The organism is Nitrospirillum bahiense (assembly GCF_007828025.1).
In the GTDB taxonomy this organism is placed as follows: domain Bacteria; phylum Pseudomonadota; class Alphaproteobacteria; order Azospirillales; family Azospirillaceae; genus Nitrospirillum; species Nitrospirillum amazonense.
Genome location: NZ_VITO01000004.1, coordinates 110,838 through 222,661 on the forward strand (window position 1 = coordinate 110,838; position 111,824 = coordinate 222,661).

At 67.4% G+C, this 111,824-nt stretch carries 105 protein-coding genes (2 of these 105 cut by a window edge); 57 read left to right on the forward strand and 48 right to left on the reverse strand.

Annotated features, from left to right (window positions below):
* A protein-coding gene (locus FBZ88_RS07330) for a GNAT family N-acetyltransferase (protein WP_145616100.1) crosses the window boundary here: on the reverse strand, positions 1–220 show its 5' portion. It extends 266 nt beyond the left edge of the window; only the first 220 of its 486 coding nucleotides appear in the window; its start codon is at positions 218–220; its stop codon lies beyond the left edge, outside the window.
* A gap of 274 nt (positions 221–494) precedes the next feature.
* On the opposite strand from FBZ88_RS07330, the gene FBZ88_RS07335 reads away from it, so the two are divergent.
* The 11 genes from FBZ88_RS07335 to FBZ88_RS07385 all read left to right on the forward strand — a co-directional run bounded on the left by FBZ88_RS07335 (position 495) and on the right by FBZ88_RS07385 (position 11,889).
* A complete protein-coding gene (locus tag FBZ88_RS07335; RefSeq protein WP_145616101.1) occupies positions 495–770 on the forward strand; it encodes a hypothetical protein in 276 nt (91 codons plus the stop codon).
* Between the two features lie 14 nt (positions 771–784).
* Positions 785–1,957, forward strand: a complete 1,173-nt coding sequence (locus FBZ88_RS07340) for a glutathionylspermidine synthase family protein (RefSeq protein ID WP_145616102.1) — start codon at positions 785–787, stop codon at positions 1,955–1,957.
* Positions 1,958–2,077: 120 nt separating this feature from the next.
* Entirely contained in the window at positions 2,078–3,901 is a 1,824-nt protein-coding gene (locus FBZ88_RS07345) for a monovalent cation:proton antiporter-2 (CPA2) family protein (RefSeq protein ID WP_145616103.1), read from the forward strand.
* A 204-nt stretch (positions 3,902–4,105) separates the two neighbouring features.
* Complete coding sequence (locus FBZ88_RS07350) at positions 4,106–5,188, forward strand: polyamine ABC transporter substrate-binding protein (RefSeq protein ID WP_004272791.1); 1,083 nt, start codon at positions 4,106–4,108, stop codon at positions 5,186–5,188.
* Positions 5,189–5,553: 365 nt separating this feature from the next.
* On the forward strand, positions 5,554–6,681 hold the full coding sequence (locus tag FBZ88_RS07355; protein WP_004272792.1) for an ABC transporter ATP-binding protein: 1,128 nt from the start codon (positions 5,554–5,556) through the stop codon (positions 6,679–6,681).
* A gap of 97 nt (positions 6,682–6,778) precedes the next feature.
* A complete protein-coding gene (locus FBZ88_RS07360) occupies positions 6,779–7,690 on the forward strand; it encodes an ABC transporter permease subunit (RefSeq protein WP_145616406.1) in 912 nt (303 codons plus the stop codon).
* On the forward strand, positions 7,687–8,517 hold the full coding sequence (locus FBZ88_RS07365; RefSeq protein ID WP_145616104.1) for an ABC transporter permease subunit: 831 nt from the start codon (positions 7,687–7,689) through the stop codon (positions 8,515–8,517). Before FBZ88_RS07360 ends, FBZ88_RS07365 begins: the two co-directional genes overlap by 4 nt.
* A gap of 96 nt (positions 8,518–8,613) precedes the next feature.
* The gene (locus tag FBZ88_RS07370) at positions 8,614–9,642 is read left to right on the forward strand and encodes an agmatine deiminase family protein (RefSeq protein ID WP_186464259.1); all 1,029 of its coding nucleotides are present in this window, start codon (positions 8,614–8,616) and stop codon (positions 9,640–9,642) included.
* 115 nt (positions 9,643–9,757) lie between these two features.
* Positions 9,758–10,618, forward strand: coding sequence for a flagellar motor stator protein MotA (motA, locus tag FBZ88_RS07375; protein ID WP_088871686.1), 861 nt, complete (start codon positions 9,758–9,760; stop codon positions 10,616–10,618).
* Positions 10,619–10,648: 30 nt separating this feature from the next.
* Positions 10,649–10,960, forward strand: a complete 312-nt coding sequence (locus FBZ88_RS07380) for a PadR family transcriptional regulator (RefSeq protein ID WP_145616105.1) — start codon at positions 10,649–10,651, stop codon at positions 10,958–10,960.
* Complete coding sequence (locus FBZ88_RS07385; RefSeq protein WP_145616106.1) at positions 10,957–11,889, forward strand: MotA/TolQ/ExbB proton channel family protein; 933 nt, start codon at positions 10,957–10,959, stop codon at positions 11,887–11,889. The genes FBZ88_RS07380 and FBZ88_RS07385 overlap by 4 nt, the downstream gene beginning before the upstream one ends.
* Positions 11,890–11,929: 40 nt before the next feature.
* Here the strand turns inward: FBZ88_RS07385 and FBZ88_RS07390 are convergent, their stop codons facing one another.
* Complete coding sequence (locus tag FBZ88_RS07390; RefSeq protein WP_145616107.1) at positions 11,930–12,259, reverse strand: hypothetical protein; 330 nt, start codon at positions 12,257–12,259, stop codon at positions 11,930–11,932.
* 317 nt (positions 12,260–12,576) lie between these two features.
* On the opposite strand from FBZ88_RS07390, the gene FBZ88_RS07395 reads away from it, so the two are divergent.
* The gene (locus tag FBZ88_RS07395) at positions 12,577–13,497 is read left to right on the forward strand and encodes a bestrophin family protein (protein WP_145616108.1); all 921 of its coding nucleotides are present in this window, start codon (positions 12,577–12,579) and stop codon (positions 13,495–13,497) included.
* A gap of 47 nt (positions 13,498–13,544) precedes the next feature.
* Here the strand turns inward: FBZ88_RS07395 and FBZ88_RS31280 are convergent, their stop codons facing one another.
* From FBZ88_RS31280 to FBZ88_RS07445, 10 genes are all read right to left on the reverse strand, one after another.
* Positions 13,545–13,889 (reverse strand): hypothetical protein, encoded by a 345-nt coding sequence (locus FBZ88_RS31280; protein WP_145616109.1) that lies wholly within the window; start codon positions 13,887–13,889, stop codon positions 13,545–13,547.
* Between the two features lie 139 nt (positions 13,890–14,028).
* On the reverse strand, positions 14,029–14,370 hold the full coding sequence (locus FBZ88_RS07405) for an ArsR/SmtB family transcription factor (protein WP_145616110.1): 342 nt from the start codon (positions 14,368–14,370) through the stop codon (positions 14,029–14,031).
* On the reverse strand, positions 14,363–14,821 hold the full coding sequence (locus FBZ88_RS07410) for an SRPBCC family protein (RefSeq protein ID WP_145616111.1): 459 nt from the start codon (positions 14,819–14,821) through the stop codon (positions 14,363–14,365). Before FBZ88_RS07410 ends, FBZ88_RS07405 begins: the two co-directional genes overlap by 8 nt.
* Before the next feature lie 136 nt (positions 14,822–14,957).
* Positions 14,958–15,770, reverse strand: a complete 813-nt coding sequence (locus FBZ88_RS07415; RefSeq protein WP_145616112.1) for an anti-sigma factor family protein — start codon at positions 15,768–15,770, stop codon at positions 14,958–14,960.
* Positions 15,767–16,333 carry a sigma-70 family RNA polymerase sigma factor gene (locus FBZ88_RS07420; protein WP_145616113.1) on the reverse strand — a complete coding sequence of 189 codons (567 nt, stop codon included), beginning with the start codon at positions 16,331–16,333 and terminating at the stop codon, positions 15,767–15,769. Before FBZ88_RS07420 ends, FBZ88_RS07415 begins: the two co-directional genes overlap by 4 nt.
* A gap of 30 nt (positions 16,334–16,363) precedes the next feature.
* Positions 16,364–16,903, reverse strand: a complete 540-nt coding sequence (locus tag FBZ88_RS07425; RefSeq protein ID WP_145616114.1) for a cytochrome b — start codon at positions 16,901–16,903, stop codon at positions 16,364–16,366.
* The gene (locus FBZ88_RS07430; RefSeq protein WP_145616115.1) at positions 16,900–18,042 is read right to left on the reverse strand and encodes a catalase family peroxidase; all 1,143 of its coding nucleotides are present in this window, start codon (positions 18,040–18,042) and stop codon (positions 16,900–16,902) included. Before FBZ88_RS07430 ends, FBZ88_RS07425 begins: the two co-directional genes overlap by 4 nt.
* Positions 18,043–18,156: 114 nt before the next feature.
* Positions 18,157–19,356 carry an MFS transporter gene (locus FBZ88_RS07435; RefSeq protein ID WP_145616116.1) on the reverse strand — a complete coding sequence of 400 codons (1,200 nt, stop codon included), beginning with the start codon at positions 19,354–19,356 and terminating at the stop codon, positions 18,157–18,159.
* Positions 19,357–19,492: 136 nt separating this feature from the next.
* The gene (locus FBZ88_RS07440) at positions 19,493–20,227 is read right to left on the reverse strand and encodes a hypothetical protein (RefSeq protein WP_145616117.1); all 735 of its coding nucleotides are present in this window, start codon (positions 20,225–20,227) and stop codon (positions 19,493–19,495) included.
* A 116-nt stretch (positions 20,228–20,343) separates the two neighbouring features.
* Positions 20,344–20,979 (reverse strand): ATP-dependent Clp protease proteolytic subunit, encoded by a 636-nt coding sequence (locus FBZ88_RS07445; RefSeq protein ID WP_411861188.1) that lies wholly within the window; start codon positions 20,977–20,979, stop codon positions 20,344–20,346.
* 210 nt (positions 20,980–21,189) lie between these two features.
* Here FBZ88_RS07445 and FBZ88_RS07450 point away from each other — a divergent pair, with 210 nt between their 5' ends.
* Both FBZ88_RS07450 and FBZ88_RS07455 read left to right on the forward strand, forming a co-directional pair.
* Complete coding sequence (locus tag FBZ88_RS07450; RefSeq protein WP_145616118.1) at positions 21,190–21,975, forward strand: ABC transporter ATP-binding protein; 786 nt, start codon at positions 21,190–21,192, stop codon at positions 21,973–21,975.
* Positions 21,972–22,751, forward strand: a complete 780-nt coding sequence (locus FBZ88_RS07455; protein WP_145616119.1) for an ABC transporter permease — start codon at positions 21,972–21,974, stop codon at positions 22,749–22,751. The genes FBZ88_RS07450 and FBZ88_RS07455 overlap by 4 nt, the downstream gene beginning before the upstream one ends.
* A 59-nt stretch (positions 22,752–22,810) precedes the next feature.
* Here the strand turns inward: FBZ88_RS07455 and FBZ88_RS07460 are convergent, their stop codons facing one another.
* The gene (locus FBZ88_RS07460; protein WP_145616120.1) at positions 22,811–23,326 is read right to left on the reverse strand and encodes an adenine phosphoribosyltransferase; all 516 of its coding nucleotides are present in this window, start codon (positions 23,324–23,326) and stop codon (positions 22,811–22,813) included.
* Positions 23,327–23,558: 232 nt separating this feature from the next.
* Between FBZ88_RS07460 and FBZ88_RS07465 the strand changes: the two genes are divergently transcribed.
* The 7 genes from FBZ88_RS07465 to bla all read left to right on the forward strand — a co-directional run bounded on the left by FBZ88_RS07465 (position 23,559) and on the right by bla (position 30,374).
* Entirely contained in the window at positions 23,559–24,698 is a 1,140-nt protein-coding gene (locus tag FBZ88_RS07465; protein WP_040846321.1) for an MlaE family lipid ABC transporter permease subunit, read from the forward strand.
* 8 nt (positions 24,699–24,706) lie between these two features.
* On the forward strand, positions 24,707–25,504 hold the full coding sequence (locus FBZ88_RS07470; protein WP_145616121.1) for an ABC transporter ATP-binding protein: 798 nt from the start codon (positions 24,707–24,709) through the stop codon (positions 25,502–25,504).
* A gap of 21 nt (positions 25,505–25,525) precedes the next feature.
* Entirely contained in the window at positions 25,526–26,494 is a 969-nt protein-coding gene (locus FBZ88_RS07475; RefSeq protein ID WP_145616122.1) for an MlaD family protein, read from the forward strand.
* On the forward strand, positions 26,491–27,153 hold the full coding sequence (locus FBZ88_RS07480; protein WP_145616123.1) for an ABC-type transport auxiliary lipoprotein family protein: 663 nt from the start codon (positions 26,491–26,493) through the stop codon (positions 27,151–27,153). Before FBZ88_RS07475 ends, FBZ88_RS07480 begins: the two co-directional genes overlap by 4 nt.
* A gap of 15 nt (positions 27,154–27,168) precedes the next feature.
* Positions 27,169–27,948 (forward strand): DUF6969 family protein, encoded by a 780-nt coding sequence (locus tag FBZ88_RS07485; RefSeq protein WP_145616124.1) that lies wholly within the window; start codon positions 27,169–27,171, stop codon positions 27,946–27,948.
* Positions 27,949–28,163: 215 nt separating this feature from the next.
* Positions 28,164–29,270 (forward strand): SpbR family protein, encoded by a 1,107-nt coding sequence (spbR, locus tag FBZ88_RS07490; RefSeq protein WP_145609204.1) that lies wholly within the window; start codon positions 28,164–28,166, stop codon positions 29,268–29,270.
* A 99-nt stretch (positions 29,271–29,369) separates the two neighbouring features.
* On the forward strand, positions 29,370–30,374 hold the full coding sequence (bla, locus tag FBZ88_RS07495) for a class A beta-lactamase (RefSeq protein ID WP_186464261.1): 1,005 nt from the start codon (positions 29,370–29,372) through the stop codon (positions 30,372–30,374).
* A gap of 42 nt (positions 30,375–30,416) precedes the next feature.
* Here the strand turns inward: bla and hrpB are convergent, their stop codons facing one another.
* On the reverse strand, positions 30,417–32,924 hold the full coding sequence (gene hrpB / locus FBZ88_RS07500) for an ATP-dependent helicase HrpB (RefSeq protein WP_145616409.1): 2,508 nt from the start codon (positions 32,922–32,924) through the stop codon (positions 30,417–30,419).
* Positions 32,925–33,084: 160 nt separating this feature from the next.
* Between hrpB and FBZ88_RS07505 the strand changes: the two genes are divergently transcribed.
* Positions 33,085–33,441, forward strand: a complete 357-nt coding sequence (locus FBZ88_RS07505; RefSeq protein ID WP_145616126.1) for a DUF1428 domain-containing protein — start codon at positions 33,085–33,087, stop codon at positions 33,439–33,441.
* A gap of 1 nt (position 33,442) precedes the next feature.
* On the opposite strand, the gene FBZ88_RS07510 is transcribed toward FBZ88_RS07505, so the two are convergent.
* Positions 33,443–33,865 carry a response regulator gene (locus FBZ88_RS07510; protein WP_145616127.1) on the reverse strand — a complete coding sequence of 141 codons (423 nt, stop codon included), beginning with the start codon at positions 33,863–33,865 and terminating at the stop codon, positions 33,443–33,445.
* Between the two features lie 357 nt (positions 33,866–34,222).
* On the opposite strand from FBZ88_RS07510, the gene FBZ88_RS07515 reads away from it, so the two are divergent.
* Complete coding sequence (locus FBZ88_RS07515; protein WP_040848510.1) at positions 34,223–34,915, forward strand: phosphatidylserine decarboxylase; 693 nt, start codon at positions 34,223–34,225, stop codon at positions 34,913–34,915.
* On the forward strand, positions 34,915–35,880 hold the full coding sequence (gene pssA, locus FBZ88_RS07520) for a CDP-diacylglycerol--serine O-phosphatidyltransferase (RefSeq protein ID WP_145616129.1): 966 nt from the start codon (positions 34,915–34,917) through the stop codon (positions 35,878–35,880). The genes FBZ88_RS07515 and pssA overlap by 1 nt, the downstream gene beginning before the upstream one ends.
* 7 nt (positions 35,881–35,887) lie before the next feature.
* Here the strand turns inward: pssA and FBZ88_RS07525 are convergent, their stop codons facing one another.
* The 3 genes from FBZ88_RS07525 to FBZ88_RS07535 form a co-directional block, all read right to left on the reverse strand.
* Positions 35,888–36,739, reverse strand: a complete 852-nt coding sequence (locus FBZ88_RS07525) for a class I SAM-dependent methyltransferase (protein ID WP_246138549.1) — start codon at positions 36,737–36,739, stop codon at positions 35,888–35,890.
* On the reverse strand, positions 36,736–37,053 hold the full coding sequence (locus FBZ88_RS07530) for a hypothetical protein (RefSeq protein ID WP_145616131.1): 318 nt from the start codon (positions 37,051–37,053) through the stop codon (positions 36,736–36,738). Before FBZ88_RS07530 ends, FBZ88_RS07525 begins: the two co-directional genes overlap by 4 nt.
* A gap of 115 nt (positions 37,054–37,168) precedes the next feature.
* Complete coding sequence (locus tag FBZ88_RS07535; protein ID WP_004273698.1) at positions 37,169–37,507, reverse strand: hypothetical protein; 339 nt, start codon at positions 37,505–37,507, stop codon at positions 37,169–37,171.
* A 265-nt stretch (positions 37,508–37,772) separates the two neighbouring features.
* Between FBZ88_RS07535 and FBZ88_RS07540 the strand changes: the two genes are divergently transcribed.
* Together FBZ88_RS07540 and FBZ88_RS07545 are read left to right on the forward strand one after the other, a co-directional pair.
* Entirely contained in the window at positions 37,773–38,450 is a 678-nt protein-coding gene (locus FBZ88_RS07540) for a response regulator (RefSeq protein ID WP_186464263.1), read from the forward strand.
* Positions 38,451–38,532: 82 nt separating this feature from the next.
* Positions 38,533–39,063, forward strand: a complete 531-nt coding sequence (locus tag FBZ88_RS07545) for a hypothetical protein (RefSeq protein ID WP_004273263.1) — start codon at positions 38,533–38,535, stop codon at positions 39,061–39,063.
* A gap of 89 nt (positions 39,064–39,152) precedes the next feature.
* Here the strand turns inward: FBZ88_RS07545 and FBZ88_RS07550 are convergent, their stop codons facing one another.
* Positions 39,153–41,609 carry a Tex family protein gene (locus tag FBZ88_RS07550; protein ID WP_145616135.1) on the reverse strand — a complete coding sequence of 819 codons (2,457 nt, stop codon included), beginning with the start codon at positions 41,607–41,609 and terminating at the stop codon, positions 39,153–39,155.
* 537 nt (positions 41,610–42,146) lie between these two features.
* On the opposite strand from FBZ88_RS07550, the gene FBZ88_RS07555 reads away from it, so the two are divergent.
* The 4 genes from FBZ88_RS07555 (at position 42,147) to FBZ88_RS07570 (ending at position 47,050) form a co-directional block, all read left to right on the forward strand.
* Entirely contained in the window at positions 42,147–42,803 is a 657-nt protein-coding gene (locus FBZ88_RS07555; RefSeq protein WP_186464264.1) for a tetratricopeptide repeat protein, read from the forward strand.
* Complete coding sequence (locus tag FBZ88_RS07560; RefSeq protein ID WP_246138550.1) at positions 42,800–44,230, forward strand: outer membrane protein assembly factor BamB family protein; 1,431 nt, start codon at positions 42,800–42,802, stop codon at positions 44,228–44,230. The genes FBZ88_RS07555 and FBZ88_RS07560 overlap by 4 nt, the downstream gene beginning before the upstream one ends.
* Before the next feature lie 12 nt (positions 44,231–44,242).
* Complete coding sequence (gene der / locus FBZ88_RS07565; RefSeq protein ID WP_145616137.1) at positions 44,243–45,631, forward strand: ribosome biogenesis GTPase Der; 1,389 nt, start codon at positions 44,243–44,245, stop codon at positions 45,629–45,631.
* A gap of 210 nt (positions 45,632–45,841) precedes the next feature.
* The gene (locus FBZ88_RS07570) at positions 45,842–47,050 is read left to right on the forward strand and encodes a hypothetical protein (protein WP_145616139.1); all 1,209 of its coding nucleotides are present in this window, start codon (positions 45,842–45,844) and stop codon (positions 47,048–47,050) included.
* Between the two features lie 48 nt (positions 47,051–47,098).
* Here the strand turns inward: FBZ88_RS07570 and sciP are convergent, their stop codons facing one another.
* The 6 genes from sciP to FBZ88_RS07600 form a co-directional block, all read right to left on the reverse strand.
* A complete protein-coding gene (gene sciP / locus FBZ88_RS07575; protein WP_145616141.1) occupies positions 47,099–47,455 on the reverse strand; it encodes a CtrA inhibitor SciP in 357 nt (118 codons plus the stop codon).
* A gap of 119 nt (positions 47,456–47,574) precedes the next feature.
* Complete coding sequence (locus FBZ88_RS07580) at positions 47,575–48,267, reverse strand: flagellar hook capping FlgD N-terminal domain-containing protein (RefSeq protein ID WP_145616143.1); 693 nt, start codon at positions 48,265–48,267, stop codon at positions 47,575–47,577.
* A gap of 25 nt (positions 48,268–48,292) precedes the next feature.
* The gene (locus tag FBZ88_RS07585; protein WP_145616144.1) at positions 48,293–50,482 is read right to left on the reverse strand and encodes a flagellar hook-length control protein FliK; all 2,190 of its coding nucleotides are present in this window, start codon (positions 50,480–50,482) and stop codon (positions 48,293–48,295) included.
* A gap of 304 nt (positions 50,483–50,786) precedes the next feature.
* On the reverse strand, positions 50,787–51,281 hold the full coding sequence (locus tag FBZ88_RS07590; protein WP_145616146.1) for a flagellar protein FlgN: 495 nt from the start codon (positions 51,279–51,281) through the stop codon (positions 50,787–50,789).
* Positions 51,278–51,793, reverse strand: coding sequence for a rod-binding protein (locus FBZ88_RS07595; RefSeq protein ID WP_145616148.1), 516 nt, complete (start codon positions 51,791–51,793; stop codon positions 51,278–51,280). The genes FBZ88_RS07590 and FBZ88_RS07595 overlap by 4 nt, the downstream gene beginning before the upstream one ends.
* Complete coding sequence (locus tag FBZ88_RS07600; protein ID WP_246138551.1) at positions 51,793–52,947, reverse strand: flagellar basal body P-ring protein FlgI; 1,155 nt, start codon at positions 52,945–52,947, stop codon at positions 51,793–51,795. The genes FBZ88_RS07595 and FBZ88_RS07600 overlap by 1 nt, the downstream gene beginning before the upstream one ends.
* A 320-nt stretch (positions 52,948–53,267) precedes the next feature.
* On the opposite strand from FBZ88_RS07600, the gene FBZ88_RS07605 reads away from it, so the two are divergent.
* Positions 53,268–53,690, forward strand: a complete 423-nt coding sequence (locus tag FBZ88_RS07605) for a flagellar assembly protein FliX (protein ID WP_004272668.1) — start codon at positions 53,268–53,270, stop codon at positions 53,688–53,690.
* 245 nt (positions 53,691–53,935) lie between these two features.
* Positions 53,936–54,355 carry an RNA polymerase-binding protein DksA gene (gene dksA, locus FBZ88_RS07610; protein WP_004272667.1) on the forward strand — a complete coding sequence of 140 codons (420 nt, stop codon included), beginning with the start codon at positions 53,936–53,938 and terminating at the stop codon, positions 54,353–54,355.
* Positions 54,356–54,400: 45 nt separating this feature from the next.
* Here dksA and FBZ88_RS07615 read toward each other — a convergent pair whose 3' ends face one another.
* Positions 54,401–55,387 carry a helix-turn-helix domain-containing protein gene (locus FBZ88_RS07615; protein WP_145616151.1) on the reverse strand — a complete coding sequence of 329 codons (987 nt, stop codon included), beginning with the start codon at positions 55,385–55,387 and terminating at the stop codon, positions 54,401–54,403.
* A 427-nt stretch (positions 55,388–55,814) separates the two neighbouring features.
* Between FBZ88_RS07615 and FBZ88_RS07620 the strand changes: the two genes are divergently transcribed.
* The gene (locus FBZ88_RS07620) at positions 55,815–57,290 is read left to right on the forward strand and encodes a methyl-accepting chemotaxis protein (protein ID WP_145616153.1); all 1,476 of its coding nucleotides are present in this window, start codon (positions 55,815–55,817) and stop codon (positions 57,288–57,290) included.
* 241 nt (positions 57,291–57,531) lie between these two features.
* On the opposite strand, the gene flgH is transcribed toward FBZ88_RS07620, so the two are convergent.
* From flgH to FBZ88_RS07645, 5 genes are all read right to left on the reverse strand, one after another.
* Positions 57,532–58,287, reverse strand: coding sequence for a flagellar basal body L-ring protein FlgH (flgH, locus tag FBZ88_RS07625; protein WP_145616155.1), 756 nt, complete (start codon positions 58,285–58,287; stop codon positions 57,532–57,534).
* A gap of 11 nt (positions 58,288–58,298) precedes the next feature.
* The gene (gene flgA / locus FBZ88_RS07630) at positions 58,299–59,273 is read right to left on the reverse strand and encodes a flagellar basal body P-ring formation chaperone FlgA (protein ID WP_145616157.1); all 975 of its coding nucleotides are present in this window, start codon (positions 59,271–59,273) and stop codon (positions 58,299–58,301) included.
* Between the two features lie 25 nt (positions 59,274–59,298).
* Positions 59,299–60,084 (reverse strand): flagellar basal-body rod protein FlgG, encoded by a 786-nt coding sequence (gene flgG / locus FBZ88_RS07635; RefSeq protein ID WP_145616158.1) that lies wholly within the window; start codon positions 60,082–60,084, stop codon positions 59,299–59,301.
* Positions 60,085–60,121: 37 nt separating this feature from the next.
* Positions 60,122–60,841: a flagellar basal-body rod protein FlgF gene (flgF, locus tag FBZ88_RS07640; RefSeq protein ID WP_145616159.1), complete on the reverse strand. Its 720-nt coding sequence runs from the start codon at positions 60,839–60,841 to the stop codon at positions 60,122–60,124.
* A 292-nt stretch (positions 60,842–61,133) separates the two neighbouring features.
* On the reverse strand, positions 61,134–61,610 hold the full coding sequence (locus tag FBZ88_RS07645) for a peptidylprolyl isomerase (protein ID WP_004272662.1): 477 nt from the start codon (positions 61,608–61,610) through the stop codon (positions 61,134–61,136).
* Positions 61,611–61,949: 339 nt separating this feature from the next.
* Here FBZ88_RS07645 and FBZ88_RS07650 point away from each other — a divergent pair, with 339 nt between their 5' ends.
* Positions 61,950–64,523: an intermembrane phospholipid transport protein YdbH family protein gene (locus FBZ88_RS07650; RefSeq protein WP_145616161.1), complete on the forward strand. Its 2,574-nt coding sequence runs from the start codon at positions 61,950–61,952 to the stop codon at positions 64,521–64,523.
* Positions 64,524–64,586: 63 nt separating this feature from the next.
* On the opposite strand, the gene FBZ88_RS07655 is transcribed toward FBZ88_RS07650, so the two are convergent.
* From FBZ88_RS07655 to FBZ88_RS07675, 5 genes are all read right to left on the reverse strand, one after another.
* On the reverse strand, positions 64,587–65,351 hold the full coding sequence (locus tag FBZ88_RS07655) for a hypothetical protein (RefSeq protein ID WP_145609230.1): 765 nt from the start codon (positions 65,349–65,351) through the stop codon (positions 64,587–64,589).
* 142 nt (positions 65,352–65,493) lie between these two features.
* Positions 65,494–66,096 (reverse strand): glutathione peroxidase, encoded by a 603-nt coding sequence (locus FBZ88_RS07660; protein WP_145616163.1) that lies wholly within the window; start codon positions 66,094–66,096, stop codon positions 65,494–65,496.
* A gap of 99 nt (positions 66,097–66,195) precedes the next feature.
* Entirely contained in the window at positions 66,196–68,493 is a 2,298-nt protein-coding gene (locus FBZ88_RS07665; protein ID WP_246138552.1) for an LPS-assembly protein LptD, read from the reverse strand.
* Between the two features lie 251 nt (positions 68,494–68,744).
* Positions 68,745–68,987, reverse strand: coding sequence for an Lrp/AsnC ligand binding domain-containing protein (locus FBZ88_RS07670; protein WP_004273252.1), 243 nt, complete (start codon positions 68,985–68,987; stop codon positions 68,745–68,747).
* A 30-nt stretch (positions 68,988–69,017) separates the two neighbouring features.
* Positions 69,018–70,655, reverse strand: a complete 1,638-nt coding sequence (locus FBZ88_RS07675) for a DEAD/DEAH box helicase (RefSeq protein WP_145616165.1) — start codon at positions 70,653–70,655, stop codon at positions 69,018–69,020.
* A 742-nt stretch (positions 70,656–71,397) separates the two neighbouring features.
* Here FBZ88_RS07675 and FBZ88_RS30140 point away from each other — a divergent pair.
* Positions 71,398–71,547 (forward strand): hypothetical protein, encoded by a 150-nt coding sequence (locus tag FBZ88_RS30140; protein WP_186464265.1) that lies wholly within the window; start codon positions 71,398–71,400, stop codon positions 71,545–71,547.
* Positions 71,548–71,751: 204 nt separating this feature from the next.
* Positions 71,752–74,061 (forward strand): beta strand repeat-containing protein, encoded by a 2,310-nt coding sequence (locus FBZ88_RS07680; protein WP_145616166.1) that lies wholly within the window; start codon positions 71,752–71,754, stop codon positions 74,059–74,061.
* A 61-nt stretch (positions 74,062–74,122) separates the two neighbouring features.
* Here FBZ88_RS07680 and parE read toward each other — a convergent pair whose 3' ends face one another.
* Entirely contained in the window at positions 74,123–76,111 is a 1,989-nt protein-coding gene (parE, locus tag FBZ88_RS07685) for a DNA topoisomerase IV subunit B (RefSeq protein WP_145616168.1), read from the reverse strand.
* A 147-nt stretch (positions 76,112–76,258) separates the two neighbouring features.
* On the opposite strand from parE, the gene FBZ88_RS07690 reads away from it, so the two are divergent.
* The gene (locus FBZ88_RS07690) at positions 76,259–76,654 is read left to right on the forward strand and encodes an acyl-CoA thioesterase (protein ID WP_088871636.1); all 396 of its coding nucleotides are present in this window, start codon (positions 76,259–76,261) and stop codon (positions 76,652–76,654) included.
* A gap of 223 nt (positions 76,655–76,877) precedes the next feature.
* Here the strand turns inward: FBZ88_RS07690 and FBZ88_RS07695 are convergent, their stop codons facing one another.
* From FBZ88_RS07695 to FBZ88_RS07705, 3 genes are all read right to left on the reverse strand, one after another.
* Positions 76,878–77,123: a hypothetical protein gene (locus FBZ88_RS07695; protein WP_088871635.1), complete on the reverse strand. Its 246-nt coding sequence runs from the start codon at positions 77,121–77,123 to the stop codon at positions 76,878–76,880.
* A gap of 273 nt (positions 77,124–77,396) precedes the next feature.
* On the reverse strand, positions 77,397–77,825 hold the full coding sequence (locus FBZ88_RS07700) for a response regulator (protein WP_145616170.1): 429 nt from the start codon (positions 77,823–77,825) through the stop codon (positions 77,397–77,399).
* Positions 77,826–78,032: 207 nt separating this feature from the next.
* The gene (locus tag FBZ88_RS07705) at positions 78,033–80,735 is read right to left on the reverse strand and encodes a M1 family metallopeptidase (RefSeq protein ID WP_186464266.1); all 2,703 of its coding nucleotides are present in this window, start codon (positions 80,733–80,735) and stop codon (positions 78,033–78,035) included.
* A gap of 231 nt (positions 80,736–80,966) precedes the next feature.
* On the opposite strand from FBZ88_RS07705, the gene FBZ88_RS07710 reads away from it, so the two are divergent.
* The 6 genes from FBZ88_RS07710 (at position 80,967) to FBZ88_RS07735 (ending at position 86,261) form a co-directional block, all read left to right on the forward strand.
* Positions 80,967–82,190 carry a YdcF family protein gene (locus FBZ88_RS07710; protein ID WP_145616173.1) on the forward strand — a complete coding sequence of 408 codons (1,224 nt, stop codon included), beginning with the start codon at positions 80,967–80,969 and terminating at the stop codon, positions 82,188–82,190.
* Positions 82,191–82,302: 112 nt separating this feature from the next.
* Positions 82,303–82,695 carry a RidA family protein gene (locus FBZ88_RS07715; protein WP_145616174.1) on the forward strand — a complete coding sequence of 131 codons (393 nt, stop codon included), beginning with the start codon at positions 82,303–82,305 and terminating at the stop codon, positions 82,693–82,695.
* A gap of 14 nt (positions 82,696–82,709) precedes the next feature.
* Positions 82,710–83,243, forward strand: coding sequence for a GNAT family N-acetyltransferase (locus FBZ88_RS07720; protein WP_145616176.1), 534 nt, complete (start codon positions 82,710–82,712; stop codon positions 83,241–83,243).
* 89 nt (positions 83,244–83,332) lie between these two features.
* Entirely contained in the window at positions 83,333–85,576 is a 2,244-nt protein-coding gene (locus FBZ88_RS07725) for a molybdopterin-dependent oxidoreductase (RefSeq protein WP_186464267.1), read from the forward strand.
* Between the two features lie 71 nt (positions 85,577–85,647).
* A complete protein-coding gene (locus FBZ88_RS07730) occupies positions 85,648–85,872 on the forward strand; it encodes an AbrB/MazE/SpoVT family DNA-binding domain-containing protein (RefSeq protein ID WP_088871631.1) in 225 nt (74 codons plus the stop codon).
* Positions 85,869–86,261, forward strand: coding sequence for a type II toxin-antitoxin system death-on-curing family toxin (locus FBZ88_RS07735; protein WP_145616178.1), 393 nt, complete (start codon positions 85,869–85,871; stop codon positions 86,259–86,261). The genes FBZ88_RS07730 and FBZ88_RS07735 overlap by 4 nt, the downstream gene beginning before the upstream one ends.
* Before the next feature lie 10 nt (positions 86,262–86,271).
* On the opposite strand, the gene FBZ88_RS07740 is transcribed toward FBZ88_RS07735, so the two are convergent.
* Positions 86,272–86,655 carry a thiol-disulfide oxidoreductase DCC family protein gene (locus FBZ88_RS07740; RefSeq protein WP_145616180.1) on the reverse strand — a complete coding sequence of 128 codons (384 nt, stop codon included), beginning with the start codon at positions 86,653–86,655 and terminating at the stop codon, positions 86,272–86,274.
* Positions 86,656–86,786: 131 nt separating this feature from the next.
* Between FBZ88_RS07740 and FBZ88_RS07745 the strand changes: the two genes are divergently transcribed.
* The 5 genes from FBZ88_RS07745 (at position 86,787) to FBZ88_RS07765 (ending at position 92,925) form a co-directional block, all read left to right on the forward strand.
* On the forward strand, positions 86,787–87,413 hold the full coding sequence (locus tag FBZ88_RS07745; RefSeq protein WP_145616181.1) for a LysE family translocator: 627 nt from the start codon (positions 86,787–86,789) through the stop codon (positions 87,411–87,413).
* A gap of 32 nt (positions 87,414–87,445) precedes the next feature.
* Positions 87,446–88,039, forward strand: a complete 594-nt coding sequence (locus FBZ88_RS07750; RefSeq protein ID WP_145616183.1) for a hypothetical protein — start codon at positions 87,446–87,448, stop codon at positions 88,037–88,039.
* Positions 88,040–88,182: 143 nt separating this feature from the next.
* Entirely contained in the window at positions 88,183–90,492 is a 2,310-nt protein-coding gene (locus FBZ88_RS07755) for a TonB-dependent receptor (RefSeq protein WP_145616184.1), read from the forward strand.
* Positions 90,493–90,517: 25 nt separating this feature from the next.
* Complete coding sequence (locus FBZ88_RS07760) at positions 90,518–91,849, forward strand: amidohydrolase (protein WP_145616186.1); 1,332 nt, start codon at positions 90,518–90,520, stop codon at positions 91,847–91,849.
* Between the two features lie 143 nt (positions 91,850–91,992).
* A complete protein-coding gene (locus FBZ88_RS07765) occupies positions 91,993–92,925 on the forward strand; it encodes a LysR family transcriptional regulator (RefSeq protein ID WP_186464268.1) in 933 nt (310 codons plus the stop codon).
* Positions 92,926–92,956: 31 nt separating this feature from the next.
* On the opposite strand, the gene FBZ88_RS07770 is transcribed toward FBZ88_RS07765, so the two are convergent.
* Positions 92,957–93,838, reverse strand: coding sequence for an AraC family transcriptional regulator (locus tag FBZ88_RS07770; RefSeq protein ID WP_246138553.1), 882 nt, complete (start codon positions 93,836–93,838; stop codon positions 92,957–92,959).
* Between the two features lie 37 nt (positions 93,839–93,875).
* Between FBZ88_RS07770 and FBZ88_RS07775 the strand changes: the two genes are divergently transcribed.
* Together FBZ88_RS07775 and dcp are read left to right on the forward strand one after the other, a co-directional pair.
* Positions 93,876–94,283: a DUF2000 family protein gene (locus FBZ88_RS07775; RefSeq protein ID WP_145616192.1), complete on the forward strand. Its 408-nt coding sequence runs from the start codon at positions 93,876–93,878 to the stop codon at positions 94,281–94,283.
* A gap of 219 nt (positions 94,284–94,502) precedes the next feature.
* Positions 94,503–96,644, forward strand: a complete 2,142-nt coding sequence (gene dcp, locus FBZ88_RS07780; RefSeq protein WP_246138554.1) for a peptidyl-dipeptidase Dcp — start codon at positions 94,503–94,505, stop codon at positions 96,642–96,644.
* A gap of 97 nt (positions 96,645–96,741) precedes the next feature.
* Here dcp and FBZ88_RS07785 read toward each other — a convergent pair whose 3' ends face one another.
* Both FBZ88_RS07785 and FBZ88_RS07790 read right to left on the reverse strand, forming a co-directional pair.
* Entirely contained in the window at positions 96,742–97,845 is a 1,104-nt protein-coding gene (locus FBZ88_RS07785; protein WP_145616193.1) for a hypothetical protein, read from the reverse strand.
* Between the two features lie 17 nt (positions 97,846–97,862).
* The gene (locus tag FBZ88_RS07790) at positions 97,863–98,957 is read right to left on the reverse strand and encodes a hypothetical protein (RefSeq protein WP_145616195.1); all 1,095 of its coding nucleotides are present in this window, start codon (positions 98,955–98,957) and stop codon (positions 97,863–97,865) included.
* Between the two features lie 146 nt (positions 98,958–99,103).
* Between FBZ88_RS07790 and FBZ88_RS07795 the strand changes: the two genes are divergently transcribed.
* Positions 99,104–99,451 carry an ArsR/SmtB family transcription factor gene (locus tag FBZ88_RS07795; RefSeq protein WP_145616196.1) on the forward strand — a complete coding sequence of 116 codons (348 nt, stop codon included), beginning with the start codon at positions 99,104–99,106 and terminating at the stop codon, positions 99,449–99,451.
* Complete coding sequence (locus tag FBZ88_RS07800) at positions 99,448–100,410, forward strand: SRPBCC family protein (RefSeq protein WP_145616198.1); 963 nt, start codon at positions 99,448–99,450, stop codon at positions 100,408–100,410. The genes FBZ88_RS07795 and FBZ88_RS07800 overlap by 4 nt, the downstream gene beginning before the upstream one ends.
* 14 nt (positions 100,411–100,424) lie before the next feature.
* Here FBZ88_RS07800 and FBZ88_RS31285 read toward each other — a convergent pair whose 3' ends face one another.
* Both FBZ88_RS31285 and FBZ88_RS07810 read right to left on the reverse strand, forming a co-directional pair.
* A complete protein-coding gene (locus tag FBZ88_RS31285) occupies positions 100,425–102,143 on the reverse strand; it encodes a J domain-containing protein (protein WP_145616200.1) in 1,719 nt (572 codons plus the stop codon).
* A complete protein-coding gene (locus FBZ88_RS07810) occupies positions 102,140–103,843 on the reverse strand; it encodes an Hsp70 family protein (protein ID WP_145616202.1) in 1,704 nt (567 codons plus the stop codon). The genes FBZ88_RS31285 and FBZ88_RS07810 overlap by 4 nt, the downstream gene beginning before the upstream one ends.
* A gap of 145 nt (positions 103,844–103,988) precedes the next feature.
* Here FBZ88_RS07810 and glsA point away from each other — a divergent pair, with 145 nt between their 5' ends.
* The 3 genes from glsA (at position 103,989) to FBZ88_RS30145 (ending at position 105,775) form a co-directional block, all read left to right on the forward strand.
* Complete coding sequence (gene glsA, locus FBZ88_RS07815; RefSeq protein ID WP_211102567.1) at positions 103,989–105,140, forward strand: glutaminase A; 1,152 nt, start codon at positions 103,989–103,991, stop codon at positions 105,138–105,140.
* A gap of 134 nt (positions 105,141–105,274) precedes the next feature.
* Entirely contained in the window at positions 105,275–105,538 is a 264-nt protein-coding gene (locus FBZ88_RS07820; protein ID WP_145616204.1) for a hypothetical protein, read from the forward strand.
* A gap of 75 nt (positions 105,539–105,613) precedes the next feature.
* A complete protein-coding gene (locus tag FBZ88_RS30145; RefSeq protein WP_186464269.1) occupies positions 105,614–105,775 on the forward strand; it encodes a hypothetical protein in 162 nt (53 codons plus the stop codon).
* Between the two features lie 340 nt (positions 105,776–106,115).
* On the opposite strand, the gene FBZ88_RS07825 is transcribed toward FBZ88_RS30145, so the two are convergent.
* On the reverse strand, positions 106,116–107,306 hold the full coding sequence (locus tag FBZ88_RS07825; RefSeq protein ID WP_186464270.1) for a cupin domain-containing protein: 1,191 nt from the start codon (positions 107,304–107,306) through the stop codon (positions 106,116–106,118).
* 136 nt (positions 107,307–107,442) lie between these two features.
* Between FBZ88_RS07825 and FBZ88_RS07830 the strand changes: the two genes are divergently transcribed.
* Positions 107,443–108,312, forward strand: coding sequence for a LysR family transcriptional regulator (locus FBZ88_RS07830; RefSeq protein WP_145616205.1), 870 nt, complete (start codon positions 107,443–107,445; stop codon positions 108,310–108,312).
* A 90-nt stretch (positions 108,313–108,402) separates the two neighbouring features.
* On the forward strand, positions 108,403–109,563 hold the full coding sequence (locus FBZ88_RS07835; protein ID WP_145616206.1) for a hypothetical protein: 1,161 nt from the start codon (positions 108,403–108,405) through the stop codon (positions 109,561–109,563).
* Between the two features lie 565 nt (positions 109,564–110,128).
* Here FBZ88_RS07835 and FBZ88_RS07840 read toward each other — a convergent pair.
* Positions 110,129–111,824, reverse strand: partial view of a DUF885 domain-containing protein gene (locus FBZ88_RS07840; protein ID WP_145616208.1) — the 3' portion only. The gene runs 155 nt beyond the window's last position; the window shows 1,696 of its 1,851 coding nt (coding positions 156–1,851); its start codon lies beyond the right edge, outside the window — the gene reads right to left on this strand; its stop codon occupies positions 110,129–110,131.

A 111,824-nucleotide genomic window follows, 5' to 3' on the forward strand; every position in this document is an offset into this window, starting at 1 on the left:
GCAGGTGGTTCAGCTTGGGCACGCGGCCCCGCGCATAGGGGTGGCTGACCGCGTAGCCGGAAATGGCGCTGTCGGCCGTCTCCAACGTCAGGCAGCCGGCGGGGTAGGTCGCCAGCTTGTCGGCCATGACGTCCAGTGCCTCGAAGAAGTCGACGTGGATGGCGCAGGCCAGGGTGAAGGCGTGGGGCAGGTCGGCCGCCGTCATGGGACGCCAAGGCATGGGAGAGGCACCGGGTTGGACGGAATGGCGAAGCCATGTGCGCCATGGGCGTCACGGCGTCAAGGGGTGGTGGTGGGTGCGCCACCCGGCATGCGCGTTCAAACCGCTGTCTCGCACAATTATGCAGGACCTGACATGTCGCGGCGCCATTGGTGCCGGGACCGGCGCCGGCGCACCCTTCGTTGCGCGGGGATGCCCCGTTGAGCAGGGGCTTTTCAGAGTGGGCCGACTGATCGGGTGCACCCCCGGTGCCAACCCTTTGGGAACCAAATCCATGAAACGCAGTCACCACATCACGTTGGCGGCCCTGGCCGCCGCGACGACGCTGTCGTTGAGCGGATGTGATTCAAAGCATGATCAGGATTGCAAGGCGAACCAGCAGACGGACTGCCGTTCCGGCGGCGGCGGCCATGGCGGGGGCACGAGCTATGTCGCCGGGTCCAAGTCTGGCGGCGTTGAAACCGGTGGTTTCGGCGAAAGCGCCGCCGCCCACGGCGGGGGTGGCGGTGAGGGCGGTGGCGGCCACGGCGGCGGTGGAGGTGGCGAGTAGGGAGGGCCGCGATTATGGAACGCGTTCGCTTCACCCCCCGGGCCGACTGGATCGCCCGCATCGAATCCCAGGGCCTGACCTATCACTCTCTGGGTCTGCCGCCCGGCAGTGAGGCCGACGGCCTGTGGTGGGACGAATCCGCCGCCTACGCCTTCACCGCCGGGGAAGTCGACAGACTGGAGGCCGCGACCAACACGCTCCACCAATTATGCCTGCAGGCGGTGGCGGCCGTGGTGGCGACACCGCGCCTGATGGACCGCTTCGGGCTCAGCCCGGCTTACCGCGCCTATGTCATCGACAGCTGGCGGCGCGGCGATCCCGCCCTGTACGGCCGCTTCGACCTGGCCTTCAACCCGGACCGGGAGGAATTGGCCGAGCCCAAGATGCTGGAATACAACGCCGACACGCCCACCACCCTGATTGAATCGGCGGTGGTGCAATGGTTCTGGTTGCGCGACGTCCTGCCCGATGCCGACCAGTTCAATTCCATCCACGAGCGGCTGATCGCGCGCTGGCGGGAAATTGGCCGGCGCCAGCCACCCGGTGCCCTTATCCACCTGTCGTCCTACGCCGACTATGAGGAGGAGTTGCGGACGGTCGAGTATCTGGTGGACACCGCGCGCCAGGCGGGGCTGAACGCCACCCACCTGCCCATCACCCAGGTGGGCTGGGACAAGGACAAGACGCGCTTCGTCGACGAGGCGGGCCGGCCGCTGGCGCTGTGGTTCAAGCTCTATCCCTGGGAATGGCTGGCGGCGGAGCGCTTTGGCGCCCACCTCCCGACCGCCAACCTGATGGTGGTGGAGCCGCCGTGGAAGATGCTGCTGTCGCACAAGGCCATCCTGACCGTGCTGTGGGACCTGTTCCCCGGCCATCCCAACCTGCTGCCCACTGGCTTCACCGCCGAGGCCGTGGGGCCGGACTGGATCGCCAAGCCCATGCAGGCGCGCGAAGGCGCCAACATCCGGCTTGTCCGCGACGGGCGGGAGATGGCGCATACATCCGGTGGCTACGGGCAGGGGCCGGTGGTCTATCAGCGCGCGGTGGATTTGGCCCGTGACGACGGCCGGCATGTGGTGCTGGGCGCCTGGGTGGTGGGGGATGAGGCCGCCGGCCTCTGCGTGCGCGAGGATCCGGGGCCCATCATCACCGGCGCCTCACGCTTCCTGCCGCACTACTTCCGCTAATCGGAGGCGATGACCGGGGCCGCCTTGCTCCGGTCATCGCATCCTTGTTAGGGTCCACCCCATCGGGCCCCGAACCATTCGGGCGGGGGCCTTTTGGGGCAAGCCTGGGGGGTATCCCGCGTGACCGACACGTCGTCCGGCGTCGACCTGATGCAGATCGTGGCCGTGCTGGGCGCCGGCGTCGTGGCCGCCCCGCTGTTCAAACGGCTGGGTTTCGGTTCCATCCTGGGGTATCTGGCCGCCGGCCTGGCCATCGGCCCCTTCGGATTCCGCATCCTGGCCGATCCGGCGGCGGTACTGCACTTCGCCGAGCTGGGCGTCGTCATGTTCCTGTTCCTCATCGGGCTGGAGATGCGGCCGGCCAAGCTGTGGACCCTGCGGCGCCAGATCTTCGGCCTGGGCGTGGCGCAGGCGGCCGTCTGCGGCGCGCTCATGACCATCGCCGGCGTGCTGGCCGGCTTTTCCCCGGCCGTTGCCTTCGTCGCCGCCATGGGCTTCGCCCAGTCCTCCACCGCCGCCATCATCCAGACGCTGGAGGAGAAGGGGGAGATGTCGACGCCCTTCGGCCAGCGCGCCATGTCCATCCTGCTGCTTGAGGATCTGTCGGTGGTGCCCCTGCTGGCCGTCGTGGCGCTGTTGGCGCCGGAGGCCAGCCACGATCTGCGCGGCAGTTGGGTGGGCGTGGCGGTGGCCGCCGCCGCAGTGGCCGTGGTCATCGTGGCCGGGCGCTGGGTGCTGAACCCGCTGTTCGGTCTGCTGGCCGGGTCCCGGGTGCGTGAGGCGATGACGGCGGCGGCGCTGGCCGTGGTGCTGGGCGCCGCCCTGCTGATGGAAAGCTCCGGCCTGTCCATGGCCATGGGCGCCTTCCTGGCCGGCGTGCTGCTGTCGGGTTCCGGCTTCCGCCATCAGCTGGAGGCGGATATCGAGCCCTTCCGCGGCCTGCTGCTGGGCCTGTTCTTCATGGCCGTGGGCATGTCGCTGGATCTGTCGGTGGTGGCGGCGGAATGGCGCATGGTGCTGCTGGTGCTGGCGGGCTGCGTGGTCACCAAGGCGGCCGGCATCTATGCCGTGGCCCGCGTCTCGGGCGCCGACTGCCGGGAATCCGTCCAGCGTACCACCCTGTTCGCGCAGGGGGGCGAGTTCGCGTTCGTGCTCTACGGCGCCGGCATGGGCGTCGGCGTGCTGGATGGGCAGGTCAACGCCGTCATGACGGCCACCGTCATCCTGTCCATGGTGCTGACGCCCATGACCGTGCGCCTGGTGTGGAGCCTGCTGCCCGAACCGGCGCCGGATACCGCCGGCCTGGCGCGGCCGGATGGCCTCAACGGCGCGGTGCTGATCATCGGTTTCGGCCGTTTCGGCCAAGTGGTCAGCCAGACGCTGCTGGCGCGCGGACTGGACGTCACCATCATCGACACCGATGTGGAGATGATCCAGGCGGCCGCCGGCTTCGGCTTCCAGATTTATTATGGCGACGGCACCAACCTGGACGTGCTGCACGCGTCCGGCGCCGGGCGGGCGCGGGCGGTGGCGGTGTGCGTGGACGGCAAGGACACCGCCAACAAGATCGTGGACCTGGTGAAGTCCAGCTTCCCCCACGCCGGCCTGCTGGTGCGCGCCTACGACCGCCGCCACACCCTGCAGCTGATCGCGGCGGGCGTGGACCTGCAGGTGCGCGAGACCCTGGAATCGGCGCTGGCCTTCGGCCAGGGCGCGCTGGAGTTCCTGGGCCTGCCGGAGGACGAGGCGCGCGAGACGGCGGAGGAGGTGCGGCGCCGCGACCAGGAGCGCCTGGCGCTGGAGCAGGCCAGCGGCCAGCTGGAGGGCTTCAACCAGTTCCGGCCCAGGGAGCCCAAGCCCATGCCCCTGTTCCAGGCCGGCAAGGAGGCGCGGCCGCTCACCCCGGAGACGCGGGAGATCGCGGCGCGGGGCACACCGACCTGATGCCGGGCGGGTGGGCAAAGGTGTTTGTGTTTTCCGGGGTTTGTCCCATAGGGCGCGGACCTGCGCGCAGGGTGTAGTACAAATAGGCGACAGGCCGTCCCCGCTGCTTGACAGGGCCTGTCGCATGGGGTGCAAATGCCGCCGACCAGGGCCTGCAACGGGATACCGGTGGGGCCCGGCCGATTTCCAAGAACGGGGAAGTGGATGAAAAAGAAGCTGGTGCCGCTGCTGGCGGGATTGGTGGTGGCGGTGGCGGGTGCCGCCTGGGCGCAGAGCAAGACGGTCCACGTCTATAACTGGACCGACTACATCGGCGAGACCACGCTGGCCGATTTCACCAAGGCCACCGGCATCCAGACCAAGTACGACGTCTACACCGACCTGGAAACCCTGGAAGCCAAGCTGCTGACGGGCAATTCCGGCTACGACGTCATCGTCCCCACGGCCCAGCCCACCCTGCGCAAGTTCATCCAGGCGCAGGCGGTGCAGAAGCTGGACAAGTCCAAGATCCCCAACCTGAAGAATCTGGACCCGGTGCTGATGGCCCGCCTGGCGGAGGTGGACCCGGGCAACGAATACGCCGCCATCTACCAGTGGGGCACTGTCGGCATCGGCTACAACCCGGACAAGGTGAAGGCCGCCTTGGGCACCGCCACCATCGACAGCTGGAAGCAGGTGTTCGATCCGGAGAACGCCAAGAAGCTGGCCAGCTGCGGCATCGTCGTGCTGGACAGCCCGGCCGACATCCTGCCCTCGGTCCTCAACTATCTGGGCTTGCCGCCCAGCAGCGAGAAGTCGGACGACGTGAAGAAGGCGGGGGAGCTGATGTCCAGCATCCGCCCCTACATCAAGACCTTCGTCCCGTCCGTCATCGATCCGCTGGCCAGCGGCGACGCCTGTGTCGCCATCGGCTATTCCGGCGACGTGCTGCAGGCGCAGGCCCGCTCCGGCGGCAAGGTCAAGATCGACTACGCCATCCCGAAGGAAGGCGCCCAGCTGTGGTTCGACACCCTGGCCATCCCGGCCGGGGCGCCGAACGTGGCCGAGGCCTACGCCTACATCAATTATATGCTGGACCCCAAGGTGATGGCCGGCATCAGCAACGCCGTCTCCTACGCCAACGCCGTGCCGGCCTCGCTGCCCCTGCTGAAGCCGGAGATCAAGGACAACCCCCGCATCTATCCGCCCAAGGACGTGATGGACAAGCTGTTCACCATCAAGCAGTTGGCCCAGCGGGCGGAGCAAGAGCGCAACCGTACCTGGACCCGTATCAAGACCGGCCGTTAGGCCGCCCGGCCAGGGTCAGGGGAACGGGGCGCCGCCCGCCGGGGGCGCCCCTTTTCTTGAGCTTTGGCTTGTTTCACGTTTTTGGCATTTTCGCGCAAAATCGCGCCTGCGAAAAAACGCGCGGCCCAGGGCCGCAGACCCCATAGTTCCTGTGGACAGCGGGGGCGCACCCTGGCATTCAGCAGGTTCGGAACGCTATTCCGGGCAGGCGGTTCCCCCAATCAGGAAGCGCCCATCGGACGTCCGCCATCGGGCCCACTTCCAGCATCGTGATCCGCCGCCTCATGTCCGACGCCCCCGACCCTCGTCCCCGGCCGGCCGCCACCGGTCCCATCGGCAAATCACCGGCCGCCAAATCACCGGCCGTGAAGTTCGAGCCCTGGCATGATCCCGCCGCCAAGCCGTACATCCGGATCGAGAAGGTGACGAAGCGCTTCGGCGACTTCACGGCCGTGGACAATGTCAGCCTGTCGATCTACCGGGGCGAATTCTTCTCGCTGCTGGGCGGGTCGGGATCGGGCAAGACGACGCTGCTGCGCATGCTGGCGGGGTTCGAGCAGCCGACCGAGGGCCGCATCTTCATCGATGGCGTCGACATGGCGGGCATCCCGCCCTATGACCGCCCGGTCAACATGATGTTCCAGTCCTACGCCCTGTTCCCCCACATGACGGTGGAGAACAACGTGGCCTTCGGCCTGCGCCAGGACGGTGTGCCAAAGGATGAAATCCGCACCCGCGTGGCGGAGATGCTGGAACTGGTGAAGCTCACCCCCTTCGCCAAGCGCAAGCCGCACCAGCTGTCCGGCGGCCAGCGGCAGCGCGTGGCGCTGGCCCGCTCCCTGGTCAAGAAGCCCAAGCTGCTGCTGCTGGACGAGCCGCTGGGCGCCCTGGACAAGCGCCTGCGTGAGCAGACCCAGTTCGAGCTGGTGAACATCCAGGAAAAGTTGGGCGTCACCTTCGTGGTCGTGACCCACGACCAGGAGGAGGCCATGACCATGTCCACCCGCATTGCGGTCATGGACCATGGCGCCATCGCCCAGGTGGGCACGCCCACCGAGATCTACGAATACCCCAACAGCCGCTTCACGGCGGAGTTCATCGGGTCGGTGAACATGTTCGAGGGCAACATCGTGGAATCGGAGCCCGATCACTCCCTCATCCGCTCGGCGGAAGCCGGCTGCGACCTCTATGTCACCCACACCGCCCATCTGGCGGCGGGCAGCCACTGCTGGGTCGCCATCCGGCCAGAGAAGGTCAGCATCACCAAGGAAAAGCCGGCGGAGGCCGACGGCGGCCGCAACGTCACGCGCGGCGTGGTGCGCGAGATCGCCTATCTGGGCGACATCTCCATCTACCAGATCGATTTGGCCTCCGGTAAGCGCGTGCGGGCGACCGCGCCCAACGTGACCCGCCGCACCGAGCTGCCCATCACCTGGGACGATGAGGTCTGGCTGAGCTGGCGCCCGTTCGCCGGCGTCGTCCTGACGGACTGAGGGGAGGGCACCCGCCTTGGCCGTACCTCCGCCTTCTGCCGCACCGCAGCCGTCCGCCGCCCTGCCGCCCCTGGCGCCGCGCACTGTGAAGGACCATGTGCTGCGCGTCACCCGCCGCCTGGGCCTCACCGGCCGGGGGGGCGTCATCCTGGGCCCCTACGCCTGGCTGGTCCTGTTCTTCTTCATCCCCTTCCTGATCGTGCTCAAGATCAGCGTGGCGGAGCCGGCGGTGGGCATCCCGCCCTTCACCAAGCTGATCGGGTGGGTGGACGGCGGGCTGGACGTGCACATCCGCTTCAGCGGCTTCCAGGCGCTGTTCGACGACGACCTGTACCTGCTGGCTTATCTGAACTCGCTGAAGATCGCCTTCGTCTCGACGCTGTGCTGCCTCTTCATCGGCTACCCCATGGCCTACGCCATCGCCACGGCGCCGGAGAAGCGGCGCGGGCCGTTGCTGATGCTGATCATCCTGCCGTTCTGGACCAGCTTCCTCATCCGCGTTTACGCGTGGATGAGCATCCTGAAGGACGAGGGGCTGTTGAACAACCTGCTGCTCAGCCTCGGCATCATCCATGAACCGTTGAAGATCCTGTACACGGACCTCGCGGTCTATATCGGCATCACCTATTCCTACCTGCCCTTCATGATCCTGCCGCTGTACGCGACGCTGGAGAAGATGGACCATACTCTGCTGGAGGCGGCGGCCGACCTGGGCGCCAAGCCTTGGAAGGCGTTCCTGACCATCACCTTGCCGCTGTCGCTGCCGGGCATCGTGGCGGGCTCGCTGCTGGTGTTCATCCCGGCGGTGGGTGAGTTCGTCATCCCCTCGCTGCTGGGCGGGTCCGACACGCTCATGATCGGGCGTGAGCTGTGGAACCTGTTCTTCAACAGCCGTGACTGGCCCTCGGCCTCGGCGGTCGCCATCGCCCTGCTGGCCTTCCTGGTGGGCCCCATCATGATCTTCCAGCACTTCCAGGGCCGCGACCAGGACAAGGGGGCCGCCCGATGAAAAAGTCCCGCCTGCCGATGGTGCTGCTGGGCGTCGGCCTGGCCTTCCTGTACCTGCCCATTCTTTTGCTGGTGGTCTATTCCTTCAACGACAACCGCTCGCTGACCGTCTGGACCGGCGCCTCCCTGCGCTGGTACCACGAGCTGATCCAGGATGGGCAGATGCTGGAGGCGGCGTGGCTGTCGCTGCGCATCGCCTTCGCCACCGCCTGCGGCGCCGTGGTGCTGGGCACGGTGGCCGGCCTGATGCTGGCCCGCTTCGGCGCCTTCCGCGGCCGGGCGCTGTTCGCCGGCATGATCTCCGCCCCCCTGGTCATGCCTGAGGTCATCATGGGCTTGGCGCTGCTGCTGCTGTTCGTCAGCGCGGAGCAGCTGATCGGCTGGCCGGCGGGACGTGGGGTGCTGACCATCGTCCTGGCGCACATCACCTTCACCATGTCCTTCGTGGCCGTGGTCATCCAGTCGCGCCTGGTCAGCATGGACGCCTCGCTGGAGGAGGCGGCGATGGATCTCGGCGCGCGGCCGGCCAAGGTGTTCTTCGTCATCACCCTGCCCATCATCGCGCCCGCCATCGTCTCGGGCTGGCTGCTGGCCTTCACCCTGTCGCTGGACGACCTGGTCATCACCAGCTTCGTCTCCGGCCCCGGTTCCACCACCCTGCCGATGATCGTCTTCTCCTCCATCCGTCTGGGCCTGAAGCCGGAGATCAACGCGCTGGCCACCATCGTGGTGGCGGTGGTCGCCACCGGCATCGGCCTGGCGGGTTTCCTGGAGGCCCGCCGCGCCCGCATCCGCGAGCGTGAGGAAAGCCAGGCGGGGCGGGTCTGACCCTCTCATCCAAAGCGCTGATTGCCAGCCTGTAGCACAGGCGGAATACTATTCTTTGCAACCGCCCCGATCCGGGGCGGTGGAGGATCGGACGCCATGACCTACACCCCCGGTTCCCCCGCTGCGGCGGGCTTTGTCATGCCCGGCGAGTGGCACCCGCACGACCGCTGCTGGATGGCCTGGCCCAACCGGGCGGAAACATTTCCCAACGGGCTGGACGCCGCCCGCCGGGCCTATGCCGCCGTGGCCAAGGCCATCGCGCAGTTCGAGCCGGTGACCATCGTGGCCCCGCCGGGGGAGGTGGCCGACGCCTCCATCCTGTGCTCGGGCGCGCCCGTCAGCGTCATCCCGGTGCCACTGTCCGACAGCTGGATCCGCGACAATGGCCCCAGCTTCGTCATCGATGGCAAGGGCGGCATCGGTGGGGTGGACTGGGATTTCAACGCCTGGGGCCGCAACTACGATGATTTCGCGGCCGACACCCAGGTGGCGGCGGAAATCCTGAAGGGCTTGGGACTTCCCCGCTTCAAGGCGCCGCTGATCATGGAGGGCGGCTCCTTCCATGTGGATGGCGAGGGCACGCTGATCACCACCGAGGAATGCCTGCTGAACCCCAACCGCAACCCCGGCCTGACGCGGGGGGAGATCGAGGGGCACTTGCGCGACTTTTTGGGGATTCGCCAGATCATCTGGCTGGGCAGGGGGTATGAGCAGGACGAAACCGACGGCCACATTGATGAGATCGCCTGCTTCATCCGCCCGGGCCTGGTGCTGGCCATGACCACGGACGATCCCGACGATCCCAACTTCGACACCTTCCAGGACAATATCGAGCGGCTGTCCATGGCGACCGACGCCCAGGGGCGGGAGTTGGACATCGTCACCCTGCGCACGCCGGCGCGCCAGGAACAGGCGGGCGTGCGCCTGACCCTATCCTACACCAACTTCTACCTGGCCAACGGCGGCGTGGTCCTGCCCGCCTTCGAAGACCCCATGGACGCGGAGGCCGCCAAGCTGTTCAGCCGCCTCTACCCCGACCGCCAGATCGTGCAGGTCCCGGCGCTGGACATCGTGCGCGGCGGCGGCGGCATCCATTGCATCACCCAGCAGCAGCCCAAGCCCTGACGCGACAACGCCCTTGGTAGCCAAGGAAAAACCTTGGCTGCCCGTGTTGACTCATAAACTCTACATATGTTGATAATGTGCCATTCCCGGTTACGGGGCGGGATGGGGAGAGGGCATGTTCGCCATGATCGGCCTGGGGGCCGTGTTCCTGTGCGTGTTCGGGTCATACGCAGTCGGCGGCGGCAAGATTGCGGTTATCCTGGATGCTCTGCCGGGGGAGGTGGTGACCATCGGTGGCGCCGCCGTCTGCGCCTTCCTCACCGCCAACAGCACCGATGTCATCCGCCATTCCACCGCGGCGGTGAAGCGCATCTTTCGGGGCGCCCGCTACGGCAAGCGCGAGTACATGGATCTGCTGGCCCTGCTGTACCGCATGCTGAGATCCATCAAGACCAAGGGTGTGTTGTCCATCGAACAGCATATCGAAAAGCCGTTCGAGAGCAGTCTTTTCAACGCTCATCCCCTGGTGTTGCGCGACGTGGCGACGGTGGAGTTCATTACCGACTATATGCGCATGTTCTCCACCGGTGTGGACAGCCCGCTGGAACTGGATGCCCTGATGGAACGGGAGATTGAAAAGGCGCGGCATGAGGATTTGCACCCCGCGCACGCCTTTTCTGTCATGGCGGACGGCATGCCGGCGCTGGGCATCGTCGCGGCGGTCCTGGGCGTCATCAAGACCATGGGATCGATCACCGAGCCGCCGGAGGTCCTCGGCGGGCTGATCGGCCATGCGCTGGTGGGCACCTTTATGGGCATCTTCCTGGCTTATTGCATCGTGGCGCCGGTGGCCGCCCGCCTGCGCGGCATCGCGGAGGAGGAGAACCGCTTCCGCCATGTGGTGCGGGCTGCCATCACCGCCCACCTGGCGGGCTACGCCCCCCAGGTGTCCATCGAGGCGGCGCGCAAGGAAATCCCCACTGAACACATGCCCAAATTCTATGAGTTGGAGGAGGCGCTGGCGGCCGTCGCTTGACGGTGGCCGGCCGTACCAAGGAACCGCCCCATGCCCCGACGTCCCAATATCTCTCGTCAAACCCGGCTGCTGTTCGTGGCCTTGCTGGAACGCCCGCTGGACTGGCGCCACGGCTATGACTTGTCCAAGGAGACGGGATTGAAGTCCGGCACCCTATACCCCCTGCTCATGCGCCTGCATGACCAGGGGCTGATGGCCGCGCGGTGGGAGGAGGCTACCCGGCCCGGCCTGCCGCCCCGCCATGCCTATCGCCTGACGGCGGAAGGGGCGGCGCTGGCGCGAGAGCTGGCGCTGCCAGAGGAGAAGGCTGCCGACGGTGCGGATGGGACGGTGCCGGCATGACCGCCCTTGTTGCCCCGCTGCGTCGGCGGTTGGCCCGCGCGCTCACCCGTCACGCAGCCGATAGCCTGCCGACGCACCGCGCCGCCTGGGGGGAGGCCATGCGGGCGGAGGTGGACGGCATGGCCGATGGGGACGGCCTTTTGCGCTGGGCCCTGGGCTGTGTGATGGCGGGGTATCGTGAGCGCCTAGGTACCGCCGCGTCCGTGTCCGGTGGCATGGTCGTACGGATGGTGCTGCTGCCGTTGCTGCTGATCGGTCTCGACGCCGTGTTTGGTGGGCGGACGACGGTGATCCTGCATGCTTTGCCCGGCTGCGGTTTCACTGTTCTGGCCGGTGCCTGGGCGGTGATGGCCATCGGCCGGCGCAGGGGGGATGACGGCGTGATTGCGGCCCTACGCGTCGTCCTGGCTGGCTCAAGGCAAGCGCGGCTGGGGCCGGATGAGCTGGAGAACTTCTTAGCCCAACTGATGGCGGCGCTGTGTCAGGGCGACAGTCCGGATCTGGTGCGACGCGAATTGAGCCTGCCGCTCGGCCGGTCGATGTTCGGCGCCTATCCCACCCTGCTGCACGATCCGCATGTGCGGATGGTGATGGCGGCCGGCCTGGCCAAGCAACCGCTTGGGCCCGTGCTGGAAGGCATCCAGGTGGCGCGGTCGCGGCCTGAGGCGGTGTTGCGACGCTATGGTGATGCGTTGGTTTGGATGGGGCTGGTGACGACGCTGATGGGTGTCATGAAGGCGCTGGACGTGCTGGGCCGACCGGAGGTTTTTGGCCCTTTGGTGGCCGGGGCTCTGGTGGGTATCGGTTTTGGCCTAGTCTGCGCCAAGGGGGTGGTGCGCCCCCTAGCGGATCGGTTTGCCCACGATGTCGAGGATGACATGGCGGTCTATCGCCGCATTGGCGCCGCCCTGGCCGCCGAGGTGCGCTGAAGGTGCGCCTCGTCTGGCGGCCAGGGTGTGCGGTCGCTCATCAATTGACCGTCGTCTGGGCCTGCTGCAGCGCGCCGCTCAGGTTGGTGACGCAGCGGTCGTAGGCTTCCGTGCCGGCGGTCAGGCCGGCTTCGGTGCAGGCGGTCTGGCTGCGTTGCTCGTGCATCTTCTTGGTCATGGACAGCGTCTCCTTGAGGCTGGCGACGCAGGCGGCGTACTGGGTGTCGGCGGGGCTGACGTGCAGGGCGTCCTGGCAGGCGCGGTCGATCGACGGATGCACGGTGACGGTCGGCGTGGCGTCGGCGGCCAGGACCGGCTGGGCGGCCAAGGCGACCAGGGCGGCGATCGCGACAACGGAAGATTTCAACATAGCATGATATCCTTCAGGGTTGGGCGTGCCACGCATCCGGCACGCTATGGGTGTGTGAGTCTTTTGTAAGGGTAGGGTCGTTTACTGGATTGGATAATTCAGTTGTTTATGGAACAATCACTGATGTTATTTTTGTGAATATTTGTACAATCCGGCTTTCTTTTTATATTCCCGCTGGACTGCCACCATTAAGGCACCTGACTCAAGGATACGGATGGCAGCTGCCTGATTTTGCGTTTGGATTCGGCGCGGCGGCGGGCGCATCGTCCTAGGTGCCGCTGGCTGTCGCCGGCGTCAGTCAATGGAAAGCATCCACCATGATCGTCCGGGACCGGCCCGGCCTGCTGCGGCTGTTCTTCATCCTGCGGGGCTCCATCGTTCTGCGCATCCTGCCCCAGGTGCTGGTCATCTTCGTGCTGTCGGCGGGTGTGGTATGGGTGCGCACCACCCATCCGGGCTGGGCGCCCGCCTTCAATGGCGCGCCCTTTGCCTTGCTGGGCATTGCCTTGTCGGTGTTCCTGGGCTTCCGCAACAACGCTTGCTACGACCGCTGGTGGGAGGCGCGCAAGGATTGGGGGCAACTGCTCTATGCCGTGCGCGACCTGGGCCGGCAGACGCTGATGCTGGACCGGGACGGCGCGCCGAGAGCCGCGCGGCGCCAGCTGTTGCGCCTGGCCATGGCCTTCGGCCACGCCCTGGTCTGCCATCTGCGGCCCGGCGGCGACGCCACCAAGCCCCGTCGCTTCCTGTCGGCCGGCCAGTTGGCGGGCTTCGAATCCTCCCGCAACCGGCCGGATTTCCTGCTGCGCCAGATGGGCCAGGTGCTGGCGGAGCTGCTGGCCGGCGGCCATGTCAGCGACATCCAATACACGGTGCTGGAGGGCACGCTGGGTCGCATGTCGGCCGTCCTGGCGGCGTGCGAGCGCATTCGCAACACGCCGGTTCCCTTCGGCTACACCTTGTTGCTGCATCGCACGGCCTATCTGTTCTGCTTCCTGCTGCCCTTCGGCTTCGCCGACGTCCTGCACTGGGGCACGCCCTTCATCACCGGGCTGGTGGCCTACACCTTCTTCGGCCTGGATGCCTTGGGGGACGAACTGGAGGAGCCGTTCGGCACCCGGCTCAACGCCCTGCCCATCGAGGCCCTGGCCGACACCATGGAGATCAATTTGCGCGAGGCCTTGGGGGAGACGGACCTGCCATCCCTGCCGCAGCCCAAGGGCCACGTGCTGATGTGACCGCCGGCGGCCCGCGCCCTGGAATAGGGCGCGGGGCCGGAAGGTGGTCAGTTCGGGGCCAGCAGCACTTGGTTCAACGCGCCGTCCAGGTTGGCGACGCAACGGCCGTAGTCGGCGCTGCCGGGAGCCAGGCCCACGTCGGCGCAGGCGGTGTTGGCGGGCGTCTGCGGCTGGGTGCTGGTGGCGCGCGCCTGGGTCAGCGTGGCGACGCAGGCGGCGTAGCCGCTGTCGTTGACGGTCAGGCCCAGGGTCTGTTCACAGGTGTGCTGGATGGTGGTGGCCTCGGGGGTGGCGGCCGGGGCGGCGAAGGCCGGGGCGACCAGGGTGGCGGGGCCCATCAGGGCGGCGGCGACGGTGATCCTGATCGACGCAGACAGAGTCCGGGTGTTCATGGCCTAAGCTCCTTTAATTTGACATCGCGTTGAGGGGGTTTGGTTTTTCCCGCACTGGGGATGCCAATAAGACGCCGGCCGGGTCGCTTTATTCCCGGGCACGCAAATTTTTTTGAATTTTTTTGAGGAGCGGAAAAACTCAGCCTTCCACGAAGGCGCGCAGGCGGGACAGCGCGTCGTCCCACTGTGCCGATACGGCGTCGAGATAGCCGCGCGCCGCCGCCACCGGCTCCGGCTGGAAGGCGAAGCGGCTTTCCCGGCCCACCCGCACGCAGGCCACCAGGCCGGCATCCTGCAGCACGTGCAGATGCTTGGTTACCGCCTGGCGGGTCAGGGTGGTGTCGGCCGACAGGGCGGCGATGGACCGCGCGTGGCCATCGCTGAGGCGGGACAGCAGGGACAGGCGGGTGGGATCGCCCAGGGCGGCGAAGACCGTGGCGGGGTTGGCGGCGGGGTTGGCCGCCGCGACGGCCTCAGTCATCCAGCGGCCCCTCGATATGGGCGCGGATGTTGTGCGCCTGGGCCGTCCACCCGCCCTCGTTCATGCGCAGCGCCTCCACCCGGCGATGGTCGGGCAGGGTGTCGAAGCCGCTTTCAGTGATGGTCAGCAGGGTGCCACCGTCCCGCTCCTCCAGCTTGAATTCCACCAGGGTCGGTGTTTCGCTGGAATAATCCTTCTCCGGATCCACGGCATAGGGATGCCAGGTGAAGGAGAACAGGTGCGGTTCCTCCATCCGCACCACGGTGGCCCGCCACTTCACATGCTCATAGCCGGGGTGGGTGATACGGCCGGTGGCGTCCTGCCCTGGAACGAAGGGCCCGTCCAGCTTGACCCTGAACCAGGTGCCGAATTCATCGTGGTCGGTCAGGGCGCGCCATACCCGGGCGATGGGGGCCTTCAATTCGATATATTTGCGAATATGATCGGACATTTTGCGCAACCTCCTGGTTGCTGTTTTATAGCCTGCCCAAACAAAAACGGCAACCTGGTGGTTGCCGTTCTGGTCCAGTAACCGATCTGTATAAGCGCGGGGGCGACGTTTGGTTCGCCGCCATGCCCGAGAAAGCTCAAATCTTCGTGCGCAGCTGCCGTCGCGCCTCGTCCGCCAGGGGGTGCAGCGCCTGGGCCGAGGCGTCGGCCACCAGGCTGTAGCCCATGCCGCGATTGCACCAGGTGACGCCGCCGACATCGTCCTTCTGGTGTTCCGTCATGGGGGCGTCGCCGTCCTGCTTCATGGGCCGCACCAGCATGGCGATGCGGTTGCCGCTGCTGTCGTCGTAGAAGAACATGGCGCCCGGGCCGTGGGCGGTGGCGACCAGGCGCCCGCCCATGAACCGGTAGCCCGAGGCCGACAGGTCGGGCACCGCCACCTTGCGGTCCAGCCGCTGCGACACCCAGCGCAGCAGCTGCTCCTGCTCGCCCGCGTGCATCTCCACCGGTCGCGCGGCGTCGGCGGCGTAGACGCGGTAATTGTCCATGGCCTCCTGCGTCAGCATGGTCTCAGGGTTCATCGACGCCTTGCCGGCGGTGATGCCGTGCATGGACCAGCCGCCGGCCCCGCCGATCAGCACCAGGGCCACGGCGGCGGCGATGTTGCGCCAGGGGCCGGCCCCCGGAGCGGACAGCCACGAGCGCGCCTGCCGGTGTTGCCGCGCCTCGACCAGGCGGGCCAGGTTCAGGTGGTCGGGCACCGGCTCTTCCGCGATGGGGGCCAGGGCGGCGCGCAGGGCCTCACGCTGGGCGGCGTAGGCGGCCACCCGCCGGGCGGCGTCGGGGTGGGTGGACAGGTACTCCTCAACCTCCTCCCGGCGCCGCTCGTCCAGGGCATGGTCGACGTAGGCCTGGAAATCTTCCTCGGTGATGGGGCGGCCGGCGTTCATTTCACTCTCCTGAAAATTCCAGCGCCGAAAACGGGGCGATGGATGGTGGCGCCGCCCTTCGCAGTCTCCTGCGCGGGGGCGCCCTCCATCTTCTGCAACAGCTTTTCCCGCGCCCGGGCCAGGCGGGACATGACGGTGCCGATGGGGATGTCCAGAACCCGCGCCGCTTCGGCATAGGTCAGGTCTTCCACCGACACCAGCAACAGCACGCTGCGCTGATCCTCCGGCAGGGTTTGCAGGGCCTGCATCACATCGGCGTGGTGCAGCGCGTCCTCCTGCGTCGCGGGCCGGGCGATCATGGCCTCATCCACCCCGTCGTCCAGGGTGACGTGGCTGCCGCGCCGCCGGTTCTGGCGCATGTGGCTGACGGCCAGGTTGTGCAGGATGGTGAACAGCCAGGTGCGGGCGTCACCGTCCTGCCGCCGCTGGTGCCAGCGGGTGATGGCCCGCTCCAGACAATCCTGCACCAGATCGTCCGCCGTGGCGTGATCCTTCACCAGCGCCCGGGCGTAGCGCCTGAGCGGAGGAATCAGCGGCTCGACCAGCAGCATCATGTCGTTCATGGCACGCATCCCTCGGTCCGGAGTCCACCGTCAGCGACGGGTGCGCCAGGCCGCCATGCTCTGGAACACGCCATCCCTGAAAATGAGGCCATGCATCAGGGCGGCGGACAAGTGGGCGATCACCGTGAGGAACAAAGCGTACGCCAGATAGGTGTGCAGGTGGCGCAGGGACGCGTACAGCCCCCTGTCCGGCGACAGCAGCGGCGGCAGGTGCACGGCACCCCAGACGGTGATGGGGTAGCCGCCGGCCGACAGCATGGACCAGCCCACCAGCGGCAGGGCGATCATCAGGGCGTACAGCACCAGGTGCGACAGGTGGGCGACGGCCTTCTGCGGCGCCGGCATGTCCGCCGGCAGCGGCGGCGTGCCCCTGGTGGCCCGCACGGCCAGGCGGATCAGCACCAGCAGCAACAGGGTGACGCCCACCGACTTGTGCAGCGGCACCAGCCAGTTGTGGCTGGCCCCGACGGTGGAGACCATGCCCACGCCGATGAACAGCATGGCGATGATCAGGACGGCCATCAGCCAATGCAGCAGCCGGGCGGCGCCGCTGAACGTGGTCGACTTCATTGCGCGGACTCCTTGGCGGCGGGCTGGCTGGCAGCGGGTTGATGGGTAGCGGGGGCGGGGAAGGCCTTGTCGGTGGCCAGCGCGCTGGCGGCCGCGGGTTCACCCGTGCGGCGGGTGTAGCCCACGGCGTAGACGGAGGAACGTGCGGCCAGCAGCGGATCGTCGGAGGGCGACACGCCGGCGGGCAGGATGGTGGGGTCGAAGTTCACGTCGCGGCAGGGGCCGTCATCCTCGGTCACCGCGCGGTCGATGGTCAGGGTGCCGACCTCCACCCGTTGGCGATCGTCCGGCCAGGGCTTGGTGGCGTCGTCCGTGGGGTCGCCGGCGTTGGGCAGGATGACGGACAGGTGCCAGACCAGCGGGCCCTGGGCCAGGCGCCCGGCGACCTCATCGAACAGGAAGTCGCGCGGGCGGTCGGCCAGCGTCGCCTTGTCCAGCTCTTCGAACGGCGCCTCGGGCGTGAAAATCCAGCGCACCACCCGGGTTTGGCCCTGGTCGTTGGTGAAGCGGAAGGCGTCGACGCTGTTGTAGTTGGCGTTGGCGAAGCTGCTGGGCAGGGGGGTCTTGGCCATGTAGTCGGCGAAGGCCTTGGTCTCCGGATGCTGGGCCATATAGGCCTGCACCTTGGCCGGGTCGGGCTTGCCGGTGGCGGGATCGGGCGTGGTCGCCAGCTGGAAGTCCAGGAACGCCTGCGGCGTGGCCACGGGGAACACGGGCACATGGTTCAGCGCCATGCGCCATTGTTCGCCCCGCGGCAGGTCGAACTTCAGCGCCAGGCTGTGGAAGGTGATGCGGCCATCACCGGCGTTGGGTACGCCGCCGGCCAGCGAGAAGCGGCCGATGACCGGGGTGGTGGCCTGGCGGAACAGGCTGGCCTTGCTGAGGGCAAGGCCTTGGCCGTTGCCGTCGAAATGGCCGACCACGCATAGCCCTTTGGCGTGGGCGCGACGGAAGCCCTCATGTTTGCCGTCATGGCCCTCCAGCGCGTTCACGATCTGGGCCGGCTGCAGCCGGCCGGGCGTCAACCAGCCGCCGGCATAGGCGAAGGCGGCGGTGGCCCCGCCCGCGACGGCGGCGATGGCCAGCAGCGAAACCAGGCTGCGGCGGCTGAGGATGTCCTGAACTCTATAGCCAGGCATGGGCGGGGTCCCTTTCGGCCGTGGAAACGGGCCCCCAAGGGGGCCGCACCCCCCATTGACGCCGCCGCCGGTGGATTATTCCAGGCGGGGCGAAAATTTTTTACCGAAGCGACGTCAATGCGCGAATCCGGGGCAGGCGTCGTCGTCCTGCACACCATCTGCATGTGTGCCGCCCTTGTCCGTGGCGGCTGCGATGGCGGTCAGGCTGAGGGCACAGACGGCCAGGCCGGCGCCCAACCAGGGCAAATTCCCGTAGGCCACGCCATGGTCGATGGCGATGCCGCCGAACCAGGCGCCCAGCGCGTTGCCCATGTTGAAGGCGCCCTGGTTCAGGGTGGACGCCAGGTTGGGCGCGCCGCGCGCCTGGTCCACCACCCGCATCTGCAAGGGGGATCCGACGGAGAAGGCGGCGATGCCCCACAGCACCAGCGTGGGCACGACGCCCAGGGGCGTGGCGCTGGTCCACACCAAGGCCACCAGGATCAGGGTGATGATGCCGAAGGTGGTCATGACCACGGGCATCATCTTCCAGTCGGCCAGGCGCCCACCCACCAGGTTGCCCACCGTCAGCCCCACGCCGAACAACAGCAGGACGTAGGTGACCTGGTCGGGGGTGAAGCCGGTGACACGCTCCAGCAGCGGGGTGATGTAGGTCAGCACGCTGAACAGGCTGGCGGAGGAGATGACGCTGATCATCATGGCCATGGCGACCTGGGGGCGGCCCAGCACGCGGAACTCGCCCAGCAGGCTGCCGCCGCTGCTGCCGGGCAGGCCGCGCGGCAGCCACAGGGCCAGGGCGGCGGCGGCGATGACGCCGATGGCGACCACGGCCCAGAAGGTGGCGCGCCAGCCCAGCTCATGCCCCAGCGCCGTACCCAGGGGCACACCCAGCACGTTGGCCAGCGTCAGGCCGGAAAACATGAGGGAGATGGCCTGGCCGCGCTTGTGCCGCGGCACCAGACCGGCCGCCACCACGGCGCCAATGCCGAAGAAGGTGCCGTGCGACAGGGCGGTGATGATGCGCGCCGTCATCAGCAGTCCGTACGTGGGCGCCACGGCGCAGCAGAAGTTGCCGAAGATGAAGATGCCCATCAGGCCGATCAGCGCGCTCTTGCGCGGCAGCCGCGCGGTCGATACCGCCAGGATGGGGGCGCCCACCACCACGCTCAAGGCATAGGCGGTGACCAGCATGCCGGCCTGCGGGATGGTGACGCGCAGATCCTGCGCCAGATCCGGCAGCATGCCCATGATCACGAACTCGGTCGTGCCGATGCCGAAGGAGGCGATGGCGAGGGCGAGCAGGGGCAAGGGCACTGGAACCACTCCGGAATCGGCGATGCTATCGTGGATGCCCTTAGCATCGCCGAAAATAGGTAAGCGCTGTCATGCTGCGTTGCAGCAGGAGGCATGACGCCATGGGATGACGGTCCGGGCCCCTTGGGAAGGCCGCTTATTCCGGCGCGCGCAGCCAGCGCTCGGCCGCCGCCGCCGCCCGCTCGGCATAGTTCGGCTGGTCCGGGCCGAGCAGGGGCAGGCCCCATTCCGCCACCACGCGCGCGATGCCGGCGGCGTCCACGGGCAGGCCCAGTTCCTTCAGGCGCCAGGCCATGTTCATCTCCTGGCCCCAGAAATAGATCCGGGTGGCGCCGGTGTTGGCGGCCATGGTCCGCATCTGGCCCTCACGGTCCAGGCCGTGCAGCGGCAGCCAGATGTCGGCCAGCAGGGTGTCGAAGGGCTGGCCGTCCACCGGTGTCCAGGTGTAGGCGTCGCCCTGGTGGATGGTGATCTTGGCGGCGGCCTCGGGCGGCAACTGCCGGAAGATGCCGGACTGTTCCACCGCCGCCAGCACTTCAGGATCGAACTCCACCACCGTGACGGCGGTGACGGCGGGGTTCAGGGCGGCGTTGGCGACGGCCCAGCCCATGCCCATTCCCATCACCACCGTACGCCCACTGGCCAGCTGGCAGCCGATTTCCTGGCTTTCCGTTTCCATGGGCGTCATCGACATCCAGGCGCGGGTATTGCCGCTGTCGTGGCGGATCAGCGCCGCCATGTTTTCTACCATGCGCGGTCCCGACCAATAGCCGGGGCAGATGACCAGGGCCGCCAGCCGCATCTCCCATCGTTCCCCCATGAAGGGCTGGTAGGTGGGGTAGAACAGGGGGAACGCGGCGGTGTCGGACATGCGGAACTCCGGACCTGAAGGGGGCGATCGGGGCCAAGAAAAAAGCCGCCGGCGCCGGGGGGCGCGGGCGGCTTTTATCGACGTCTCAAGGCATCGGGCCTCTGAAGCTCAAGGGTTTACTTCAGATCGTCGGCCTTGCTGATGATGTAGGTGACGATGCCATAGTCCTTGGCCTCTTCCGCCGACATCCAGAAGTTACGGTCCGTGTCCTGCTCGATCTTCTCGAGCGGCTGGCCGGTCTCACGTGCGATGATGCTGTTCAGACGCTTGCGCATCTTCACGATCTCGCGCGCCTCGATGGCGATGTCGGTGGCCTGGCCGCCGGTGCCGCCCATCGGCTGATGGATCAGAAAGCGGGTGTTGGGCAGGCAGTAGCGGTTTTCCTTGGCCGCACCCAGGAAGATGTGCGCGCCGGCGCTGGCCACCCAGCCGGTGCCCAGGACCAGGACGCGCGGGCGGATAAACTGCAGCACGTCGTGGATGCTGTCGCCGCTTTCGACATGGCCGCCTTGGGAGTTGATCACCAGGCGGATGGGGTCGTCGCTCTCGGCCGCCATGGCGAGCAGCTGGGCGACCGTGCTCTCGGCGATCTTCTGGTTGATCTCACCGAAAAGCAGGATGGTGCGGCTCTTGAACAGGCTTTGGGCCACGGGGGAGAAGGGCGCGCCTTTGGACTTCTCCTCCTTGCCGCCTTCCGGAGCGGACTCGGGGGCGTCGGGTTCTTCGTCGTCGAAGCGGATCGGCAGGGTCACCAGGATCTCCTTGGGAACGAACAAGGCGGGGGCCAGACCGGCGGCCCATCCACCCACCCTTATCAGGTAGCGGGATTCGCCGCCCCATTCAACCCGCCCGTGACAGAAGGCTTTTACCATGATCGGCTACCCCGGCCGGTCTAGCAAGGGTGGCGCGCCGCTCTCGGCATGGGTAAAGGTTAAAGCCGCATCGGCTGGAGACGGGATCACATGATGGGGCAGGGGCCGGCACCCTTCCTGGAATTGCAGGGCGTGACCAAGCGCTATCCCAACGGGACGTTGGCGCTGACCGACATCTCGCTGGCGGTGGGTGACGGGGAATTCCTGGCCATCGTCGGGGCCAGCGGCTGCGGCAAGAGCACCATCCTGCGCCATGTGGCCGGCCTGGTGGTGCCCACGGCCGGCCGCATCACCTGGTCCCAGCCACCCGCCGCCGGTGGAATTGGCCCAGGTGGGATAGGCATGGTGTTCCAAGAACCGACGCTCATGCCCTGGGCCCGCATCCAGGACAATGTCCGCCTGCCGCTGGACCTGGCCAAGGTGCCGCGCATTGAGGCCGACGCCCGCGTCGCGGCCTTGTTGGCCCAGGTGGGGTTGGCCGATTTCGCCCAGGCCTATCCGCGTGAGCTGTCGGGCGGCATGAAGATGCGCGCCTCCATCGCCCGCGCCCTGGTCACCCGTCCGCGCCTGCTGCTGATGGATGAGCCGTTCGCGGCCCTGGATGAGATCACGCGGCAGAAGTTGAACGACGATCTGCTGGCCCTGTGGCGGGAGCAGCGTTTCACCGCGATGTTCGTGACCCACAGCGTCTATGAGGGCGTGTACCTGGCCAACCGCGCCATCGTCATGGCGCCACGGCCGGGGCGCATCCACGCCGATATTCCGCTGGACCTGCCCTATCCCCGGGATGAGTCCCTGCGCACCGACGCCCGATACGCCGCCGCGTGCCGCACGGTATCCCTGGCTCTGGCCGACGCCATGCGGGGGGCAGCATGAACGCGCTGCGCCGCCTGGCGCCGGTCATCCTGGGCGTGATCTTCCTGGCGGGGTGGGAGGGGTTGGTGCGCGTGCTGGCCGTGCCTGCCTTCGTCCTGCCGCCGCCCAGCGCGGTGGTGGCGGCCCTGCTGGCCGATCCTAACACGTTGGGCCTGTCGCTGTGGTTCACGCTGACCGTGACCCTGCAGGCCTTCGCCCTGGCGGTGGTGGGCGGGGTGGCGCTGGCTATCCTGTTCACCCGCTCGCCCCTGCTGGCCTCCGCCCTCTATCCCTACGCCGTCATCCTGCAAGTGACGCCGGTGATGGCCATAGCGCCCCTGCTGCTGGTCTGGGTGGGGTATGAGCGGGTGGATCTGGCGCAGCTGATCCTGGCCTGGATCGTCGCCTTCTTCCCCATCCTGGGCAACACCACCCTGGGCTTGCGCTCGGCCGACGCGGGCCTGCGCGACCTGTTCCGCCTCTATGGCGCCAGCAAGTGGCAGGTGCTGTGGCGGCTGGAGCTGCCCTCGGCCTTGCCCTACCTGCTGGCGGGCATGAAGATCTCGGGCGGCCTGGCGCTCATCGGCGCGGTGGTGGCGGAATTCGTGGCCGGCTCCGGCACGGGCAGCGGCCTCGCCTGGCGCATCGTGGATGCCAGCAACCGCCTGAACACCCCGCGCATGTTCGCGGCCCTGGCGCTGCTGTCCCTGCTGGGCATCGTGATTTTCGCCCTGCTGTCGCTGGTCCAGCGCCTGGCGCTCCGGCGGTGGCACGACAGCGAGGCAAGCCACCCTTAGACGCGCCAAGGGCATGAGAAGTCTCATGCCCTTGTAGGCCCCGGATGAAGCTTGCTGAACTATTTGTCGTAGTTCAGCAGCGACAGCACCGGCACGTCCAGCTTCTTGCGGCCTTCCAGGAAGTCCAGCTCGATCAGGAAGGCGGCGGCGCGCACGTCGGCGCCGACGTCGCGCAACAGCTTGATGGCGGCGTTCATGGTGCCGCCGGTGGCCAGCAGATCGTCGACCACCACCACGCGCTGGCCGGGCTTTACCAGGTCGGCCTGGATTTCCACCGTGTCGCTGCCGTACTCCAGGTCATAGGAGTGCCGCACGACGTCGCCCGGCAGCTTGCCCTTCTTGCGCACCATGGCGAAGCCCAGCCCCAGCTTCAGGGCTAAGGGGGCGGCCATCAGGAAGCCGCGGGACTCGATGCCCACGATGAAATCGACGCCCGTCTCCTGGATCAGCCGGGCCATGCGGCCCATGGCGACGGCCCAGGCATCGGCGTGCGCCAGCAGCGGCGAGATGTCGTAGAACAGGATACCGGGCTTGGGATAGTCCGGGACGCCGCGGATGTGGCTCTTCAGGTCCATGGGGAAAGGCCTCGGGGGAAACGGAAACGCCCCGGTCCCGGGGCGCGAAATCATAGGGGAGGCTGGTCTGGCATGCCAGCGCCAAGCCGCGCCAGCCACGTCCGGATGGTCCGGATGGGCGCCTCGCGGCCGCTGCTGTTGACCCGCAGCGGGCCTTTCTGTCAAGTGAAGGACGAGCAAGGCCGCCCGGCGCCCCCGTCAGGATGGGGGTGGGGGCCGGCGAAGGGGCGAGATGGCGGCGGCAGGCAGCGGCGTGATCAAGACGGCATGGGACGGCGACCACTGGTTGCTGGCCGCCCTGGGCCGTTGGGATCTGGCGGGGGCGGAGCATCTGGACACGGCGCTGACCCGCCTGAAGCCGGAGCGCAAGCCGGGCCAGGTGCTGCTGGACCTGTCCGGCCTGTCGGGCATGGACACCGCCGGCGCCTTGGTGCTGGACCGCCTGATCGAGCGCCTGCGGGCGGAGGGGGAGACGGTGGCCGTGGTCGGCGCGACGCCGGCCCAGTGCACCCTGCTGCGCGACGTGCGCCGCGCCGTGGTGCGCCATCCCGAGGTCACCACCCCGCATCGGCCATTCCATGACCTGCTGGAGCGGGTGGGCAAGGGCGCCTTCAGCCTGGCCGAGGACGCGTTCCAGTTGCTGAGCTTCTTCGGGCTGGTGTTCATCACCATCGCCCGTGTGGCCCGCGATCCGCGCCGTTTTCGCTGGACGGCCTTCTTCTTCCACCTGGAACAGGTGGGCCTGAACGCCCTGCCCATCATCGGCCTGCTGACCTTCCTGATCGGCGTGGTGCTAGCCTATCAGAGTGCTGACCAACTGCGGCGATTCGGCGCCGAAATCTTCGTCGTCAACCTCTTGGGCATCGGCATCCTGCGCGAGCTGGGGGTGCTGATCACCTCCATCATCGTTGCCGGCCGCTCCGGTTCCGCCTTCACGGCGCAGATCGGCACCATGAAGGTGAACCAGGAGGTGGACGCCATGCAGGTGCTGGGGCTGGACCCCATCGAGATGCTGGTGCTGCCCCGCCTGGCCGCCCTGTTCGTGGCCCTGCCGCTGGTCAGCTTCTACGCCGACGTGGTGGGCCTGTTTGGTGGGGCGGTCATGTCCTACGGCACCCTGGACATTACGCTGGGCCAGTTCCTGCGGCAGTTGCAGGTGGCGGTCAGCCCGACCACCATGCTGGTGGGCCTGATCAAGGCGCCGGTCTTCGCCATGGTCATTTCGCTGGTCGGCTGTTTCGAGGGCCTGAACGTGACCGGCAGCGCCGAGAGCGTGGGCAAGCTGACCACCCGGTCGGTGGTCGAATCCATCTTCCTGGTGATCGTGCTCGACGCGCTGTTCTCCATCCTCTTCTCCTATCTCAAGATCTGAGGGCGCCGATGATCCAGGACGGCCCGACGGACATGGCGGTGGGGAATAATGCTGAGCCCGTCATCCAGGTGCGCGGCCTGGTCACGCGCTTCGGCCGCCAGACGGTGCATGACGGCGTGGATCTGGACGTGCGGCGGGGCGAGGTCATGGGCGTCGTCGGCGGCTCGGGCACCGGCAAGTCGGTGCTGCTGAAGGAGATCATCGGCCTGTTGCGGCCCACCGCCGGCCGGGTGGAGGTGCTGGGCACCAACATGTGGACGGCCGACAGCGCCGCCCGTCGCACTATCCAGAGCCGCTGGGGCGTGCTGTTCCAGGACGGCGCGCTGTTCAGCTCCATGACCGTGGCGGAGAACGTCATGGTGGCGCTGAAGGAGCACACGGATCTTGAGGACTGCCTGATCCAGGAACTGGCCCGTATCAAGATTTCCATGGTGGGCCTGCCGCCGGACAGCTGCTCCAAGTACCCCTCGCAACTGTCGGGCGGCATGCGCAAGCGCGCCGGCCTGGCCCGTGCCCTGGCGCTGGACCCGGAAATCCTGTTCCTGGATGAGCCGACGGCTGGCCTGGACCCCATCGGCGCCGCCGCTTTCGATGAGTTGATCGGGACATTACAGCGCAGCTTGGGCCTGACCGTCGTCATGGTTACCCATGATTTGGACAGCCTTTATGCCATTTGCGATCGCATCGCGGTGCTGGTCGACCGTAAGATGAGAGTGGGAACCATTGACATGTTGCTGGCGGACACGCATCCCTGGATCCATGACTACTTCCATGGACCGCGCGGCCGCGCGGCCGTGAAGAGCTGAGCAGTTAGGGGCTGAATTCACATGGAAACGCGCGCCAGCTACGCGCTCGTCGGCGGGTTCATCCTGGCACTGACGGCGGCCCTGTTCATCGCCATCGTCTGGCTGGCCAAGGTCCAGTTCGACAAGGCGTCGACCCCGTACCGCATCTATTTCTCCGGCTCCGTCACCGGCCTGGTGGCGGGCAGCCCCGTGCGCTATCGCGGCGTGGCCGTGGGCCGCGTCACCGACATCCGCATCGATCCCGGCAACGTGGAACGCATCGAGGTGAAGGTGGAGGTGCCCAAGGACACCCCCATCAAGTCCGATGCCGTGGCCTCGCTGGAGCCGGTGGGCGTTACCGGCGGCGTCTATGTCGAGATCGCCGGCGGCAGCCAGGAGGCGCCGCTGCTGCGCGAGACCCAGAACGACGTCGACGTGCCCGTCATCCCCTCGCGCCCAAGCAACATCGCCTCATTGCTGCAGGAGGCGCCGCACCTGCTGGAAAACCTGATCAAGCTGTCGGACAGCCTGGCGGGCTTCATGACGCCGGACAATCAGAAGGCCTTCGCCTCCATGCTGGCCAACCTGGCGTCCACCGCCGGGGCCGCCAACGGCACGGTGCAGGACGCTGGCCACCTTGTGAACGAGCTGCGCGGCAGCGTGCGCGAGATCAGCAAGCAGACCGAGGCGCTGCTGGTGGACACCCGCACCACCGTGAACACAGTGGGCAGCGACGCCAGGCGCATCAGCGGCAACCTGAACCAGTCGGCGGAGGACGTGAAGGTCCTGACCCGCAACCTGAACCAGACCGTGGAGCAGCTGCGCGGCATGGTGGAGGAGAATCGCGGGCCCATCCGCGACTTCACCTCCAGCGGCCTCTACGACCTGACCCAGCTGATCGGTGACCTGCGCACGCTCAGCAACAACCTGTCGCGGGTGACCAACCGTATCGAGAACGATCCGTCCGGCTTCCTGTTCGGTGGCCGGCAGCGTGGGGTGGAGGTGAAATGAGGGGGGCCCACAAGGGTGCGATGAGCCGGCGCCGCCTGCTGGCGCGCGGCATGGGGGTGATGGGCGGTGGCCTGGCGCTGGGGGCGCTGCCCGCCTGTTCCGTGTTCGACAGCCCGCCGCACGTGGTGCGGCTGACGGCCGCGCGCGAGTTCTCGCCGGCCCCGCCCGTGGGCTGGCAGCTGCTGGTGGGCGTGCCCACCACCACCTCGGTGCTGAACACCACGCGAATCGCCTTGAGCCGCCTGGAGGGGGACTTCGGTTATTTCGATGCCGAGTGGCAGGACCCGATGCCGGAGATGGTGCAGGGCCTGCTGATCGAGTCTTTCGAGTATTCCGGCCGTATCTCGGGTGTGGGACGCGAGGGGTCGGGCCTGCGCGCCGACTATGTCCTGCTGACCGACATTCGCGATTTCCAGGCGGAATATCCCCACGCGACGGTGGAGGACGTGCCCACCGTGCATGTCCGTGTCCAGTGCAAGATGGTGACGCTGCCCCGCCGCACCATCCAGGAAAGCCAGGGCTTCGAAATCCGGGTGCCGGCCAAGTCCACGGGCTTCCCCGCCGTGCTGGCGGCCTATGACGAGGCCTTCCACACGCTGGCCCGGCAGGTGGCCGAATGGGCCCTGCAGCCCGGGCGGCGCGCCGGCGGCGGCGTCTAAGGGAAGGGAACGGCCATGCCCTTCCTTCGGGGCCCCGCGCGCGGCAGTTCCGTTGTCGATGGCCTGCCATACGAGACCCTGACCCGGCTGGTGGAGGCCGCGCGCGAAGTCAGCCTGTGCACGCGGGTGCTGGCCAAGACCGGCGACACGGTGCTGAGCGAGGTCTTGCGCGACGCGGTGCCGCCGCTGGACCCCTGGCACCATCATCCGCCAGGGGATGTCTACGACAGCGAATACCACGCCCAATACTACTTCCACGCCCACCCGGAGTCGGAACTGGTTGGTGAGGAGATGGGGCACTTTCACACCTTCATGCGGCCCTTGGGCATGCCGGAGGGGGTGGCGCCGGCGCCCTTGCCCGATCTCCAGCCCGACGCCGACGGCAACGCCGCGCTCAGCCACCTGGTGGGGATTTCGGTCGACGGCATGGGCCGGGTGACGCGGTTGTTCACCACCAACCGTTGGGTGACGGGGGAAACCTGGTACGCGGCGGCCGACGTGGTGCGGATGCTGGAGGGCTTCCAGATCGATCACGCCCGGCCGTCCTGGCCGCTGAACCGCTGGATCACCGCGGTTGTCAATCTATACCGTTATGAAATTATTGAGCTTTTGCAAGAAAGAGATGCGGCTGTCGGTCGCTGGCAGGCGGACCATCCCGGCAGTTACGTCTATGACGACCGCAATCTCGAGGTGACGTCGGAACGGCTGGTGGATGTGGATGGCCGCATCCAGGAGTTGGAGCGGGCGCTGCGTCGGCGCAACCGTCAACAATCCCCTATGGGAGAACCTGCGTAGCAGACCCTGGGGATAGGCGGGGAATATCACCCAAATGGCGTTGGCCAAGACGGGGAAGGCTGTATTATTACTGGGCAATGGTCACCCGGCGTGCATCGGGGGCCTTAATGGTGGTGAAGCCTGGTACCCCCGGTCCGGCCGCGCATGACGGCCGAGGGGTGGGGATGGAAAGCCAGGTGGCCGGTCGGTAGCGAAGGGAGCGGGTTGCCCTGCCAATGTCCGAGACCTTGACGCATCAGGATGTGCAACGGCTTCTGGCCGATCCGTCCGCCACGACCCGGGCCGAGATGGCCACCAAGGTTGCCGCCCAGTTCGGCGCCGATCAGCTTTCCCCTTCCGAACGGGCCTTGGCTGAGGACATCGTCCGCCTGATGGCGCGCGACGCCGCCGTGCGCGTCCGTTCCGCCCTGTCGGAGAGCCTGAAGACCTACCCCGCGATTCCCCGCGACGTCGCCCTGCAACTGGCGCGTGACGTGGAAGAGGTGTCGCTGCCCTTCATCGAACTGTCGTCGGTATTGACCGACGCCGACCTGATCGAGCTGATCAAGACCGGTTCGGAAGCCAAACAATCGGCCGTGGCCAAGCGTCCCGATGTGTCAGAGGGCGTGGCCGACGCGCTGGTGGATAATGGCGCCGAGACCGCCGTCGCCACCCTGATGGCCAACGAGGCCGCCAAGGTGAATGAGGCGGCGCTGACCCGCGTGCTGAACCGCTTCCCCAAGAGCGACGCCGTCCACGCCCCGATGATCGAGCGGGGCAGCCTGCCCGTCACCATTGCCGAGCGCCTGGTGACCATGGTGTCGGAACAGTTGCGCGAGCGGCTGGTGGAACGGCATGAACTGCCGGCCGACGTCGCCAGCGATATCGTCCTGCAGGGCCGCGAAAAGGCGACCTATGAGCTGGTGGGGGTGGCCACCGACGCCCAGCTGGAAACGCTGGTGGAACAGCTGTACCGCAACGGCCGCCTGTCGCCGTCGCTGCTGCTGCGGTCGCTGTGCATGGGCGACGTGGCCTTCTTCGAGGTGGCGCTGGCCCAGCTGGCCCGCATCCCCACGCCGAACGCCCGCATGCTGATCCACGATGCCGGCAAGCTGGGCATGAAGGCGCTGTTCGATCGCACCGGCATGCCGCAGTCGATCTACCCGGCCATCAAGGTGGCGCTGGACGTCGCCAACGAGACGGAGTTCGACGGCGGCGAGCATGACCTGGAGCGCCATCGCCGCAAGATGCTGGAACGCATCCTCACCCAGTTCGAGGAAATGGCCAGTGACGACCTGGACTATCTGCTGAGCAAGCTGACCGACCTGACCACCAAGGTCTGATGCTGGTCGGCTTGGCCGCCACGCTTCCACCATAGTTTGCGGGCACTCCTCCATGGCCGCCGATCTTCGGCGGGCCCGAGAGGGATGGGGACCTTTCCAATGCCGATATCGACGCTGCGCGCGGCCTGCGCCGCCGCCTTGTGCCTTGCCGTCACCGCGCCCGCCGGCGCCGGCACCCTGGACATGCCGGCGCTGCAGGCGCGCCTGGATCGCCTGGCCCAGGACTTCCCTGGCCGCGGCGGCATCGCTGTGCGTGACCCCGCCACCGGCACCGTGGCCGAGGTCAAGGCGCGGGAGCGCTTTCCCGAGCAGAGCGTGTTCAAGCTGACGGTGGCCATCGCGCTGTTGGATCTGGTGGATCACGGCCGCATGGACCTGGCGCAAAAGGTCACGCTCTACCCCCGGGACCGTTCCGTCTATTGGCAGCCGCTGGCCAAGAACATTACCCCCGCCGGTTGGACCACCACGCTGGACGACCTGATGGCGCGCATGGTGGCGGACAGCGACAACGTCGCCGCCGACACCGTGCTGCGCCTGATCGGCGGGCCGGCGGTGGTGCAGGCCGCGCTGACGGCCCGGGGGCTGGACGGCATCCGCGTGGACCGCGATGAGCGCCACCTGCAAAGCGACATCCTGGGCCTGACCTGGAAGGACGCCTATGTCGAGCCGGCGGCGTTCCGGGCCGCAGCCGACGCCGTGCCAGTCGCCACCCGCCTGGCCAAGCGCCAGGCCTATCTCAGCGACCCGCGCGACACGGCCCAGCCGGCCACCATGGCGCTGCTGCTTGAGCGGCTGGACAAGGGCGAGCTGCTGAGCCCGGCCAGCACCCGGCGCCTGCTGGACATCCTGGACCACACCACCACCCAGCCCAACCGTCTGAAGGCCGGCCTGGTGGCGGGCTGGACCGTTGCGCACAAGCCGGGAGCAGGGCCTTCTGTCGAAGGCGTGACCCTGGCCAACAACGACGTGGGCCTGATGACGGCGCCGGATGGCCACCGTTACGCCGTGGCGGTTTACGTCGCCAGTGTGCAAGGCCCACGGGAGCGGGCGGATGCCTTCATCGCCAGCGTGGCGCGGGCGGTGGTCGAAAGCTGGAAGCCGTAAGCGGCGAAGGCGCGGTCGGGCCGGCGTTTGAGGGTGCTGAAACTAAGTCCCGCGTCGCTTGGCCCTGGCCGTCGGCTCCGCCTCCAGCGGGTTGTCGGGCCAATAGTGGCGGGGGTAGCGGCCCGCCAGATCCTTCTTCACGTCGCGGTAGGTGTTGGCCCAGAAGGAGGCCAGGTCGCGGGTGACCTGGATGGGGCGGTGGGCGGGCGACAGCAGGTGCAGCAGCACGGGCACGCCCGCCACCGTCGGCGTCTGCGGCAGGCCGAACAGTTCCTGCAGGCGCACGGCCAGGGTGGGGATTTCACCGGAATAGTTGATCGGCAGGCGCGACCCGCTGGGCACGTCGATATGAGTGGGCGCCTGACGCTCCAGCTCCTGGCCCCGGGCCCAGCCCAGCATGCCGGTCAGCGCGCTGTGCAGATCCAGGCGCGGCAAATGGCTGGCGCGGCTGATGCCCGGCAGGTAGGGGGCCAGCCAGGTTTCCAGGGTGGCCAGCAGGCCCTCGTCCGACAGGTCCGGCCAGACATCCCGTCTGCCGGAGCGGTGCAGGAAGCGCACGCGCTCCCGCCACGCCTCCAGCGCCTTGGTCCAAGGTAGGGCCGCCAGCCCCATCTCGCGAATGCCGGCCATCATGGCGGCGGCCATGGCCTCGGCTGAGGGTTGGCTCAGCGCCTCGTCTTTCAGCACCAGGCCAAACAGGCGCCGGCGCCGGCGGGCCAGCACCGCCTGTTCCCGCCCGTCCCAGCTCACCAGCTCCTCCGTCACGATGCGGTCGGCGTAGACCTCCTCGATCTCCTCTCGCGTGATGGGAGCCGCCAGGTAGATGCGGGCCTCGCGCGCGTCGCCGTCCAGGTCGCCCACCGCCAGCCAATCCTGGCGGGACAGGGCGTCGGCGCTGTCCAGCACCGCACCCTTGCCATTGGCCAGGCGGTATTGGCCCTGGCTGCCGGGGCGCTTCTGCGCCAGGCGGTCGGGATAGGCCAACGCCAGCAGGCGGCCGGCATCCTCCCCCGTGAACGACCGGTCGGTGATGCGCAACTGGCGCATGGTCTGGCGGGCGCTTTCCCGGATCTGGCGCAAGGCGTTGCGGTCGGCAGCACCACCGTCCTGGCCGGACAGCAGATCCAGCCGGCGGCGCAAATCGGCATCCCGGGAAATGCCGCGCAGGGGGTCGCGCTCCTCCAGCAGGGCCGCCAGGTGGGCCGCCGCCGCACCCAGGCCCAGATCCATGCCCACCAGCACCATGTGGGCCAAGCGGGGATGCATGCCCAGCGTGGCCATGCGTCGGCCGTGGGGGGTGATCCTGGCCGCGTCGTCCAGGGCGCCCAACTGGCTCAGCAGCGTGCGGGCCTGGGCCAGGGGGGCCGCCGGCGGCAGGTCCAGCCAGGGCAGGGCGGTCACGTCATCGACCCCCCAGGCGGCCAGCTCCAGCGCCAGGGGGGCCAGGTCGGCGCGGAGGATTTCCGGCGGGGCGTAGGGCGTCAGCGCCCGGTCCGCCTGCTCGCTCCACAGCCGATAGCAGACGCCGGGTTGCAAGCGGCCGGCGCGTCCCCGGCGCTGATCGGCGGAGGCGCGGGAGACGCGGGCTGTCTCCAGCCGGTTCATGCCGCTGCCGGGATCGAAGCGGCCCAGGCGGGCCTGGCCGGCATCGACCACGATGCGGATGCCGTCGATGGTCAGGCTGGTTTCGGCGATGGCGGTGGCCAGCACCACCTTGCGCTGGCCGGCCGGGGCCGGGCGGATGGCCGCCTCCTGCTGGTCCAGCGCCAAGTCGCCATAGAGCGGGGCGACCATCACGTCGCGGGGCAGGCCCAAATCGGCCAGGGCCTTTTCCGTGCGCCGGATTTCGCCGGTTCCGGGCAGGAAGACCAGGGCGCTGCCCGGTTCCTCCATCAGGGCGCGCTTGGCCACGCGGGCCACGGCCGTCTCCAGCCGGTCGGTGGGTGCGGGCTCGACCCAGCGCGTCTCCACCGGGAAGGCGCGGCCCTCGCTGGTCACCACGGGCGCGTCGGCATGTCCCCCGTTGGCCAGCAGCTTGGCCACGGCGGCGCCATCCAGGGTGGCGGACATGACCAGCAGGCGCAGATCCTCGCGTAACAGGCCCTGGGCCTGCAGGCAAAAGGCAAGGGCGAGGTCGGCGTCCAGGCTGCGTTCATGGAATTCGTCGAACAGCACGGCACCCACGCCGTCCAGCGACGGGTCGCCCTGCAACTGGCGCAGGAACAGACCCTCCGTCACGACTTCGATGCGGGTCGCCGGCCCGACGCGCGTGTCCAGGCGGACCCGGTATCCCACCGTCCCGCCCACGGCCTCGCCCAGGGTGTCGGCCATGCGCTTGGCGGCGGCGCGGGCGGCCAGGCGCCGGGGTTCCAGCATGATGATCTTCCGGCCGGCCAGCCAGGGCTGGTCCAGCAGGGCCAGGGGCACGCGCGTGGTCTTGCCGGCGCCGGGGGCGGCCTGCAGCACGGCGTTGGGCGTGCCGGCCAGGACCCGCAGCAGGTCCGGCAGCACGGCATCGATGGGAAGGGCGGTGTGGTCGATGGGCAGCATGGTGCCGTCATAGCGCGCGGCCGTGCCGGCTGCCACCCCTATGGCCGAGCTTGCCCGCGCGCAGCGTCACGCTAAAGGTGATTCCCCCTTTGGGCGATCCGTGCCGGCGACGTTTTGGTATCATGCGAACCCACGCGTCATCCAAAGGGGAGGCTGGGTCATGTATGTCGTCGGGGTCGTCATTCCCGTGCCGGGGGACAAGAAGGACGCCTATCGCGCCTGGTCGGAAAACAGCGCCATGCTGTTCAAGGAATTTGGCTGCCTGGAAATCGTCGAGTCCTGGGAGGACCACGTCCCGGACGGCAAGCAGACCGACATGCGCCGGGCGGTGGCGGCCCAGCCGGGGGAGAAGATCGTGTTTTCCTGGCAGGTGTGGCCGGACAAGGAGACGCTGGACGCGGCCGAGGAGAAGATGCGCGACGATACGCGCTTCGATATTCCTGGTGACATCCCGTTCGATGCCAAGCGGCTGATTTACGGCTGTTTCAGCCCGCTGCACGTCATGGGGCGCGAATAACTCAGGCCAGGCTCAGGGCTTCCAGGCTGCGCTGGAAGTCCTCCGCCCGATAGGGCTTGGTGATGAACCCCAGGGAGATGGAATGGGTGCGGTTGCGCAGGATGTTGGCGTCGACGGCGCTGGTGAACAGACTGCGGATGCCGAAGCGCTTCCAGATGCGCTCCGCCGCTTCAATGCCGTCGTCACGCCCCCGCAACATCACGTCCATCAGCACCAGGTCGGGACGATGATGGTCCACCGCCTCGACCGCCTCTTCCACCGACGCGGCGACGGCGCAGACCTCATGGCCCTGCTGCAACAGGATTTGCTGGAGGCCGAGGGCGATCAGCGCCTCATCCTCGACGACCACGATGCGATAACGGGGATGACGGGCCGTGGAGGACCGCTGGGTCAGTTCCCGATCGATTGTCTGTTCGGCACGCACGGCTCAGCAACCTGTCAACGTCGCAAGAAACACCAGGACGCGCCGTTGCCAGGGGCCGACCCAGATTGACTACATTTTTCCGCAAAACGACGTGAAAGGGTATCCGCCCTTGCGGAAGAGACCGGTAGGCAACCTGTCATAGTTCACAGGGTCGAGCTCAGTGTGCAGCTGCCGACCTTGGCGTATGGCCAAAAAAGGCCTTGAACAGCTGGAACGGCTCCTCCGTTAACCCGAACGATATGCATTGACACTTAAAATCCGGACCGGCCCTGTCTACACTGCGCCGGTCTACCCATCTCCCTGGGGCCCGCCTATATCCCTCGGACCCATCCCCGGGGCCGCCTTTGGAAAGTGCAAATGTCCGCTCTCAGCACCGTCATCGTGCCGATCAACCGCGCCGGTTGGCCCTTCATCCTGGCCTTCGCCGTGGTGACCCTCATCCTGTTCTGGCTCTCCACCTTCCTGGGCTGGATCGGGGTGATCCTGACGGCATGGTGCGCCTACTTCTTCCGCGATCCCGACCGCGTGGTGCCCACCCGCCCCGGCCTGATGGTCAGCCCGGCCGACGGCCTGGTGCAGATGATCACCAAGGCGGTGCCGCCGCCGGAGCTGGGCATGGGGCCGGAGCCGCTGACCCGCATCAGCATTTTCCTGAACGTGTTCAACGTCCACATCAACCGCACCCCCATCGAGGGCACGGTTACGCGCGCCGAATACCACCCGGGCAAGTTCCTGAACGCCGCCCTGGACAAGGCCAGCGACCTGAACGAGCGCATGAGCATCCGCCTGGCCATGCCCGACGGGCGCGAGATCGCCTTCGTGCAGATCGCCGGCCTGGTGGCCCGTCGCATCATCTGCACCCTGAAGCCGGGGCAGAGCGTATCGACCGGTGAGCGCTATGGCCTGATCCGCTTCGGCAGCCGCACCGACATCTACCTGCCGGACGGCGTGCAGCCGCTGGTGGTCGTGGGGCAGAAGGCCCTGGGCGGCGAGACCATCCTGGCCGACCTGGCCAGCGCCGAACCGCAGCGTCAGGGCGTGGTGCGCTGATGGTGCAACGTCCCCCGAGGACAGGCGGGGGCGCGCTGGGACGGCGGCGCCGGGCCATCCGGCCGCCGCGCCTGGGTGGCCTCACCATCAACAAGCTGTTGCCCAACATGCTGACGGTGCTGGCCCTGTCGGCCGGCATGACGGGCATCCGCTTCGCCACCGAGCAGCGCTGGGAACATGCGGTTGTCGCCATCGTGGTCGCGGCCGTGCTGGACGCGTTGGACGGCCGCATCGCCCGCCTGCTGAACGCGCAGAGCAAGTTCGGGGCTGAGCTGGACAGCCTGTCCGACGTGGTCAGCTTCGGCGTGGCCCCGGCCATGATCCTGTACATGTGGGGCTTGAACGAGGCGCGCAGCTTTGGCTGGATCGCCTGCCTGCTGTTCGGGGCCTGCGCCGCCCTGCGCCTGGCGCGGTTCAACACCGCCCTGGGGTCGGCCGCGCAGAAGCCGGTGTGGGCCTACAACTACTTCACCGGCGTGCCGGCCCCGGCCGGCGCCGGTCTGGCCCTGTTGCCCATCGTCGCCAGTTTCGAGATGGGGCGGACGGTCGTGGGCCATCCGGCCTTCGTCGTGGTGTGGACCGTGGGCATGGCGGCGCTGATGATCAGCGCCATTCCCACCTTTTCCTTGAAGGGGCTGCGCATCCACCCGCGCTATGTCGTCTTCATTTTCCTGGGCCTGGTGCTGCTGGCGGCCGGTGTCGTCAGCGCGCCCTGGACCACCCTGCTGATCCTGGGCGTGGGCTATCTCGCCACGCTGCCTTTCAGCGTGCGCCAGTACCAGCGCCTAATGACCCAGGCGGAATCGCTGGTGGGTGCCGAGCCGGAAGGGCCAGAGGGCGTGATGACGGAGGGCGTAATGACGGAGGGCGCTGTGACGCCGGAAAGCGGGGCGATCCCGGTGGAGGATCCGACCATCGGTCAACCGCCGGTACCACCAGCGGATGGAACGGCGCCACAGCCCTGACCGACCCTTATTTGTGAGCCACCAGCAGCCGGGCATGGAGATGGACGGGTATTTTCCCGTCCATTTTCGTTTTCAGCGCCACCGCGGCGGTGATGCGGTCTTCCACCGCCGCGCGCGCCTCGACCGACATCCGTGCCAGGGCGGGGGTGAAGGCCATGTCCAGGGTGGGGCGCCAGAAGGGCTTGGCGGCGTCGGCCAGGGCCGACTGCTCCAGCGAGGTTTCCGACACGGTGTCGAAGCCCGCGCCCCGGAACAGGCGACCCAACGCGCCCTCTTCGGCGAAGCGGAACAGCACGGCCAACTCCGGCACGCCGCCCAGCGCCTCATCCAGAAGGCGGAACAGCGTGTTGCCGGCCTTCGGACCCCAGCACAGCAAGGCCGCGATGCCGCCCGGCCGCAGGACGCGATGCATCTCGGCCACGGCGCCGGCCGCGTCCGGGACGAACATCAGGCCGAAGCGGCAGCTGATCCGGTCCACGCTGGCGGGGGCCAGGGGCAGGGCCGTCATGTCGGCTGCCAGGAAGGAAAGGGCGGCGACGCCGGCCCCGCGCCGGCGGGCACCGGCCAGCATGGCGGGCACGAGGTCGCTGGCCAGCACGCGGCCCCCTTCGGCGCCCTGGGCCGGATTCATGCCCTTGGCCGCGGTGATCGCCGGCTCACCGGCGCCGCTGGCCAAATCCAGAAGGGTGTGATGTGGCTGCAGCGCCAGCGCGGCCAGCAACGGCTGGTTCAGGCGCGCGGCAGGGTCCGCCATGCTGTCGGCCCAGCGGTCCCAGGCCTGACCGCTGTCATGCCAGCGGCGGATCTCCCGTTCGCGAACGGGATGAGGATCGGCGGCCGGCGGGCCGCCGGCGCTCAATGCAGGACCCGGGGATAGTGGTCCTGCGGCTCATAGCCGCCATCGGCCAGGCGGTGGCGCAGCATGTCCACCTCTTCCGTTAGGCGTTGGTTGAACTCACCCAGCCGCTCCACCTGGCCAGCCAGGTCGGTCAGGTCGCGCTGCAGCCGTGTCAGGTGGTCCGAGGCGGTGCGGGCCAGGTTTGACTGGCGCACGGCCAGGCGGCCGAGGCGGCGCCAGACATAGCCGATGGTCATGCCCGCGGCGGCCAGCACGGCCACGCAGGCGAAGACCAGGAACAGGGCGGGGTGGGCATTGTCCAACTGCGAAAGCATGTGCGTTCAACCATGGCGGCCGCGGGTTCAGGGGCGGCGGTCGAAGGGGGCGGTGACCTCTTCTACAAATAAGCGTGGCACCGTCTGGTGAAAAGGCCGCGTGTGCGGCCGCGCCTCATGACAGGCTGGTCGTGGGCTCGGCCACGGTTTCCGGCGTCAGGGCGGCCAGCTTGTCACCGAAGGCGCGCAAAACCGGCAGGAAGCGGTCGATCTGATCGCGGGTGACGTGGGCGTCTGTGCGCAGAATGATGTCCGGTGCCGCCTGCAACAGCTGAGTCATGCGGAAAGGGCCGATTTGATCATCCAGGAACATGGACAGTCCCATCAGCATGCCCAGGGTCACGTCGTCCGGCGCGCTGGGGGTGTTCAGCACATCGTGCAGCTGTTCCATCAGCGTGTAGGTCAGGACGGACGTGCGTTCGATGAGGTTGTTCTGGGGGATAGGCCGGGACATGGGACTGGCGCTCCTTATCAACACCTGCCCGGGTGCAGGGACCCGCGTGCGGCGGGATCCATCCGGGGATGAGCGAACCATAGGCCGCCGCTCGTCACCAAACCGTTAACTGCGCGAGAACGGCGCGCATGCCGCACTGTGCGGGGGGATAGGGTGAAGATCGGATGCGGCGCGCGGTATGGTTCCCGCCGCATTAACCCCGCGCGCGGGGCAACGGAAGGGGCTACACTGCCGGCCACACAGGGGTCGGCTGGCATCAGGCGATATGGCATCAGCAAAGTCCGGAAAATACTACCGCCTGGACGGCTTGAGCGTTCTGGTGGCCGACGACAACCGCTTCGTGCGCACCATCCTGGTCACGGTGCTGCGGGGCCTGGGTGTCGGCCGCGTGCTGCAGGCGGAGAATGGCGAGGAGGCGACCGCCATCCTGGACGTGTCGACGCAAATCCAGGGGGCCAGCGACATCGACATCGTCTTTGCCGATCATCTCATGGGGCCGGTGGACGGGCTGGAGTTGCTGAAATGGGTGCGTGAGCACGACCACGACAAGCTGAAGTTCATGCCCTACATCATGATGAGCGGCGAGGCGGACGAAAACGCCGTGCGCATGGCGCGCGACGGCGGGGTCACTGAATATCTGGCCAAGCCCATGTCGGTGGCCAATGTCGCTTCGCGCCTGGTGGCCATCGTCGACAAGCCGCGGCCCTTCATTCGCGCGCCCGGCTATATCGGCCCTGACCGGCGGCGGCAGACCTTGCCCTATGCGGGGGACGATCGCCGCGTGATGACCGGCCACCGCGTGACGCTGGACGAGGCCCAGGCGTCCATCGGGGACGAGGCGCTGCCGCCCGTCGGCCAGGCCGTGCCCGAGGTGGCCGCCGAGGAGGCGGGCGGGGCCGTTGGGGCGGAAGCCGCACCCCCCTCGCCGGAAACTTTGGGCTAACACCGATGGTGGGACATGCCGACCGGCTTCTGGAAAGTTGTGATCCCTTATGGGAGGCGCGGGCCTTATGGGAGGGACAGGTATGACGGACAAGTCCGATAAAGGCCTGCCTGGGAAAGGCACCCGGGTGGTGGAGATCATCGAGCTGCCGAACAAGCTGCGCGCCAAGGTCGGCGGGGCCGCGGGCAAGCCCGGGCAGATCGACCCGGCGGCCATCGATCGCGCGAGCCGCCACGTGGCCCGCATGGCGGAGGCGCACCAGGCTCAGACCCGCATCGACCTTACCACGTTGCAGGCCGCCTTCGAACAGGCCAAGCGCGACACGGAACATCGCGTCCAGCATTTGCGCAAGGTCTACAAGATTTCCGATGGCATCATGACCCTGGGCCGGACCTTCGGCTATAACCTGCTGTCCGATTTCGCCAATTCCATGAACCACTTCCTGGTGGATCTGGAAAACCCCACGGATGCCCTGCTGACGGTGGTGGGCCTGCACATCGACGCCATGCATGTCGTGGTGCGCGACGACATCAAGGGCGACGGCGGCGAGTTGGGGCAGGCCCTGACCAAATCGCTGGCCCTGGCCCGCGCCAAGCTGATTCACAAGCGTTAACGGAGCCCGCTCAGCCGCCGGGCGGACGCGATCGCGTCCTGCACCCGCATGAGGACTGGCTTCATGCGGGTGGAAGCGTTCTTGGTTGCTTACTTGTCCTTGCGGGCGCGGGCGAAGGCGTCGGCCAGGGCGCCGCCGAAGGCGTTGCCGAAGCTGCCGCCGCGCGATTCCTGGGCCTTGCCGCCGCCCTGGTTGGGACGGGGGCCGCCGCCCGGCTTGCCGTCGCGGTCACCGCCCTTGGGGCTGTTGCCCGGTGCACCCTGGGGGCGGCTGCCGCTGGGGCCGCGATTGTCGTTGCGGTTCCCGGGGCGATTCCCGGGGCGGGCGTCGTCCTGGCGCGGGGCGTTGCCGGCCGGCCGGGCCGCCTGTTCCTCCAGCCGCATGGTCAGGGCGACGCGGCGGCGCTTCAGGTCCACCTCCAGCACCTTGACCTTGACGATGTCGCCGGCGGTGACGACGGCATGCGGATCCTTCACGAACTTGCCGGCCAGCTGGCTGATGTGCACCAGGCCGTCCTGGTGCACGCCCACATCGACGAAGGCGCCGAAGGCGGTGACATTGGTGACCACGCCTTCCAGCACCATGCCGGGCTGAAGGTCCTTCAGCTCCTCCACGCCGTCCTTGAAGGCGGCAGTCTTGAACTCGGGGCGCGGGTCGCGGCCGGGCTTCTCCAGTTCCTTAAGGATATCCTCAACCGTTGGGATACCGAAACGATCGTCGGCATAGTCGGCCGGATCCAGGCTGCGCAGGAAGGGCACGTCGCCGATCAGCGTCGCCAAGGTGCGCCCGGTCTTGGCCAGGATACGCTCCACCACCGTGTAGGATTCGGGGTGCACGGCAGACCCATCCAGGGCGGTGTCGCCGTCGCGGATGCGCAGGAAGCCGGCGGCCTGTTCGAAGGCCTTGGGGCCCAGGCGCGACACGTCCAACAGCTGGCGGCGGTTGCGGAAGGCGCCGTGGGCATCACGGTAATCGACGATGTTGCGGGCGATGCTGTCGCTCAGGCCTGACACCCGGGCCAGCAGGGGCACCGAGGCGGTGTTGAGGTCCACGCCAACGCCGTTCACGCAATCCTCGACCACGGCGTCCAGGGTGCGGGCCAGCTTGGTGGGACTGACATCATGCTGGTACTGGCCGACGCCGATGGACTTCGGATCGATCTTCACCAGTTCGGCCAGCGGATCCTGCAGGCGGCGCGCGATGGAGACGGCGCCGCGCAGGCTTACGTCCAGGTTGGGGAATTCCTTGGCCGCCACTTCCGATGCGGAATAGACCGAGGCGCCGGCCTCCGAGACCATGATCTTGGTCAGTTTCAGCTGCGGGAACTGGGCCATGACATCGGCGGCCAGCTTGTCCGTTTCGCGCGACGCCGTGCCGTTGCCGATGGCGATGAGGCCGACATTGTGCCGGCCGGCCAAGGCCGCCAGCGTGGCGACCGAGCCTGCCCAGTCGCGGCGCGGCTCGTGCGGGTAGATGGTGGTGGTCTCCAGCAGCTTGCCGGTGGCGTCCACCACGGCGACCTTCACGCCGGTGCGGATGCCGGGATCCAGCCCCAGGGTGGCGCGCTGGCCGGCGGGCGGCGCCAGCAGCAGGCCCTTCAGGTTGCGGCCGAAGACGGCGATGGCCTCGTCCTCCGCCCGGTCGCGCACCGTGCCCATCAGGTCCAGTTCCAGATGCAGGGCGATCTTGGTGCGCCAGGCCCAGCGGCAGGTGTCCAGCAGCCAGCGGTCGGCAGGCCGGCCCCGGTCCTGGATGCCGAATCGGTTGGCGATGGCCGCCTCGCAGGGGTGCTGCTGGCCGGGGGCGGGGTCCTCGCCCACCTTCATGGCCAGGTCCAGGATGCCGCTGGCGCGGCCGCGGAACAGGGCCAGGGCGCGGTGCGAGGGCAGGTTGGCCAGAGGCTCCGCCTTGTCGAAATAGTCGGAGAACTTGGCGCCCTCCTCAGCCTTGCCCTCCACGACGGTGGAGACGATGCGGCCGTGTTCCTGGCAATAGCCGCGCAGGAAGCCCAGCAGCTCGGCGTTCTCCCCCATGCGTTCCACCAGGATGGCGCGGGCGCCGTCCAGGGCCGCCTTGGCGTCGGCCACGCCCTTTTCGGCATCGACATAGGGGGCGGCGCTGGTTTCGGGGTCGTGGGTCGGATCGTTCAGCAGCAGGTCGGCCAAGGGCTCCAGCCCCGCCTCCCGCGCGATCATGGCCTTGGTCCGGCGCTTGGGCTTGTAGGGCAGGTACAAATCCTCCAGCCGCGTCTTGGTGTCGGCGGTGGCGATCTGGGTCTGCAGCTCGGGCGTCAGCTTGCCCTGTTCCTCGATGGACTTGAGGATGGTGGCGCGCCGCTCTTCCATCTCACGCAGGTAGCGCAGGCGTTCATCCAGGGTGCGCAGTTGCGTGTCATCCAGGCCGCCGGTCGCCTCCTTGCGGTAGCGGGCGATGAAGGGCACGGTCGAGCCTTCGTCCAACAGGGCGACCGCCGCGGCCACCTGTTCGGGGCGGGCGGAAAGTTCGGTGGCGATAAGGCCGACGATGCGGCGCGCGGTATCGGTCATGGCGGCTTTGAATCAGGCGTGGTGGCAGCGGCAGGCGCCCCCGGACGGGGGCCTAGGGTCATTACCGCGCCGCGGCGGGGATCGCCAGTCTTTGCTGCGTCTAACTCCCTTGGGCAGGGCTTATCCACCTTTCGGGCAGGGAATCGGGTCGGTCGCCCGGGAACTATCAGTGGCTTTTTCAGAACATCCGCCACTATTCCTGGGGCATCGTACCGGTAGGCCTTTCTCTTTTGGACAGGGGAGGGACGTTTTTCCGTGTGTCGCTCCACAGACTTATCCACAGGTTCGGTTTATTTCGCGCGGCAAAAACAACCGACCGATAGGAAATGCCCTCTCCGCCCGTGCCAAGGGCGATTGATTTAATCTATGCTGCCCGCCCGGCCGCAATTGGCGGGGCAACGCCGCAGGCCTTCCGGGGATGGCAGGCAGGGGAATAAGGGGGACATCCGTCCGGACTTTCCTTGACCGTCACGCGCCCCTCTGGTATCGGCGCGGATTGCTGTTATGGTGCCGGCCTCGGTGTCGAAGAGTGAGCTGATGAGCGATATTTTTCGCGAGGTCGATGACGACCTTCGCCGTGAACGACTGGAAAAACTGTGGCGCCAGGTGGGGCCTTATCTGCTGGCGGGGGCTGTGGCCATCCTGGCGGGCACGGCCGCCTATGTGGCCTGGGACCAGTACCGCACCCGCCAGGCGATCGAGCGCACCAGCGCCCTGATATCCGCCACGGAAAAGGTGTCGCCCGCGATTGAGAGCGGCAACGCCAAGGACGCGCTGGCCGCCCTGGCGGCGGTGACGCCGAAGCTGGGGGGCGCGCCGGCCACGCTGGCCCGCCTGCAGGAGGCCGGGCTGAAGGCCGCCAGCGACGACGCCGCCGGCGCCATCGCCATCTATGACCAGATCGCCGGCAGCGCCGACAACGATCCGCTGTTCCGCGACCTGGCGCAGATCCTGGCCGTGATGCAGCAGGTGGACACCGGCAACCCCGCGCAGCTGCAGTCCCGCATCGCGGGCCTGACCAAGGGGCCGTGGCGCTACACCGCGCAGGAGCTGTCGGGCCTGCTGTATCTGCGTGCCAACGACCTGGCCAAGGCCAGGGAGATTTTCCAGTCCCTGTCCGTCGATCCGGCCGCACCTCAGGGCGTCCGCGCCCGTGCCGCCGATCTCGTCGCCCTCTACGCCGAGCAGAAATGACCAATAAGAACGCCGTCACCGGCCTGCCCTCCACCGAGGCCTTCGCCCGTGCCCCCGCCGCCCGGTCGCCGTCCGCCCGCCCCATGCGGGTCCGCCGCGCCGTCGGTCTCAGCACCGCGCTGGTGGCGTGCATGCTGCTGACCGGCTGCGGCATGTTCGATTGGCTGGGCTTCGGCGATGACAACAAGCCGAAGGAAAAGCTGGCGGGCAATCGCATCTCGGTGCTGCAGCTGGACCAGCAGATCGAACCGGACAGCCAGGCCCAGGCCAAGCAGGTGACCCTGCCGGACGCGGTGACCAACACCGACTGGGCCCAGCCTGGCGGCAACGCGGCCCACAATCCGGGCCACGTCACGCTGCCCAAGACCCTGAAAGAGGCCTGGAAGGTCAGCATCGAGGGTTCCTCCAGCGACAACCGGCTGCTGGACGGCCCGGTCGTTTCCGAGGGCAGGGTCTATCTGCTGGACACCGACTTCGTGCTGCACGCCTTCGACGAGGCCACCGGCAAGAAGATCTGGGAAAGCGAGATGAAGCGGCCGGAGCAGGAAGGCTCCGCCATGGGTGGCGGCGTCGCGGTTGGCGACGGCGCGGTGTTCGTCACCACCGGTTACGGCGAGGCCATCAAGGTCGATCCCAAGGACGGCAAGGTTACGTGGCGGCAGCGTATCGCCGCCCCCATCCGTTCCGGCCCCACGGTCGCCGGCGGGCGCGTGTTCGTCGTGACCATCGACAATCAGTGCATCGTCCTGGCCTCCAACAACCGCGTGCTGCAGTGGACGCACGCCGGTTTCCCGGAGCCGGCGGCCCTGCTGGGCGGCGCCAGCGCAGCCGTCGAGAACGATATCACCATCATTCCGTATTCCTCGGGTGAGCTGTACGCCCTGCGTGTCGACAACGGCCATCCGGCATGGAGCGACAACCTGGCGTCCTCGCGCCGGGGCGCCAACCTGGCCAACCTGGCGGACATCAAGGGCCTGCCCGTGGTGGATCGCGGGCTTGTCTATGCCATCAGCTATTCCGGCCGCATGGTGGCCATCGACCAGCGCACCGGCCAGCATGTCTGGGAACAGGACGTGGGCGGCCAGAACCAGCCGGCCGTAGTCGGCGACTGGGTGTTCGTCCTGAACAACGAGGCCCAGCTGGTCGCGCTGACGCGCGACACCGGCCGTGTCCGCTGGATCAAGCAGCTGGAACGCTGGGAGAATCCGGAGAAGCGCAAGGATCCGATTAACTGGGTTGGTCCTATTGCAGCCGGTGGACGCTTGATTATGGCCAACAGCCTGGGGCAGGTTGTGGAAGCGTCGCCCGCCAACGGCGACATCCTCAACAAGATGGAGTTCGACGACCCGATCAGCGTTGCCCCCATTGTGGTCAACAACACCCTGTTTGTGCTGACGGACGACGGCGATCTCTTCGCGTATCGATAAGGCGTTTTAGTTATGGCGAGTCCCCGCCGCTTGACGGTCGCTATCATCGGCCGGCCCAATGTCGGCAAGTCGACTCTGTTCAATCGACTTGCCGGTAAGAAGCTGGCCATTGTCGACGATACCCCGGGCGTCACCCGGGACTGGCGATCCGCCGACGGCTACCTCGCCGGCATCGAGCTGACGGTGGTGGACACCGCCGGCCTGGAAGAGGCGTTCGACGACAGCCTGGAGGCGCGCATGCGCCGCCAGACTGAACGCGCGATCGAACGGGCCGACGTCGGCCTGTTCATCGTGGACGCGCGGGCTGGCATCACGCCCCTGGACCGCCACTTCGCCGCCTGGCTGCGCAAGGGCAAGACGCCCATCATCCTGGTGGCCAACAAGTGCGAGGGCAACGCCGGCAAGCCCGGGCTCATGGAATGCTATGAGCTGGGGCTGGGCGATCCGGTGCCGCTGTCCGCCGAGCATGGCGAGGGCATGGCCGACCTGGTGGATGCCCTGACCCCCTACCTGCCCCCCGACGCGCCGGAGGAAGAGGAGGAGGAGGCCGAAGGCCCCCTGGACGACGAGGCGGCCGAGGCCCGGGACAACGCCAAGCCCCTGCAACTGGCCATCGTCGGCCGGCCCAACGTGGGCAAGTCCACCCTGCTGAACAGCCTGCTGGGTGAGGAGCGCGTGCTGACCGGCCCCGAGGCCGGCATGACCCGCGACGCCATCGCGGCGGAGTGGACCTGGCGCGACCGGCCGGTGAAGCTGGTCGATACCGCCGGCCTGCGCCGCCGCGCCCGCGTGGAAGACAAGCTGGAAAAGCTGGCGGTGGCCGACACCCTGCGGGTCGTGCGCATGGCCCACGTGGTGGTGCTGGTGCTGGATGCCGACGCCATCCTGGACAAGCAGGACCTGACCATCGCCCGCCAGGTGATCGAGGAAGGCCGCGGCCTGGTCATCGCCGTCAACAAGTGGGACGCCGTGGCCAACCGTGCCGAGGCCCTGCAGCAGCTGAGCGACCGGCTGGAGACATCGCTGCCGCAGGCGCGGGGCATTCCCACCATCACCATCTCCGCCCTGAAGCAGCAGAAGCTGGACGTCCTGCTGGACGCGGCGTTCGAGGTCTACCGCCTGTGGAACCGCCGCATCCCCACGGCCCAGCTGAACCGCTGGCTGCAGGGCATGCTCGAATCGCACCCGCCGCCCCTGGTGGACGGCCGCCGCCTGAAGATCCGCTACATGACCCAGGTGAAGGCCCGCCCGCCGACCTTCGCCCTGTTCAGCAGCCGCCCGGTGGAAATTCCGGAACATTACACGCGGTACCTGATCAACGGCCTGCGCGAGACGTTCAAGCTGCCGGCCGTTCCCCTACGCTTCCTGCTGCGCAAGGGTAGCGACAACCCGTTCGACTGAACGGGCGGGGGCCAGGTCTTATGGCCCGGTTATTGGGATTGATTGCCTGTCGCAAAAGGGAAGCGGTCATTCGCTTCCCTTTTTTGTTCGAATATCCGGAAGGCGGGGGCTTTTCTATTTTCTTCTGGGGACGGGGGCGATCGCCTATAGTGTCGTTGAAAGTCGAATCCGGGCCGCCGGGTCGCGAGGCTGGAGACGCAGGGCTGGGACATGGGATTGAAATTCCGCAGCTGCAAGTTTGAGCTGCTGGGCCTGGAAGAGGGCCGCTGGACCATCCTTTTCATTGGCGACACCGAGGAAATGGCGGTGGCCGAGGCCAATCGCCGGCTGGCCCAGGGCAAGCTGAAGGCGGTGCGCGTCATGGCCGTGCGCACGGTCATGAACGCCTTTCCCACTGGCACCCTGGTGTTCGAGAAGACCGCGCCCGAGGTGGTGAAGCCCAGCGTGCTGCGCGAGGCGCCGGATGGCACACCGCTCTGCTCTTCGCCGGAGGACCTGTACGGCCGCCAGTCGCGCCGGGCCATCGCACTGATCTTGAAGGATTACCTGACGCGCCAGCAGATATGCCCGACAGAGCTGCTGCACGGTGCCACCCACCTCCGCCGGTTGCAGGATACCGGCGCCATGCTGCAGGCGGCCCTGCACAAGGCCGCCACGGTGCAGTCCAAGGTGACGGGCCAGAATACCCGTGCCCGCATCGCCGACCTGGACCGTTATGTCGACGTCGTTGCCCAGAAAGCCCGCGACTTCCAGGCGAACAGCCGCAAATGGTCCGTGCCCCTGAACGGCGATGCGGCCGAGCTCAGCGCCGCGGTGGAACGGCTGGTGGGGCCGGAAGGCCACGACCATGCCTTCTACAGCCTGCTGACCGTGCGCCTGGCGGGCATCCGCACCCTGGGCGGCAAGCTGGAGGAGGTGATGCGGCTGGCCACGCCGGAGACGCCGTGGCGGCTGCAGGAAATGCTGGGCGGCATCGCTGCCGACCTTCTGCGTTTTTCCGATGTCATCCAGGACCTGTTCGGCAACCAGCGCTGCCTGTCCGATTTCCTGATCGCGCTGATCGACCTGTTGCGCGATCCGGCGGCCGTGGGGGCCAAGGCAGAGGCTGAGAGCAAGGTGCCCACGCCCATGGGCTTGCTGGCCCGGCTGCTGGCCGACGACCGGCTGCCGGAGGGGCGGGAAGTGTTGCTGGAATGGCTGACCACGGAGCTGGCCAGCGAGCATCCGTTGAACCGTCACGACCCCAAGAGCGAAGGCAGCGAGCTTACCCGCGTCGCCGTGGCGCTGACGGCCGATGGCGCCATTGTCGGGGGCGAGGTCGTGGAACAAGCGCTGGCGGCGCGCCGGCTGATCCAGCGCCAGCAGACCTTGCGCGGCGAAGGCCTTCACATGATCGCCGACAGTCTCAAGCCGAGTTGACACAGGCAGCCGGAAGGCGCCCGGAGAGGCGCCTTCGGGGGCGGGCGCTCAGCCCGCGGCCGCCAGAGGATCCTGGTCGTCGGCGCCGCCCATGCCGCGGCGATAATCCTGCAGGCGGGTGGTGCGCAGGGCCCTGGGGCCGTGGGCGTCAATCAGCCGCTGCCACGACAGGAACTCTTCCTCCGACAAGGTATAACGCGCGCAGGCCTCCTGCATGGTCAGCAGGCCGCTCCGCACCCCGTCCACCACCTGCGCCTTGCGGCGCATCACCCATCGCTTGGTGTCGGGCGGCGGAAGGTCGTTCAGGGTCAAGCCGGCGCCTTGCGCGGCGGCCTTGGCCGCATTACGACCGATCCCCCCGTTCAACAGCGCGCGGGGGCCGCGTCCGGCGTCCTGTGCCGACATGCCTTACCTCATACAGTGCCTATGCGCCCTGGACTCCACCAGGGCCTGCAGCACCATAAGGGCGGGGACGTTAAGAAGAACTGAACGCCCTATTACTTTCAGGCAGGTTCCCTTCGCGCTTACGCGCCGGCGAGCACGCTGGTGACATCGCTCATGTTCACGGTCATGTCGCCCATCTGCAGGGTGGGGGTGGTGCCGGACATATCGACACCGGTCACCTTGCCCGCCACTTTCACGGTGGTGTCCACCGGCTTGCCGCTGCTGTCGGTGGCGACGACCTTCACGCTGTAGGTGCCGTCGGGCAGCACCTTGCCGGAGCTGTCCTTGCCGTCCCAGGAATAGTTGTGGGTGCCGGCGGCGCCGGAAACGTCGGTGGTGCTGACCAGGGCGCCGGTGCTGTCATAGACCGACATGGTGGCGGAGGCGGCGGTGCCGCCATAGGTGACGGAGACGTTCGCCGTGCTGTTCTGCAGCGGGAACTGGTCACCCTGCATCTCCACATACTTACCCAGGTAGTTCAGCGCCTGGCTGGACTGGCCCCCGGCCAGCGTAGACTGGATGGACTTCAGCTGGTTGTTGGCCTCGATCTGCTGTTCGACCGAGCTCATCTGCACCAGCTGCGAGGTCATCTGGTTGGTGTCCATGGGCGACGTCGGATCCTGGTTCTTCAGCTGCGTGGTCAGCAGCGTCAGGAACGTCGTGTAGTTGTTCGTCAGATCGCTCAGCGGGTTGCTGGCTGGCGTGTTGCTGCCCGACGAACCGCTGGGGTTGACGTTGTTGGTGTTGCTGGAACCGCTGACGGCATCGGTCATGATCGCTACTCCCTCAAATCTATCGTCAGATCCGCACGTCGACGCGGCCGAGCGACGGTATGATGGTGTCTTGTGACGGGGCCTCCTCGGGGGCGGCCGCGTCGTCCATGGAGAATTGGGCGCCGTTCTGCCCGCTGCGGCGTTCCTGCTGCTGCTGGGCCTGGCTGTCGTCCTTCAGGTTGAAGGACAGGCTGTCGTTGTCGGTCTGCAAGCCGGCATCCTGAAGGGCGGTCTTCAGGTCGTCGGAGTTGCGCTGCAGCAGGTCCAGCGTCTTGGCGTTGTCCGCCGTCACGCTGGCCCGCACCTTGCCGTCCTTGTGGAAGTCCAGCTTCACGTCGATGCTGCCCATGTCGTCCGGGCTCAGCTGGATGGTGACGCTGTCCATGCCGTTGCTGGCGGCCTTCTGAAAGCCCATCGTTACCTGTTGCAGTACCGGCGGGTATTGCACCGGGCGGGCCGCCTGGGCCGTGCTTGCCAGCTGGGCGGCGAAGCCCGTGGGGAAGGTGTGCTGGCCATCGACCAGGCCCATGAAGCCGCTGGCGTTCAGTGCCGCGTCGCTGGCCGAGGCCGAGCCGCTGGTGCCGTCCGTGGCGGCGGGCAGCAGGCCGTTCTCCGTCGTGGTCAGCAGGCCGTTGCTGGCGGTGTTGGTCCGCCCGGCCTGCTGCTGTTGCAGCAGCGCCTGCAAGGTGGCCTGGGCCGAGGTCGCGGTGTTGGCGGTCGCGTTGCCGTTGCCGGCCGCGTTGGTCAGTGCCGCCATGGGCGTAGTCGCCGCCGGCGTGGCCGTGTCGCCCACCTTGGCCAGGGGGGCCGCGGCGGCCGCATGGGCGTCGGCGTAGATCATGCCGTTGTCGGCAGGTGCCGCCAGAACGCCGTTGCTGCTGCTGTCGTCGGTGGCGCTGTCGGCCGTCTGTTGCCGGGCTTGGTCCGCAGTGGCGGCCCCGGACTTCTGGTCGGGCAGGGTCGTGGCGGTCACGGTGGCACCCTGCGGCTTCGCCGTGTCGCCCTTAGCGCCCTTGGGAGCGCCGGTCTTGAGGCCGGAGCCCGAGGCGGCGACGCCGTCGGCCTTGCCCGTCTTGGTGGCGCCGTCAGTCGCCGTGGTGGCGGCCGTGGCGGCCAGCGCGGCGGCATCGGCCACGGTACCTGCCTGGGCCTTGGTCGCCTGGGCCTGAACAGCCTGGGCCGCCTGGGTCTGAGCCGCCTGGGTCTGGGCTGCCTGGGTCTGGGTGGGGGCGGCGGTGGATGCGCGGCTCGTGGCCGGCGGGATGCCGGCGGCCAGCGCCGCGGCCTTCTGGTCAGCCACGGCCAAGCTGGCGGCGGCCGTGGAGGCGGCGCTGCCTTTGGCGGGCTGGGCTGGGCTGGCCTGCATGGCCTGGGCCGCCAGCGCCGCGTCGGCGGCGGTGGGCTCGGTCACTGGCGTCATTCCAGGAAGCGCCATGCCGGCCTGGACCGCGCCGGTCTGGATCGCACCCGTCTGGGCCGCGCCAACCTGGACCGCATCGGTTTTGGCGGTGTTGGCCTGGATCGCATCCGCCTGGGCGGTAGCGGCCTGGGCGACCGTTTGACCGGCAACGGCTTGACCGGCGGCCGTCGCGTCAGTGGCCATGGCGGCATCTGCCTTGATGGCGTCCGACGGCATCTGGCCGGCGGCGGTCTGCGCGGCCGGCGCGGGAGGGGTGGGCTGCGGTTGCCCGCCCATGGTGGCAGCCAGTGCCGCCAGCGTGGTGTCGGTGGCGGTGCTGTCCTGCGTATCGGTGGCGGTCTGTCCGTCGGTGGCGCCGTCGGCCGCATCGGCGATGACGGTCTTGGCTGACCAGTGGGTTTGCGTCCAGCCGGTGGCGGCCTGCAGGGCTGACGGCGTGTTGGCGGTCATGCCGGTCATCAGGGCGGTCACGGCGGTGCCCGTGGTGGCGCTCGCCGGGGCCGGACCCCCCTTGGCCTGCACGCCCCCCTTGCCTAGGGCGAAGGGAATGGTGGATGGCGTCAAGGGCGAGGGGATCGCCGCGCCACTGGCGCCGCCCGTGCCCTGCCCGGCGGTGAGAAAGGCGGCGCTCTGGCCCGCCGACTGGCTGCCGACGGTGTTGGCGTCGACCATGCCGCTCAGCAACTGGGTGAACAGGTCCGCCGCCTCGCCGCCCGCCGCCGTCCCGCCCAGGATGCCGGACGCGGTGGTCCCCTGGGTGGGGAACAGGCTTTGAACGGACTGGAAACCGGTCATGTGTCGCTTCCTCGGGCCTGGGCGTGTCCATCGCCGGATGGCGGGGACGGTGGCGGGCAAGACGCCCCATCGCCTGGGAAAGCAATCGACGTGCCAGGCGTTGGAAAGGGCCCAGCCCAGGTTTTCCGAGGGTTTTTCAGGATGGCGCGGCCGGGTGGCGGGAAAAACGTCCACCGAGGATGGGAGCTTCTTGCCGCAGCGGGCAGAATCTGCCGCCCCTTGGGCGCCCCCATATGCCAGCGCCCGCCGCCGGCACGGCGGCCGGGGCGGGTGAGGGCGCAAGCCAGGGAGGTGGCGGCTCAGGTCAGAGGCATTGGTTCACGGCCAGGGGCGGGATACCGGCCCGGCGATAGCCCGCCGGACGGGCGGCGCCGTGCTTGGCGACGTAACCCTGTTCCTGGTTGCGCTGTTTGTTGATGGTGTTGACCATGATGTTGACCACCGACTGCGCCACGGCCGCCGCGGCGCGTAGCGTGGTCGCGTTCTCCATGGATTCCTTGTGGAACAATTCGGCCAGGCTTTTCATGCGTGCCTTCAGTTCCGGATTGAGGGCGCGCAGGCCCACCATGTCCAGGCTGATGATGCGCACCGCGTCTTCATAGCTTTTGGTCAGCAGGTGCTTGCGTTCCACCAGGGCCAGCATGGCCTTGATGTCGCGCTTTTTCAGCAGCGCCGTCTCTTCCTGGTACAGCGCCATCAGCCGCTCCATGGCGGCGATCAGCGACAGGGCGCGGGCTTCGGCCGGGCTGGCCATGGCCGGGGCGGGCGGGGGCAGGGAGGGGGTGTCGCTGGGGGTCATGGCGTATCATCCGATGCGGCGTCGGAACCGATGGGGGCGTTGGCGGCGGCGTCCAGCGGCATGTGCTGGGCCAGCGTGGCCTGCGCCTGGGCATAGGCGTTCTTGGGGGCGTTCTTGGGCGCCGCGGACCCCGCGGCGGCGTTCTGGGAACGATGCAGCGGGTCGGCGCCGGCCGCCTTCTCCTGCATGCGCATCATTTCCTTCTTGATCTCGTCGGCGATGCCCAGGCCGCCGCCCTTGGTGATGGCCTTGGCCTGCTCTTCGATCATCATGCCGCGGAACATTTCCTCCGCATGGCCACCGCCGAAGTTCTCGTCGACCTTCACGCCTTCCCACATGTGCTGCAGCATCTGGCTGATGAAGACGGACTCGAACTCCTTGGCCGCCTTCTCGATGGCCGCGTCGTCCTTCATGCCGCTTCCGGGGCCGGCCTGCGGCTTGGGCGTCCCCTTTGCGTCCATGAGCGCCTTGGCATCGTAGCCGGGGGGCGACAGCTTTATGTCGTCGCTCATCACATCACCTTCAGTTCGGCCTGCAGGGCGCCGGCGGCCTTGATCGACTGCAGGATGGAGATCATGTCGCGGGGGCTGACGCCCAGGGCGTTCAGGCTCTGCACCAGATCCTGCAGGGACACGCCGGAGGGCAGGATGGCCAGCTTCTTGCCCTGTCCGTCGTCCACCTGGATGTTGGTGCGGGGCACGGTGGTGGTGGTGCCGCCACTCAAGGGGCCGGGCTGGGAGACCTGCGGCGTCTCCGTGATCTTGATGGTCAGGTTGCCCTGGGCGATGGCGACCGTGTTGATGCGGACGTTCTCACCCATCACGATCACGCCTGAGGCCTCGTCGATGACCACGGTGGCCGGGTTGTCGGGGGCCACCTTCAGCTGCTCGATGTCGCGCATGAAGCCCACCAGGTCCATCTTGCGGCCGGCCGGCACGTTCACCGTCACGTTGGACGGGTCCATGGCCATGGCCGTGCCCATGCCGATGGCGGCGTTGATGGCGTCGGCGATGCGCTTGGCGGTGGTGAAGTCGGGATTGTGCAGGGCCAGGTGCAGGGCCTGCATGTCGGACATCCGGAAGTCCACGGTGCGTTCCACCAGGGCGCCGGCGGCGATGCGGCCGGCGGTGGGGACGCCGCGCGTGACGCTGGCGGCGGCACCCTGCGCGGTGAAGCCGGAAATGGCCACGGGGCCCTGAGCCACCGCGTAGACGTCGCCGTCGGGCGCCAGCAGGGGCGTGCCCACCAGGATGCCGCCCTGCAGACTCTTGGCGTCACCCAGCGTGCCCACCTGCACGTCGATGCGCGTGCCTTGCGCCGCGAAAGGGGGCAGGGTGGCGGTGACCATGACGGCTGCCACGTTCTTGGTGGTCAGCGTGGTGCCGCGGATGTTCACGCCCAGGCGTTCCAGCATGCCGTACAGGCTCTGCTGCGTGAAGGGCGCGTTGTTGATGGTATCGCCGGTGCCGTTCAGGCCGACGACCAGGCCGTAGCCCACCAGGACGTTGTCACGCACGCCCTCCACATCCACGATGTCCTTCAGGCGCGACTGCGCGCCGGCCGGCTGGGCGGCACCCAGGGCCAGGACGGCGGCCAGCACGACGACGGCGCGCTTGAGGGCGCGGCCGAGGGCGGTGGTGGAACGGATGCGGGCGTTCGTGGACACGGGGGGGATACTCCCTGAAACAGATGCCGCTCCTCTAGCGAACTTCATGCCAACCGCAGCATGCGCCCAAACCCGGCGGTTTCCCAGGGGCCGCCGCCGGAACCAGGGCCGTTGGCCCGCCGTCATGACCAAAGGCGGCCGAATATCCCCGGCAAAAATTGCCCTATGCGCGTCTTCCCTGCGGATGGTAACAATAAGACAGGCTGCAGGCCCGCCAAACCGGCGGAATCGCCCCCTTTTCTGGTTCTTGTCCGGGAGGGGACGGGTGACAAGGTCCGGGTGTTCCGGGTGGCTGGCCCAGATTGCGGTGGCGGCACGATATGAAGATCCAAGGTCCCGGTTCCTCCCTTCCCTCCAGCCAGACGCGCAAAACGCAACGGGCCGGCGGCGACAGCTTCCGCACCCAGGTATCGGAAGGTGACGGTGATGAGGGCGTGAAGTCCGTGACCGGTGCGCAGACCGCGATGGCCATCACGCCGCTGCTGGCCCTGCAGGAGGTTGACGACGCGCTGAACTCCAAGCGCAAGGCCCGCCAGCGCGCGGAAAACCTGTTGGACAAGCTGGAGGAACTGCGGCTAGGCCTGCTGGCCGGCACCTTCCCGCGTGAACGGCTGCAGGATTTGGTGCGCATGGTGCAGAGCCGGCGCGAGACGGTGGCCGACCCCCGCCTGCAGGAAGTGCTGGATGAGATCGACCTGCGCGCCCAGGTGGAACTGGCCAAGCTCGAATCGGCGTCGCGCTAAGGCGCGGGGGGAGGGGGCGGCTCAGCGCGGGCGCCCGCGGACGGAGAGCCGTTCTATTCTTATACGCTTATACCTGTAATCCGAATGGCCGGCCGCCTTCTCGCTTTGGGCGGGAGTGGGCATAATTGCCATCCATTTCAGTGACTTAAACATCGCATGCCGGCGCTGCGCGCAGTATTGCGGGTTGCGTTGCGTCTCCCTATACTCCGCGCCGTCTCGATCACACTGGATTCGGACCAAAACATATGTCGTCTCCGATACTTCCCCCGGATTACCGCCCGTCCGAGGATGAGCCGTACATGAGCCCCGTGATGACGGAGTACTTCCGTCAGAAGCTGCTGCAATGGCGCGCGGAGCTTTTGAAAGAGTCCACCGAAACCCTGGTCAATCTTCAGGATGGCGGCATTCAGGAACCGGACATCGCCGACCGCGCCTCGGCGGAAACCGACCGGTCCCTGGAACTGCGCACCCGCGACCGGGAGCGCAAGCTGATCAGCAAGATCGATGAGGCTATCGAACGAATCGAACTGGGCGAATACGGCTATTGCGAGGAGACGGGGGAGCCCATCGGCGTCCGCCGTCTGGAGGCCCGCCCCATCGCCACCCTGTCGGTGGAAGCCCAGGAGCGGCATGAGCGGATGGAGCGCACGCAGCGCGACGATTGAACCCGCAGCTGGGCGTGGCGGCCTTGGGGCCGTCACGTCGCCAGTTCAGTATACACTCCGGTGCCGGCGCAGAACGGTGGATGGCGTTTCGCCGAACGCCGCCAGGAAATCCTTGCTGAAACGACTTAGATCGCCGTAACCGCAGGAAAGGGCGATCTCCGTCACGGTAAGCGCGGGCAGTCCGCTCTCCGCCATCAGGCGCGCGCGTTTCAGTCGCGTCCGTTTCAGGAACTCCATGGGTGAATAACCGCGGTGTTCGGCGAAAGCGCGAAAGACGCTGCGTGCGCTGGCTCCGGTGGCCGTGACGATATCCTCGACTGTCAGGGGATCGTCGGCGTGGGCTTCAATGAAGTCTTCCGCCCGCCGGACTTGCCATGGCGCGATCCCACGAACAGGGCCGTCGAGGATGGGCCGGTAGTTATGCGTGCCGGTGACCAGCAATGAGGTCGTCAGCGCCTGCTCCAACTCCGCCAGAACCAGACGACCGGCGGGCCCGGGCAAGTTGTTCGCCGCGTTGGCCAAGTTTGAGAGGATCTCCCTCAAGGCGCGCCCGTTTGGGGTCTGGAGGTCCAGCGCGGCTGTGAAGTTCAACGGACCATCTATGGCCTCGCCGGTCAGGGCGGCGAGTTTTCGGGTCAACATGGCAACCGGCACGCGCCAGGCGAATTGCTGGAATCCCTGATGAAAATCGATCTTCGCATCAGCGGAGGAGACGCAGGCCATGGTTGGGGCCAAGGCGACATCCTGACCAGCGGTGCTTGTCTGGCCGCTTCCCGTCCAAGGGATTTGCAGCCTCATGTACGTCCCTTCACCGAAGCTCAGTGTGACGGGGAAGCCATAAGAACAAAACCAGAGGTCACTTCCCGGTAGGCGGCAGTGGTTCGCCCGGGTGTCGCAGGTCGGCATTGAGACCGGCCCCCGCACTACGGTGGCGGCAAGGCGGCTCTCGGCGAACGCCACCGCTTCGTCCGTCTTCGACGTGTTGAAGGACAAGTGATTGGACAGCGGTAAGGGGGCTGTTCCCGCGTCCATGCGTGTTGCAGCCAACGTCCTGTCGTCCTCGCGCTCAGGTCACACGATATTCGTGCTGGGCGTCGATTCGTACCATCTCCAAGGTGGCGGGGCCATTGAGCGAGATCAAACCTAACCCAATGATCTAGGGATTTGGCGCTTGGTGCCAAGCTTTGGCATCGTACGACAAGTAAAAATCCTCAGGATTGTTAGGATAAAATGTCGCGTTGCCAACAAATATAAGAGAATTTAGAGCAGTCAAAGCAGCATAACATCATTGCAAATTGACCGGTATATATCATTTTTATTGTGGGAAAATTTTCCATGTCAACACTAAATTAACGAATAATGCTTTAAATCGACATTGTGTGGATCGGGAAGGGAGATTTCTGACAGCGATACGCTGTCGACGCCCGCCAGATCAGCCATAAATACATGGAGGTGCCCAATGTTCGAAACGCGTCACAGCCGTGAAATGGCTGGGAAGCTGGCAGCCTTGGACAAGTCTCAAGCCATCATCGAGTTTGCCCTCGATGGCACGATCCTGGCGGCCAACGCCAATTTCCTGAAGGTCATGGGCTATGCCTGGGATGAAATCAAAGGTCGTCACCACAGTCTGTTCATGGAGCCGAGGCTCAAGGAAAGTGCCGAGTACGCGCAGTTTTGGGACTCCCTGCGAAGGGGGGAGTTCCAGGCGGCGCAGTTCAAACGGATCGGCAAGAACGGCAAGGAGGTCTGGATCGAGGCGTCCTACAATCCGATCTGCGACGGCAGGGGGCGACCCTTCAAGGTCGTCAAGTTCGCCACCGATGTGACGGCGCAGAAGATGGAATATGTGGACCTGCGCGGCCAGGTGGAGGCGATCAACAAATCCCAGGCGGTGATCGAGTTCGCGATGGATGGGACGATCCTTACGGCCAACGGGAATTTCCTCCGGACCATGGGGTACGCGCTCGATGAGATAAGAGACCGCCACCACAGCTTATTTGTCGATGCGGAGACGCGGGACAGCGGCGCCTATCACGCTTTTTGGCGGGACCTGCAGCGGGGTGAATTCCGTGCGGCGCAATTCAAGCGCCTCGGCAAAGGCGGGAAAGAGGTTTGGATCGAGGCATCCTACAATCCCATTCTCGACCTCAACGGCAAGCCCTTCAAAGTGGTGAAGTATGCGACCGACATCACCGCCCATGTCCAGACGATGGCGGATCTGAAGACCCTCATCGATCGGAACTTCGGTGAGATCGATCAAGCCGTGACGCAGTCGAACCAGCAGTCCGAGGACGCCGCTCAGGCCGCGGGCGAGACGTCCGGCGCGGTCCAGATGATGGCGTCAAGCGCGGAGGAACTGGCCGCTTCCATCCGCGAAATCGCGCAGAGCATGACCCAGTCCCGGTCGGCGACGGAAAATACCGCCGAACTGGCGGTGCGCGCCGACGCGGCCACCCAGCGCCTGGCTGCGGTCGCCAAGTCGATGGAAGGCGTGGTTGACGTCATCCGCACCATCGCCGGACAGATCAATTTGCTGGCGTTGAACGCGACCATCGAGGCCGCGCGGGCGGGGGACGCCGGCAAGGGCTTCGCCGTGGTGGCGACGGAGGTCAAGAACCTGGCCAACCAATCCGCGAAGGCCACCCAGAAGATCTCGGAGGAGATCGAGGGCATGCAGGCCGTGTCCGGTGACGTGGTCGGCTCGCTGGACGCCATCCGCCAATCCATCAGCACGGTGCGAGAGTTCGTGGCATCGACCGCCAGCGCCGTGGAGGAGCAGAGCGCCGTCACCCGCGACATGTCGTCGAACATGCAGAAGACGGCCGGTGCCGTGGAAACGGTGACCCGCAGCCTTTCCAGCATCTCGGCCGCCAATCAGCAGGTGGGCGAGGCGGTGGGGCGGACGAAGGAAGCCGCCCGCGTCCTGGCTCGTTAGCTTTGAGACCTGTCAGTATCTGGATAAAAGAAGGGCCGGTGCCACGCGACACCGGCCCTTTTCAGTTTGTTCGAGGTCAACAAAGGTCCACAGAGGCCCCGTGGATGCGGGGGACTAACAGGCGAAAATGGAACTCGGGTGATCCGCTGCGGCCGCGCGGGCCGGAAGGTTGCGGGCCGGAAGGTTGCGGGGAAGCCCGGCGGCGGGGGCACCGCCGGGCCGCTGACGTCTCAGAAGGTCATCAGAAGGGTAGGAGGACATCCAGCAGCTGCTGGCCATAGCGCTCCTGCTGCACGTCGGTGATCTGGCCGCGGCCGCCGTAGGAGATGCGGGCTTCGGCGATCTTCTCGTAGGAAATGGCGTTGGTGTTGTCGATGTCCTCGGGCCGGATGATGCCCTGGATGGTCAGCTCGCGCAGTTCGTAGTTCACCCGCACCTCCTGCTTGCCCTGGATCACCAGGTTGCCGTTGGGCAGGACCTGGGTGATCAGGGCGGCGATCTTCAGGTCGATCTTTTCGGAGCGGGCGACCGTGCCCTTGCCGTCCGACGCCTTGGCGCTGGTGGTCGATACCAGGCTGGAGGCCGACGTGGCGGAGTTCAGCACCTTGGGGATCTGGGCCTCCAGGCCGAAGAAGTTGGGGATGCCCATGCTGTCGGAATTGGCGCGCGACCGCTTGGTCTCGTTGGAGACGTCGGCGCTGTCGTTTATGGAGATGGCGATGGTCAGGATGTCGCCGGTCTGGCTGGCGCGCTGGTCCTTGAAGAAGGCGCGGGCGCCCGGGCGCCACAGCGAGTTGGCCTGGCGCTCCAGCACCGGCGGGGTGGGCATGGGCATGCGCACCGGCTGGTAGCCCTTCTGCGTCGTGGGGTCGGACAGGGTGCTCATGTCCGGCGCCTTGCCGATGTTGTTGATGCGGTCGACGGCGCCGCAGCCGCTGAGCGCCACGGTGGCGACGGTGGCGACGAGGAGAGCGCGGATGGTGGAAGGCACAGGCATGATGTCTCTCCTCAATTCAGGGCGGTGCGGGTGGTGCGGGCGGCCGCCACGGGGGCCTGAGCCGTCGGCTGCACCATGACAAGGTCGGGGCCGGCCACGCGGGCGTCGATGGTCCGGTTGCTGGCGGTGTTGGTGACGCGGATGATCTCGTTGACGCCGCCTTCGGTCTGGGCGCGGCCCTGGACCGTCAGGGTCATGTTGCCGGACTGCAGCATCATGGTGACCAGGGCGCCGCGGGTGACCACCACCGGCGCCCGCACCTCGTCGGTGCGCACCGGCTGGTAGGGGCTGGCGCCGTGGCGCACGGTCAGGCCGATCAGGTCGCGGGCCTCGGTCACCACGTCGCCGCTGATGCGGGTGCGCGGCACCTTGGTCCATTCCACGTCGCTGGCGGCGATGGTCTCGCCCGGGGCCACGCGGCGGTTCAGCACCGGCAGGGTGACCATGACGGCCACGCGGGCGCCGAAGCTCTGGCGGATGACGGGCTCGCCCTTGGCCGGGATCACCAGGTCACCGGTGGCGCGGCCGCGGGCGGCATCGTAGTTCACGTTGGTGAAGCCGATGCTGCTGTCGCTGTTGGCCGGCAGACGCAGGACGGTGCCGGGGTTGTCCAGCTGCACTTCCATACCGGCCGGGGCGCCGGCGTCGGCCAGGGCCTTGGTGAAGGCGGCCTGGATCTGGTCGGCGGTCACGTCCACCGAGGGGCGGCTGACGATCACGCGCTCATTACCGGTGGACTTCCAATCCACGCCGTTGGCGGCGGCGATGCGGTCCAGCACCGAGGCGTCGTAGGTGATGCGGTGGCCGGGCGCCGGGGCCTGGCCGATGACGATGGTGGCCTGGTTGGGGCCCAGCGCGTCGAACAGGTCGCCCAGGTGGATGGTGTCGGCGTTGACATCCACGTCGCCATGCAGGTCGGCGGCCGTGGCGGCGCCGGCGCTGAAGAGGATGCTGGTGCCCAGCAGGATGGTGGCCAAGGCTTTCATGACTGTTCTCCGCTTTCCGCCGCCGTCACTTCATGTTCGTGATGGACTGCAGCATCTGGTCCGTCGTGGTCACGACGCGCGAATTCATCTCGTAGGCGCGTTGCGCCTGGATCAGGTTGGTGATCTCGGTCACGACGTTGACGTTGGAGGTTTCCAGCGCGTTCTGGGTGATGCGGCCGAAACCGGTGGAGCCGGGGACGGCGGTGACAGGCTGGCCCGAGGCCGGGGTTTCCAGCAGCAGGTTGTCACCGACGGCTTCCAGGCCGGCCGCGTTGGGGAAGTTCGCCAGGGTCAGCTGGCCGACGATGGCCGGGTTCACCTGGCCGTCGATCTTGGCCTGCACCTGGCCCGAGGCGTCCACCGAGATGTCCACCGCGTTCTGCGGGATGGTAAAGCCGGGGTTCAGCAGGTAGCCGTCGGACGTGACCACCTGGCTGTTGGCGTTCAGCGAGAAGGAGCCGGCGCGGGTGTAGGCGATCTGGCCGCTGGGCAGCGTCACCTGGAAGAAGCCGTTGCCATTGATCGCCAGGTCCAGGCTGTTGCCGGTGGTGGTGATGTTGCCCTGCTCGTTGATGCGGTACACGGCCGCCGTCTTCACGCCCGCGCCGATCTGGATGCCGGTGGGGACGATGGTGCCGGCATCGGAGGAGTTGGAACCGACGCGGCGCATGTTCTGGTAGAGCAGGTCCTGGAATTCGGCGCGCTGCCGCTTGAACCCGGTCGTCGTCATGTTCGCGATGTTGTTCGAGATGACTTCGACGTTGGTCTGCTGGGCCTGCATGCCCGTGGCGGCGATGGAGAGGCTGCGCATGATCTGTTTCTCCTACTTCTTCGGCGTCACGGAGGCGTTATTGGGCTTTGGCGAGGTGGCTGATCGCGTTGCGGATGCGATCGTGTTCCTCTTCCACCAGCTTCTGGGTCATCTGGTATTGGCGCAGCACGTCGATCATCGCGGTGGATTCGACGATGGCCTGCACGTTGGAGGCCTCGACCGCACCCTGCGTCACCTGCGGGTTGGCTGACGGGCGCGGCGTCTGGGTCGTGGTCATCAGGCCGCCGCCCAGGGTCTGCATCTGCTGCTGGTCGTCGAAGCTGACGATCTTCAGCTTGCCCAGCTGGGCGCGGTCGGCCATCACGGTGCCGTCGCCCTGGATCTTCAGGTCGGTGGTGCCGTCGGGGACGGTGATGCGGTTGTCGTTGGTGTCCAGCACGGGCAGGCCGTTCTGGTCCACGATCTCACGACGGTCGTTCAGCTGGAAATTGCCGGCGCGGGTGTAGCGCGGGCCGGACAGCGTCTCCACCGTGAAGTAGCCGTCGCCCTTCAGCGCCAGGTCCAGGGTGTTGTTCGTCACCTGCAGGGCGCCGGCGCGGGTATCGCGCATCAGGCCGTAGTCCTGGACGAAGGAGACCCGTTCGCCGCGGGCCGGCTTCTCCAGGTATTCCTGGAACAGCATGCGCTGCTGCTTGTAGCCCGTCGTGTTCATGTTGGCGATGTTGTTCGCCACCACATCCAGCTGCCGGGACAGCGCCTCCTGACGGGACAGCGCCACGTAAATCGGGTTTTCCATTTTCGCCTCGAACGTCGCTGCCGGTCGATGCCGGCCGCTTGTTAGTCGCCTCCCTATATGCAGGGGGTGTGCCAACATTCGAGATCGATAAGAATCAATGGTTTAGCTTGAGGCAGCCTGGGCAAGGGCGGCAGGGGGTTCCCCTTGCGGCAGTTTCTGCCGGACCAGGGGGGCCAAGCTGGTTCCGGGCGGCGGTTTTTACCCCCCGATCCGGCACCGTCCCCAAAAGCCGACCGCCCGCCCCTTTAGGGGGCGGGCGGTCGAACCTTGAACCGGATGAGAGGTGCCAGGATCAGGCGGCGTCGGCCGCGACCTGCATCTTCACGATCTTGTCGGGGTCGGTGACGCTGCCGTTGTCACGACGGCTGCCCTTCTTCAGGGCGTCGACGAACTCCATGCCCTCGGTAACCTTGCCCCAGACGGTGTACTGGCGGTCCAGGAAGGTGGCGTCGTCGAAGCAGATGAAGAACTGGCTGTCGGCGCTGTCCGGGTTCATGGCGCGGGCCATGGAGCAGACGCCGCGCACATGCGGCTCGGCCGAGAATTCCGCTTTCAGCTTCTTGCCCGAACCGCCGGTGCCGTCGCCGATGGGGCAGCCGCCCTGGGCCATGAAGCCCTCGATGACGCGGTGGAAGCTCAGGCCGTTGTAGAAGCCGTCGCGGGCCAGTTCCTTGATACGGGCGACATGGTTGGGGGCCAGGTCGGGGCGGAGCGCGATGACGACGCGGCCGGCCGGCAGGTCGAGATACAGGGTGTTCTCAAGATCCATTTTGGGAAGCTCGTTCTTGTGGTGGGCGCGTCCGTGTCCGGCTTTGCCGGTCGGCGGACCATAGCGCCCCCGCCGGCCGATTTGAACCGCCCTTCTGGCGCAGCCGCCCCCCGCCTGCGGCAAAATTCGCGGGTTGGGGTGCCAAAATCGGCAAGCGACTTGCATGAGGGGACGGTCGAGGTCGGTGACCGGACCTTCTTGCCGCACACAGGGGGCTGTGGTGCGGCTTGTGGTCCGTCGCTGGTCTTGCCACTCTCCACCACGGTTCCGGGTACCACCGGGGCCGGGAAGGGACTTGTACACCCCATGTCCATGCCGCCGTTACGGCCGCCGCCCGGAATGCGGCCCCCCAACCTGCGCGCGCCCAAGGCCAAGCGCCGCATGACGCCCGGCGTGTGGCGCCTGCCGTCGTGGCGGGCCGCGCTGCGGGGGTGGCGGTGGCCGATCTCGTTCAAGGCCGGCCTGCCGCCGTGGGGGGCTCGCTGGCTGTGGGGCCTGGTTCCTGTCACCCTGACCATCGCGGGGGGCATTTTGGCCGGCCGGCTGATTCTGCCGGCCACGGCGGAACAGCGGCTGAAGGCCGCCCTGGTCGAGGCTGGCTTCGCCGATGCCCAGGTGACGGTGCGGCATGCCGGCTGGGGCTGGCTGGAGGCTGGCGTGCGCCTGCAACCAGGGCTGGAGGCGGACACCGTGCTGGTGACCTTCGCCGGCCTGGTGCCCTGGGGCCGGCCGGCGCGCCTGGCGCTGACCGGGGTCAGCCTGGATGCCGGCCATCTGGATGGGCAGGCCCTGGCGCGCTTGACGGATCTGCCCATCGACCATGTGGACATTGGCTCGGCCCAGCTGATCCACGGTGACTGGTCGATGCCCTTGGCCCTGCACGCCACGCTCGATCATAGGGCGGGGGACGGGGCGGAGGCGGGCGCGTGGCAAGGGCAGGCGGTGATGGAGCCGGCAGCCGGCTGGCCGGCGCTTGCCGTGACCGTCAGCCTGACCAGGACGTCGGATGGTCCCGCGCTGCGGCTGGCCGCGGCGCCGGGCGCCACCCCGATGGTGTCGGGCACCCTGGCCGCCGGCCCCAACGGCACGGCCAAGGCTGAACTGACGGTGACGGACCTGCGCGTGCGTGATTGGGGTGGCCCCATTTCAGCCCATCTGGCGGCGCAGGGCGGTGGGGACCACTGGACCGTGAGTGCCACCGCCGAGACGCCCGACGCCCACCTAGCCCTGGAGGGCGCCAAGCCCTGGACGGGCATTCAGGGGATCGGCACACAGGGGACGGGCATGCAGGCCACCATGCCCCCCGCGCCGTGGGGGCTTACCCTGCGCGCCCGGGGGGCCGGGACCTGGAGCGGCGAGGGTCTGCTGACCGTGGCCGGCACCGGCGAGGGGCGCGCCCTGGCCGTGACCGTCGCGGCGGAGGGGATGACGGCGCCGGAACTGCCGCTGATGGCCGCTTTCCTCAACGGCGGCGGAAACCTGACGCCGGAAGGCGATGGCGCCTGGCGCCTGGACCTGACCCGCGCGGCGCAGCTGGGTGGGCGGTTGCGGGACGGGCAGGGGACGCCGGTCAGCGTGGGCTGGGACCCTGGTGCCGACGGCCACCTTGCGGTGGCCTGGCGCGGCGGTTGGGGCAAGGAACGCCGGGGACATGCCGAGGCGCAAGGCGCCCTGGTGGGGCGCCTGGGGCCGGCGGCCACGCCCCTCGTCGCCGGTGGCACCACCGGCCTGCATATCGCCGCCGATTGGGATGCCGGGGGCTTGAGCGCCCTGGAGGCGTCCGCCGCGTCGGTGGAGGCGCCGGTGCTGCTGGGCGGTACGCTGGAAGGGGCGCATCTGTCCGCCGGCTTCGATCGCGCCAACCGCGCCAATCCCTGGCAATTGACCCTGGATGGCGGCCGTGTGGCAGGCACGATGCTGCCGCCCCTGGCCCTGGCTGTCACCTTGTCCGGCGATCCGGCTGCCACGCTGACCCTGGCGGGCCAGGCCCGGGGACTAGGCACGCCCCTGGTCCTGGGGCTCAGTGGGCATTGGACCGGGGCGGAGAAGCGGGGGGAGGCGGCGGCGGTGCTGGAGCCGCTGACGCTGTCCAACGTGCCGGATCTCAGCCGCCTGCTGCCTGGCGCCGGCCTGGCGGGACCAATCCAGGGCCTGGGCACGGTGGCGGGCCGCGCCCATCTGTCGTGGGAGCAGGGGCATCTGACCGGGTCGGGGGAGGTGCGGGCCGGTGCCGTCAGCCTCGCCGGCCCATCGTTGGCCATCGACGGCCTCAAGGGGGCGGTGGCGCTGGACGGGCTGTTCCCGCTGCACAGCCCGCCTGCCCAGCATATCGAGGCCAAGGCCGTGCGTGCCGCCCTGGCGCTGGAGGACGTCGGGTTGGATTTCCAGCTGGCGGACGGCCGGGTGCTGCTGCAAGGCGGCGATTTGGCCTGGGCCGGCGGCCACGTGCATCTGTCGCCGGAGGAGGGCGGCGGCTTCAGCGCCACGGCGGCGGGGGTGGATTTGGCCCAAGCCCTGCCGGCATGGACGGCGGCTGGCTACACCCTGCAAGGAAAGCTGGCTGGGCGCCTGCTGGGACGCTTCGACGGCATGGCGCCGGTGCTGGCCTATGGCGGCCTGCAGGCGGAAGCGCCTGGCCACATCGGCTATGCGGATACGACCGGCGCCGGTGTGCCGGTGGTGCTGAACCCCGACCACAATGGCAAGGTTGCCCTGGTGACCCGGGCGCTGGCCGATTACGACTATCAGGCGCTGACCCTGGAGCCCAAGGGCCCGATCCTGACCGATCCCCGCGCTCGCCTGCTGCTGCGCGGCGTCAACCCGGGGTTCTACGGCGGCTATCCGGTCGACCTGGATCTGGAATTGGACGCCGGCGACCTATCGGGCACCGGTGCCTCAGAACGACGGCAATAAGGACTGTTGGGCGTCACCCGGCGCCTGGGATCCCCCCGATCATGATCGACCAAGGGCTGTGCATCAGGGGAACGGGCAGTGATCGCCCACCACGTCCACGAAGGAGCGTGAGCCGGGGCTGATCTTGAAGCGGTATTCGGTGTCGTCGATGATCACCGAATGCTGCAGCGGCAGCATGCCCGTGGTCTGGGTTTCCTTGCCGTTCTTGTCGGTGAACTTCAGGGTGACCGGCTTGGCCGGGTCGAACCAGGACTGCGGCGCGCCGTCAGGGCTGCGCGACGTGGCGCCCTCGCCGGAGACGGTGATGGCGCCGTCGGCGAAGCCGGCCGAGGTGTTGGGCCCCTTGTACAGCGAGGTCGACAGGACGAAGCGCTTGGTCTCCGCCTTGCCGCAGGAGCGGGGGGTGCCCGTCTGCTCGATGATCAGGGCCAGGCGGCCGGCATCGACGCCCTCCACCATCTTCTTGGCCAACAGATCCTTCAACCGGCCCAGGTCGCCCGTGGGCACGTCGCGGTCATAGCGCACCTGCAGTTCGCTGACGCGCACCTCGGCGGTTTGCAGCGCCGCTTGCAGCTGGGCGACCTTGCGCTCGGTCTCCTCCTTGGCGGACTGGGCCTGGGTCAGCTGCGTCTGCAGGCTTTGTTCCCGCCGGATCAGCTGTTCCTGCCCCACCTCATAGCTGAAGGCGCAGGCGACGCCGACGACACCGGCCAGCAGCAGGAACTTGCCCAGACGCCCCCAGAAACGGCGGCGGGCCCGGCGGCTGTGATCATAGAGGCCATAACTCATGGTGGCGCCAACACCCAGCAGATAGGTCAGGGAGAACAAGGAATTAGTAAGCCCGGGAAACGAAGTCTCCCGGGCCTGACCCTAGCGGGGCCGCCTCCCAAACTCAAGCGGCTGTCGGCCTATACGCAATCCGGGCCAATGGCGCGGGCGGTGGCACATCCCGCCGCGTCCACGTCGGCTCTCAACCGTTGTGCGACAGCGCCGCGTCGATGGCGGCTTTCAGTTCCGGCGATTCCGGTTCCACCTTGCTGGGGAAGGCGGCGATCAGCGCGCCCTCGGGGCTGATCAGGTACTTATGGAAATTCCACTTTGGCGCGCCCTTGGCGCTGCTGACCCACTTATAGAAGGGGTGGGCCTTGTCGCCGGTCACCGTTTCCTTCTCCGTCATGGGAAAGTCGACGGCGAAGTTCGCGTCGCAGAAGTGCTTGATCTCCTTGTTGCTGCCCGGTTCCTGGTCGGAGAAATCGTTGGCGGGCACGCCCAGCACCACCAGGCCCTTGTCCTTGTAGGCGGTGTAGAGGGCCTCAAGGCCCTTGTACTGCGGGGTGAAGCCGCAGAGGGAGGCGGTGTTCACCACCAGGATGGCCTTGCCCTTGAACTGGCTAAGGGGCAGCGGGTCACCGTCGATGGAGGTGAACTTGTAATCATATGCCGAGCCCGCGGCCGAGCTGGGCAACGGGGTGGCGGCATCGACATGGCGGGCGGTGGCCAGGCCGGCAACGGCCAAGGCGGCCATGGCCAGGCCCCGGAACAGGACGCGGCGGGTCAGCAGGGAAGCGGGCATGGGGTTCTTCCTCGGATATCGGTGGCGGGGCCCCGCTGCCAGGGGCCCGCCTGGTCGCGATACCGGACTATAAACCCCGTAACCGGGTTACCTGCAAAACTAATGCGAGGTGCCGGTGAAGGCCGGGCTGACGAACGTGCCCAGCTTGTTGAAGATCATCCGGAAGTAAATGCGGTTGCCGGACGCCAGGCCGACACGCTGGGCGTAATCACGCTCCATGATCAGGGAGAAGGTGTAGCAGTCGTCCTGGTAGGTGGTGGTCAGACTGGTGGAGACGGGCCCGCCGCCTTCGGCCAGGTTGTACCGGGTGGAAAGGCCCACCGTGTAGTACTTCAGGAAGGACGAGGTCACGCCGCCGCTGACTTCCTGCAGGTTGGCGGTGGTGTCGGCCGTCGTGCCGTTCTGCAGTTCCAGCTTGTTGATGTACAGGTAGCTGCCCGACACGCGGAAGATGGACGGGCCGAACGATCCGGTGAAATCGTGCATGCGCTGGGCGCCGCTGGTCGGATCCAGTCGGAAACCATAGCTGATGTCCATCCATGGGCTGGGGGTCAGTTCCAGGCGGCCGACATAGTCGGACTGGCGGCTGTACAGGCCGGAATTGACCGCGAAGTCGGTGTTGTGCTGCAGGCGGTAGCTCTGACCGAAGAACAGGGTGCTGCTGCCGCCACCATTGCCGTAGACGCCGGCACGGACACCGTAGGTCACGCGCTGGCCGCCATCGAGAAGATCGACGCCGGGGTAGCGGCTGAGGCGGAACAGGTTGGTGGAATCGAACTCGATGTCCTCGCTGTCCTCGTTCGGCAGGTCGCGGCTGTTGTGATAGTTGGGCGCGGCGGTGAAGGCCACGATGGGCTCGATCATTTCCGATACGGTGCCGTCCTCGCGCACGAAGGGCAGGCGGGTCATGATCTGGCCCTGGGGGAAGATGCGGACGCGGGTGAAGTCGTCCCGGGGGCCGCCGTTGGCCGCGTCCTTCAGGTTGCCGATGGCGTAGGCGTCGGTCCGCAGCAGGGCGTTCACGGTGGTGACCATGCCCAGGCTGTTGGTGTAGTCGCCTTGCCAGCCCGAGACCTGGGAAGCGCGGCGGGACCGCACGCCCTGCTCGCGCCACAGGTCCAGGTACTGCGCGTCGAAAGACCAGCGGCCACCTAGCGTATCGCCCGGCTCGCCCAGGGCGCTGTAGGTGATCAGTGGCAGGGCAACCGGCTCTTCCAACGTGTTGGACGGGCGCAGGTCCTGGAAGCCGTAGATGCCGGCGTTGAAGTAGTCGCGGCCGGCGAAATGCTCGGTGTAGAGGCGGCTGGTCAGCAGCTGTTCGGCACTGTAGTTGTAGCGCAACAGGAAGTTGTTGTCGGTGACCCGGTTTAGGTCGAAACCCCAGCGCCAGGAATCGTCGATGTCGAAGCGGCCGATGCCCTGGACCCAGCCGCGCAGTTCCGTCGGGCTGATGGTGCCGGTGGACGACGCCTGCGGGTTCTGCGTGTAGGTCGCAGCCCCCTGAAGTTCCAGATAGCCGTTGGTGAAGCGCTGGCGATATTTCGTGCCCAAAAGCAGGCCATCGTTGGCGCTGGGCAGCAGGTCGAACAGCAGGTCCTTGTCGGGCGAGATGTCGTAGTAATACTTCACCCGCGCGAACATGCCCAAATTGGTATTGTAGCCGATGGTGGGCGTCAGGAAGCCGCTGCGCCGGTCCACCGTGGGATCGGGCATGGAGAAGGCGGGCAGGTAGGTGATGGGCACGCCCGCCACCTCGATGGTGGCGTCGCGGAAGTAGATGTCGTGCGACGTATTGTCGTGCGTCACCTGCTTGGCGCGAATCTGCCAGGTGGGCGGCCGCGTGGGATCGTCCTCGCACAGCTTGCAGGGGCTGTAGGTGCCGCGGGTGACGCGGGTGTAGCGGCCATCGATGCGTTCGGCCTGGTAGCCGGCCAGGCGGCTGTTGTCCTGCAGCAGCATGCGCGACTGGTCGACGAAGGCCTGCTTCTGGTCTTCCGTCAGTTCCGCATAATCGCCGAACATCACCTCGCCGTCCGGCTGGATCATGACGACGTGGCCGCTGGCGGTGATGACGTTGGATCGCTCGCTGTAGCTGATGGTGTCGGCCAGCACGACGTGGCCGCCCTGCGACAGCTGCACGTTGCCGGTCGCGGTGGTGATGCCCAGGTCGTTGTCGGTGTCGACCTGGTCGGCCTCCAGCAGGACGGGCGGCTGCTCCTTCTTCGGTGAGGCCTGCGGGGGCGCAGCCTGGGGGGCGGCGGGCGCTCCCGTGGCAGGCGCCGTTGGCTGCTGTTGCGCCAGTGCCGTGCTGCACAACAGGCCGGCGATCAGGGTGGCGGCGATGGCGGCACGCCGCCGCGCGGCGGCCGTGGGGGGCTGTCCGGTGAGGGGGCTCAACGCGTCGCGCTCCCCGTCAGTTCGCCCGAGCGCACGCAGGGGCTGGGGGTGGGGATGCCGCCGTTCCGGGCCATGTGGCCGATGTCCTTGCTCCGCTTCATGGATCACCTTCTTGCCCATGCCGTGGGCCAAGTCAACACGGCTGGCCCGTTCCACGGGTTCATCTCCCGATATCGTCGGCGCGTGGCCCAGAAACACCATGCTGGGAAACGCCACGGCGGCAGCAGCCCCGCAAGGGGACGGCGGGAATGTCAGGTGAAGGCCTTGAAGGTGATGATGGTGAAGGTGTCCTTGACGCCCGGCAGCGTCTGCAGGCGCTGGGTGACGAAATGGCCGATGTCGGCCTCGTCACCCAGATAGCACTTCATCATCAGGTCGTACTGACCGGAGATGGAATGGACCTCGGAAACCTCTTCCAAGGTTTCCACGGCCGAATCGGCCACGTCGTAGGCCTTGCCCAGTTCGCACTTGATCTGCACGAAGATGGTCTGCATGGGATGCTTCCAAGCCTCCGCCGTTCGCCGTCACGCCTCGGGCGTGTCGGAACCGTCAAAAGTTTCCGGTGGAACGGCGCGGGCCACGGGACGGGCCACACGCAGCATGAAGGCCGGCACGTCGTCGCCGAAGCCGACGACCGTCGGGCCATCATCCTCGTCCCGCCAGCGGCGGCGCGGCTCGCCCCGGTCATCCTGGCGCGGGGGACGGGTATCGTTGCGGCTCCCCTCGCTCCGGTTGCCCTCGCGGGCTTCGCCCCGGGTGTCGCGGTTCCGGTTGCGGTCGCGGTCACGGCCGCTCCGCTCCGAGCGGTCCTGGCGTTCAGGCCGTTCCTGGCGTTCAGGTCGCTCCGGCCGGCGGGCCTCCACCGTCTCTTCCGCCACGGTCCCAGCTTCAGCCTGGACCTCGCGCGGGGGTTCGGCGGCGGCGTCGCTCCGGCTGCTGCCACGGCGGCGGGGGCCCTTGGTTTCGCCACGCGGGCTGGCGCTCCGGGCGGAACGACGGCGGCGTCCGCCGTCGCCCTCGCCCTCGGACATGTCCGGGGTTTCCAGGCCGTCGATCATGATGCGCGGGATTTCCCGGCCGATCAGCTTTTCGATGGCGCCCAGGGTGCGGCTGTCGTCGGGGGTCGCCAGCATGAAGGCGCGGCCGGTCTTGCCGGCGCGGCCGGTGCGGCCGATGCGGTGGACGTAGTCGTCGGCGTGGTGGGGCACGTCGAAATTGAACACGTGGCTGACGCCGGCGATGTCGATGCCGCGGGCAGCCACGTCGCTGCAGCACAGCAGGGCGATCTCACCCTGGCGGAACTGCTCCAGCGTCTCGGTGCGCTTGGACTGCACCATGTCGCCGTGCAACGCGCCGGCGTTGAAGCCGTGCTTGGTCAGGGACTGGTGCAGCACGGCGACGTCGCGCTTGCGGTTGCAGAAGATGAAGGCGTTCTTCACCTCTTCCGTCCGCAGCAGGTGGCGCAGGGCCTCGCGCTTGTCCTCATTGCGCACCATGGCCACCGCCTGCGTGACCGTGGCGGCGGGGGAGGCCGGCGGGGCCACCGTGATCTCGCGCGGGTTCATCAGGAAGGCGTCGGCCAGGCGGCGGATCTCCGGCGGCATGGTGGCCGAGAAGAACAGCGTCTGGCGCATCTTGGGCAGCAGTCCGACGATGCGCTCGATATCCGGGATGAAGCCCATGTCCAGCATGCGGTCGGCTTCGTCGATCACCAGGATCTTGATGTCCGACAGCAGGATGTTGCCGCGGTCGAACAGGTCCATCATGCGGCCGGGGGTGGCGATCAGGACGTCGACGCCACGCTCCAGCTTCTTGATCTGGTCGCCGAAGGATTCGCCACCGATCAGCAGCGCCATGTTCAGCTTGTGGTACTTGCCGTAGACCTCGAAGTTCTCGGCCACCTGCGCCGCCAGCTCGCGCGTCGGCTCCAGGATCAGCGAGCGCGGCATGCGGGCGCGGGCGCGGCCGGACGCCAGGATGTCGATCATGGGCAGGGTGAACGATGCCGTCTTGCCGGTGCCGGTCTGGGCGCAGCCCAGCACGTCGCGGCCCTGCAGCACCCAGGGGATCGCCTTTTCCTGAATCGGGGTCGGCTGGCTATAGCCCGCGTCTTCAACCGCGCGAAGGACTTCCGGGCCTAGCCCAATTTCCGAGAAAAGCATGCGACCTTATATCTGTATGGTGTGCTTCGTTAAAGGACGGGACCCGGCGGAACCGCCGCGCCCCCCTTTGGATCAAGCGCCGGGCCGGCGGGGCCGCCATCCCGCGCCAAGCCCGTCTTCAAACGGGATCGGGGCCGCATCCAGGCCTGTACACGGCGGCCCGGCGCCGCCCATACCGGAACCACGCGCGACTTGGCGGAAGTCGCGGCATGATCTAGGGTCGCGCGTTCGATATCAATTCCAGCCCGCAAGGGCAAGGATTTCCTTTAATGTCAACTGTTGTGTCACCTTCCGCGCCCGAGTCCGGGGCGGAAGGGAAGCCAGTTCTTATCCGGTTGCCGGGTTAATCGTGCGACGCGGCCCATGGCGCTCCCCAGATGCACTGGTCGGCGACAGGGCGGAGGGGCGGATGCTCGACCGGGCCGCCGCCGAGTCGATTGTCGGGGCCGTCCCGGCGCCCGCGTGGCGGCAGTCGACCGGTGCGGCCATCTGCCACCCCCATCTGCCGCTCCTGGAACAGCCGCCGGAAACGACAAGTCCCGGGCAGGAATGGCTAAGCGTGACGTGAGGCGGCGCCAAGGGGATGTTGAGCACCGGACGGCCCTTGTTTTGGCCGGCCGAAGCCCCATCATCATCAATAGATGACACGACTTTGTCACCTGGCCGGTTGCGCAGCCCGCGAGAACTGGTCTAGGCTTCCCTTGTTGGCTCAACCGCCCCTTGCTTCATAAGGACGATATCCATGGTCACCATCGGCATCGCTGCTTTCCTCGGCCTCAGCCTGCTCGCCGCGCTGTCCATCGCCGCCGTGAAGCCGGCCGAAGCGAATGCCCATCATGGGCATGGCGGCCACGGCCATGACGATCATAATCACGGCGGCCACGGCCACTGAGCTTTTCCACTTCTGATTTCCGGTGATGGGCGGCGCCAGGCGGGCAGCCTGGCCGAACATCCGGTTTGTTTGAAAAAGGCCGCAGCGATGCGGCCTTTTTCTTGGCCGCGACCAAGCTGAGCCCCGATATAATCTTATGCGCGGTGTACAACAGTCCGGGTGATCGCCATATGGCCACCTTGCGTGTTTGTTGGGGAACGCACGATGGCCACCATTGTTACCGCAAATAATCGTTCGACGCTGGCGAACAGCGGCACGCTGGTCGTGCAAGGGAACCGCGACACCATCGTCGGATCCGGCAACACCATCACCCTGTTGCAATCGACCATCAGCGGCGTGACCAGCATCGTTGGCGGCGGCAACACCATCGTCGACAGTTTCGCGGGCAACACCATCGCCGTGGGGGGCGGGGTGATCTCCGTCACCGCCACCGCCGATGTGATCACCCTCATCGGCGGCGGCAACATCGTCAATATCAATAACAACAACACCGTCGTCGACAGCTATTCCGGCGACCATGTGTCCTTCAACGGCTTCGCCTCCAGTTTCACCGGCAGCCTGAATTTCCTGACCATCGCCAAAAGCGGCGGCCTGACGGTCAACGGCACCGGCAACCAGGTCACCATGAACGGCTCGGGCACGCTGAACCTCAACACCTCGGGCAACTCCGTCACCGACCTGGGCAGCAACTCCACCATCGTCCTGGCCGCGACCAACCTGGTGGAAACGGTGACGGGCACGGGCGATACCGTGTTCCTGAACTACGCCAGCAATGCCCTGTCGGTAGGCGGCAGCAACATGCTGGTCCAGGCCGCAGGCAACACCATCCATGTCCTGGCCGGCGCCAGCAACGTGACCGTGACTGGTTCGAAGAAGGGGGCCAACCGCCTTTATGCCGGTACCGGCACCATCACCACCCAGTCCGACCTGGCGCTGAACGGCGACGGCACCTCGCTGAACTTCCTGTCCGGCGGCAGCGCCACCTTGACCGGCCCGGCCAGCGCCCGCCCGACCACCATCCTGGGCCGCGACGCAACGCTCACCGCCGCCGGGCCGGGGTTCAACCTCAGCTTGGCGGCCAATGGCCAAACCGTGCTGGGCAATAGCGGGACCATCGGCGTGGCCGCGACCGGCGACCTCATCTCCGGGGGCGGCAACACCGTCACCGTGGCGCTAGGGGCCGCCGCCACCATCAATGGCACCAACAACATCGTCACCGTCGGCGATGGCGGCAGGGCCGTGGTGCAGGGCGCCGGCAATATCGTCACCGCCCTGGGTGGCGCCACCGTGGCCGCGACGGCCGCCGCCACGACGGTGGTGGGCAACGCCACCGGCGCGACGCTCTCGGGCTCGGCCGCCGCCACCATTCGCTACGACGCCAGCGGCATGACCATCAACCTGGTCAGCGGGCGCGCCTCCGTCACGGGGGGCAGCAAGGTCGATGCGCTGACCAACGTGGGCATCCTGCTGGCCACCGGCAACAACGACACGCTGATCGCGGGCAGCGGCGCCACACTGTCGCTGACCGGCACGGGCGACCAGGTCACCCTGGCCGGCGGCAAGAACGTCGTGGTGGGCAGCGCCGCCAGCCGCGCGACCATCACCATCACCGCCAGCAACAGTGCCGAGAGCATCAGCGCCACGGGCGATACCATCCTCGTGCAGGGGACGGGGGATACGCTGACCCTGGCAGGCACGGGCAACCAGGTGACCACCGCAGCGGGCGGCAGCGTGATCCTGGCCGCCAAGGCCAGCGCCACCCTCAATGGTGATGGCGACACCGCGACCATCGCCAGCGGCGCCAGCCTGACGGTGACCGGCGGCAGGAATACCATCACGGCCTCCGACGCGACGCTGACGGTGGCGGCACCCATTGGCGCGGCGGAGACGGTCAACGGCACCAGCAGCGCCATCGCCCTGACGGTCGCCGGCGAAACCCTGACCCTCAGCGGCACGGGCAATAACGTGACGGCGGGCGGTGACGCCATCACCCTGGCCGCCAAGTCCAGCAACACCGTCAACGGTTCCGGCAACGTGATCACGGTCGGCCCCCAGGGCGGCCTGAAGATGACGGGGACCGGCAACACCGTCACCCTGACCGGCAGCGGGGACACGCTGAACCTGACCGGCGCCGGCAACAAGATCGTCATGGCCGGCAGCGGCGCCGCCGTCTCCCTGTCCAGCAACGGGGTGGGACCCAGCGGTGAGCTGGACCTGTTCGTCACCCATGACAAGGTCTGGCTGCAGCGTGCGGGCAACGACCTAGTGGTGGAACAATTGGGGGCGGGGCAGGCGGCGCGCCTGGCGAATTGGTTCACCAGCACCAGCGCCGAGGTCGCCACCATCAAGGCCAGCGACGGCGTGCTGCTGACGCCCGCTGACGTGACCACCCTGCTGGGCAAGATGACCACCTTCACCAACGGCCATGCCGGCTTCAACCCGCTGACCACCAGCCAGACCAGCACCGGCAACAGCTATTACGCCGGTGCCCTGAACGGCGTCTGGCACACGTGAAAAACAAAACGCCCGGACGGTGACTTCCGTCCGGGCGTTCGCCTAAGCTTTCAGCCGGCGCTTAAACGTCCAGGTCCTGCGCGAACTTGGCGTTTTCCTGGATGAACTTGAAGCGCAGCTCCGGCTTGCGGCCCATCAGACTTTCCACCAGGCTGGCCGTGTTCTCCGCGTCGTCCTTCTGCTCGGGGTCGCGGACGTCCGGCACGGTCACGCGCAGCAGGGTGCGGCGCGTCGGGTCCATGGTGGTTTCCTTCAGCTGGCTGGGCTGCATTTCGCCCAGGCCCTTGAAGCGGCTGATCTCCACCTTCTGGTTGGCCTTGAACACGCTGGCCAGCAGCTCGTCCTTGTGGGCGTCGTCGCGGGCGTAGCGGACGTTGCTGCCCTGGGACAGGCGGTACAGCGGGGGCAGGGCCAGGTAGAGGTTGCCGTTCTGGATCAGCGCCGGCATCTCGCGATAGAAGAAGGTCATCAGCAGCGAGGCGATGTGGGCGCCGTCGACGTCGGCGTCCGTCATGATGACGATGCGCTCATAGCGCAGCCGCTCGGCGGAGAAGTCCTTGCCGGCGCCGCAGCCCAGGGCCTGCACCAGGTCGCTCAGTTCCTGGTTGCCGCGCAGCTTGTCCGTGCTGGCCGAGGCCACGTTCAGGATTTTGCCGCGCAGGGGCAGGATGGCCTGGGTTTCGCGGTTGCGCGCCTGCTTGGCGCTGCCGCCGGCGCTGTCGCCCTCGACGATGAAGATCTCGGTGCCTTCGGAGCTTTGGCGCGAGCAATCGGCCAGCTTGCCCGGCAGGCGCAGGCGGCGGGTAGGGGCCTTGCGCGCCATGTCCTTGGCGGCGCGGCGCCGCGCCCGCTCCTCCGCCTTTTCCACCAGGCGGTCCAGCAGCACCTTGGCGGCGTCGGGGGCGGCCGACAGCCAGTGGTCGAAATGGTCCTTGATGGCCGCCTCGGTCAGGCGCACGGCCTCCGCGCTCACCAGCTTTTCCTTGGTCTGGCCCTGGAACTGCGGGTCGCGGATGAAGACGGACAGCAGGATGGTGGCGCCGTCCACCACGTCCTCGGCGGTCAGGGACGGGCCCTTGCGGTTGCCCACCAGCTCGCCATAGCCCTTCAGGCCGCGCGTCAGCGCCTGCCGCAGGCCCTGCTCATGCGTGCCGCCCTGGGGCGTGGGGATGGTATTGCAGTAGGTGTGGCTGAAGCCCTCGTCATCCTCGGGCCAGGCCACCGCCCATTCCACACGGCCGGCCTGGTTGGGGAAGTCGGCCTGGCCCGCGAAGGCGGTGGGGGTGACGGTGCGCCGGTCCTTCAGGGCCGACATCAGATAATCGAGCAGGCCGTTGGGGAAGTGCAGGGTCTCGGCTGCCGGCACGGCGCTGTCATCGGCCAGCAGCGAGGGGTCGCAGCTCCAGCGGATTTCCACGCCCCGGAACAGATAGGCCTTGGACCGCGCCATGCGGTACAGCCGCTCCGCCTTGAAATGGGCGCCTTCGCCGAAAATCTGGGCGTCGGGGTGGAAGCGCACCAGGGTGCCGCGGCGGTTGTTCACCGGGCCGGCGTTCACCAAGGGCGTCAGGGGCACGCCGCGGCTGTAGCTTTGCGTGTACAGCGTGCGGTCGCGCGCCACCTCCACCGTCAGCTGGTCGGTCAGCGCGGTCACGACGGACAGGCCCACGCCGTGCAGGCCGCCGGAGGTGGCGTAGACCTTGCCGCTGAACTTGCCGCCGGAATGCAGGGTGGTGAGGATGACCTCCAGCGCCGACTTGCCCGGATATTTCGGGTGGTCATCCACCGGGATGCCGCGGCCGTTGTCGCGGATGGACACGGTGCCGTCGGACGCCAGTTCCAGGTCGATGCGGGTGGCGTGGCCGGCCACCGCCTCGTCCATGGCGTTGTCCAGCACCTCGGCCACCAGATGGTGCAGGGCGCGTTCGTCCGTGCCGCCAATGTACATGCCAGGGCGGCGGCGGACAGGCTCCAGCCCCTCCAGGACCTCGATGTCCTGGGCGGAATAGCTGTCTTGCTTGCGGGCGGTATTCTGAAACAGGTCGCTCATACCCCATTATAGGAGTGGGCGTCGCCGCAGTTCAAGGACCGGGGCGGCGGGTCAGCCCCGATAACCACCACATTTTGTAAGGATGGACGCGGGTATCCTCCAAATCAGGTGCCCGGCCAGGAGTGTGGACCCCAGGAGTATGGAACAATGAACGACCAACCGCCCACCCCCGATTTCTCCACGGCGCCGGCGCTGCGCACCTTCGCCATGCCGGCGGACACCAACGCCAACGGCGACATCTTCGGCGGCTGGGTGCTGTCGCAAATGGATCTGGCCGGCGCCGCCAAGGCTGTGCGCCGGGCGCGGGGCAAGGTGGCGACGGTGGGCATTGAGGCCATGAAGTTCTACCGCCCGGTGGCGGTGGGCGATGAGCTGAATTGCTACACCGAGATCCTGGCCGTTGGCCGCACCTCCCTCCGCGTGCGCATCGACACCTGGGTGCGCCGGGGCGCCACGGGCGAGGCGGTGCATGTGACCGAAGGCGTCTTCACCTACGTCGCCATCGGCGAAGACGGCCGCCCCCGCCCGGTTGAGGCGGAGTGATTTAACTTCCGGGCCAGCAAAAGCACCCCCCAGCAAAAGCCCCCCTAGGCCCCGACCGGGGCCGCCGCAGCGAGCACCGCTGTATACGGGAAAGGGGCGCGCAGCGAGGATAGCCAAGGGGCGGATGCCCCGCCGGCGCCTGAGGCAAACGAACAAACGAAAACAGGCCCGTTCCGATGCGGAACGGGCCTGTGAACGCTAGGCCAAAGCCCCGACGAAGTGCTTAGTTGCCCTTCGGGGGTTCGGTCGTGGAGGGCTCCGGCGTGGCCGGGGCCGGGGTGGCGTCGGACGGGGCCGGCGCCGGGGTGGCAGTGCTGTCAGCCGGGGCGGCGGCCGGCGGTTCGGCGGCCGGCGCCGCAGGGGCGGCAGCCGGGGCTTCGGTCTTGGCAGGGGCCGGGGCGTCGTGCTTGTCGCAAGCAGCCAGGCCAACCAACAGAACCGGGGCGAGCATCAGGGCTTTAAAGCGCATATTCCTCTCCTTCTATGCGTCTTTACGCGCGGATTGGTTCCGCACGTCTTGACGTCGTGGCCCGAGGCTCCCGAGCCACGACAATGATTTTGCAGCACCTTCCGGCGGAATTAAGGCAACGCGGCCGGCCAATGCGGGAAACCCTGCCGGCGCGTTAACCACGACGGAACGCTACCGCCTTGATAACACGCCAGTCTGGACATCATTCCAAGCAGGAATTCGTCCTAAGCCTTTTTGACCCGGGGGCGGGCGGCACTCAACGGGGATTTCCGTCTAGTCCTTGGGTGCGGCAAGCCGCCGCAACGCCAGGTCCAGGGCCGACTTCAACTGTCCCGCGGAATATGGCTTTTGCACGAAGCCCAACGGATAGGTCAGGCTGGCCCGGGCCATGGTCTGCTCGTCCGTGTAGGCCGATAGGAAGACTGATCGCAGGCTGAATTCGTTTCTGAGTCGCCGGGCCGTGTCGATTCCATCCACGGTGCCCTTCAGGCGAATGTCCATGAGGGCCAGGTCGGGATGGCTGCTGGCGGCCAGCGCGACGGCCTCGGGTTCTGACGCCGCGATGCCGCAGACGTAATAGCCCAGATCCTCGACCGTCAGGCGAATGCCCAAGGCCACCAGGGCGTCATCCTCCACGATCATCAAACGGACTGCGGCGTCATCGCCGTCGTCGGCGTCCCGGTTGATTTCTGCCTGACTCATGCTTCCCCTGACTGGTCATCCCCGACGCGATGCCTTGTGGAAGCCGCCCCCCGGCGTGCGCCCCACGCATATCCTCATACCCAGGCCTAATGGCCAGGTCAGGCCCCAAGGCCCCATTGCAACACTGTTCCTTCAGTAGGTACAGCAAGCCATGAGCCTAAACAATTCAGCCAGATGATCGAAACTTTCGGGGTTACACTTTAGGGATTATTGCTTTTGTTCCGGTGTTGGCGTTTGGGGCGGGGGGCCGGACCGTTGCGCCGCGCACAGGCGGATGCGCTCCACCGCCTGGTCCACCGTGCGTCCGCCGCCTTCCAACTCGGCGGCCATGGGCCGGAAGAAGCCCTCCACCTGGTCCGCCGCGGTGGTGCTGCACAGCCCCTCCAGCGGCAGGGTCAGCGCGCCCAAGGTGGCGGAGGAACCCCGGGCGCGCAGATGGGCCATATTGGCCTGTACCCAGGCCCAATAGGCGGGAACGTGACTGGATTCACGCCCCTGGCCGCGAATCAGCATGTTGACCTCGTTCAGTTTCAGCCAGGGCGCGAACACCATGTCGCGCACCTCCGCCGCCAGGGTGGGGTCGGTCACCCGGTTCAAGGCGTCCAGCGCCATTTCCCGCTCTTCCGCGTCGGTGGAGGATCGCAGCTGGTCGACCAGGCCGTTGATGTAGGGACGCCCCAGTTCCTGGGCCATGACCGCCATGCCCGTGGCCCGTATCTCCGCGGGCGGCTGGGTGTCGGACGTCCGCATCAACGCCATCAAGCGCATCCGCACGTCCTCGTCCCGCAGCTCCAGCGCCAGGAAAGCCACCAGCCGGTCGCGCAGCAGGGCGGTGTTTTCCGGCGCCACCCGGTCCAGCTTGCCTGGTGTCAGCCCCACGCGGGCCAGTACCGGCCGCCAGGCCTGCAGCAGGAACAGGCGCAGGGCGGCGCGGTCGCTGTCGGTCGGCGCCTGCTCCAGCAACTGCTTGAGCCGGGGGAAGGGGGCGGAGGCCACATCCCAGGCGGGCACGGTGGCCAGGCTGACGGCGGCGGTGAGGTATAGCGACTGGGGCTGGTGGCCGGCCGCGACTTCGCCCCACAGGCTTTCCAGCAGGGCCAGTTGCTCCGCCGCCGGCAGGCGCGGCAGCACGGCCAACAGCCGGCGCCAGTGTTCGGTCGTCAGCGACAGCCGGAAATAGCCGCTGCCGGTGGCGTTGGGAATCAGCACCGCCGGGCAAGCGGACTGGTTGAGGGGAAGGGCCTGGCGCGTCGCCGTCACCATCATGCAGGTGGTGGTGCCGGCCGCGCCCGGCCGCACGCACAAGGGCAGGGTCCAATGGGCCGCCGTGGCGGCCTCGGAACCCAGGGGGCGGTACCGGCGCTGGGCCGTCAGAACCTGCAGCCCGGTGCGGGGGCAGGTCCAGCCCAGCGACAGGCGCGGCACGCCCGGCAGGTTGATGTAGGAGCGCAGGGAATCGACCAGCACCGGGTCATGCACCGTGTCGGCCAGGGCGCCGAAGAAATCCTGGGCCGTCGCCACGCCGTCGATGTGGCGGCGCAGGTGCGTGGCCACCGCCTTGCGGAAGGCGTCGGGGCCGATATAGCCCTCCACCATCGACAGCACGCCGGCCCCCTTGCGGTAGGTGATGTTGTCGAAGGCGGTTTCGATGTCGCTGGTGGTGGCAATGGGCTGGTGGATGGTGCGCGTGGAGGCAAGGGAGTCCAGATCCATGGCCTCCAGCGCCTCCTGCTCCACCACGCGGGCGGTCAGCATGCGCGGCTGCCAGGCATCCACCGCTTTGGGCGCCAGCCAACTGGCGAACGCCTCGTTCAGCCAGATGTCCTCCCAGCCGGCCGGTGTCACCAGGTCGCCGAACCATTGGTGGGCGATTTCATGGGCGTGCAGCACCAGGAAGCGGCGGCGCGCGTCCACCGTGTCATCGGCCTTCACCAGCAGGCGCTGCTCGCTATAAATGATGGTGCCGGCGTTCTCCATGCCCACGGCGTCGAAGTCGGGGGCCGCGATCAGGTCCAGCTTGCCGTAGGCGTAGGGGATGCCGAAATAGCGTTCCATCGTCAGGAACAGGCCGGGCGTGACCGACAGGGCATAGGCCAGGCGCGGGCCCTTGCCATGCAGCGCCACGCCGCGCAGGGGGATGGGCCGGCGGCGGGCGCCGCTGGGCGGAATGGTCGGGCCCTTCACGATGTCCAGCGGCCCCACGGCGAAGGCCAGCAGATAGGTGGGCAAGGGCCGGGTGGGTGCGAAGGTCAGGCGCCTGCCGCCACCGGGCACCGCCTCCTCCCGCACGGGCAGGGTGTTGGTCACCGCCTCATCCCCCGCCTTCACCGTCAGCGTGATGTCATAGGGTGTCTTGAAGCGCGGCTCGTCGAAGCAGGGCCAGGCCTGGCGGGCGCTGATGGCCTCGAACTGGCTGAAGGCGTAGTTCAGCCCCTTCTCGCTGACCCGATAGAGGCCGTCCAGCGAGGGGTCGAAGGGGGCGGTGTAGGTGAAGCGCAGGGTCAGGGTCTGCGGTGCCAGCGACCGGGGGAAGCCCATGCGGGCCACGCCGTCCGGTGTCACCTGGTCCCAGGTGGCGGGCAGATGCTCCCCCGCCGCCGTCACCACCTCGGCGGACGCCATGTCCAGGTCGCGGCCGTTCAGCCAGATATGATCCGCCGCCTTGCTCAGCGCGACCTTGATTTCCACCTGGCCGGAATATTCGGTCTGGTCAGGGTCTATGGTCAGGTTCAAACGGTAGCGCAAGGGTCGCACCGTATCGGGCAGGCGCACGGTGGGCACCACCTCTTCCGTATCGGCCTGCGCCTTCAAGGGCTTGGGCTTGGCCGCCCAGGCGTCGGCCCGGGGCGGCAGCAGGGCCGCGAGGACTAGGGCCAGGAACAGGGCCGTGAGGCGGGGCAGGGTGGGCAAGGCGGTCGGTGTTTCCTGGCTGGGCGGTCGTCGAGTGCCGCGCACTATGACCGTGACGTTCCACAGCGCGCAACGTCCCGATGCGGCTAGGACTTCGGGCAAGGGGTGGTACCCGTGCATGGTCATGCAAGCGACGCTGTTCCCGTGTAGGGTGTCGCGACTTTAACGGACCGAAGGCTTGGAAATATGCGGTGCTGGGCGCGGGTAGCGGCGATTGCGGTGATGGCCGGAATGGCTTGGACGGGAGCGGCGCGGGCGGCGGAGCCCACGATGCCGGCGGCCAAGCCGCTGGTCTATAAACAGCCCCTGCGCGACAAGCTGTTCTATGGCTTGACCCTGCTGTCACGCGACCCGCAGGCGCTGGCGGCCGTGGCGACCGCGCCGGAACTGAACCGCCTGGCGGCAGAGCGCCGCGCCCGGGCGCGCGGGGCGGTGGAGGCCTGCGGCGGCGACACCGGCTGTTACATCCGCGGCTTCGACTGGTCGGACACGGAGGTGGCCGCCGCCGGCCAGGCTTTGGCCGCCGCCCTGAAGGCCCATCCGGAGGCAACGCGACGCCTGGCGACCGCCCTGGACGCCAGCGGCCTCTACCCCGCGGCGCCGGGCCAGGACGCCGACGTGGTGGTCCGCGCCTGGACGCAGGCCGCGACCACCGCCCACCACATCCTGGCGGTCTATGGCCTCGGCGAGAAACCACGCGGCCCGGCCATCGATGGCCCCGCCTATGACGTGGCCACGCCGGTCTATGGCACGCTGGTGAAAAGCGCGGTCTCCGTCCTGGTGGACGGCTTGGCGGATGACAGCCCGTTCTTTGAGCCGACCGAGGCGTTCGCCCTGCTGCTGTTGCAGATCAACCGCCGGGACGAGGCCGGCCGGTTCGAACCCATGGAGGCGGGCGAGAACAAGGCGGCGGTGGCCCGCCTGAAGACCGTCAACTGGGCCAAGTATCCCTACACCGCCCTGGTGGTGCCGGGCTATGGGCCGGAGACGGCGGGGGTGGCCCTGTCGGCGCCTGGGCTGCTGCGGGTGCAACTGGCGGCCAGGCGCTGGCGTGACGGCAAGGCGCCGGTCATCATCGTCAGCGGCGGGAACGTCCATCCCAACCAGACGCCCTATAATGAGGCGCTGGAGATGAAGAAGGCCCTGGTCCAGGACTATGGCATACCGGCGGACGCCATCCTGGTGGAGCCGCACGCCCGCCACACCACCACCAACCTGCGCAATGCCGACCGCCTGATCTATCGCTACGGCATGCCTATGGACCGCAAGGCCCTGGTGGTCACCGACCTGGGGCAGAGCGGCTACATCACCGAGGACCGCTTCGCCACCCGCAACCAGGAGGACCTGGGCTATGTCCCCTTCACCGGGCTGGAGCGGGTGTCGCCCTTCGACGTGGCCTACCTGCCCACCCTGTCGGCCCTGACGCTGGACGCCGGTGACCCGCTGGATCCCTGAAGCGCATCAGCCCTGCTTTCCCGCCGCTGGATCATAAAAAACCAGACGTTATGGTGTCGGCGCAATTAAACTGCGCCGACATCAGGCGCGGCGAACAATAGGGAACTGAAGCATGGGTAGGCAGAAGGTTGAGGTGGCGTCCGCCTGGGGGGAGGCCATCGGCTATTCGCGGGCGGTCAAGGCCGGCGACCTGATTTTCGTGTCCGGCACCACCGCCAGCGGCGGCCCGGACGGCAAGGCCTTCCACCCCGGCGATGCCGGCGGCCAGGCCAAGGTGATTCTGGAGCGCATCGTGGCCGCCCTGGCCGAGCTGGGCGCCGGGCCGGAGCATGTGGTGGAGACCCGCATCTACCTGACCGACATGGCCACCTGGCAGGATGTGGGTCGCGCCCACGGCGCCGTCTTCGGCGGGGGCAAGCCCGCCACCACCATCGTGCAGGTGGGGCCGCTGATCTCTCCCGACCTGCTGGTGGAGATCAGCGCCACGGCTTCGTTGGCGCCGTAAGGCTGGCGCGGGGCATGGCGCTGATCGTCAGGCAGGAGGGCCCGGATGACGCCGCCGCCATCGCGGCGGCGGTGCGGCGGGCCTACGCCGACGTGCCCTACAGCGACCATCGTGAGCATTTGATGATCGCCCGCCTGCGCAGCAGCGCCGCCTGGATACCGGCGCTGTCGCTGCTGGCGGAGGAGGACGGCCGGGTGGTGGGGCACATCTTGCTGACCCGGGCCGCCATACGCGGGGCCCGAGGCTCCACCCCGACCTTGGCCCTGGCGCCCCTGTCCGTCGTGCCGGAATGGCAGGGGCGGGGCGTGGGCGGCCGGCTGGTGAGGGCGGCACACCAGCGGGCGCGGGACTTGGGCTACGGCTCCGTCGTCCTGGTCGGCATCCCGGACTATTATCGCCGCTTCGGCTACCGGCCCATGGCGGACCATGCCATCGCCGTGCCCTTCACGGTGCCGGCGCGGAACTGCATGGTCCTGGCACTGACGCCCGATGGCCTGAGCGGCGTTGAAGGCATGGTGCAGTACGCGCCGGAATGGATGGACGGCTGAGGGACGGGCTAGCGACCGCTAGCGTCCATACTGGACAGCGACACCGTCACCGCCGATAGTTGGGCCACAATAATCTGGGAGGCCCGCCCGTGACTGGTACAGAAGCCATCGCCCACCGCATCTGCCCGCTGTGCGAGGCGTGCTGCGGCCTGGAGGTCACGCTGGTGGACGGCGCCGTCACCCGCATCCGGGGGCACGAGGCGGACGTGTTCAGCCACGGCTACATCTGCCCCAAGGGTGTGGCGCTCAAGGATTTGCATGAGGACCCCGACCGGCTGCGCACGCCGCTGATCAAGCGCGACGGCCGCTTCGTCGAGGCCACGTATGAGGAGGCCTTCGCCGAAATCGAGCGGCGGCTGACCCCTCTGCTGGAAACCCACGGCCGGGACGCGGCGGCGACCTACATCGGCAACCCCGCCGCCCACAAGATGGGCCTGCTGCTGTACACGCCGGTGCTGGCGCGGGCCCTGGGCACGCGCAACATCTATTCCGCCTCCACCCTGGACCAGATGCCCAAGCAGTTGTCCAGCGGCCTGATGTTCGGCCATTGGCTGAGCATTCCCGTGCCGGATATCGAGCGCACCAAGCTCATGGTCATCCTGGGGGGCAACCCCATGGCGTCCAACGGCAGCCTGTGGACGGTGCCCGACTTCCGCGGCAAGGCGCTGGATCTGAAGGCGCGCGGCGGCCGGCTGGTGGTGATCGACCCCCGGCGGACGGAGACGGCGGCCCTGGCGGATGAGCATCATTTCATCCGCCCGGGCAGCGACGTCTTCCTGCTGGCGGCCCTGGTCCACACCCTGTTCGGGGAGAACCTGGTGCGGCTGGGCCGGCTGGCGGACCATGTGACGGGTGTTGAGGAACTGCGCGCCGCCATCGCCCCCTTCACGCCGGAGCGGGCCGCCGTCCACACCGCCATCCCGGCCGACACCATCCGGGCCCTGGCGCGGGACCTGGCGGGCTCGGCGCCGGCGGTGCTGTACGGCCGCATCGGCACCTGCACCCAGGAATTCGGCACCCTGGCCAGCTGGTTGGTGGACGTCGTCAACGTCCTGACCGGTAACCTGGATGCGCCCGGCGGGGCGATGTTCCCCAAGGCCGCCGCCTTCGCCGCCAATACGGTGGGGAAGGGCGGCACGGGGCGCGGCGTGCCGCTGGGCCGCCGCCGCTCCCGCGTGTCGAACGCGCCGGAGGTGTTCGGTGAGCTGCCGGTGGGATGCCTGGCGGAGGAGATCGAGACGCCCGGCGAGGGCCAGGTGCGGGCCCTGTTCACGGTGGCCGGCAATCCCGTGCTGTCCTCGCCCAACGGCGACCGTCTGGCCCGGGCGCTGGACCAGCTGGACCTGATGGTCAGCGTCGACATCTACCTGAATGAGACGACGCGGCATGCCGACGTCATCCTGCCCGGCGTGTCGCCCTTCCAGGACAGCCATTACGACGTCGCCTTCCCGCAGCTGTCCTATCGCAACCACGCCCGCTACAGCCCGGCGCTGCTGCCCCGGGGCGAGGGCGTTTTGGCGGAATGGCAGGTGCTGCTGAAGCTGGCGGCCATCGCGGAAGGCAAGGGGGCCGATGCCGACCCGGCCGCCCTGGATGATGCCATGGTGGCGGCGGAGGTGGGGCGCTGGGCCGGCGACCATGCCGCCGCCGTCCTGGCCGCCGTTTCGCGCTGGACGGGGCCGGAACGCCTGCTGGACTTGGCCTTGCGCGGCGGCCCCTACGGCGATGGCTTCGGCGCCAAGCCGGATGGCCTGACTCTCGCCAAGGTGACGGATAGCGTGGGCGGCATCGACCTCGGCGCCCTGCAGCCCCGCGTCCCCGAGGTGCTGCGCACCCCCAGCGGCCGCGTCGAGCTGGCGCCCGACATCCTGGTGGCGGACCTGGCCCGCGCCGTGGCGGCGCTGGACCAGCCGGCACCGGATCTGGTGATCATCGGCCGTCGTGACCTGCGCTCCAACAACAGCTGGATGCACAACCTGCCCATCCTGGCCAAGGGGCCGTTCCGTTGCACCGTGCTGGTGCATCCGGACGACGCCCGCCGCCACGGCGTGGTGCACGGCGGCAGGGCCCGCCTGTCCCGCACCGGCCGGGTCATCGAGGTGCAGGTGGCCGTCAGCGCCGACATGATGCCCGGCGTTGTCAGCCTGCCCCACGGCTGGGGCCACGACGCCGACGGCGCCCGCCTGGGCCTGGCCAGCCAGCGCCCGGGCGCCAACCTCAACGCGCTGCTGGACGAGAATCTGCGTGACCCGCTGTCCGGCAACGCTGTGCTGAGCGGTGTAGCCGTGACGCTGGAACCGGCGCCGCTGCCGGCAGTGCAGGCGGCGGAGTAGCCAGGTAATGGGGACATTGACGTAGGAACATTTGTTATTACATAGTGTGTGGCGATGTGAGGAGCGCCCCCATGCACACCACCAAGTTGACCAAGGTTGGAAACTCAACGGGCATCACCATCCCCCGCGATGTGCTGACGGAGGCGCGCCTGGACCGGGGTGATGAGGTCACGCTGTCGGTGCGCGACGGGCGCATTGAGATCGCCAAATCCAGCGACGATTACAGCAAAGCCATGGAGGCTGGCCGGGCATTTTCCACCCGGTACCGCCGCGCCATGGCGGTGCTGGCCAAGTGACGGGACTCGTCCTCCCGCCTATCGAAGCGATCATTGACCTGCACACGGAACTGCTGGCGGAACACGGTGGCGCGCCGGGCCTGCGGGATCGTGGGGCGCTGGAGGCGTCACTGGCCCGCGCCTATCAAATCGTCGCGTATGCCGAGAACCCGGTCACGGTGTTCGATCTGGCGGCGGCGGTATGCGTCAGTATTTTGCGCAACCACCCCTTCGTCGATGGCAACAAACGCGCCGGTTTCGTCGCGTTGGGAACCACCTTGATCCTGAATGGACTTTTCTTGGACGTGAGCGAGCGGGATGCCGCCGACATGATCCAGTCCGTCGCGGCTGGTGACCGGTCGGAAGAAGCGTTCCGCCAGTGGGTAGCCGACAACAGCGTCGAAGGATGACCCGAACCGGTCACCAGTGCCCCTTTCGCCGGTTCCAGGCGTACAGAATGTCGGCGAAGTGGTCGTAGGCGAGGCGGGTGCAGGGGCGGATCAGGCGGTTGCCCAGCAGGGTGGCCAGCCAGGCGTCGCCCGGCGTGTGGCGCCAGATGGCGATGGCGCAGTCCGCATCCACCAGCAGGCGGCCGCCGGCGTCGATCCCGTGCAGGCGGCGGCGTACGGCCTCCACATCCGCGCCGAAGCGGGCCAGCGCCTCCGGCTCCAGGTTGATGTCGCGGAAGGCGATGACGCCGGCGCGGGCGGCCTGCACCAGGCGGTTGGTCTGCCAGTCGATGCCCGCGTTACAGACGGGGCATTTGGTGTTGTACCAGACCGTCAGGTGGGGACGAGCAGGCAAGGCGGCTCTCGATACGGGTAAGGTCCGGGCAGTATACCGGCCGGACGCGATAAGGACAGTGGCCGGGACGGTAAAAGTCTGGAAGGATCGGTGGCTGAACACCTTTCCGCCAAGACCTTGAGACCGCGCCTATGTTGCCCTTGGAAACCCTGCTGACGTTCATCACGGCTGCCGCCATCCTGGCCTTCGTGCCGGGGCCGGACAATCTGTTCGTGCTGACCCTGTCGGCGGCGCGGGGCTGGCGGGCCGGGGTGATGGTGACGCTGGGCCTGTGCACCGGCCTGGTGGTGCATACGACCGCCGTCGCGCTGGGCGTGGCCGTCATCTTCCAGCAGTCGCAACTGGCCTTCACCCTGCTGAAGGCCGCTGGCGCCGCCTACCTGCTGTACCTGGCCTACAAATCCTTCCGCGCGTCGCCGGAGGTGCTGGGCGGTGCCAAGGCGGCGGCGGACCGCACCCTGACGCTTTACGGCCGGGGCATCGTCATGAACGTGACCAACCCCAAGGTGGCGATCTTCTTCCTGGCCTTCCTGCCGCAGTTCGCAGCCCCCGAGCACGGCAGCGTCACCGTGCAGATTTTCCTGCTGGGGGCGGTGTTCGCCGCCGTGGCGCTGGCCTGTTTCTCCACCATTGCCGTGTTGGCCGGCGGCCTGAACCGCTGGCTGGCGCGTTCCAGCAGCGCGCAAACCATCCTGAACCGCATTGCCGGCGTGGTGTTCATCGGCCTGGCGATCAAACTGGCGACGGCCCAGCGCTGAGGGCCGTCCGCCGCCGACAACGGGGGCGCATCATGGGGCTAGAGGCCGTCTGTCACGTAACATGGCAAGGCGGGGCGGGCGAGGTGAAGGCCCTGCTGGAAAGCCGGGAACTGATCCTGCGCGGCGAGATCCGGCGCACCGTGCCGGTGGCTGCCATCACCGCCGTGGCGGTCGAGGGTGACGATCTGGTTTTGGCCACGCCGGACGGTCCGCTGATTCTGACCCTGGGCGCCGACGCCGCCACCCATTGGGCCAGGAAGCTGACCACCCCGCCGCCCACCCTGGCGCAGAAACTGGGCGTGAGCCCGGCCGCGCCGGTCCTTGTCATCGGTACGGCGGACGATTCCGCCTTGGCGGCGGCGTTGAAGGGGGCCGTGGCCGCCACACCGGCGGAAGCGCGCCTGGCGCTGGCCGTGGTTCGGGACGTGGCCGACCTGGAGCGGGCGGTGGCCGCGCACGCGGGCCTGCCGCCAGGGGCCGCGCTGTGGATCGTCCACGGCAAGGGCCCCAAGACCCTGTTCGGTGAGACGCCGGTGCGCGCCTGGATGCGGGCCGCCGGTTTCATGGACACCAAAATCTGCGCCGTATCCGACACCCTGTCGGCCACGCGCTATAATCCCAGGTGACGCCTGCTGCGCCGGTGTGAACCCCGCCGGTCGCTCTAACTTCCAGTTACAGCGCTAATCGAAAATTTTATTGTGCGGCGCTACACACAAAAATAATCCTGAGCCCCTAACAAAATTAAAACAAATTCAAGAACGGGGTTCTCATGGAGGCTAAGTTCTGGGGAAAGGCGGCAGTATTGCCGGCCTTGATGATGGGTGCTGCCGTCGTGTCGATTGCCGGCGGCGCCTATGCGCAAAGCGTTTCAGTCGGGCTCGGCCAGGCCGACGGTGAGGATTTGACCGAAATCGTGGTCACTGCCTTGAAGCGATCGACCTCTTTACAAGACACGCCCCTCAGCCTGAGCGCCATCAACGGCGACACGCTGCAGAAAATGGGGGCCAGCGGGATGGAGGATTATTTCCGCGCCATCCCCAACGTCAACCTGACCCAGGCGCAGTTGGGATCCAGCCGTCTCACCATCCGCGGCATACAAAGCGCGGGTGAGGCTACCGTCGGCCTTTACTATGACGAAACGCCGGTCACCGGCCCCTCGGGCACGACCCAGGACCCCGGCGGCACCACCGCCAACCTGAACCTGTTCGATGTGGAGCGGGTTGAGGTGCTGCGCGGGCCGCAGGGCACGCTGTACGGCGGCGGCTCCATGGGCGGCACCATCCGCGTCATCAGCAGGAAGCCGGATAGCCAGAAGTTCGCCGCCGCGTCGGAGGTGGAATACACCAACACCGACGGTGCCAGCGCCGGCTTCGTGAAGCAGATGGTCAACGTGCCGGTGGTGACCGACAAGCTGGCGGTGCGCGTCTCGGGCTATTACCAGACGACGCCCGGCTATGTGGACGACACCAGGCTGAACCTGAAGGACGTCAACGACGGCAAGTCCCGGGGCGTGCGCACCTTGGTGGGCTTCACGCCCACCGACGACATCACCCTGACCGGCACCATCAGCTATCAGAAGCAGACCGCCGACAATCAGCTGGGTTGGTACCAGGCGCAGGGGCGCTACCAGACCAATTCGCCGGTCCAGTTGCCCTATGACAATGAGATGACGCTGTACAACCTGGTCGGCACCTGGGATCTGCATTTCGCCACCCTGACGGCCAGCACCTCCTTCTACAATTTCAACGTCCTGCGCAGCATCGACTTCACGCCCAGCGTCCAGGCGCTGTCGACCGTGGCGGCCTACGTCAACCAGCTGTGCCCGCTGTACTTCGGCCAGGCCGTGGCCTGCACCGCGGCGCAGAAGAAGACCTACACCGCCACCGGCCTCTCCAAGACGCCGACCGTGGGCTACCAGCCGGCCACGCTGGATAGCCGCAATGACGAGTTGCGTCTGAGCTCGGAGGGTGAGGGGCCGTTCACCTGGACGGCAGGTGCTTATCTGGAGGACCGTCACGACCACATCGACAGCAACACGGCCACGGCCGACCCGGCCACGGGCCTGACCTATCAGCCGCTGCAGGACCTGTCCTACCGCTACATCAACACCTATACCAAGCAGACGGCCGAGTTCGGGGAGGTGTCGTACAGCCCTATCGGCGACCTGACGCTGACCGCCGGGACCCGGCACTACGACTACACCAAGACCACCACCGGCCAGGCGCTGCTGGGTTCGGCCTTCACCGCGTCCGTGCCCACCGCCTATTCGGCGGTGAAGGCGGACGCCCAGGGTTGGGTCAGCAAGGCCAACGTCAGCTATAAGCTGACCCCGGATGCCATGGCCTATGCCACCGCCTCGCAAGGCTTCCGTCCTGGCGGCGCCAACAACATCCCTGGGCTGGCTGCTGGCCTGGTGACCTACACCCCGGACAAGCTGTGGAATTATGAGGCGGGCCTGAAGACCAGCTGGATGGGCGGACATCTGACGGTGGACGCCGCCCTGTTCCAGGTGGACTGGACCAACATGCAGACCAGCACGGTCACCAGCAACGGCCTTTACTCCTTCATCACCAACGTCGGCTCCGCCCGCATCCGGGGCGGGGAGTTGGAGATCACCGCCCGGCCCCTGGCGGGATTGGTGCTGACGGGATCGCTGGGCTACCAGGATGGCCATCTGACCAGCGACCAGGCCAACGCCGCCGTGCTGGCCACCGGATCCACCGGTTTGAAGGGCGACCGCATCCCCAACACGCCGGACCTGACGGCATCGGCCTCGGCCACCTACACCGTGCCCTTGACCGCGCGCCTGAACGGCATGGTGCGCGTGGACTACAGCTACACCGGCAACATGGTGTCCACCTTCCGGCCCAGCTACGTCTACTTCAACGAATACGGCAACTACAGCCTGGTCAACACGCGGGTGGGCGTGGAGGGCGAGGGCTGGGGGCTCTACGCCTTCGTCAACAACCTGACCGGCGCGGATGGCATCGTCAGCGCCAACAGCAACCTGGGCTACACGCGTCTGGTCTACAGCAGCACGCCCCGCACCTTCGGCCTGAACGGCCGCATCTCCTTCTGACCCTGACCGACGGGATCCTCATCGCATGAAGACGATATCGCGTTATCGGCTGGCGCTGGCCGCCGGCCTGCTACTGGCCGGTGTGGCCCCGGGCGCCCTGGCCTTCGATGCCGCCCAGACCAAGACCGCCGTGGAGGCGGAGGTGGGCGCCGACTACGGCCACCTGGACGCCCTGTACAAGGACATCCACAGCCATCCGGAGGTGGCCTACCAGGAGGTGCGGACCGCCGCCCGCCTGGCCAAGGAGATGAAGGCCCTGGGCTTTGAGGTGACGGAGCATGTGGGCAAAACCGGCATCGTGGCGATATACCGCAACGGCGCCGGTCCCACCGTGATGGTGCGGACCGAGTTGGACGCCCTGCCCATGGAAGAGAAGACCGGGCTGCCCTACGCCAGCACGGCCAAGACCACCTGGAACGGCAAGGAGACCTTCGTCGCCCACAGCTGCGGCCATGACATCCACATGGCGGCGTGGGTGGGCACGGCCAAGGCCCTGGTGGCGCTGAAGGACCAGTGGCACGGCACGTTGATGTTCATCGGCCAGCCATCGGAGGAGGACGTCAGCGGCGCCAAGGCCATGATCGACGATGGCCTGTTCACCCGCTTCCCCAAGCCCGACCTGGGCTTCGCCCTGCACGTGGCGCCGGCCCCGGCCGGCACCATCCTGTACAAGGCGGGCGTGCTCAGCTCCACCTCAGACAGCCTGTCGGTGACCTTCCACGGCAAGGGCGCCCATGGGTCCATGCCCCACCAGTCCATCGATCCCGTGCTGATGGCGGCGCGCTTCGTCGTCGATGTTCAAGGCGTCATCAGCCGGGAGAAAGACCCGGCCGCGTTCGGCGTGGTGACGGTGGGCGCCATCCAGGCCGGCAGCGCCGGCAACATCATTCCCGACAGCGCCCTGCTGCGCGGCACCATCCGCACCTTCGACGACGGTGTGCGTGACAAGATCCTGGCCGGCATCAACCGCGTTGCCGCGGCGGAGGCCGAGATGTCCGGCGCGCCCGCCCCGGAGGTGGAGATCGTGTCGGGCGGCAAGTCGGTCATCAACGATGACGCCCTGACCAGCCGCACGGCGGCCGTGTTCCAGGCGGCCTTCGGCCCCCGTGCCGTGCGGCTGCCAGCCCCCGGGGCGGCCAGCGAGGATTATTCGGAGTTCGTGCGGGCGGGCGTGCCCTCGCTCTACTTCGCCATCGGCGGCTATGATCCGCAGCAGCTGGCGGGTTTCAAGGCGGCCGGCAAGGAACCGCCGGTCAACCATTCCCCCCTGTTCGCGCCGGCGCCGGAACCCAGCATCAAGACCGGTGTCGCCGCCATGACGCTGGCGGTGATGGCGGCCCTGCAACCCGCAAGGTAAGTGGAATCTCTTTTGTATAGGGAAAGGAGATCCGGGCCCTTGGCCGGGCCACCATCTCCTTTCCCTCCTTGGTATTTTCGGGTGCAGGTTGTACAATCAACCTCACCCGGCACCGGTCGTATTTCCCCATGAAAATCCATCAGTTGAAGGCGTTCGTCGCGGTCGCCGACTCTCATAGTTTCAATGAGGCGGCGCGCCTGCTGTTCGTCAGCCAGCCTGCGGTGGCCAAGGCCATCCGGGAGCTGGAGATCTGGGCCGGCCGCCAGCTGGTCATCCGCAGTTCACGCGGCACTCAGCTGACGCCGGACGGCGTGTCTCTGTTGCGTCGCGCCCGGGGCATCCTGGACCAGGTGGCGCGGGCGGAGCATGAGTTCGCGGGCTCCGGCCCCCATGAGCATGTGAACCTGGGCCTGACCACCTCGGCCAGCGTGGCCGTCACGCCGACCCTGGTCGACTTCAAGAAGCGCAACCCCGACACCGGCTGGACCGTGCTGGGCGGATCGCGACGCCCGCTGTTCGAAAAGCTATACAACCATACCCTGGACCTGGTGATCGCCACCCTGCCGGACAACCTGGAGGAGATGGGGACCGGCCTGCGGTTCGAGCCGCTCTTGCGTCTGCCCACGGTGCTGACGGTGGCCAAGGGCGATCCATTGGAAAAGGCGCGGTCACTGGCGGACCTTACGCAAGCGGAATGGTTGTTCGCGGAATCCGAACAGAGCTTCGACCATCATTTCCGCGGCGCCTTCGCCGAGGCGGGGGTGGATCGCCTGCCATCGTTCACCCGCTGTGAATCCACTTTCCTGGTGCTGGCGCTGGCGGCCCGGCCCAACACCGTCACCATGTGGACGGGGCTGGCGCCCAGCGCCATGAAGCTGCAGCTGAAGGTGCTGGGCGAGAACATCTCCAGTCTGGCTCTGAAGGAAAAATTACCAGACATCACCGTCTGCATCGTCTATCGCTCCGATCTCATCATGACGCCCGCCATCCAGCGTCTGCTGGACCAGATGCGGCGCCTGAAGGACAGGGACACGCTGGACCTGGGCCCGGACGCGCCGATGCTGTCGGTAGGGTGATGTTACTGGGTTCTGGGGATGTCACCCGGTTTTATGCGCCCACCAGAGCGGCCCAGCGTCCGGGCGTCATGCCGAAGGCCTTCTTGAAATGGCGGTGCAGGTGGCTCTGGTCGGCGAAGCCGGTGGCTGCCGCTACCTCGGCCAACGGCTCGCCCTCGGTGATCATGCGGCGGGCGTGCTGCAGCCGGCGCATCACCAGGAAGCGGTGGGGGCTGGTGGCGAACAGGGCCCGGAAGTGCCGGGCGAGGGCATAACGGTCCAGGCCCGTCACAGCCTCCAGATCCTCTGACCGCACCGGAGCCAGGGCGTTGGCCTCCAGATAGTCCCGCGCCCGGTGGGCCTGGCGCAGGGCCAGCAGGCCCAGGGGTTTGGCCTTGGTGCCGGCATGGCGGGCCAGGCCGCGGGCGAGACGGACCAGCAGGTCATCCACCGCCAGATCCTCCAGCCCCTCATCCAGGGAACTGAGCGCCGGCAGCAGCGCCTGACGCAGTTCCGGGTCGGCCAGCACCGGCTCACCGACGAAGGGCAGGGCGGCGCCGGATTGACCATCGGCGTCCAGGCAGCGGCGCAGCAGCGCCGGTTCCAGGTACAGCATGCGATAGCGCAGGGCCTCATCCGTGCCGGCACCACCGTCGTGCTCCTCATCCGGATGCAGGATGATGACGTTGCCGGGCTGGCTGTAGCGTCGCTGGCCCCGATACTGGAAGGTCTGGACGCCGTGCAGCGTCACGCCCAGGCCATAGGTATCGTGGCGGTGGGGACTGAAGGCGTCACCATGAAAGCGTGCCTCGATCCGCTCGATGCCCGGGAAGCCCGGGGCGGCAGTGATGCCGTCAGCCGCCGCGTCGGTGGCGGCTTGGCATGGCTCCGGGTTGCACAAACGTCCAAGACCGGCGCCCGGGGCGCCCGCCACAGTCGGGGTCTCCCCTGGCCTTAAGGACCCTGTCTTGATGTTCGATACCAAAATCGCCCTCGTCCTGCGCGAAGACCTGGCCGCCTGGCAGGCGCTGAACGTCACCGCCTTCCTGACCAGCGGTATCGTCGCCCAGTTCCCGGAGATCATCGGCGAACCCTACCGTGACCGCTCCGGCACAGTCTACAACCCGCTGTCGGTGCAGCCGGTGATCGTGCTGGCCGCCGACGCGGCGACCATCACCGCCATCCGTCGCCGCACCCTGGAGCGGGGCTTGCGCACCTCACTCTATATCGAAGAGATGTTCCGCACCGGCCACGACGCCGCCAACCGCGCCGTCTTCGCCGAATTCGGGCCTGAGGATGCGCGGGTGGTCGGTATCGGCATCCGTGCCGACAAGAAGCTGGTGGACAAGGTCACGAAGGGGGCCCGCATGCATCCCTGACGGATCGGGGCCGCCTCACGCCCCTTGGTGGGGCGGGATTGGAAAATGTCGCAGGGTCCAGCGCTGTGCCACCACGGAAGGGGCAACGATCCCTCGCCAGACGTGATACAACCTCCCCCTTCGGCGGGACCCTGCGGGGGGGATCCGCCTGGTCACCCCCGTTGATCGACGGCCGTCGAGGGGCGGGGAAACGAAACAAGAGACTGTCAGGGGATCCCGATGACACGTACTGTTCTGCTTGGAACCGTGGGCGCGCTGGCGCTCGCGACGCTCACCGCCACCCCGGCGCTGGCGGAGAAGCCCGCCTCGGCGGGCGCCAATCCCTTCGCCACCGCCAGCACCCTGCCGTTCGAGGCGCCCCGCTTCGACATCATCAAGGACACCGACTATCTGCCCGCGTTCAAGCAGGGCATGAAGATCCAGCTGGCCGAGATCAAGAAGATCGCCGACAACCCGGCGGCCCCCACCTTCGACAACACCCTAGTGGCGATGGAGAAGTCCGGCCGCATGCTGGACCGGGTGAGCCAAGTTTTCTTCGGCGTGGTGCAGGCCAACACCAACGACGCGCTGGACAAGGTGCAGACCACGGTGTCGCCCCTGCTGTCCCAGCACAATGACGCCATCTACCTGAACGACAAGCTGTTCCAGCGGGTGAAGTCGCTGTACGACAAGCGCGACAGCCTGAAGCTGAAGCCGGAGCAGGCCCAGCTGCTGAAGGTCTATTACCAGCAGTTCATCCATGCCGGCGCCATGCTGAATGACGCCGACAAGGCCACGCTGCGCGATCTCAACACCAAGCTGTCGTCGCTGGAGACCGCCTTCCAGCAGAAGCTGGTGGCGGCGGCCAAGGAAGGCGGCCTGGTGGTCGATGACAAGGCCAAGCTGGCGGGCATGGGCGATGGCGCCATCGCCGCCGCCGCCGAGGCCGCCAAGGGCCGCAAGCTGGAGGGCAAGTACCTGGTGCCGCTGCAGAACACCACGCAGCAGCCGGCGCTGTCCTCCCTGGACGACCGGGCCACGCGCCAGGCCCTGTTCGAGCGCGGCTGGACCCGCGCCGAGAAGGGCGACGCCAACGACACCCGCGCCACCATCTCCGACATCGCCAACCTTCGGGCGCAGAAGGCCAAGCTGCTGGGCTTCCCCAACTACGCGGCCTATGTCCTGGCAGACCAGATGGCGGTGACGCCGGATGCGGCCGAAGGCTTCATGAAGCGCATGGTTCCCGCCCTGGCGGCGGAGCAGAAGCGCGAGGCGGCCGAGATCCAGGCCCAGATCAAGAAGGACGGCCAGGATTTCGCCCTGAAGCCCTGGGACTGGGACAAGTATGCCGAGCAGGTGCGCAAGGCCAAGTACGACCTGGATGAGGGCGCGCTGAAGCCCTATTTCGAGCTGCACACCGTGCTGGAGGAGGGCGTGTTCTACGCCGCCAACCAGCTGTACGGCCTGACCTTCAAGCGCCGCACCGACATTCCCGTCTACCAGCCCGACGTGCTGGTTTACGACGTGATCGACAAGGACGGCTCAGCATTGGGCCTGATGTACTTCGACTACTTCAAGCGCGACAACAAGTCGGGCGGGGCCTGGATGTCCAACTTCGTCCAGCAGTCCAAGCTGCTGGGCACCAAGCCCGTGGTCTACAACGTCTGCAACTTCACCAAGCCCGCCCCGGGCCAGCCGGCGCTGATCAGCTTCAGCGACGTCACCACCATGTTCCACGAATTCGGCCACGCCCTGCACGGCCTGTTCGCCAACCAGACCTATGAGACGCTGTCGGGCACCAACGTGGCGCGCGACTTCGTGGAGTTCCCGTCGCAGTTCAACGAGCATTGGGCGCTGGACCCCAAGGTCCTGGCCCACTACGCCAAGAATTACCAGACGGGCGAGGCCATGCCGGCCGAGCTGGTGGAGAAGATCAAGAAGGCGGCCACCTTCAACCAAGGCTATGCCCTGGGTGAGATCGTCGCCGCCGCCATGCTGGACCTGGAATGGCACAGCCTGCCGGCCGACGCGCCCAAGCAGGATGTCGACGCCTTCGAGAAGGAGGCCCTGGCCAAGACCGGCCTGGACGTGGACGACGTGCCGCCGCGCTACCGCTCCAGCTATTTCCTGCACATCTGGGGCAACGGCTACGCCGCCGGCTACTATGCCTACCTGTGGACGGAGATGCTGGATGACGACAGCTACGCCTGGTTCAAGGACCATGGCGGCCTGACGCGGGAGAACGGCGAGCGCTTCCGCGAAATGATCCTGTCCAAGGGCCATACCGAGGACTACGGCCCCATGTTCCGCGCCTTCTACGGCAAGGACCCGGACATCGGCCCCATGCTGCAGAACCGCGGCCTGGCGCCGGAAGGCAAGTAAGCTCCCCCGCTGGGGGTGGCTGGACACGAGAAGGGCCGGTGGCACATGCCGCCGGCCTTTTTTGCACGACCTGACGTTGTTGCCGCTGGTTGAACTGTCAGTAGGATACGAGCAGCGGCCCATAGCTCCCGATGGCCTTACGCTGATCAGCGACGATCAGCACCAGATGCGGATGATCGAAGCTGATCCACAGCCCGCCGATTTTGCGGAAAGCCGGCAAGGGGACATGCCGTACCGGGCCTTGCGACGACAGGCGGTACAAGCCACCGGTGCCGGAGGCCCATAGGCTGTCGCCATCGCTCGCGAGGCCATAGAAGGCGACCAAGTTGTAATTGGGGGCACCGTTCCGCAGTTGCCACACCAGCCCATGCGTGTTGGGGGAGACGTAAGGCCGGCGATAGAGGGTGTCCACCACGTCGCCGCAGAGTTGGGCCAACCCGCCGTCGGCGGAAAAATGGATCAGGCCTACGGCCAAGGCCAGGCAGTCGGATCGCCAGGGTAGAGGCAGGACGGCGTTGACTGGCAAGCTGCCTGCGCGGCCGAACTCCGGATTGATCTCTTTCATCCGCCCCGTCCGCCGGTCGATGCGGCGTAGTCCGCCGCCCCATTCGCCGGCATTCAAGCCGACAAACAGATGATCAGGTGTGCCGTAGGTGGCGGCGACGACGCCCACCATCTCCAGCGGTTCGGACAGTGGCACGACGTCGACGGCCGCCCCGTCCAGGTGAATGATCCGGTGGTCGGTCAGCACCGTGATAACGCGGCCGGTGCAGTCCAGTGCCATCGCCCGGTCCCCTTCCGTGGGTACCGTCGCCAGCGTCGCCCAGCCATCCCGCGATTGATGGCGCAATGTCCAGGGACCAGTGCCATACCGGCCGCCCGTCAGGACCAGCAATCGATTATCCAGCACGCACAGGCCGGCCGCCGGTTCCGGCAGAGGCTCGGGAATGCGCGTCGACCCGCCAATGGCGATGCGGGACAGCCGCCCGCTATCCGTCAGCAGCCAGAGTTGCCCGTCCAAGACGACCGCGCGGGCGAGGATGGTCTCCTGGTCCATCCGCACGTCCCGGCCGTCGGGCAGGACAACGCCCGGCCTGAACAGGAATAGCGCCATGTAGGCGAGCAGCAGCAGCGTTACCAGCTTGCCGCACAGCAGGGCCAGCGGCGGCGATGGCTTCGGCGTGGGAATATCGTCTTTCATGGCGGGAAGCCCGCTCCTTACCGCTGAACCAATATCGGCTCCCAGAAATTGATGGGAGCAGGTGCCGGGTTGCGGACCAGCACCACATGGGGCAGGGCGAAACTGATCTCGATGGCGCCAAACCGCTTGAACGCGGGCAGGGGGATTTTCGCGGCTTTGCCGTCGGCGGTGATGCGGTAGAGGCCGTCCATGCCCGAGGCCAGCAGGGCGTCACCATCCACGGCCAGTCCATACATGGGCACAGCGTAAGGCCCCTCATGGGATGCGGACTCATATCGTCTGTCCGGTGGATGATCCATGACCGGCTTGCTCAGGGTGGTGAGTATGTTTCCACACACCACGCCGATTTCCCCAGACAGTTCGGAGTAGGTTCCGCCAATGGCAGCAGCCAAGCATCCCTTCCGTTTACGATCGCCCTTTTCCAGATGTGGCCAGGGCAGAGGGGCCACTGCATTGACTGGCGACAGGAAGGGCCCGACGCCAGGGCCCATGAAGGACGGCTTTCGTCGGATCTTGGTAACTGCGCCAGTGGTGCGCTTTATACGCCACAGGCCTCCGCCCCATTCACCACCGTTGTAACCGACCCAAAGCTCGCCGGGCGCGGCGTAAACCGCATCGACCCGGTCGGTAAAATTATAATTTTCTAGAAGATCGCCTCTCAATTTCAGAGTCTTCTGTAGGCCGGGGCGAACCTCGATCAGCCGGCGAGTGGTCAGGAGCCTCAGGCCGTCGGTTTGACAATCCAGGGCCTGCAAGCGGTCGCCGCCTGCCTCCACTGTTGCTTCCTCCCGCCACGCCCCCGCCACTCGACGGCGGACAGTCCATGTGGTTTCGTTTCTCCAATCGGGGGCCGTCACTACCACGAGATGCCCGCCTTGAACGCAGATGTCACCGGTCCCTTCCGGAAGAGGCTCCGGTATCAGTTCGCTTCCTTGGTCAGCGACGCGGTACAGGTTCCATCCGTTTGCCAGCAGCCAAAGCTGATCGTCCGCGAAGGCGGCCCAGGACACGTGGAAATCGGCTTCTTGTGCCGCCTGCGCCGATCCTAGAGCGCTTAGCAGCGCCAGAAGCAATCCCAGGGCGTGGGCGGCGCACTGCCTATAAGGAAGCAAGGGTACCCCTCCGCGGTAGGCGTCTGTTCATATAATGTTCTCGGGAGCATACATGCGGAGCGAGCGCCTGTCTCTCGATCTGTGCCGTTTTGGCAACCTAAAACTTAATGCCTTGCTTAAGTATCTTCGTTGCGTTACTAAAGCACATGCTTAACCAACCGTCCCCCCTCGACCTCACTTTCCAGGCTCTTGCCGACCCGACCCGCCGCGCGCTGGTGGAGCGTCTGGTGCGGGGGCCGGCGTCGGTCAGCGAGCTGGCGCAGCCGCTGCAAATGTCCCTGCCGGCGGTCATGCAGCATCTGGCCGTGCTGGAGAGTTCCGGCCTGGTGCGCTCGGAAAAGGTGGGGCGGGTGCGGACCTGCCGGATCGATGCCGCCCAGCTGAGCCTGGCGGAGCAATGGATCAATCAGCGGCGCATGGAATGGGTCAGTCGCCTGGATCGGCTGGGCCAGTATCTCGAAACGCTAAAAGACGAAGACGGAGAGGAAACATGACCCAAGTTGAGACGGCCGACGTGCTGCGGCCCGAGCCCGTGCGCATCTCCCGCAGCATCCCGGCGCGGCGCGAGACGGTGTTCAAGGCGTGGAGCACGGCGGAGCATGTGAAGCACTGGTTCGCGCCGGCGCATTACACCGTGCCCCATGCCACCGTCGACCTGCGGGTGGGTGGCGCGTTCGAGGTGTGCATGCAGGCCCCGGACGGCACGCGGCATTGGACGCGCGGCAGCGTCGCCGAGGTCACGCCCAACCAGCGCTTGGTGCTGGACCTGCGGGTGGATGGTGGCGACGGCAAGGTGCTGTTCACCGCCTGGACGGAGGTTACCTTCTCCGACACCACCTGCGGCACGCAGCTGGACATCGTGCAGACCTATACCGTCTACGATCCCGCCATGCTGGGCGCCATCGGCGGCGCGCCGGAGGGATGGTCCCAGACCCTGGACAAGCTGGCGATGCACGCCGGCCATATGGACGGCCGCACGGGGGAGCTTCCCGCCGAGCGTTCCGCCGTCCACGCCATTTTCAGCCTGAACCGGACCTATGACGCGCCGGTGGCCCGGGTGTGGCGCGCCTTGGCTGACATGGAGGCCAAGTCCAAGTGGTTCGGCGGCGACCCCGGCCAGTGGGAATCGCTGGAGCGCACCATGGACTTTCGCGTCGGCGGCACGGAGCGGGCCAAGGGTCGCTGGCAGGGGGGCATGACCTCCACCTTCGACGCGCATTACCTCGACATCGTCCCCAATGAGCGCATCGTCTACAGCTATGTCATGCACCTGGATGACCGGAAGATTTCGGTTTCGCTGGCCACCATGGAGCTGAAGCCGGCGGGCGAGGGCCGCACCACCCTGACGATAACCGAGCAGGGGGCCTTCCTGGACGGCTATGAGGACAATGGCTCCCGCGAGCACGGCACCGGCTTCTTGATGGACCGGCTGGGCGCTTCGCTGAAGGACTGAAACAGCCGACCGGATCAGGCGGCCTGGGGGCGTTTCAGCTGGTAGGCGATCATGCCGAGCACGCTGGCCATCAACACCAGGCCGCCGATCAGCAAAACGTCGTGGGTGTCCACCGCGCCGGCCATGGTGTGGGCGACGCGCAGCGCCACGCCCGTGCCCCAGATGGCGTAATAGCGCCGCTTCGCCGCCTCGCCGGAGAGGGCGAGCGAGGGGACGCGCTCCAGGACCTGCACCAGGGTCACCGCCGTCACGGCCCAGGGCAGCAGGCCCGGCATGGTATCGGCCGCGAACAGCAGGCCCGCGGTCAGCATGGCCGCCAGGGCCAGGCCCGCCAGGATCCGCCGCCGCCGGGGCTGCTCAACCTCCGCATACCACCAGCGGGTCAGCAGCCCGGCCCCGATGCTGGTGGCCAGCAGGGCGCCCGTCACCGCCACGGCGAAGGCCGGCACCCGCGCCGCCGGCAGCAGGGGCCCGATCCAGAACAGCCAGAACACCAGGGGAATGCTGTTGGCCAGCAGGATGCGCACGGCCTGGCGGCTGGTGTCGTTGGCATAGACCATCTGGAACAGGCCCGCCCACCACAGGGCAAGCGTGGCCGCCGCCGCCGTGACGGGGATGCCGACGGAGGGTGGCAAGGCCAGGGCCAGGGGGATCAGCACCAGGCTGAGGGGGGCCCAGCCGAGGCGGATCGCGGGCCCCGCGTCCCGAGCCCAGCGCCGCCGCAGCCATCGCGCCGGCATGCGCACGCCCAGCCGGTAGGCCAGGCCGGCAGCGGCCAGCAGGGGCGGTATCAGCAGGAAGCCCGCGGGCCAGGCCGCCAGATCCTCCGGTGACAGGCTGGCCTGAAGATAGACGTAGGCGGCCAGGAACAGGGGCGTGGCCAGCAGCAGCCACGCCAGGCCGGCGCTGACCGGCTCGGCGGCCAAATAAGCCTCCCATGCCGCCAGCACGTCGGTATCGAAATTGGCCCGCAGCGAGGGGTAGTCGTTGCGGATCAGGGTCATCAGGCCGCGCACATCCTTGGTCAGGTCCGGCAGGGACAGGCGCAGGCGCGGGCTGTATCGGCTGGGTGGCGCCTGCAACAGGCGGTAGGCTGCGGCGTAGGCGTGGTCCCGGCCCCGCAGCTTGGCCAGGAAGGCCAGGTCGCGCCCGCGCTTCTGCACGGCGGCCAGCAGGGGCGTCTGTGCACTGGCCTTGGCCGCGTCCCAGCGGAAATGGGCGCTGGCGACGGGGACCAGCGCGTCCGACCGGGGGGCCGTGGACAGCAGCAGCCGGGCCAGCCAATCCTCCGTGCGGTTCTGCACATCGATATGGGTGATGGCGGGGGAAGCCAGCACGGCCGCCAGGGCATCCTTGAGCGCGGCGGGATCCGCAGGGCTCTGGGCGGAGAGCAGGTCGCCCAGGTGATTGCACAGCGCGACATGGCGGACCACCGCCTCATCCACCGTGGGTTCTGGGGGCGTGGCCTCCGCCGGTACCGGTTCGGCGGGGACCTCCGTCGTCCCGTCGACGGCGTGCGGCGGCGCCTCGGCTGTCTCCGCCACCGCCGTCACGCTTTCGTCCGGCACCTGCCGGCGGGCATGCAGCAGGGCTTGCTCATAGGCTTGGCGCAGCGCCTGGAACCCGTCCGGATCATCTTCCGGATTGGTGACCTTCAGGCGCCGGGCATAGGCGCGGCGGATGGCCAGTTGGTCGCCGGTGGGCTCCAGCGCCAGGATGTCCCAAGGGCTCACAGGTATGTCTCGCCTTCCAGCTGGTCCAGCGCCTCGCTCAGGGACTGGCGGGCGGCTTCGATCGCGCGGGGCTCCTGGCCCTCCAGGATGCCTTCGAACTGGGCCAGTAGGTGGGCGACATAGGCGCGCTTGTCGCCCAGGAAATCCTCATAGCAGCGGTTGGCGCGGGCCAGGACGGCGCGGTTGGCCTCGGTGTCGCGCGGGTGGACCTTCAGGGCCGCCAGCGCCTGGCGCCGGGCTTCAAGGTCATCCGGCTTGGCGGCCTCCTCGTCGGTGATGACCAGATTGCGCTGCTCCCCCGTCTCCGGCACATGGACGTCCACCTCCAGCAGGCCGTTGATGTCGTAGGTGAAGCGGCAGTCCACCTTGACGGCCCCGGCCGGCCGGGGCGGCACGGGGATGCTGACCTGGCCCAGGGCGACGTTGTCCTGCACGTCGCGCGACTCCCCCTGGTAGATGGTGAAGGTCACCGCCTTCTGGTTGGCCTGCAGGGTGTGGAAGCTGCTGACCCGGCTGGCGGGGATGACGGTGTTGCGCTCCAGGATGGGGGAGAAGATGCCGGTGCGCAGGCTGCCGTCGGGGTTGCGTTCCGCCACGTCCACGCCCAGGGAATAGGGGCAGACATCGGTGATGACCACTTCGTTCAGGGCGGCGTCGCGGCCCTTCAGGCCGGCCTGGACGGCGGCACCCAGCGCCACCGCCTCGTCCGGGTGCACGGAATGGGCGGGGAAGCGGCCGAACATGCGGGTGACGGCGCGGCGCACCGCCGGCATGCGGGTGGCCCCGCCCACCAGAACGATCTCGCGGAGCGACCGCGCCTCCAGCTGGCCGTCGCGCAGGGCGCGCAGCACCGGCTCGCGCAGGCGGTTCAGCAACCCCTCGGCCCTGGTCTCGAAGGCCTCGGACGTCAGCTCGTACTCATAGGTCTTGTCCTTCCACACCACGCGCACCGGCGTGGCGGCCTGCTCGCTCAAGGCGCGGCGGGCGCGTTCTGCGGCGGCGCGCAGGCGCTGGTACAGGGCGTCGCTCTCACGCGTGTCGCGGCCCCAGTCGGCGGCGAAACGCTGGCGCAGGTCGTCCACGATCAGCTCGTTGAAGTCCTCGCCGCCCAGGCGGTTGTCGCCGCTGGTGGCCCGCACCTCGATCACGCCTTCGAAGATCTCCAGGATGGAGACGTCGAAGGTGCCGCCGCCCAGGTCGAACACCAGGAACTGCGTCTCCGCCTCCAACTGGTGGATGCCGTAGGCCAGCGCCGCCGCCGTGGGTTCGTTCAGCAGCCGTTCCACCTTCAGGCCGGCCAGTTCGCCCGCCCGGCGCGTGGCCTTGCGCTGCTTGTCATTGAAATAGGCGGGCACGGTGATGACGGCCTCGGTCACCGGTTGGCCCAGATAGGCCTCCGCATCGGCCTTAAGGGCCTTCAGCACCAGGGCCGACAGCTCCTCCGGCAGGAAATCGCGCTTGCCCAGGCGGGTGACGCGCTGCGAGCCCATCAGGCGCTTGAAGGCGGTGGCGGTCAGGGTTGGGTGGGTGGCCTGGCGTTCGCGCGCCGGCAGGCCCACCAGCACCGTGCCCTGCTCATCCAGGCTGACGGCGGAGGGCGTCAGCCGGTGGCCCAGGCTGTTGGGGATCAGGTCCGCCTTGCCGTCCCGCCAGACGGCCACCGCGGAATTGGTGGTGCCCAAATCGATGCCGACGATCAACCCAACGACCCTCCTGATACACCAACCGCCCAGCGCCAACCGGAAGTACGCATCATTCCGCCACCGTTCTAGCCGCCGGGACGGCCAGGGGGAAGGGCGGATGCCAGTATCCGGCCAAGATCATGCGGCGAAGATTCATGCGCCCATGATTAAGGCTTCTTGGCGGACGGGCGCCCCCGCTACAGTGACGCCAAACACCGGCGCCGGCACGCCGGCCAGCCTGAACGAGGGGGATTATTTGATGAAGTCCGGTTTGACCCAGCGGGCGCGCGCCTGGGGCGCCGCCATCGCGCTGTCGCTGACCTTGCTTGGCACCAGCGCCGCGCCGGCGCGCGAGGCACCGCCCGGCGACAAGGCCATCCAGCAGGCGGTGGACCAGGCCTACGCCAAGTTCAAGGGCGTGATGGAGGGGGAGAACGCCAGCTACATCCCCTATCTCGCCAAGGCCGACCCCAAGCTGTTCGGCATCGCCGTGGTCACGGCCGACGGCCGGGTGTTCAAGGCCGGCGACGCGGGACAGGAGTTCCCCGTGGAATCGATCGCCAAGGTCTTCACGCTGGCCCGCGTGCTGAAGGACCAAGGGCCGGACGCGGTGATGGCCAAGATCGGCGTGAACGCCACGGGCCAGCCCTTCAACTCCGTCCTGGCCATCGAGCTGAACAACGACAAGCTGACGGGCAGCCCGCCGGCCGGCAATCCCCTGGTCAACGCCGGCGCCATCGCCGCCGCCAGCCTGGTGCCCGGCACCGATCTGAACGCCCGCTGGAAGACGGTGCTGGACACGGCCTCTGCCTTCGCCGGGCGGACGCTGGCCTTGAACCAGGATGTCTACCAGTCGGAAATGGCGGGCAACCAGCACAACCAGGCCATCGCCTTGCTGCTGCAAAGCTATGACCACCTCTACGCCGACCCGGCGGCGACGGTGGACCTCTACACCCGCGAATGCTCCTACAACGTCAGCGCCGTGGACCTGGCCACCATGGGCGCCACGCTGGCCAACGGCGGCACCAACCCGGTGAGCCACAAGGCGGTGGTGGACCCGGCCACCAGCGCTCGCGTGCTGGCCGTCATGGCCACCGCCGGTCTGTACAACACCTCGGGCGAGTGGCTGTTCAAGGTGGGCCTGCCGGGCAAGAGTGGCGTGGGCGGCGGCATCCTGGCGGTGGCGCCGGGCAAGCTGGCCATCGGAATCTATTCCTCCCGCCTGGACGCCGCCGGCAACAGCGTGCGCGGCCAGCTGGCGGCGCAATCCATCGCCGAGGCGCTGGGCCTGAACCTGTTCGCGGCGGGCAAATAAGCCCGGCTCCAGGGCGGGGAACGTCGGGAGGAGGAGAGGGGGCGACACGCGAGAACAGCCGCCTCGTTCTCCTTTAGATTGACAAGAACAAAAATAGAACATGGACTGCTCTTCCAGCAACAGGGAGAGCGAGCATGGATGGTTGGCAGCGTCGGTATCGCCTGAGCAACGGCCCTGGCGGCCTGGGTGTCAGTTGCACGGCCGAGGGCCTGGCCCTGGCCGGTGTCCCCCTGCTGGCCAAAGGCGCCGGTGGTTTCCACGTCCGCCCGGCGGCGGAGGTGGAAACCTTGCTGAAGCGCGCCTATGCCGGCGCGGAGCCGCGTGCCGCTACAATGATGTTGTCAAATTCCAAGGTAAAGGAACAAATGACCTCTATCCTCTCCGAGGATCTAACCTGACATTGGGGCAGGCAAGCCAAATCGCGGCAAAAGAAGCGGCTATGAAATATGGTTTTGCCTACTATGAGGACCGCAATGGTACGCTTCATCGCGTTTATCCTTAGCGGCCTTTTTTGTGTCGCGGTGACGGTCGTGGTGCTGGTGCAGGTGCGTCAGCACCATGGGCCTTGGCTAAACATTGCTGCTGATATACGGGAAAAATACAGAAACCATGTGCGGCGCGGGATGAATATCTAAACGCCAAGCGGCTGCAGGCTCAAGGGCAGCAGGATATGTCGATTGGAAACTACGACAGTGCGCTCCAGGACCTTAAGTCGGGCATAGAAGCCCTCGGTGGATCTTACAATGACTATGGCTACGCCGCCTTGTTGGACCACAGCGATGAAAGGATAATGTTGGCGAAGGATGATGAGCGGGCGGGAAATGTGAGAAATGCCGCCCTGCTTTATGGGAACGCCTTGGAGCGACGGCTCGCGCTGTGCGAGGTCGAGCCGAAATATCGGTAATGCCGCATAGGGTAAGGGGCGGCCCCGCCGGAACCGCCCCGCCCCTCGTCGTCAGATAACACCCGTAATACTCAGGTCTGCTTCATGCGGCTCAGCGTCTTGTCCGGCACGCCGGTGAAGTTGTTGGACAGCAAGTAGCGGGGGCTGGACTGGACCCATTTGTCCAGGTCGATCTCCTCGAACTTGCCGTTGTCCCAGGTCTGGATCATCTCCACGTCCTCGGTGCCCACGTTCTGGATGGCGTGGCCGAAGCCCATGGGGATGTAGGCGACGTCGCCGGGGCCGAACTCCGCCACCTTGCCGCGCCCGCCGGAGCCGAACAGGGCCACCTGGGCCCGGCCGCGCAGGTAGTAGTGCCATTCGTTGGCGTTGACGTTCCAGTGCAGCTTGCGGATGCCGCCGGGCTTCAGGGTCATGTAGCCGCCCGACATGGTGCGCGAGGCGGGGAACTCATCCACCGTGGCCAGGCGGAAGGTGCCGCCGTCGAAGTCGCGCGCCGCCTTGGGGTCCTTCAGCAGGCGGAACTTGTGGGTGGATTCCTTGGGCCAGGGGGCCTCCAACGCGTCGGCCGCGTGCAGGATGGGGCCGGACTGGATGTAGGTCTCGCCCTTGGGGAAGGCGTCGAACACGTCCTTGGGCAGACCGAAATTCAGGGCCAGCATTTCCTTCGGCGTCACGTCCACCCAGTCGGTGATGGAAAAGGTGCCGTGCTCGGAAAAGGCACCGTTGTCGAAGGACAGGATGAAGTGGCAGGGCTTGTCGCCGATGCACTGGATGGAATGGCCGTGGCCCTTGGCGAAGTACCACAGGTCGCCCGGCTCGAAATTATTGATCTCGCTGGCGCCGGAGGGGTCGATCACCACCGTCTGGCAGCGGCCCTCGATGACAAAGGCCCATTCCGCCGCGATGGCGTGCCAGTGCAACTCGCGCGAGGCGCCGGGCTGCAGGAACATGTGCACGCCGGCGATGCCCTTGGATATGGGGAACTGGTGGACGGTGGCCTCTTTGGCCCAGCCGCCTGTCGTCACCTTGGGCTTGTTGCCGTCCAGCGAGAACTTGAAGTCGGGCATGGCGCCCACGTCCTGCGGGTCGTGGTAGGCCACGGTGTCGCCGGGGGGCAGGGGCACGGCGTTGCGGCCGAAGCCGCCGTCGCCGGGTTTGGCCATGAATTTGTCCGCCGCCTCCGCCACGCTGCGGAACGTGACCATGCCGCTGGCGCCCAAGGCCGCGGCGCCCAGAAAACCGCGCCGGTTCGTAGACATCAATATCCTCCCGTTACCATACGCCCGGTATTCGCCGGGCGATGATTTGTATTCGCGACCTCACTATTGACTTGGGATCGGTAAATCGGAATTCTGATGATTAGATAACGGTGATCGAAAATCCCGATGAGGCGCCATGCTGGACCCCCTTCACCTGCGTACATTTGTCGCAATCACCGAGGTGAAGAGCTTTTCGGAGGCGGGGCGCCAGCTGGGCCTGTCGCAATCCAGCGTCAGTGAGCATGTGAAGCGGTTGGAGCAGTTCGCCGGCCAGCGCCTGTTCCAGCGCGACACCCATTCCAACGCCCTGACCGAGCATGGCCGCGCCATGCTGGAGTTCGCCCGTTCCATCCTGGAGGTGAACGAGCGGGCGAGGCGCCATTTCACCCAGTCGACCAAGCGCCAGCTGTTCCGTTTCGGCGCCTGCGAGGATCTGGCCATGGGCTGGGTGCGCGACATCATCCGCTGCTTCATGGCCGGCCATCCCGAGGTGGATTTGGACTTCACCATCGCCCTCAGCCGCACGCTGACGGAGATGTTCGACGACGGCGCCCTGGACATGGTGCTGTGCAAGCGCTGGCCGGACGGTGATCGGGGGGAACTGGTGTTCCGCGACCAGGTGGTGTGGGCCTCGGCCACGGTGGCGCCGGTGTTCCGCCATGACGAGGCGCAACTGGTGCTGTACCCGCCGCCCAGCATCACCCGTTTCATGGCCCTGACGGCGCTGGAGCGGTCGGCCGTGCCCTGGCGCATCGCCTGCACCAGCGGCGACCTGAACGGCCTGGCGGCGGCCACGTCCATGGGGGTGGGCATGATGGCCCATTCCAGCCGCTTGCTGCCGGCCGGCGTGCAGGCCTGTGCGCCCGATCCCCGCCTGCCGTCCCTGGGCGCCCTGGAGTTCGTCATCCTGGAAAGGAAGGCGCGCGACCGCCGCTTCCTGACGGAAATGTCCGATGCCATCCGCGCCAAAGCGGCTGCGGAGATGGCGCTGCCACCGGCGGCGTGACGGGCGGTTTTTCTCCGGTCCGCTCGCGCATTGGTTGACATGAACAAAATAGGAACATACGATGCTTTTCCATCAACCGGGAGAGCGGGCATGGATGGTTGGCAACGTCGGTACCGCCTGAGCAACGGCCCGGGTGGCCTGGGCGTCAGTTGCACGGCGGAAGGTCTCGCCCTGGCCGGTGTGCCCCTGCTGGCCAAGGGCGCCGGCGGCTTCCAGGCCCGCCCGGTGGCGGAGGTGTCGGTTCTCCTGAAGCGTGCCTATGCCGGCATCGGGCCGCACGCCGCCGTGCTGCCCAGTTTGGTTAAGATCGCCGACGCGCTGAACCGGGGCGACCTGGTTCAGGCCATGATCCGTGCGGTGCACTTGCGCCTGCCGGAACTGGACTGGGATGCCGCCGTTCGCCTTGCCCGGGCCAATGACAATCTGGCGAAGTACAGCCCCGACCAACCCCGCGACTGGCATGGGCGCTGGGCGGACGGCGAGGGTGGGGAGCGGGAGGCGGGTGGGCCGGTCGAGGCAAAGCCAGCCGCGTCGAGCGGGCGGGAAGCGGCAACCAAGCCGAAGAAGAGGGACGCGGACATTCCCAAAGCACAGGCGCTTCCGCCTGTTTCGACCGCGTCCGATTTCGCCATTCCAGCGAACCCGTATCACGCCCCTCCGGTGTTCAGATTCGCCGATGACATTGAGCAGGCGAACAATTCGCTTTGGCAGGAAAGCTTGGCGCCTCTGTCACAGCCAAATGCGCCGCGGTGTTTAGAAACAGGCGAAAAGGTCAGGGAGCACGGCGCCACTGTGGTGGCCCGGCAAGATGGAGCACTGGAATTTCAGAACAAGGACGGGAAGGGTGTCACTTGTCGGGATTTCAGGCCGGACCTTCAGGTCAAGGACCCGACACATTACAGCCTTCTCGGAACAACCCATACCCACCCGTATGACGATGGAAGGGTGGGGGTATCATTCAGCGGCGGCGATACGCAGGTTCTTCTCGACAACCCGATCAATTTCTCCCTTGTTCAAAGTGGCGACAAACAGTTCATGTTCCTAAAAACAAAACAGACGCGCCGATCTGATAGTTATGAAAATGTGATAAAATATCAAGATGACAGAGTAAAATATTTGATGAATGAGCTTGGATATCCTGGTGATATAGCCAATAGGATAGCGAATGTTGAGGCTGCCAAAAACTATGGTCTTGCTTATTATGAGGGTGATCATGGCGTCTTGCGCCGCATCTATCCGGAAGTCCGCTAAAGCAGCCTTGTGGTCTGCTATCATGGCCCTGCCCCTTATCTGCCAGCCAACGGGCGGCGCGTCGGCAGGTGGCGGTGGGCCAAGCTGCAGCGCTGACGGGGACGCACATCGGGGAGATGATCCCACCATTCCCACGATAGATCCGGCCCAGTTTAAGCGGATCATGCAGTACTGGAGTTGGGCTAGAATGTCGTTCGGGCACCAAGACTATCGTCGGGCCAATCAGGATCTGTTGAGGGCGTTAGGTGCGCTAGGGACGTGCGATCCAAGGGAAATGAGCATGAACGATATGCTCTCTCATGTCATGGAGATGGATGACGTCGAAATAGCGGGGGATTATGAGACGGCGGCCAGATCGCGCATGGCCATACTTGGATACTATTTTCAGATTTGCATGGATCTGTATCTTGTGCGTGACGTCAATAAATCTGACTAGGAAGCCCTTATTCGGATCACTTTTTCAATCACCCACGGCTCGTTCTTTGGTCATGTGCGTGTGACTTGAGCCAATGGCGTGCCTAGCTGGGACGGCGGCCAGGTTTCTCCAGCCGCCGCCCGTCCAGCCTCAGCCCTTCATCGCCGCGATGTGCTGGTCGACGATGCGTTCCAGCAGGGTCAGGGGCACGTTGCCTGACAGCACCAGGGCGTCGTCGAAACGCTTCAGATCGAAGCGCTGGCCCAGGGCGCCCTCGGCCTTCTTGCGCAGCATGTTGATCTGGTTGTGGCCCATCTTGTAGCCGCAGGCCTGGCCCGGCATGGCGCAATAGCGGTTCAGCTCGCTGCGCAGCTGGGCCACCGGCATGCCGGTGTTGGCGTGGAACCAGTCCAGTGCTTGCTGGAAGCCCCAGCGCTTGGCGTGAATGCCGGTGTCCACCACCAGGCGGCAGGCGCGGAAGCCGATGGACTGCAGGAAGCCCAGCTTGCCCAGCGGGTCGCCGTCATAGGCGCCCAGCTCGTTGCCCAACTGCTCGGCATACAGCGCCCAGCCCTCGGAATAGGCGTTGAAGGCCAGGTGGGTGCGGATCAGGGGCAGCTGGTTGGCGTACTCGCCCTGCCAGATGTGGCCGGGAATGCCCTCGTGATAGCACAGCGTGGGCAGGGAGTAGCGCGGCCAGATGCCCGTGTCCTTGAGGTTGATGTAGTAGTAGCCGGGCACGCTGCCGTCGATGCTGCCGGCCGAGGCGTAGCCGTTGGGGGCGCCGTCCTGGATGGCGGGCGGCACCCGGCGGATGACCAGCTTGCCCTGCACCAGGGTGGCGAAGGCGCGGGGCAGGCGGGTGCGGATGTCGGCGATGCGGCCGTTCAGGTATTCCAGCAGCTTGGCGCGGCCGGCATCGTCGTTGGTGAACAGCAGGTCCGGCCGTTTGCTCAGCACCGTCATGCGCTCCCCCACCGTGCCCTGGCTCAGGCCCTGGGCCTTCAGCAGGGTATCCATCTCCGCCTGGATCTGGGCGATCTGCTCGCGCCCCTGGGCGTGCATCTCCTCCGCCGTGCGGGTGGTGGTGGTGCCGGCCTTCAGCGCCCAGGCGTAATACTCCTCGCCCTGCGGCCGCTGCCACACCCCGGGCTCCGCTACCGCCACGGCGCGCTGGGCCTTCAACGCGGCGATCTGCTTGTCCAGGGCCGGCGCCACCTTGGCTGCGCACAGCGCCTCCACCTCCTTGGCGTAGCGCTCCGGCAGCCTGGCCTTGGCGGCGCGCTGGCGCAGACTGTCCACCAGGCCCCATTGGGCGATGGGTTCGGCCCGCGCCGGCACCATCTGGCCCAGCATGATGTCCAGCACGAAGTCCGGCGCCACCATGCCCACGCCACGGTCATGGTCCAGGCGCTCGGCCTCCGCCGCCAGTTCGCCGGCATAGGCCTCCACCCGCGCCAAGTAGGCGTCAGCATCGGCGGCGGTCTCCACCGCGTGCTGGGTGTCGAGGAAGGTGGGGATGTCGACATAGGCGCCGCCCAGGGGCGTCACCGAGTAGGGAGTGTTGCGGAAGCTGTTCTGGCCGGACAGCGTGCCCACATCGCCGAAGGGGAAGCGCCAGCCTTCGATGGCGGTGCGGAAGGCCTCCTCCGTCACGTCCACGTTCAGGGCCTGGGGGGCGGACAGGGCGGCGCGGTCCACCGCCTGTAGGGTCTTCAGCGTCTCGCTGGCCCAGGCGGCGCGGGCGCGGTCGGCGGCGGCGGAGCGGTCGGTCAGGCGGCTGTGCAGGGCCGCGCGCCCGTCCTTGTCGATGCCCAGCGCCGTGGCGTTTTCCGGATATTCAGCC

What these genes read in the sequence shown, in the direction of transcription:
- FBZ88_RS07335 (WP_145616101.1), top strand. Translation starts at nt 495, where the DNA reads ATGAAACGCAGTCACCACATCACGTTGGCGGCCCTGGCCGCCGCGACG.
- FBZ88_RS07340 (WP_145616102.1), top strand. Translation starts at nt 785, where the DNA reads ATGGAACGCGTTCGCTTCACCCCCCGGGCCGACTGGATCGCCCGCATC.
- FBZ88_RS07350 (WP_004272791.1), top strand. Translation starts at nt 4,106, where the DNA reads ATGAAAAAGAAGCTGGTGCCGCTGCTGGCGGGATTGGTGGTGGCGGTG.
- FBZ88_RS07365 (WP_145616104.1), top strand. Translation starts at nt 7,687, where the DNA reads ATGAAAAAGTCCCGCCTGCCGATGGTGCTGCTGGGCGTCGGCCTGGCC.
- FBZ88_RS07370 (WP_186464259.1), top strand. Translation starts at nt 8,614, where the DNA reads ATGACCTACACCCCCGGTTCCCCCGCTGCGGCGGGCTTTGTCATGCCC.
- motA (WP_088871686.1), top strand. Translation starts at nt 9,758, where the DNA reads ATGTTCGCCATGATCGGCCTGGGGGCCGTGTTCCTGTGCGTGTTCGGG.
- FBZ88_RS07380 (WP_145616105.1), top strand. Translation starts at nt 10,649, where the DNA reads ATGCCCCGACGTCCCAATATCTCTCGTCAAACCCGGCTGCTGTTCGTG.
- FBZ88_RS07385 (WP_145616106.1), top strand. Translation starts at nt 10,957, where the DNA reads ATGACCGCCCTTGTTGCCCCGCTGCGTCGGCGGTTGGCCCGCGCGCTC.
- FBZ88_RS07390 (WP_145616107.1), bottom strand. Translation starts at nt 12,259, where the DNA reads ATGTTGAAATCTTCCGTTGTCGCGATCGCCGCCCTGGTCGCCTTGGCC.
- FBZ88_RS07395 (WP_145616108.1), top strand. Translation starts at nt 12,577, where the DNA reads ATGATCGTCCGGGACCGGCCCGGCCTGCTGCGGCTGTTCTTCATCCTG.
- FBZ88_RS31280 (WP_145616109.1), bottom strand. Translation starts at nt 13,889, where the DNA reads ATGAACACCCGGACTCTGTCTGCGTCGATCAGGATCACCGTCGCCGCC.
- FBZ88_RS07405 (WP_145616110.1), bottom strand. Translation starts at nt 14,370, where the DNA reads ATGACTGAGGCCGTCGCGGCGGCCAACCCCGCCGCCAACCCCGCCACG.
- FBZ88_RS07410 (WP_145616111.1), bottom strand. Translation starts at nt 14,821, where the DNA reads ATGTCCGATCATATTCGCAAATATATCGAATTGAAGGCCCCCATCGCC.
- FBZ88_RS07415 (WP_145616112.1), bottom strand. Translation starts at nt 15,770, where the DNA reads ATGAACGCCGGCCGCCCCATCACCGAGGAAGATTTCCAGGCCTACGTC.
- FBZ88_RS07420 (WP_145616113.1), bottom strand. Translation starts at nt 16,333, where the DNA reads ATGAACGACATGATGCTGCTGGTCGAGCCGCTGATTCCTCCGCTCAGG.
- FBZ88_RS07425 (WP_145616114.1), bottom strand. Translation starts at nt 16,903, where the DNA reads ATGAAGTCGACCACGTTCAGCGGCGCCGCCCGGCTGCTGCATTGGCTG.
- FBZ88_RS07430 (WP_145616115.1), bottom strand. Translation starts at nt 18,042, where the DNA reads ATGCCTGGCTATAGAGTTCAGGACATCCTCAGCCGCCGCAGCCTGGTT.
- FBZ88_RS07440 (WP_145616117.1), bottom strand. Translation starts at nt 20,227, where the DNA reads ATGTCCGACACCGCCGCGTTCCCCCTGTTCTACCCCACCTACCAGCCC.
- FBZ88_RS07450 (WP_145616118.1), top strand. Translation starts at nt 21,190, where the DNA reads ATGATGGGGCAGGGGCCGGCACCCTTCCTGGAATTGCAGGGCGTGACC.
- FBZ88_RS07455 (WP_145616119.1), top strand. Translation starts at nt 21,972, where the DNA reads ATGAACGCGCTGCGCCGCCTGGCGCCGGTCATCCTGGGCGTGATCTTC.
- FBZ88_RS07460 (WP_145616120.1), bottom strand. Translation starts at nt 23,326, where the DNA reads ATGGACCTGAAGAGCCACATCCGCGGCGTCCCGGACTATCCCAAGCCC.
- FBZ88_RS07465 (WP_040846321.1), top strand. Translation starts at nt 23,559, where the DNA reads ATGGCGGCGGCAGGCAGCGGCGTGATCAAGACGGCATGGGACGGCGAC.
- FBZ88_RS07470 (WP_145616121.1), top strand. Translation starts at nt 24,707, where the DNA reads ATGATCCAGGACGGCCCGACGGACATGGCGGTGGGGAATAATGCTGAG.
- FBZ88_RS07475 (WP_145616122.1), top strand. Translation starts at nt 25,526, where the DNA reads ATGGAAACGCGCGCCAGCTACGCGCTCGTCGGCGGGTTCATCCTGGCA.
- FBZ88_RS07480 (WP_145616123.1), top strand. Translation starts at nt 26,491, where the DNA reads ATGAGGGGGGCCCACAAGGGTGCGATGAGCCGGCGCCGCCTGCTGGCG.
- FBZ88_RS07485 (WP_145616124.1), top strand. Translation starts at nt 27,169, where the DNA reads ATGCCCTTCCTTCGGGGCCCCGCGCGCGGCAGTTCCGTTGTCGATGGC.
- spbR (WP_145609204.1), top strand. Translation starts at nt 28,164, where the DNA reads ATGTCCGAGACCTTGACGCATCAGGATGTGCAACGGCTTCTGGCCGAT.
- bla (WP_186464261.1), top strand. Translation starts at nt 29,370, where the DNA reads ATGCCGATATCGACGCTGCGCGCGGCCTGCGCCGCCGCCTTGTGCCTT.
- hrpB (WP_145616409.1), bottom strand. Translation starts at nt 32,924, where the DNA reads ATGCTGCCCATCGACCACACCGCCCTTCCCATCGATGCCGTGCTGCCG.
- FBZ88_RS07505 (WP_145616126.1), top strand. Translation starts at nt 33,085, where the DNA reads ATGTATGTCGTCGGGGTCGTCATTCCCGTGCCGGGGGACAAGAAGGAC.
- FBZ88_RS07515 (WP_040848510.1), top strand. Translation starts at nt 34,223, where the DNA reads ATGTCCGCTCTCAGCACCGTCATCGTGCCGATCAACCGCGCCGGTTGG.
- pssA (WP_145616129.1), top strand. Translation starts at nt 34,915, where the DNA reads ATGGTGCAACGTCCCCCGAGGACAGGCGGGGGCGCGCTGGGACGGCGG.
- FBZ88_RS07530 (WP_145616131.1), bottom strand. Translation starts at nt 37,053, where the DNA reads ATGCTTTCGCAGTTGGACAATGCCCACCCCGCCCTGTTCCTGGTCTTC.
- FBZ88_RS07535 (WP_004273698.1), bottom strand. Translation starts at nt 37,507, where the DNA reads ATGTCCCGGCCTATCCCCCAGAACAACCTCATCGAACGCACGTCCGTC.
- FBZ88_RS07540 (WP_186464263.1), top strand. Translation starts at nt 37,773, where the DNA reads ATGGCATCAGCAAAGTCCGGAAAATACTACCGCCTGGACGGCTTGAGC.
- FBZ88_RS07545 (WP_004273263.1), top strand. Translation starts at nt 38,533, where the DNA reads ATGACGGACAAGTCCGATAAAGGCCTGCCTGGGAAAGGCACCCGGGTG.
- FBZ88_RS07550 (WP_145616135.1), bottom strand. Translation starts at nt 41,609, where the DNA reads ATGACCGATACCGCGCGCCGCATCGTCGGCCTTATCGCCACCGAACTT.
- FBZ88_RS07555 (WP_186464264.1), top strand. Translation starts at nt 42,147, where the DNA reads ATGAGCGATATTTTTCGCGAGGTCGATGACGACCTTCGCCGTGAACGA.
- FBZ88_RS07560 (WP_246138550.1), top strand. Translation starts at nt 42,800, where the DNA reads ATGACCAATAAGAACGCCGTCACCGGCCTGCCCTCCACCGAGGCCTTC.
- der (WP_145616137.1), top strand. Translation starts at nt 44,243, where the DNA reads ATGGCGAGTCCCCGCCGCTTGACGGTCGCTATCATCGGCCGGCCCAAT.
- FBZ88_RS07570 (WP_145616139.1), top strand. Translation starts at nt 45,842, where the DNA reads ATGGGATTGAAATTCCGCAGCTGCAAGTTTGAGCTGCTGGGCCTGGAA.
- sciP (WP_145616141.1), bottom strand. Translation starts at nt 47,455, where the DNA reads ATGTCGGCACAGGACGCCGGACGCGGCCCCCGCGCGCTGTTGAACGGG.
- FBZ88_RS07580 (WP_145616143.1), bottom strand. Translation starts at nt 48,267, where the DNA reads ATGACCGATGCCGTCAGCGGTTCCAGCAACACCAACAACGTCAACCCC.
- FBZ88_RS07585 (WP_145616144.1), bottom strand. Translation starts at nt 50,482, where the DNA reads ATGACCGGTTTCCAGTCCGTTCAAAGCCTGTTCCCCACCCAGGGGACC.
- FBZ88_RS07590 (WP_145616146.1), bottom strand. Translation starts at nt 51,281, where the DNA reads ATGACCCCCAGCGACACCCCCTCCCTGCCCCCGCCCGCCCCGGCCATG.
- FBZ88_RS07595 (WP_145616148.1), bottom strand. Translation starts at nt 51,793, where the DNA reads ATGAGCGACGACATAAAGCTGTCGCCCCCCGGCTACGATGCCAAGGCG.
- FBZ88_RS07605 (WP_004272668.1), top strand. Translation starts at nt 53,268, where the DNA reads ATGAAGATCCAAGGTCCCGGTTCCTCCCTTCCCTCCAGCCAGACGCGC.
- dksA (WP_004272667.1), top strand. Translation starts at nt 53,936, where the DNA reads ATGTCGTCTCCGATACTTCCCCCGGATTACCGCCCGTCCGAGGATGAG.
- FBZ88_RS07615 (WP_145616151.1), bottom strand. Translation starts at nt 55,387, where the DNA reads ATGGACGCGGGAACAGCCCCCTTACCGCTGTCCAATCACTTGTCCTTC.
- FBZ88_RS07620 (WP_145616153.1), top strand. Translation starts at nt 55,815, where the DNA reads ATGTTCGAAACGCGTCACAGCCGTGAAATGGCTGGGAAGCTGGCAGCC.
- flgH (WP_145616155.1), bottom strand. Translation starts at nt 58,287, where the DNA reads ATGCCTGTGCCTTCCACCATCCGCGCTCTCCTCGTCGCCACCGTCGCC.
- flgA (WP_145616157.1), bottom strand. Translation starts at nt 59,273, where the DNA reads ATGAAAGCCTTGGCCACCATCCTGCTGGGCACCAGCATCCTCTTCAGC.
- flgG (WP_145616158.1), bottom strand. Translation starts at nt 60,084, where the DNA reads ATGCGCAGCCTCTCCATCGCCGCCACGGGCATGCAGGCCCAGCAGACC.
- flgF (WP_145616159.1), bottom strand. Translation starts at nt 60,841, where the DNA reads ATGGAAAACCCGATTTACGTGGCGCTGTCCCGTCAGGAGGCGCTGTCC.
- FBZ88_RS07645 (WP_004272662.1), bottom strand. Translation starts at nt 61,610, where the DNA reads ATGGATCTTGAGAACACCCTGTATCTCGACCTGCCGGCCGGCCGCGTC.
- FBZ88_RS07650 (WP_145616161.1), top strand. Translation starts at nt 61,950, where the DNA reads ATGCGGCCCCCCAACCTGCGCGCGCCCAAGGCCAAGCGCCGCATGACG.
- FBZ88_RS07660 (WP_145616163.1), bottom strand. Translation starts at nt 66,096, where the DNA reads ATGCCCGCTTCCCTGCTGACCCGCCGCGTCCTGTTCCGGGGCCTGGCC.
- FBZ88_RS07670 (WP_004273252.1), bottom strand. Translation starts at nt 68,987, where the DNA reads ATGCAGACCATCTTCGTGCAGATCAAGTGCGAACTGGGCAAGGCCTAC.
- FBZ88_RS07675 (WP_145616165.1), bottom strand. Translation starts at nt 70,655, where the DNA reads ATGCTTTTCTCGGAAATTGGGCTAGGCCCGGAAGTCCTTCGCGCGGTT.
- FBZ88_RS30140 (WP_186464265.1), top strand. Translation starts at nt 71,398, where the DNA reads ATGGTCACCATCGGCATCGCTGCTTTCCTCGGCCTCAGCCTGCTCGCC.
- FBZ88_RS07680 (WP_145616166.1), top strand. Translation starts at nt 71,752, where the DNA reads ATGGCCACCATTGTTACCGCAAATAATCGTTCGACGCTGGCGAACAGC.
- parE (WP_145616168.1), bottom strand. Translation starts at nt 76,111, where the DNA reads ATGAGCGACCTGTTTCAGAATACCGCCCGCAAGCAAGACAGCTATTCC.
- FBZ88_RS07690 (WP_088871636.1), top strand. Translation starts at nt 76,259, where the DNA reads ATGAACGACCAACCGCCCACCCCCGATTTCTCCACGGCGCCGGCGCTG.
- FBZ88_RS07695 (WP_088871635.1), bottom strand. Translation starts at nt 77,123, where the DNA reads ATGCGCTTTAAAGCCCTGATGCTCGCCCCGGTTCTGTTGGTTGGCCTG.
- FBZ88_RS07700 (WP_145616170.1), bottom strand. Translation starts at nt 77,825, where the DNA reads ATGAGTCAGGCAGAAATCAACCGGGACGCCGACGACGGCGATGACGCC.
- FBZ88_RS07710 (WP_145616173.1), top strand. Translation starts at nt 80,967, where the DNA reads ATGGCTTGGACGGGAGCGGCGCGGGCGGCGGAGCCCACGATGCCGGCG.
- FBZ88_RS07715 (WP_145616174.1), top strand. Translation starts at nt 82,303, where the DNA reads ATGGGTAGGCAGAAGGTTGAGGTGGCGTCCGCCTGGGGGGAGGCCATC.
- FBZ88_RS07720 (WP_145616176.1), top strand. Translation starts at nt 82,710, where the DNA reads ATGGCGCTGATCGTCAGGCAGGAGGGCCCGGATGACGCCGCCGCCATC.
- FBZ88_RS07730 (WP_088871631.1), top strand. Translation starts at nt 85,648, where the DNA reads ATGCACACCACCAAGTTGACCAAGGTTGGAAACTCAACGGGCATCACC.
- FBZ88_RS07745 (WP_145616181.1), top strand. Translation starts at nt 86,787, where the DNA reads ATGTTGCCCTTGGAAACCCTGCTGACGTTCATCACGGCTGCCGCCATC.
- FBZ88_RS07750 (WP_145616183.1), top strand. Translation starts at nt 87,446, where the DNA reads ATGGGGCTAGAGGCCGTCTGTCACGTAACATGGCAAGGCGGGGCGGGC.
- FBZ88_RS07755 (WP_145616184.1), top strand. Translation starts at nt 88,183, where the DNA reads ATGGAGGCTAAGTTCTGGGGAAAGGCGGCAGTATTGCCGGCCTTGATG.
- FBZ88_RS07760 (WP_145616186.1), top strand. Translation starts at nt 90,518, where the DNA reads ATGAAGACGATATCGCGTTATCGGCTGGCGCTGGCCGCCGGCCTGCTA.
- FBZ88_RS07775 (WP_145616192.1), top strand. Translation starts at nt 93,876, where the DNA reads ATGTTCGATACCAAAATCGCCCTCGTCCTGCGCGAAGACCTGGCCGCC.
- dcp (WP_246138554.1), top strand. Translation starts at nt 94,503, where the DNA reads ATGACACGTACTGTTCTGCTTGGAACCGTGGGCGCGCTGGCGCTCGCG.
- FBZ88_RS07785 (WP_145616193.1), bottom strand. Translation starts at nt 97,845, where the DNA reads ATGAAAGACGATATTCCCACGCCGAAGCCATCGCCGCCGCTGGCCCTG.
- FBZ88_RS07795 (WP_145616196.1), top strand. Translation starts at nt 99,104, where the DNA reads ATGCTTAACCAACCGTCCCCCCTCGACCTCACTTTCCAGGCTCTTGCC.
- FBZ88_RS07800 (WP_145616198.1), top strand. Translation starts at nt 99,448, where the DNA reads ATGACCCAAGTTGAGACGGCCGACGTGCTGCGGCCCGAGCCCGTGCGC.
- glsA (WP_211102567.1), top strand. Translation starts at nt 103,989, where the DNA reads ATGATTAAGGCTTCTTGGCGGACGGGCGCCCCCGCTACAGTGACGCCA.
- FBZ88_RS07820 (WP_145616204.1), top strand. Translation starts at nt 105,275, where the DNA reads ATGGATGGTTGGCAGCGTCGGTATCGCCTGAGCAACGGCCCTGGCGGC.
- FBZ88_RS30145 (WP_186464269.1), top strand. Translation starts at nt 105,614, where the DNA reads ATGGTACGCTTCATCGCGTTTATCCTTAGCGGCCTTTTTTGTGTCGCG.
- FBZ88_RS07825 (WP_186464270.1), bottom strand. Translation starts at nt 107,306, where the DNA reads ATGTCTACGAACCGGCGCGGTTTTCTGGGCGCCGCGGCCTTGGGCGCC.
- FBZ88_RS07830 (WP_145616205.1), top strand. Translation starts at nt 107,443, where the DNA reads ATGCTGGACCCCCTTCACCTGCGTACATTTGTCGCAATCACCGAGGTG.
- FBZ88_RS07835 (WP_145616206.1), top strand. Translation starts at nt 108,403, where the DNA reads ATGGATGGTTGGCAACGTCGGTACCGCCTGAGCAACGGCCCGGGTGGC.